118 protein-coding genes and 2 tRNA genes (1 of these 120 running past the window's edge) are annotated in these 112,079 nt (G+C 60.2%); 58 read left to right on the forward strand and 62 right to left on the reverse strand.

Going from position 1 to position 112,079, the window contains the following annotated elements; translation table 11 throughout:
- The first annotated feature begins 10 nt into the window (after positions 1–10).
- Together purF and BG455_RS12550 are read left to right on the forward strand one after the other, a co-directional pair.
- Positions 11–1,465: an amidophosphoribosyltransferase gene (purF, locus tag BG455_RS12545; RefSeq protein WP_071470345.1), complete on the forward strand. Its 1,455-nt coding sequence runs from the start codon at positions 11–13 to the stop codon at positions 1,463–1,465.
- A complete protein-coding gene (locus BG455_RS12550) occupies positions 1,462–1,896 on the forward strand; it encodes a DUF1284 domain-containing protein (protein WP_084386380.1) in 435 nt (144 codons plus the stop codon). The genes purF and BG455_RS12550 overlap by 4 nt, the downstream gene beginning before the upstream one ends.
- Positions 1,897–1,932: 36 nt before the next feature.
- Here the strand turns inward: BG455_RS12550 and BG455_RS12555 are convergent, their stop codons facing one another.
- Positions 1,933–2,505: a biotin transporter BioY gene (locus tag BG455_RS12555; RefSeq protein WP_071470346.1), complete on the reverse strand. Its 573-nt coding sequence runs from the start codon at positions 2,503–2,505 to the stop codon at positions 1,933–1,935.
- Positions 2,506–2,765: 260 nt separating this feature from the next.
- Here BG455_RS12555 and rpsF point away from each other — a divergent pair, with 260 nt between their 5' ends.
- The 16 genes from rpsF to BG455_RS17170 all read left to right on the forward strand — a co-directional run bounded on the left by rpsF (position 2,766) and on the right by BG455_RS17170 (position 11,211).
- Positions 2,766–3,143 (forward strand): 30S ribosomal protein S6, encoded by a 378-nt coding sequence (gene rpsF / locus BG455_RS12560; protein WP_071470586.1) that lies wholly within the window; start codon positions 2,766–2,768, stop codon positions 3,141–3,143.
- A gap of 14 nt (positions 3,144–3,157) precedes the next feature.
- Complete coding sequence (gene rpsR, locus BG455_RS12565) at positions 3,158–3,385, forward strand: 30S ribosomal protein S18 (protein ID WP_025061827.1); 228 nt, start codon at positions 3,158–3,160, stop codon at positions 3,383–3,385.
- Positions 3,386–3,397: 12 nt separating this feature from the next.
- Positions 3,398–4,015: a 50S ribosomal protein L9 gene (gene rplI / locus BG455_RS12570; RefSeq protein ID WP_071470347.1), complete on the forward strand. Its 618-nt coding sequence runs from the start codon at positions 3,398–3,400 to the stop codon at positions 4,013–4,015.
- Positions 4,016–4,315: 300 nt separating this feature from the next.
- Positions 4,316–4,651: an ArsR/SmtB family transcription factor gene (locus BG455_RS12575; protein ID WP_071470587.1), complete on the forward strand. Its 336-nt coding sequence runs from the start codon at positions 4,316–4,318 to the stop codon at positions 4,649–4,651.
- A gap of 84 nt (positions 4,652–4,735) precedes the next feature.
- Positions 4,736–5,782 (forward strand): YeeE/YedE family protein, encoded by a 1,047-nt coding sequence (locus tag BG455_RS12580; RefSeq protein ID WP_071470348.1) that lies wholly within the window; start codon positions 4,736–4,738, stop codon positions 5,780–5,782.
- Positions 5,783–5,916: 134 nt separating this feature from the next.
- The gene (locus BG455_RS12585; protein ID WP_071470349.1) at positions 5,917–6,396 is read left to right on the forward strand and encodes a UPF0262 family protein; all 480 of its coding nucleotides are present in this window, start codon (positions 5,917–5,919) and stop codon (positions 6,394–6,396) included.
- Complete coding sequence (locus BG455_RS12590; RefSeq protein ID WP_071470350.1) at positions 6,397–6,855, forward strand: arsenate-mycothiol transferase ArsC; 459 nt, start codon at positions 6,397–6,399, stop codon at positions 6,853–6,855.
- Between the two features lie 3 nt (positions 6,856–6,858).
- Entirely contained in the window at positions 6,859–7,257 is a 399-nt protein-coding gene (locus BG455_RS12595) for a ketosteroid isomerase-related protein (RefSeq protein ID WP_071470351.1), read from the forward strand.
- Positions 7,254–7,841 (forward strand): GNAT family N-acetyltransferase, encoded by a 588-nt coding sequence (locus BG455_RS12600; protein WP_071470352.1) that lies wholly within the window; start codon positions 7,254–7,256, stop codon positions 7,839–7,841. Before BG455_RS12595 ends, BG455_RS12600 begins: the two co-directional genes overlap by 4 nt.
- Entirely contained in the window at positions 7,838–8,725 is an 888-nt protein-coding gene (locus BG455_RS12605) for a carbon-nitrogen hydrolase family protein (RefSeq protein WP_071470353.1), read from the forward strand. Before BG455_RS12600 ends, BG455_RS12605 begins: the two co-directional genes overlap by 4 nt.
- Before the next feature lie 77 nt (positions 8,726–8,802).
- Positions 8,803–9,021 carry a translation initiation factor IF-1 gene (gene infA / locus BG455_RS12610; RefSeq protein WP_071470354.1) on the forward strand — a complete coding sequence of 73 codons (219 nt, stop codon included), beginning with the start codon at positions 8,803–8,805 and terminating at the stop codon, positions 9,019–9,021.
- Between the two features lie 3 nt (positions 9,022–9,024).
- Complete coding sequence (locus BG455_RS12615; protein WP_071470355.1) at positions 9,025–9,594, forward strand: Maf family protein; 570 nt, start codon at positions 9,025–9,027, stop codon at positions 9,592–9,594.
- Complete coding sequence (locus tag BG455_RS12620; RefSeq protein WP_071470356.1) at positions 9,591–10,628, forward strand: ribonuclease E/G; 1,038 nt, start codon at positions 9,591–9,593, stop codon at positions 10,626–10,628. Before BG455_RS12615 ends, BG455_RS12620 begins: the two co-directional genes overlap by 4 nt.
- Positions 10,629–10,654: 26 nt before the next feature.
- A complete protein-coding gene (locus BG455_RS12625; protein ID WP_425438756.1) occupies positions 10,655–10,801 on the forward strand; it encodes a DNA gyrase inhibitor YacG in 147 nt (48 codons plus the stop codon).
- Positions 10,802–10,903: 102 nt separating this feature from the next.
- Positions 10,904–10,978: transfer RNA gene (locus BG455_RS12630), tRNA-Phe, on the forward strand.
- 53 nt (positions 10,979–11,031) lie between these two features.
- Positions 11,032–11,211: a hypothetical protein gene (locus BG455_RS17170; RefSeq protein ID WP_143079933.1), complete on the forward strand. Its 180-nt coding sequence runs from the start codon at positions 11,032–11,034 to the stop codon at positions 11,209–11,211.
- A gap of 315 nt (positions 11,212–11,526) precedes the next feature.
- Here BG455_RS17170 and ftsZ read toward each other — a convergent pair whose 3' ends face one another.
- The 5 genes from ftsZ to murB form a co-directional block, all read right to left on the reverse strand.
- Complete coding sequence (gene ftsZ, locus BG455_RS12635; protein WP_071470358.1) at positions 11,527–13,260, reverse strand: cell division protein FtsZ; 1,734 nt, start codon at positions 13,258–13,260, stop codon at positions 11,527–11,529.
- Positions 13,261–13,446: 186 nt separating this feature from the next.
- Complete coding sequence (gene ftsA, locus BG455_RS12640; protein ID WP_071470588.1) at positions 13,447–14,781, reverse strand: cell division protein FtsA; 1,335 nt, start codon at positions 14,779–14,781, stop codon at positions 13,447–13,449.
- The gene (locus BG455_RS17175; RefSeq protein WP_111361126.1) at positions 14,781–16,106 is read right to left on the reverse strand and encodes a cell division protein FtsQ/DivIB; all 1,326 of its coding nucleotides are present in this window, start codon (positions 16,104–16,106) and stop codon (positions 14,781–14,783) included. Before BG455_RS17175 ends, ftsA begins: the two co-directional genes overlap by 1 nt.
- Positions 16,094–17,014: a D-alanine--D-alanine ligase gene (locus tag BG455_RS12650; RefSeq protein ID WP_071470359.1), complete on the reverse strand. Its 921-nt coding sequence runs from the start codon at positions 17,012–17,014 to the stop codon at positions 16,094–16,096. Before BG455_RS12650 ends, BG455_RS17175 begins: the two co-directional genes overlap by 13 nt.
- Before the next feature lie 52 nt (positions 17,015–17,066).
- Positions 17,067–18,041, reverse strand: a complete 975-nt coding sequence (murB, locus tag BG455_RS12655; protein ID WP_071470360.1) for a UDP-N-acetylmuramate dehydrogenase — start codon at positions 18,039–18,041, stop codon at positions 17,067–17,069.
- Positions 18,042–18,215: 174 nt separating this feature from the next.
- On the opposite strand from murB, the gene BG455_RS12660 reads away from it, so the two are divergent.
- Positions 18,216–18,398, forward strand: a complete 183-nt coding sequence (locus BG455_RS12660; RefSeq protein ID WP_071470361.1) for a PLDc N-terminal domain-containing protein — start codon at positions 18,216–18,218, stop codon at positions 18,396–18,398.
- A 78-nt stretch (positions 18,399–18,476) separates the two neighbouring features.
- Here the strand turns inward: BG455_RS12660 and BG455_RS12665 are convergent, their stop codons facing one another.
- Positions 18,477–20,480 (reverse strand): AsmA family protein, encoded by a 2,004-nt coding sequence (locus BG455_RS12665; RefSeq protein ID WP_170124701.1) that lies wholly within the window; start codon positions 20,478–20,480, stop codon positions 18,477–18,479.
- A 193-nt stretch (positions 20,481–20,673) separates the two neighbouring features.
- Between BG455_RS12665 and gltX the strand changes: the two genes are divergently transcribed.
- The 3 genes from gltX to BG455_RS12680 all read left to right on the forward strand — a co-directional run bounded on the left by gltX (position 20,674) and on the right by BG455_RS12680 (position 24,112).
- Positions 20,674–22,008, forward strand: coding sequence for a glutamate--tRNA ligase (gltX, locus tag BG455_RS12670; protein ID WP_071470363.1), 1,335 nt, complete (start codon positions 20,674–20,676; stop codon positions 22,006–22,008).
- A gap of 74 nt (positions 22,009–22,082) precedes the next feature.
- Entirely contained in the window at positions 22,083–23,312 is a 1,230-nt protein-coding gene (gene fabB / locus BG455_RS12675; protein ID WP_071470590.1) for a beta-ketoacyl-ACP synthase I, read from the forward strand.
- A gap of 11 nt (positions 23,313–23,323) precedes the next feature.
- Positions 23,324–24,112, forward strand: coding sequence for an enoyl-ACP reductase FabI (locus BG455_RS12680; RefSeq protein WP_071470364.1), 789 nt, complete (start codon positions 23,324–23,326; stop codon positions 24,110–24,112).
- On the opposite strand, the gene BG455_RS12685 is transcribed toward BG455_RS12680, so the two are convergent.
- Together BG455_RS12685 and BG455_RS12690 are read right to left on the reverse strand one after the other, a co-directional pair.
- Positions 24,109–24,486: a fluoride efflux transporter FluC gene (locus BG455_RS12685; protein ID WP_071470365.1), complete on the reverse strand. Its 378-nt coding sequence runs from the start codon at positions 24,484–24,486 to the stop codon at positions 24,109–24,111. The two genes, BG455_RS12680 and BG455_RS12685, sit on opposite strands and share 4 nt — an antisense overlap.
- The gene (locus BG455_RS12690) at positions 24,486–24,893 is read right to left on the reverse strand and encodes a fluoride efflux transporter FluC (protein ID WP_071470366.1); all 408 of its coding nucleotides are present in this window, start codon (positions 24,891–24,893) and stop codon (positions 24,486–24,488) included. Before BG455_RS12690 ends, BG455_RS12685 begins: the two co-directional genes overlap by 1 nt.
- Positions 24,894–24,998: 105 nt before the next feature.
- Here BG455_RS12690 and BG455_RS12695 point away from each other — a divergent pair, with 105 nt between their 5' ends.
- Positions 24,999–25,751, forward strand: coding sequence for a lipopolysaccharide kinase InaA family protein (locus BG455_RS12695; protein WP_071470367.1), 753 nt, complete (start codon positions 24,999–25,001; stop codon positions 25,749–25,751).
- Between the two features lie 51 nt (positions 25,752–25,802).
- On the opposite strand, the gene katG is transcribed toward BG455_RS12695, so the two are convergent.
- From katG to BG455_RS12735, 8 genes are all read right to left on the reverse strand, one after another.
- Entirely contained in the window at positions 25,803–27,968 is a 2,166-nt protein-coding gene (gene katG, locus BG455_RS12700; protein ID WP_071470591.1) for a catalase/peroxidase HPI, read from the reverse strand.
- Positions 27,969–28,076: 108 nt separating this feature from the next.
- A complete protein-coding gene (locus tag BG455_RS12705; RefSeq protein WP_111361125.1) occupies positions 28,077–28,877 on the reverse strand; it encodes an ABC transporter permease subunit in 801 nt (266 codons plus the stop codon).
- Positions 28,877–29,767 (reverse strand): ABC transporter permease subunit, encoded by an 891-nt coding sequence (locus BG455_RS12710; RefSeq protein WP_071470593.1) that lies wholly within the window; start codon positions 29,765–29,767, stop codon positions 28,877–28,879. The genes BG455_RS12705 and BG455_RS12710 overlap by 1 nt, the downstream gene beginning before the upstream one ends.
- A 53-nt stretch (positions 29,768–29,820) precedes the next feature.
- Positions 29,821–30,954 (reverse strand): ABC transporter ATP-binding protein, encoded by a 1,134-nt coding sequence (locus BG455_RS12715; protein WP_071470368.1) that lies wholly within the window; start codon positions 30,952–30,954, stop codon positions 29,821–29,823.
- A 65-nt stretch (positions 30,955–31,019) separates the two neighbouring features.
- Complete coding sequence (locus tag BG455_RS12720) at positions 31,020–32,129, reverse strand: polyamine ABC transporter substrate-binding protein (RefSeq protein ID WP_111361133.1); 1,110 nt, start codon at positions 32,127–32,129, stop codon at positions 31,020–31,022.
- Positions 32,130–32,320: 191 nt separating this feature from the next.
- Positions 32,321–33,313 carry an NAD(P)H-quinone oxidoreductase gene (locus BG455_RS12725; RefSeq protein ID WP_084386420.1) on the reverse strand — a complete coding sequence of 331 codons (993 nt, stop codon included), beginning with the start codon at positions 33,311–33,313 and terminating at the stop codon, positions 32,321–32,323.
- 87 nt (positions 33,314–33,400) lie between these two features.
- Positions 33,401–34,264, reverse strand: coding sequence for a branched-chain amino acid aminotransferase (locus tag BG455_RS12730; RefSeq protein WP_071470370.1), 864 nt, complete (start codon positions 34,262–34,264; stop codon positions 33,401–33,403).
- Positions 34,265–34,324: 60 nt separating this feature from the next.
- Positions 34,325–35,020 (reverse strand): COQ9 family protein, encoded by a 696-nt coding sequence (locus BG455_RS12735; RefSeq protein WP_084386422.1) that lies wholly within the window; start codon positions 35,018–35,020, stop codon positions 34,325–34,327.
- Between the two features lie 108 nt (positions 35,021–35,128).
- Between BG455_RS12735 and rpsU the strand changes: the two genes are divergently transcribed.
- Complete coding sequence (gene rpsU / locus BG455_RS12740; RefSeq protein ID WP_071470372.1) at positions 35,129–35,335, forward strand: 30S ribosomal protein S21; 207 nt, start codon at positions 35,129–35,131, stop codon at positions 35,333–35,335.
- A 129-nt stretch (positions 35,336–35,464) separates the two neighbouring features.
- On the opposite strand, the gene BG455_RS12745 is transcribed toward rpsU, so the two are convergent.
- Positions 35,465–36,157, reverse strand: a complete 693-nt coding sequence (locus BG455_RS12745; protein ID WP_071470373.1) for a thermonuclease family protein — start codon at positions 36,155–36,157, stop codon at positions 35,465–35,467.
- A gap of 343 nt (positions 36,158–36,500) precedes the next feature.
- On the opposite strand from BG455_RS12745, the gene BG455_RS12750 reads away from it, so the two are divergent.
- The gene (locus BG455_RS12750; protein WP_071470374.1) at positions 36,501–37,718 is read left to right on the forward strand and encodes an FAD-dependent monooxygenase; all 1,218 of its coding nucleotides are present in this window, start codon (positions 36,501–36,503) and stop codon (positions 37,716–37,718) included.
- 236 nt (positions 37,719–37,954) lie between these two features.
- On the opposite strand, the gene betA is transcribed toward BG455_RS12750, so the two are convergent.
- The 3 genes from betA to betI all read right to left on the reverse strand — a co-directional run bounded on the left by betA (position 37,955) and on the right by betI (position 41,788).
- Entirely contained in the window at positions 37,955–39,598 is a 1,644-nt protein-coding gene (gene betA / locus BG455_RS12755; RefSeq protein WP_071470375.1) for a choline dehydrogenase, read from the reverse strand.
- A 157-nt stretch (positions 39,599–39,755) separates the two neighbouring features.
- A complete protein-coding gene (gene betB / locus BG455_RS12760) occupies positions 39,756–41,207 on the reverse strand; it encodes a betaine-aldehyde dehydrogenase (RefSeq protein WP_071470376.1) in 1,452 nt (483 codons plus the stop codon).
- Positions 41,204–41,788: a choline-binding transcriptional repressor BetI gene (betI, locus tag BG455_RS12765; protein ID WP_111361124.1), complete on the reverse strand. Its 585-nt coding sequence runs from the start codon at positions 41,786–41,788 to the stop codon at positions 41,204–41,206. The genes betB and betI overlap by 4 nt, the downstream gene beginning before the upstream one ends.
- Before the next feature lie 102 nt (positions 41,789–41,890).
- On the opposite strand from betI, the gene choX reads away from it, so the two are divergent.
- From choX to choV, 3 genes are all read left to right on the forward strand, one after another.
- Entirely contained in the window at positions 41,891–42,817 is a 927-nt protein-coding gene (gene choX, locus BG455_RS12770; RefSeq protein WP_071470377.1) for a choline ABC transporter substrate-binding protein, read from the forward strand.
- Between the two features lie 96 nt (positions 42,818–42,913).
- On the forward strand, positions 42,914–43,765 hold the full coding sequence (choW, locus tag BG455_RS12775; RefSeq protein ID WP_071470378.1) for a choline ABC transporter permease subunit: 852 nt from the start codon (positions 42,914–42,916) through the stop codon (positions 43,763–43,765).
- Positions 43,762–44,799, forward strand: a complete 1,038-nt coding sequence (gene choV, locus BG455_RS12780; RefSeq protein ID WP_071470379.1) for a choline ABC transporter ATP-binding protein — start codon at positions 43,762–43,764, stop codon at positions 44,797–44,799. Before choW ends, choV begins: the two co-directional genes overlap by 4 nt.
- 62 nt (positions 44,800–44,861) lie before the next feature.
- Here choV and BG455_RS12785 read toward each other — a convergent pair whose 3' ends face one another.
- Positions 44,862–45,653: an enoyl-CoA hydratase gene (locus BG455_RS12785; RefSeq protein WP_071470380.1), complete on the reverse strand. Its 792-nt coding sequence runs from the start codon at positions 45,651–45,653 to the stop codon at positions 44,862–44,864.
- A gap of 106 nt (positions 45,654–45,759) precedes the next feature.
- Between BG455_RS12785 and BG455_RS12790 the strand changes: the two genes are divergently transcribed.
- The 4 genes from BG455_RS12790 (at position 45,760) to BG455_RS12805 (ending at position 50,693) form a co-directional block, all read left to right on the forward strand.
- Positions 45,760–46,170 (forward strand): PaaI family thioesterase, encoded by a 411-nt coding sequence (locus tag BG455_RS12790; RefSeq protein ID WP_084386388.1) that lies wholly within the window; start codon positions 45,760–45,762, stop codon positions 46,168–46,170.
- 152 nt (positions 46,171–46,322) lie between these two features.
- The gene (locus BG455_RS12795) at positions 46,323–47,480 is read left to right on the forward strand and encodes an RsmB/NOP family class I SAM-dependent RNA methyltransferase (protein ID WP_071470382.1); all 1,158 of its coding nucleotides are present in this window, start codon (positions 46,323–46,325) and stop codon (positions 47,478–47,480) included.
- 118 nt (positions 47,481–47,598) lie between these two features.
- The gene (locus BG455_RS12800; protein ID WP_245735547.1) at positions 47,599–49,725 is read left to right on the forward strand and encodes a hybrid sensor histidine kinase/response regulator; all 2,127 of its coding nucleotides are present in this window, start codon (positions 47,599–47,601) and stop codon (positions 49,723–49,725) included.
- 68 nt (positions 49,726–49,793) lie between these two features.
- Positions 49,794–50,693 carry a DMT family transporter gene (locus tag BG455_RS12805; protein WP_071470383.1) on the forward strand — a complete coding sequence of 300 codons (900 nt, stop codon included), beginning with the start codon at positions 49,794–49,796 and terminating at the stop codon, positions 50,691–50,693.
- Positions 50,694–50,810: 117 nt separating this feature from the next.
- On the opposite strand, the gene BG455_RS12810 is transcribed toward BG455_RS12805, so the two are convergent.
- The 6 genes from BG455_RS12810 to BG455_RS12835 all read right to left on the reverse strand — a co-directional run bounded on the left by BG455_RS12810 (position 50,811) and on the right by BG455_RS12835 (position 56,563).
- Positions 50,811–51,551 (reverse strand): YebC/PmpR family DNA-binding transcriptional regulator, encoded by a 741-nt coding sequence (locus tag BG455_RS12810; protein WP_071470384.1) that lies wholly within the window; start codon positions 51,549–51,551, stop codon positions 50,811–50,813.
- Positions 51,552–51,689: 138 nt separating this feature from the next.
- On the reverse strand, positions 51,690–52,199 hold the full coding sequence (locus tag BG455_RS12815; protein WP_071470385.1) for a CarD family transcriptional regulator: 510 nt from the start codon (positions 52,197–52,199) through the stop codon (positions 51,690–51,692).
- Between the two features lie 221 nt (positions 52,200–52,420).
- Complete coding sequence (gene fdxA, locus BG455_RS12820; protein ID WP_071470386.1) at positions 52,421–52,759, reverse strand: ferredoxin FdxA; 339 nt, start codon at positions 52,757–52,759, stop codon at positions 52,421–52,423.
- Positions 52,760–52,830: 71 nt separating this feature from the next.
- Positions 52,831–53,208 (reverse strand): RNA-binding S4 domain-containing protein, encoded by a 378-nt coding sequence (locus BG455_RS12825; protein ID WP_071470387.1) that lies wholly within the window; start codon positions 53,206–53,208, stop codon positions 52,831–52,833.
- Positions 53,209–53,212: 4 nt separating this feature from the next.
- The gene (locus BG455_RS12830; protein WP_071470597.1) at positions 53,213–55,954 is read right to left on the reverse strand and encodes a helicase-related protein; all 2,742 of its coding nucleotides are present in this window, start codon (positions 55,952–55,954) and stop codon (positions 53,213–53,215) included.
- A gap of 39 nt (positions 55,955–55,993) precedes the next feature.
- Positions 55,994–56,563 (reverse strand): tetratricopeptide repeat protein, encoded by a 570-nt coding sequence (locus tag BG455_RS12835; RefSeq protein ID WP_071470598.1) that lies wholly within the window; start codon positions 56,561–56,563, stop codon positions 55,994–55,996.
- Positions 56,564–56,628: 65 nt separating this feature from the next.
- Between BG455_RS12835 and BG455_RS12840 the strand changes: the two genes are divergently transcribed.
- Both BG455_RS12840 and BG455_RS12845 read left to right on the forward strand, forming a co-directional pair.
- Positions 56,629–56,916: an SCP2 sterol-binding domain-containing protein gene (locus BG455_RS12840; RefSeq protein ID WP_071470388.1), complete on the forward strand. Its 288-nt coding sequence runs from the start codon at positions 56,629–56,631 to the stop codon at positions 56,914–56,916.
- Positions 56,916–57,854, forward strand: a complete 939-nt coding sequence (locus tag BG455_RS12845) for an alpha/beta fold hydrolase (RefSeq protein ID WP_071470389.1) — start codon at positions 56,916–56,918, stop codon at positions 57,852–57,854. Before BG455_RS12840 ends, BG455_RS12845 begins: the two co-directional genes overlap by 1 nt.
- Here BG455_RS12845 and BG455_RS12850 read toward each other — a convergent pair.
- Positions 57,845–58,438, reverse strand: coding sequence for a thymidine kinase (locus BG455_RS12850; RefSeq protein ID WP_071470390.1), 594 nt, complete (start codon positions 58,436–58,438; stop codon positions 57,845–57,847). The two genes, BG455_RS12845 and BG455_RS12850, sit on opposite strands and share 10 nt — an antisense overlap.
- Positions 58,439–58,559: 121 nt before the next feature.
- Here BG455_RS12850 and BG455_RS12855 point away from each other — a divergent pair, with 121 nt between their 5' ends.
- Complete coding sequence (locus BG455_RS12855; RefSeq protein ID WP_071470599.1) at positions 58,560–58,883, forward strand: arsenate reductase family protein; 324 nt, start codon at positions 58,560–58,562, stop codon at positions 58,881–58,883.
- Between the two features lie 20 nt (positions 58,884–58,903).
- On the opposite strand, the gene BG455_RS12860 is transcribed toward BG455_RS12855, so the two are convergent.
- A complete protein-coding gene (locus tag BG455_RS12860; protein WP_071470391.1) occupies positions 58,904–59,110 on the reverse strand; it encodes a cold-shock protein in 207 nt (68 codons plus the stop codon).
- A 209-nt stretch (positions 59,111–59,319) separates the two neighbouring features.
- Here BG455_RS12860 and BG455_RS12865 point away from each other — a divergent pair, with 209 nt between their 5' ends.
- On the forward strand, positions 59,320–59,676 hold the full coding sequence (locus BG455_RS12865; RefSeq protein WP_071470600.1) for a hypothetical protein: 357 nt from the start codon (positions 59,320–59,322) through the stop codon (positions 59,674–59,676).
- 213 nt (positions 59,677–59,889) lie between these two features.
- A complete protein-coding gene (locus tag BG455_RS12870; protein WP_084386390.1) occupies positions 59,890–61,209 on the forward strand; it encodes a DEAD/DEAH box helicase in 1,320 nt (439 codons plus the stop codon).
- A gap of 33 nt (positions 61,210–61,242) precedes the next feature.
- On the opposite strand, the gene fdhF is transcribed toward BG455_RS12870, so the two are convergent.
- The 7 genes from fdhF to BG455_RS12905 form a co-directional block, all read right to left on the reverse strand.
- A complete protein-coding gene (fdhF, locus tag BG455_RS12875) occupies positions 61,243–64,011 on the reverse strand; it encodes a formate dehydrogenase subunit alpha (RefSeq protein WP_071470393.1) in 2,769 nt (922 codons plus the stop codon).
- 3 nt (positions 64,012–64,014) lie between these two features.
- Positions 64,015–65,706 carry an NAD(P)H-dependent oxidoreductase subunit E gene (locus BG455_RS12880; RefSeq protein WP_071470394.1) on the reverse strand — a complete coding sequence of 564 codons (1,692 nt, stop codon included), beginning with the start codon at positions 65,704–65,706 and terminating at the stop codon, positions 64,015–64,017.
- Positions 65,707–65,880: 174 nt separating this feature from the next.
- The gene (locus tag BG455_RS12885) at positions 65,881–66,531 is read right to left on the reverse strand and encodes an RluA family pseudouridine synthase (RefSeq protein WP_071470395.1); all 651 of its coding nucleotides are present in this window, start codon (positions 66,529–66,531) and stop codon (positions 65,881–65,883) included.
- Between the two features lie 7 nt (positions 66,532–66,538).
- Positions 66,539–67,171, reverse strand: coding sequence for a hypothetical protein (locus tag BG455_RS12890; protein ID WP_071470396.1), 633 nt, complete (start codon positions 67,169–67,171; stop codon positions 66,539–66,541).
- Positions 67,172–67,199: 28 nt separating this feature from the next.
- Positions 67,200–67,334: an aa3-type cytochrome c oxidase subunit IV gene (locus BG455_RS12895; protein WP_071470397.1), complete on the reverse strand. Its 135-nt coding sequence runs from the start codon at positions 67,332–67,334 to the stop codon at positions 67,200–67,202.
- Positions 67,335–67,422: 88 nt separating this feature from the next.
- A complete protein-coding gene (locus BG455_RS12900) occupies positions 67,423–68,451 on the reverse strand; it encodes an MBL fold metallo-hydrolase (RefSeq protein ID WP_177190888.1) in 1,029 nt (342 codons plus the stop codon).
- Positions 68,452–68,465: 14 nt separating this feature from the next.
- On the reverse strand, positions 68,466–70,172 hold the full coding sequence (locus BG455_RS12905) for an acyl-CoA dehydrogenase (protein WP_071470399.1): 1,707 nt from the start codon (positions 70,170–70,172) through the stop codon (positions 68,466–68,468).
- A 126-nt stretch (positions 70,173–70,298) separates the two neighbouring features.
- Between BG455_RS12905 and BG455_RS12910 the strand changes: the two genes are divergently transcribed.
- Both BG455_RS12910 and BG455_RS12915 read left to right on the forward strand, forming a co-directional pair.
- Positions 70,299–71,261, forward strand: a complete 963-nt coding sequence (locus BG455_RS12910) for an L-threonylcarbamoyladenylate synthase (protein WP_071470400.1) — start codon at positions 70,299–70,301, stop codon at positions 71,259–71,261.
- Between the two features lie 30 nt (positions 71,262–71,291).
- A complete protein-coding gene (locus BG455_RS12915) occupies positions 71,292–71,705 on the forward strand; it encodes a VOC family protein (protein ID WP_071470401.1) in 414 nt (137 codons plus the stop codon).
- On the opposite strand, the gene cutA is transcribed toward BG455_RS12915, so the two are convergent.
- Both cutA and BG455_RS12925 read right to left on the reverse strand, forming a co-directional pair.
- The gene (gene cutA, locus BG455_RS12920; RefSeq protein ID WP_211307039.1) at positions 71,681–72,037 is read right to left on the reverse strand and encodes a divalent-cation tolerance protein CutA; all 357 of its coding nucleotides are present in this window, start codon (positions 72,035–72,037) and stop codon (positions 71,681–71,683) included. The genes BG455_RS12915 and cutA overlap by 25 nt on opposite strands.
- Before the next feature lie 69 nt (positions 72,038–72,106).
- Positions 72,107–73,477, reverse strand: coding sequence for an L-serine ammonia-lyase (locus BG455_RS12925; RefSeq protein WP_071470602.1), 1,371 nt, complete (start codon positions 73,475–73,477; stop codon positions 72,107–72,109).
- A 181-nt stretch (positions 73,478–73,658) separates the two neighbouring features.
- On the opposite strand from BG455_RS12925, the gene BG455_RS12930 reads away from it, so the two are divergent.
- From BG455_RS12930 to BG455_RS12960, 7 genes are all read left to right on the forward strand, one after another.
- Positions 73,659–74,015 carry a c-type cytochrome gene (locus tag BG455_RS12930; protein ID WP_170124700.1) on the forward strand — a complete coding sequence of 119 codons (357 nt, stop codon included), beginning with the start codon at positions 73,659–73,661 and terminating at the stop codon, positions 74,013–74,015.
- A gap of 99 nt (positions 74,016–74,114) precedes the next feature.
- Positions 74,115–74,903, forward strand: coding sequence for a ribose-5-phosphate isomerase RpiA (rpiA, locus tag BG455_RS12935; RefSeq protein WP_071470403.1), 789 nt, complete (start codon positions 74,115–74,117; stop codon positions 74,901–74,903).
- 9 nt (positions 74,904–74,912) lie between these two features.
- Positions 74,913–76,277 carry a glutathione-disulfide reductase gene (gene gorA, locus BG455_RS12940; protein WP_071470404.1) on the forward strand — a complete coding sequence of 455 codons (1,365 nt, stop codon included), beginning with the start codon at positions 74,913–74,915 and terminating at the stop codon, positions 76,275–76,277.
- Between the two features lie 70 nt (positions 76,278–76,347).
- Positions 76,348–77,472, forward strand: a complete 1,125-nt coding sequence (hflK, locus tag BG455_RS12945) for an FtsH protease activity modulator HflK (protein ID WP_071470405.1) — start codon at positions 76,348–76,350, stop codon at positions 77,470–77,472.
- Complete coding sequence (hflC, locus tag BG455_RS12950; protein ID WP_084386392.1) at positions 77,472–78,476, forward strand: protease modulator HflC; 1,005 nt, start codon at positions 77,472–77,474, stop codon at positions 78,474–78,476. The genes hflK and hflC overlap by 1 nt, the downstream gene beginning before the upstream one ends.
- Positions 78,477–78,488: 12 nt before the next feature.
- Positions 78,489–78,692, forward strand: a complete 204-nt coding sequence (locus BG455_RS12955; RefSeq protein WP_071470406.1) for a DUF2065 family protein — start codon at positions 78,489–78,491, stop codon at positions 78,690–78,692.
- Between the two features lie 146 nt (positions 78,693–78,838).
- Positions 78,839–80,311 carry a Do family serine endopeptidase gene (locus BG455_RS12960; RefSeq protein WP_071470407.1) on the forward strand — a complete coding sequence of 491 codons (1,473 nt, stop codon included), beginning with the start codon at positions 78,839–78,841 and terminating at the stop codon, positions 80,309–80,311.
- A 72-nt stretch (positions 80,312–80,383) separates the two neighbouring features.
- Here BG455_RS12960 and BG455_RS12965 read toward each other — a convergent pair whose 3' ends face one another.
- Positions 80,384–80,830: a peptidoglycan-binding domain-containing protein gene (locus BG455_RS12965; RefSeq protein ID WP_071470408.1), complete on the reverse strand. Its 447-nt coding sequence runs from the start codon at positions 80,828–80,830 to the stop codon at positions 80,384–80,386.
- Positions 80,831–81,004: 174 nt separating this feature from the next.
- Here BG455_RS12965 and BG455_RS12970 point away from each other — a divergent pair, with 174 nt between their 5' ends.
- A complete protein-coding gene (locus tag BG455_RS12970; RefSeq protein WP_071470409.1) occupies positions 81,005–81,328 on the forward strand; it encodes a 2Fe-2S iron-sulfur cluster-binding protein in 324 nt (107 codons plus the stop codon).
- A gap of 127 nt (positions 81,329–81,455) precedes the next feature.
- Here BG455_RS12970 and galE read toward each other — a convergent pair whose 3' ends face one another.
- A complete protein-coding gene (gene galE / locus BG455_RS12975) occupies positions 81,456–82,460 on the reverse strand; it encodes a UDP-glucose 4-epimerase GalE (RefSeq protein ID WP_071470603.1) in 1,005 nt (334 codons plus the stop codon).
- A gap of 5 nt (positions 82,461–82,465) precedes the next feature.
- Complete coding sequence (gene galU, locus BG455_RS12980) at positions 82,466–83,365, reverse strand: UTP--glucose-1-phosphate uridylyltransferase GalU (protein WP_071470410.1); 900 nt, start codon at positions 83,363–83,365, stop codon at positions 82,466–82,468.
- 378 nt (positions 83,366–83,743) lie between these two features.
- Between galU and BG455_RS12985 the strand changes: the two genes are divergently transcribed.
- From BG455_RS12985 to BG455_RS12995, 3 genes are all read left to right on the forward strand, one after another.
- Positions 83,744–84,163, forward strand: a complete 420-nt coding sequence (locus tag BG455_RS12985) for a TadE/TadG family type IV pilus assembly protein (RefSeq protein ID WP_071470411.1) — start codon at positions 83,744–83,746, stop codon at positions 84,161–84,163.
- A gap of 11 nt (positions 84,164–84,174) precedes the next feature.
- Positions 84,175–85,446: a TadE/TadG family type IV pilus assembly protein gene (locus BG455_RS12990; RefSeq protein ID WP_170124699.1), complete on the forward strand. Its 1,272-nt coding sequence runs from the start codon at positions 84,175–84,177 to the stop codon at positions 85,444–85,446.
- A 324-nt stretch (positions 85,447–85,770) separates the two neighbouring features.
- Positions 85,771–86,160, forward strand: coding sequence for a PaaI family thioesterase (locus BG455_RS12995; RefSeq protein WP_084386426.1), 390 nt, complete (start codon positions 85,771–85,773; stop codon positions 86,158–86,160).
- A 67-nt stretch (positions 86,161–86,227) separates the two neighbouring features.
- Here the strand turns inward: BG455_RS12995 and BG455_RS13000 are convergent, their stop codons facing one another.
- The 6 genes from BG455_RS13000 to BG455_RS13025 form a co-directional block, all read right to left on the reverse strand.
- On the reverse strand, positions 86,228–87,397 hold the full coding sequence (locus BG455_RS13000) for a DUF418 domain-containing protein (protein WP_071470414.1): 1,170 nt from the start codon (positions 87,395–87,397) through the stop codon (positions 86,228–86,230).
- Positions 87,398–87,578: 181 nt separating this feature from the next.
- A complete protein-coding gene (locus BG455_RS13005) occupies positions 87,579–89,234 on the reverse strand; it encodes an alpha/beta hydrolase (RefSeq protein WP_211307038.1) in 1,656 nt (551 codons plus the stop codon).
- Between the two features lie 229 nt (positions 89,235–89,463).
- A complete protein-coding gene (locus tag BG455_RS13010) occupies positions 89,464–90,621 on the reverse strand; it encodes a baeRF3 domain-containing protein (RefSeq protein WP_071470415.1) in 1,158 nt (385 codons plus the stop codon).
- 67 nt (positions 90,622–90,688) lie between these two features.
- Complete coding sequence (locus BG455_RS13015) at positions 90,689–91,039, reverse strand: HPF/RaiA family ribosome-associated protein (protein WP_071470416.1); 351 nt, start codon at positions 91,037–91,039, stop codon at positions 90,689–90,691.
- A 383-nt stretch (positions 91,040–91,422) separates the two neighbouring features.
- A complete protein-coding gene (gene ggt, locus BG455_RS13020; RefSeq protein ID WP_071470417.1) occupies positions 91,423–93,213 on the reverse strand; it encodes a gamma-glutamyltransferase in 1,791 nt (596 codons plus the stop codon).
- A gap of 279 nt (positions 93,214–93,492) precedes the next feature.
- Positions 93,493–93,568 (reverse strand) — tRNA-Val (locus BG455_RS13025).
- A 173-nt stretch (positions 93,569–93,741) separates the two neighbouring features.
- On the opposite strand from BG455_RS13025, the gene BG455_RS13030 reads away from it, so the two are divergent.
- Positions 93,742–94,029, forward strand: a complete 288-nt coding sequence (locus tag BG455_RS13030) for a hypothetical protein (protein ID WP_143079934.1) — start codon at positions 93,742–93,744, stop codon at positions 94,027–94,029.
- A 34-nt stretch (positions 94,030–94,063) separates the two neighbouring features.
- Positions 94,064–94,246, forward strand: coding sequence for a CTP synthetase (locus BG455_RS13035; RefSeq protein ID WP_071470419.1), 183 nt, complete (start codon positions 94,064–94,066; stop codon positions 94,244–94,246).
- Positions 94,247–94,268: 22 nt separating this feature from the next.
- Here the strand turns inward: BG455_RS13035 and BG455_RS13040 are convergent, their stop codons facing one another.
- Both BG455_RS13040 and glyA read right to left on the reverse strand, forming a co-directional pair.
- The gene (locus tag BG455_RS13040; RefSeq protein ID WP_425438764.1) at positions 94,269–95,030 is read right to left on the reverse strand and encodes an alpha/beta fold hydrolase; all 762 of its coding nucleotides are present in this window, start codon (positions 95,028–95,030) and stop codon (positions 94,269–94,271) included.
- Between the two features lie 149 nt (positions 95,031–95,179).
- The gene (glyA, locus tag BG455_RS13045; protein ID WP_071470421.1) at positions 95,180–96,475 is read right to left on the reverse strand and encodes a serine hydroxymethyltransferase; all 1,296 of its coding nucleotides are present in this window, start codon (positions 96,473–96,475) and stop codon (positions 95,180–95,182) included.
- Between the two features lie 209 nt (positions 96,476–96,684).
- Between glyA and BG455_RS13050 the strand changes: the two genes are divergently transcribed.
- Entirely contained in the window at positions 96,685–97,446 is a 762-nt protein-coding gene (locus BG455_RS13050) for an NAD kinase (protein ID WP_071470422.1), read from the forward strand.
- A gap of 10 nt (positions 97,447–97,456) precedes the next feature.
- Here the strand turns inward: BG455_RS13050 and BG455_RS13055 are convergent, their stop codons facing one another.
- The 4 genes from BG455_RS13055 to BG455_RS13070 all read right to left on the reverse strand — a co-directional run bounded on the left by BG455_RS13055 (position 97,457) and on the right by BG455_RS13070 (position 100,638).
- Positions 97,457–97,831: a thiol-disulfide oxidoreductase DCC family protein gene (locus BG455_RS13055; protein WP_071470423.1), complete on the reverse strand. Its 375-nt coding sequence runs from the start codon at positions 97,829–97,831 to the stop codon at positions 97,457–97,459.
- Between the two features lie 31 nt (positions 97,832–97,862).
- Positions 97,863–99,002: an alkane 1-monooxygenase gene (locus tag BG455_RS13060; protein WP_071470424.1), complete on the reverse strand. Its 1,140-nt coding sequence runs from the start codon at positions 99,000–99,002 to the stop codon at positions 97,863–97,865.
- Positions 99,003–99,085: 83 nt separating this feature from the next.
- Positions 99,086–99,586: a lactoylglutathione lyase gene (gene gloA, locus BG455_RS13065; RefSeq protein ID WP_071470425.1), complete on the reverse strand. Its 501-nt coding sequence runs from the start codon at positions 99,584–99,586 to the stop codon at positions 99,086–99,088.
- Complete coding sequence (locus BG455_RS13070; protein WP_071470426.1) at positions 99,583–100,638, reverse strand: A/G-specific adenine glycosylase; 1,056 nt, start codon at positions 100,636–100,638, stop codon at positions 99,583–99,585. The genes gloA and BG455_RS13070 overlap by 4 nt, the downstream gene beginning before the upstream one ends.
- Before the next feature lie 101 nt (positions 100,639–100,739).
- Between BG455_RS13070 and BG455_RS13075 the strand changes: the two genes are divergently transcribed.
- From BG455_RS13075 to BG455_RS13085, 3 genes are read left to right on the forward strand one after another with little or no spacing between them, the layout of a single operon-like run.
- A complete protein-coding gene (locus tag BG455_RS13075; RefSeq protein ID WP_071470605.1) occupies positions 100,740–101,285 on the forward strand; it encodes a DUF721 domain-containing protein in 546 nt (181 codons plus the stop codon).
- Positions 101,282–101,935: a DsbA family protein gene (locus BG455_RS13080; protein WP_071470427.1), complete on the forward strand. Its 654-nt coding sequence runs from the start codon at positions 101,282–101,284 to the stop codon at positions 101,933–101,935. The genes BG455_RS13075 and BG455_RS13080 overlap by 4 nt, the downstream gene beginning before the upstream one ends.
- 5 nt (positions 101,936–101,940) lie before the next feature.
- Positions 101,941–103,053, forward strand: coding sequence for a CaiB/BaiF CoA transferase family protein (locus tag BG455_RS13085; protein ID WP_071470428.1), 1,113 nt, complete (start codon positions 101,941–101,943; stop codon positions 103,051–103,053).
- A 97-nt stretch (positions 103,054–103,150) separates the two neighbouring features.
- Here BG455_RS13085 and BG455_RS13090 read toward each other — a convergent pair whose 3' ends face one another.
- From BG455_RS13090 to BG455_RS13120, 7 genes are all read right to left on the reverse strand, one after another.
- A complete protein-coding gene (locus tag BG455_RS13090) occupies positions 103,151–103,777 on the reverse strand; it encodes an outer membrane protein (protein WP_084386396.1) in 627 nt (208 codons plus the stop codon).
- Between the two features lie 219 nt (positions 103,778–103,996).
- A complete protein-coding gene (locus BG455_RS13095) occupies positions 103,997–104,266 on the reverse strand; it encodes an HPr family phosphocarrier protein (RefSeq protein WP_071470430.1) in 270 nt (89 codons plus the stop codon).
- 27 nt (positions 104,267–104,293) lie between these two features.
- A complete protein-coding gene (locus BG455_RS13100; protein ID WP_071470431.1) occupies positions 104,294–104,683 on the reverse strand; it encodes a PTS sugar transporter subunit IIA in 390 nt (129 codons plus the stop codon).
- Positions 104,684–104,692: 9 nt separating this feature from the next.
- Entirely contained in the window at positions 104,693–105,601 is a 909-nt protein-coding gene (rapZ, locus tag BG455_RS13105; protein ID WP_071470432.1) for an RNase adapter RapZ, read from the reverse strand.
- Complete coding sequence (locus BG455_RS13110; protein WP_245735549.1) at positions 105,579–106,061, reverse strand: HPr kinase/phosphorylase; 483 nt, start codon at positions 106,059–106,061, stop codon at positions 105,579–105,581. Before BG455_RS13110 ends, rapZ begins: the two co-directional genes overlap by 23 nt.
- Positions 106,058–107,722 (reverse strand): sensor histidine kinase, encoded by a 1,665-nt coding sequence (locus BG455_RS13115; RefSeq protein ID WP_071470433.1) that lies wholly within the window; start codon positions 107,720–107,722, stop codon positions 106,058–106,060. The genes BG455_RS13110 and BG455_RS13115 overlap by 4 nt, the downstream gene beginning before the upstream one ends.
- A gap of 46 nt (positions 107,723–107,768) precedes the next feature.
- Positions 107,769–108,467, reverse strand: a complete 699-nt coding sequence (locus BG455_RS13120) for a response regulator transcription factor (protein ID WP_071470434.1) — start codon at positions 108,465–108,467, stop codon at positions 107,769–107,771.
- 348 nt (positions 108,468–108,815) lie between these two features.
- On the opposite strand from BG455_RS13120, the gene BG455_RS13125 reads away from it, so the two are divergent.
- Entirely contained in the window at positions 108,816–110,414 is a 1,599-nt protein-coding gene (locus tag BG455_RS13125; protein ID WP_071470607.1) for a phosphoenolpyruvate carboxykinase, read from the forward strand.
- 126 nt (positions 110,415–110,540) lie between these two features.
- On the opposite strand, the gene BG455_RS13130 is transcribed toward BG455_RS13125, so the two are convergent.
- Positions 110,541–111,770, reverse strand: coding sequence for a urate hydroxylase PuuD (locus BG455_RS13130; RefSeq protein ID WP_071470435.1), 1,230 nt, complete (start codon positions 111,768–111,770; stop codon positions 110,541–110,543).
- A 106-nt stretch (positions 111,771–111,876) separates the two neighbouring features.
- On the opposite strand from BG455_RS13130, the gene BG455_RS13135 reads away from it, so the two are divergent.
- On the forward strand, positions 111,877–112,079 hold the 5' end (the start) of the coding sequence (locus tag BG455_RS13135) for a LysR family transcriptional regulator (protein ID WP_071470608.1). 733 nt of this gene lie beyond the right edge of the window; only the first 203 of its 936 coding nucleotides appear in the window; the start codon lies at positions 111,877–111,879; its stop codon lies off the right edge, out of view.

Below are 112,079 nucleotides of genomic sequence, written 5' to 3' on the forward strand. Positions count from 1 at the left end.
CGAGTGCTCCATGCTCAGCCATCCGTTCGATGACGACAAGCTGCGTGAAGAATGCGGCGTTTTTGGGTGTATCGGGGTTGAGGATGCGGCGAATTTCGTAGCCCTTGGCCTGCACGCCCTGCAACATCGCGGTCAGGAAGCGGGCGGGATCATCACCCACCATCCTGACACCGGCTTTCATTCTGCCCATAGATTCGGGCTGGTGCGCGACAATTTCACCAAAACAGGTGTGATCGAATCGCTGCCCGGCTCTATCGGGATCGGGCATGTGCGCTATTCCACCGCCGGGTCCAAAGGGGCCACGCAAATCCGCGATGTGCAGCCTTTCTTTGGCGAGTTTTCGATGGGCGGTGCGGCGCTTGCGCATAACGGCAATATCACCAATGCCGATGCGATCCGGCGCGAGTTGATCGAGCGCGGCTCGATCTTTCAATCCAGTTCGGACAGCGAATGCCTGATCCATCTGATGGCGCGGTCGTTCCAGAAAACGATTCCCGAACGAATGAAAGACGCGCTGCGCCGCGCGGAAGGCGCGTTTTCCATCGTCGCCATGACGCGCACCAAGCTGATTGGCGTGCGCGACCCGCTAGGCGTGCGCCCGCTGGTGCTGGGCCGGTTACATCAGGGCTGGGTGCTGGCATCCGAGACCTGCGCGCTGGACATCATCGGGGCCGAGTTCGAGCGCGAGATTGCACCGGGCGAGATGGTTGTGATCAGCGACAAGGGTGTGGAAAGCGTCCAGCCCTTTGCCGCGCAGAAATCACGCTTTTGCATCTTTGAACATGTCTATTTCTCGCGCCCTGACAGCTTTTTCGGGGGCCGCTCGGTCTATGAAACCCGCCGCCAGATTGGTGTGGAACTGGCCCGCGAAGCGCCGGTCGAGGCCGATATGGTCTGCCCTGTCCCCGATAGCGGCACGCCTGCCGCGATTGGGTTTAGTCAGGAATCCGGCATCCCCTTCGCGCTGGGGATCACGCGAAACCAATATATGGGCCGCACTTTTATCGAGCCGTCGCAGGCGATCCGGTCTATGGGCGTGCGCTTGAAACTGAATGTGAACCGCGCGCTTATTCGCGGCAAGCGGATCATTCTGGTGGACGATTCCGTTGTGCGCGGCACCACCAGCCAGAAGATCAAGGAAATGATCATCGAGGCAGGCGCAGCAGAGGTGCATTTCCGCATCGCCTCGCCGCCCACGGCTTGGCCGTGTTTCTACGGTGTGGACACGCCAGAGCGCGAAAAGCTGCTGGCCGCGAACATGTCCGAAGAAGAAATGCGCGATCATATCGGCGTGGACAGCCTGAAATTCGTGACCCTTGACGGGTTGTACCGTGCGGCGGGCGAAGCAGGGGGCCGCAACAGCGCCTGCCCGCAATATTGCGATGCCTGCTTCTCGGGGGAATACCCTGTCGCGCCGCATGACATGATCGAGCGTGGTTTCACCCCCAAACAAGCGGCGGAATGAGCGCAAGCGTCACCTTCCGCCCGCATCATTTCCTGTGTGCGCTGGGGTTTCAGGGCAAGGGCTATTCCGACCGCTTCACCGCCAATATGGCGGGGATCGTGAAGCGACTGCGTGCACCGGATGGTGGCGCGGTCAAGATTGAAGTCACATTTCAAGCCGACAGTATCTGCGCCCCCTGCCCGCACAAGCGCGGCCAGTCCTGCGAGAAAGCGGGCAAGATTGCAGCCTTGGACATGCGCCATGCACGCGCGCTGTCCGTGGCGGATGGGGATTGCCTGACATGGGCTGACGCGCAGGCTCGGATTGTGGCGCAGGTACCGCCGGGGTCACTGGCGCAGCTATGCAAGGGCTGCCAATGGCTGGAACTCGGCCTGTGCGAGGCTGCGTTGCGCACGCTTCACACTGGCCAGACAGAAAAAGGGCGGGGTTAACCCCCGCCCGTTTCAATTCCGAAATCTTCGGCCCAATTAGCCAAGGCGCGATTTCAGGGCAGCAAAGGCCCCCGTGACGATCAGCGCTGCAACTGCAGCCTTGACCACTTCGCCCAGCAGGAACGGTGCAGCCGCCGCCATGAATGCGCCCTGAAGGTCCAGCGGGGTTGCCGCAAACAGCCACAGCACACCGGGCACGAACAAAACCGCTGTCGCAAGCAAAGCGGCCGCAAACAGCCCAAAACCTTTGGACAGGCCCCGCTCGACCAGCCAGCCCATGACAAATGCCATCGCGACAAAGCCGAACAAAAAGCCCGCTGTCGGCCCCATCAGCGGTGCAAGCCCGAACGCGCCGCCCGCAAACACAGGAAAGCCCATTGCGCCCTGCCCCAGATAGGCCACCAGTGTGGCCCCGGCCAGCCGTGCGCCATAGGTCAGGCCGATCAGCATGATTGCCAGTGTTTGCAGTGTCATCGGCACTGGGAACATCGGCACGCTGACCTGCGCTGCCGCCGCCACAAGAAGCGAGCCGGACAGAACCATTGCCACTTTGCGCGCAATCGTATCATTGCCGCCAAGCGCTGTGACCAAGGGAGTAGTATGAGCCATGTCGGACCCCTTTTGTTGAAGCCTATTTCCTGCTTTATGCGACAGCACAGCCTGCGTGGCAAGAGTATGCTGTGGTGTTCGCGCAGACATGGCCTGCCGACTGCCGCGATATAGCCCCTTTCCCTTGCGCTTGTGGCCCGAAGCGGCTATGAGCGCGCCAACCTTCCGCCAAGTTTGGAACCGGTGCAGCTCTCGTAGGCAGGGGTGGAAGGGGTGTTCCTGTCTTTTGAAATGCACCTATGACACAGATTGGAGATCGCATGCCGCTATACGAGCATGTCATGATCGCGCGTCAGGACCTGTCGAACACACAGGCCGAAGCGTTGATCGAACATTTTGGCGCTGTCCTGACCGATAACGGCGGGACACTCGTGGATCACGAGTATTGGGGCGTCAAAACGATGGCCTACAAGATCAACAAAAACCGCAAGGGGCATTATGCCTTTTTGCGAACCGATGCACCTGCCAGCGCTGTTCAAGAAATGGAACGCCTGATGCGTCTGCATGATGATGTGATGCGCGTGCTGACCATCAAGGTGGATGCGCATGAAGAAGGCCCCTCGGCCCAGATGCAAAAGCGTGACGACCGTGAGCGCGGCGACCGTGGCGACCGTGAACCACGTCGTCGGGCATCGTGAAGGAGATCTGAATCATGGCTACAAAACCGTTTTTCCGCCGCCGCAAGGTCTGCCCATTCTCTGGCGATAACGCGCCCGCGATTGACTATAAAGACACGCGCCTGCTGCAACGCTACATCTCGGAGCGTGGCAAGATCGTGCCTTCGCGCATTACTGCCGTTTCGGCAAAGAAGCAGCGTGAACTGGCCCGCGCCATCAAGCGCGCACGGTTCCTGGCCCTGCTGCCCTACGCTGTGAAATAAGGAGAACGAGACATGCAAGTTATCCTTTTGGAACGCGTGGCCAAGCTTGGCCAGATGGGCGACGTTGTCAACGTCAAGCCCGGATATGCGCGCAACTACCTGCTGCCACAGGGCAAAGCCCTGCGTGCATCCAACGACAATATCAAGTCGTTTGAAGTGCGCAAGGCAGAGCTGGAAACCCAGAACCTTGAAACCCGCAAAGAAGCGCAGGCCGTTGCCGCGCGTCTGGAAGGGGAAACATATGTCGTGATCCGTCAGGCCTCTGACGGTGGTGCGCTGTATGGGTCGGTCAGCCCGCGCGATGTGGCTGATCTGCTGGCAGAAGCTGGCGTCAAGGTTGAGAAGCGCCAGATCGTTATCACCAAGCCGATCAAGCTGCTGGGTCTGCACACAGCCCTGATCAACCTTCACCCCGAAGTCGAGGTTGAGGTCGAACTGAACGTGGCACGTTCGGCAGAAGAAGCGCAGCTGCAAGCTTCGGGCAAGTCGATTCAGGAATTGGCCGCAGAAGAAGAAGCTGCTGCCGAATTTGAAATCTCGGAACTGTTCGATGATATCGGCGCTGCGGGCATGGATGACGACGAAGATCCACGCGGCCAAGGCCGCAATGATGACCCACGCGACGCCTGAACCCGGGCGATGCCGTGAAAAATGCATAATGCCCGCCTGTTTGGCGGGCATTATTTTGGAAGATTATCCCAAATCCCGACGAATCTGCGGAAATTTGTATCAAATCGGCACCTTTGGGCGTGATTTTCAGCTTTTTTGCATTTTGAATGCTTGTCCAGACAGGCCAATCACCATACATATTCAGCTAATTGAACGTATCTAATCCCATAGGCCAGCCGCGAAGGCCGTTCTCGACAGGAATAGACCATGTCGCTTGACCACGACCTTGCCGATACCGAAACCGCAGAACGCGATGCGCCCATGCGCGATGATGAGGGGCACCACTCCGAACTGGCGCCCGTCGATATGGTGGAACAGGCGCAGGCGGCGTCGTGTTTTCTAAAAGCACTGGCGCATGAAGGACGGCTGATGATTCTGTGTCATCTGTCCTCGGGCGAGAAATCCGTCACCGAACTGGAGCATCTGTTGCACTCGCGTCAGGCCGCCGTCAGCCAGCAACTGGCGCGTCTGCGCCTTGAGGGGATTGTGTCCTGTCGCAGAGATGGCAAGACAATCTATTACGCGCTGCATGACCCGAAAGCGGCACGTCTGATCGGCGTTGTCTACGAGATGTTCTGCGCACAAGCCAAGCCCTGATTTTCCGTGACCCCGTTGCAGTGCTTGGCTATAGTCAGGCACAAGGCAGGTCTGATATCCGGGCCACCTGCGGGAGGAATATCGATGTGGGAACTCTCACCTTCGGTGATGGCTGGTGGGGCTGGCATGGTGGGGGGAATAGCCCTTGGCTACGCAGCCCGCATGGGCGATTTCTGCACATTGAATGCCATTGAAAGTGCGGCCTATGGCGGCGACCAGCGCCGCGCGCGGCTTTGGGGTGTGGTGCTTGGGGTTGCCATTCTGGCGGTGTTTTTCGCCGAAGCGATGGGTTTTGCGCTTATTGGCGAAAGCCCCTACCATCAGATCGCGTTCAACCCGCTGGCGGCCATTTTCGGCGGGTTGCTGTTTGGCTATGGCATGGCGCTTGCCGGAAATTGCGGCTTTGGGGCATTGGTGCGGCTGGGGGGCGGCGATCTGCGGTCTTTCCTGATTGTGATGATCATGGCAGTCTCGGGTTTCATAGCCCTTGCAGGCCCGCTTTCGCCGCTGCGCACGGCCCTTTTTCCACAGCTGGAGGCTGAAGGCCCGCAGGGCTTTGCGCATGCTTTCGCCGCGATGTCGGGCCTGTCGCCGCTGGTGGTTGCAGTGCCTGTTGCACTGGCGCTGATAGGGTTTGGGCTGGCGCATCCGCATCTGCGCCACGCACCGCGCACAATCGGATGGGGCGTTGTGGTGGGGCTGTCGCTTGCCTATGCCTTCATCGCCACATCGGTCTTGCGTCTGGAAACCCTCGATGCTGTGCCGGTAGAGGGGTTCACCTTCACGGCACCGCTGGGCCGCACGATCCTGTATCTGATGACATCCAGCGCGGGCGGGCTGAATTTCGCGGTCGGGTCTGTCGTGGGCGTTGTCGCGGGCGCAGCCTTTGCGGCGGCATGGCGCCGGCGCTTTCGCTGGGAAGCCTGCGAAGACCCGCGCGAACTGGGCCGGCAGGTGGCAGGGGCCTGCCTTATGGGCGTGGGCGGGGTGATTGCTGTCGGCTGCTCCATCGGCCAAGGCGCATCGGCCATGGCAACACTGGCCTTCTCGGCCCCGCTGGTTTTTGTCAGCATCGTTGCGGGGGCCATGTTCGGGTTGCGCCAGTTGTTGCGCGGGTTCCAATCGGCCTGACCCATGTTGCGCGCGCCGGATTGGCGCCATGCGGGGAGCTTTGCACCTGAAAAGCCCCCCGCGCCGGTTCGGATCGCTTGCGAAGACCGCAAAGACAGGGCATCACAGCGGGGTGAAACTGCGTAAGAAGTCCCATGAGCCGAATCTGCCAGATTGAAATAGACGATAGCGGGCTGCCAACCCCCACGCCCGAAATTGAACAGGAACGCAAAGTCGCGGTGTTCGACCTGCTGGAAGACAATTCCTTCCAGCTTCTTGCGCGTGAGGGGCAAAAACCCCCGCCCGGCCCCTTTGCGATGCGGCTTGCCATCCGCGACCGGCGTTTGGTGATTGCCGTATGTGACCAAGCAGGGGCCAATCTGGGTGAAATGCTGCTGTCGCTTGGCCCCTTCCGGCAGGTGGTGAAAGATTACTACCAGATTTGCGGCAGCTATTTCGAGGCGGTAAAGCGCCTGCCTCCCAGCCAGATCGAAGCCATCGACATGGCGCGGCGCGGCATTCACAACGAGGGCGCACGCATTCTGCAAGAACGGCTGGAGGGCAAGGCCGATATGGATATCGACACCGCCCGCCGCCTGTTTACCCTGATCTGCGTTTTGCATTTCGGGGGCTGAATGGCGCAACGCTTCCCCTCTTCGGTGCTGTTTTGCTGCGACCATAACTCGGTCCGCTCGCCCATTGCTGAAGGGCTGATGAAGAAACTGTACGGCCAGCGCGCCTATGTCCAGTCCGCAGGCGTGCGCAATGACCGCGAGGTGGACGGCTTCTCGGTCGCGGTCAGCCTTGAAGAAGGGGTGGAACTGGACAGCCACCGCGCGCGCTCGTTTGAAGACATGGTCGATTGGGGGGATGATCTGTCAGGGTTCGACCTGATCATCGCGCTTTCGCCCGCCAGCCAGCGGCAGGCGCTGGAACTGACCCGCTTTGCCCATATAGATGTTGAATACTGGCCGGTCATGGACCCGTCAGGCCTGGGCGAGACGCGCGAGGCCAAGCTTGCCGCCTATCGTCAGGTTCGTGACCAGATCAAGGAACGGCTGCTGGCCCGCTTCGGGCCACCCACAGAAAGGTAGAGCATGAGCCGCGAAAGTATCGAGCGTTATTTCACCGCTTTCAATGCAGGCGACACCGAGACAATGCTGGCACTGGTCAGCGAAGATGTGCAGCATTTCGTCAATCAGGGCGAGATGCGCGCGGGCCGCGCGAAATTCGCAGAGTTTTGCAGCCATATGGGCGTCAGCTACCGCGAAACCCTGCGCGACATGGTGATTTTCGTAAGCGAGGATGGCACACGGGCTGCGGCTGAATTCACTGTGCATGGGCAATATCTGCAAACCGACCCCGGCCTGCCAGAGGCGCGCGGGCAAACCTATGTGCTGCCTGCGGGGTCTTTCTTTACCCTGTCGGGCGGCCAGATCACGCGGATCACCACCTTTTACAATCTTCAAGACTGGATCACACAGGTCAGCGCGTGAGTTTGCGGTTTGAAGGTCTGACCGGCGCGGCCATTTCGCCCGTCATAGACGGGCTGGCGCAGCTGCGGATCGCTGTGTTTCGTGACTGGCCGTATCTGTATGATGGCGATCTGGCCTATGAACGCAGCTATCTGCAAGCCTACCGCAACAACCCGCGCGCAATTGTCGTCGCCGCGTTTGACGGGCCAAGGCTGGTCGGCGCCTCGACCGGCCTGCCCCTGCAAGATGCAGATGCGGAATTTGCGCAGGCTTTCGCAAACAGCGCCTATGCGCCTGGGCAGATATTTTACTGCGCCGAATCGGTTTTGTTGGCCGAATATCGCGGCCAAGGCGCAGGCCATCATTTTTTTGATCTGCGCGAAGGCCATGCCCGCAGCCTTGGCTACCGGCAATCTGCATTTTGCAGCGTTATGCGCGCGCCCGACCACCCTGCCCGGCCCGACGGGTATCGCCCGCTTGATGCGTTCTGGCGCGCCCGCGGCTATGCGCCGCTGGACGGCGTTGTGGCACAGTTCCACTGGCGCGATACCGGCGACGCAAAGGACAGCACAAAACCCCTGCAATTCTGGATGAGAGAGCTATGAAACTTGCCGCAGCCGCCTATCCGCTCGATTTTCTGTCGGATTGGGCAGAGTATCGGGCGAAACTGTCAGACTGGGTCGCCAAAGCGGCGATGGACGGGGCCGATCTGCTGGTCTTTCCCGAATATGGCGCAATGGAACTGGCCAGCCTTGGTGGCGCGGCGATCGCGGCTGATCTGGAAGCAGCCCTGCATGAGGTGATGCGCCACCAAAGCGCGGTCATGGATTTGCATTGCCAGCTTGCCCATAAACATGGCGTTCATATCCTTGGCGCAAGCGGCCCTGCGATGGGCGCAGCCGCGCGCCCCGTCAACCGTGCCGTCCTGTATGGGCCAAACGGGGTGATCGGGCATCAGGACAAACAAATCATGACACGGTTCGAGCATGAAGACTGGGATATCGCACCCGGTCAGGGATTGCGCCTGTTCGAGACTGCGCTTGGAAAGCTGGGCATACTCATCTGTTATGACAGCGAATTTCCGCTGCTTGCGCGCGCGCTGGTCGATGCGGGCGCGGAAATCCTGTTGGTCCCGTCCGCGACCGAAGCCTTGGCCGGTTATACCCGTGTCAAGGTTGGCGCGATGGCGCGCGCCTTGGAAAACCAATGCATTGCAGTGCATGCGCCAACTGTCGGGCCTGCCGCATGGTGCCCTGCGATAGACCTGAACACCGGCGCGGCTGCGATCTATGGCCCGCCCGATCTGGGCTTTCCAGAGACCGGCATCTTGGCGCAAAGGCCGCTCAACTCGGCCGGCTGGGCCATGGCCGACATCACGTTGGACGCCGTCGCGCGCGTGCGCGCGGATGGGGCCGTGTTGAACCATACAGATTGGGCCAAGCAGGATGCACGCATTTCATTGCCCGTAGAGCACAGCAAACCCCTATAAAAGGCTTGAAAACCCCGCGTATTGCGCGCATTTAAGCGGCGCACGGTTCCCGTGCATAGTGCAAAGATGGAGTTACCATGGCCAAGGAAGAACTGCTCGAATTCCCAGGTGTCGTGAAAGAACTTCTGCCAAATGCGACATTTCGGGTCGAGCTGGAAAACGGCCATGAGATCAACGCACATATGGCAGGAAAGATGCGTAAGAACCGCATCCGGGTTCTGGTCGGCGACAAGGTTCAGGTCGAAATGACCCCCTATGACCTGACAAAGGGTCGTATCAATTACCGTTTCAAATAAGCCATGCGCCTGATTCTAGGCTCTGGCAGCCCGCGCCGAAAGGAAATTTTGGCGGGGATGGGCATTATTCCTGACGCGATCGTTGCGGCGGATATAGACGAGACGCCAAAAAAGGGCGAATTGCCCCGCCCCTATTGCGAACGCGTGACCCGCTCAAAGCTGGACGCCCTCCCGTCAGACCCCGACGATATTGTGCTGGTGGCCGATACCACAGTGGCGTTGGGGCGGCGCATTTTGGGCAAACCCAAAGATGCGGCACAAGCAGCAGAGTTTCTGCTGATGCTGTCTGGGCGGCGGCACACTGTTATTACAAGTGTCGCGCTTCGGCGCGGGGCACAGCACTGGGCCCGCACGCAGGTAACCGCAGTCAAGATGAAGCGCGTATCGGATGTTGAATTGAATGAATACCTTGCATCCGAAGAATGGCAGGGCAAGGCAGGCGGCTATGCGATTCAGGGGCGCGGTGGCGCATTCATTCCATGGATTCAGGGGTCGTATACAGGCGTGATGGGCCTGCCTGCAATGGAGACAGCACAGCTGTTGCGCGCAGCAGGGTTAAGGTGGAACACATGAAGGGCAGCGTCATCGCATTGGACCATTTTCGCGGCCGCGAAGCCGCCGCGCGCATGGTTGACGGACGGCTGGAAGAGCTGTTGATCGCGCTGGAAGATGACAGGCTGCCCCCCGAAACCCTGTGCCGAGGCAAGCTGGGCCGCCCTGTCAAAGGGCTTGGCGGCGCATTTGTCGACCTGCCGAGCGGGCAAAGCGGCTTCTTGCGCCAGACCAATGGCTTGCGCCCCGGCACGGCGCTGTTGGTCCAGGTGACAGGGCTGCCAGAGGCTGGCAAGGCCGTGCCGCTGACGACACGGCTGATGTTCAAAAGCCGCTATGCGATCATTACGCCAGATGCACCGGGGCTGAATGTCTCGCGCCAGATCAGTGATGCCGCGCGTGGCGCCGAATTGGCAGACATCGCACAGCGCGCAATGGAAGGCGCGGACGCGGCCCTTGGGCTGATCCTGCGCTCGGCTTGTGAAAACGCCGATGATGATGTGATTTTAGCAGATATCGACCAGATGCGCCGCTTGGCAGAAGCGGTCCTTGCCGACCAAGAGGGCACGCCGGAAATCCTTGTAGACGCCCCTACCCCGCATCTGGCCGCATGGCGTGACTGGCCGGACCCGGATGATCTGGACGATGCAGCGGGCAGTTTTGACCGCCATGAGGTGCGCGATGCGATCGAGCATTTGCTGCACCCCGAAGTGTCCCTACCCAATGGCGCCTCTATGGTGATCGAACCAACCCGCGCGCTGATCGCCGTTGATGTCAATACCGGCCCCGATACCAGCCCAGCCGCAGGCCTGAAGGCCAATATCGCCTGCGTGCGCGATCTGCCCAGACAATTGCGGTTGCGCGGAATAGGTGGCCAGATCGTGATTGATTTCGCCCCTTTTGCGAAAAAAGATCGTCAGGTGCTGGAACAATCCCTGCGCGCTGCGTTCCGCCAGGACGGGCGCGATGTGTCCCTCGCCGGATGGACGCCATTGGGAAATTTTGAACTGACCCGCAAACGCGATCGTATGTCGTTGCAACTGGTGCTGAAATGACGTGCCCGATTTGCCAAAAAGCGACCGTGCCAGACTACCGCCCCTTTTGTTCGCGCCGCTGCGCTGATGTGGATCTGGCACGGTGGTTTCGCGCGGATTATGTGATTCCGGTGCCACTGACACAAGAAGATGACGACCCGTCCGACCCTTTGGAAAATGATGATAAGCCTTAGGCATAGTTTTTTGTCAAAGCCTCTGGACAGTCCCAAATACCTGCAATAAGACACTCACACCCAGCGCAAAACGTAGCGCTTCGCATCGAAAGATGCACCCGTGCCCGGGTAGCTCAGGGGTAGAGCAGTGGATTGAAAATCCTCGTGTCGGTGGTTCGATTCCGCCCCCGGGCACCATTTACTTTCTGATTTAAGCTAACGCGCCTCTGCAAGATGCAGAGCGGGCAGGCTTGGCAGGACTGCGTGCTGAACCTGATTTATCGCAGCAAAATTTACCGCAGGTTGAAGGCGACACGCTTCAACATCGTTCAAACGATGCTGGCCGATGTCTTGCCGACAAGCACGCTTCGGCTGGTTTACTGGAAGCGTTTGTTTACGGCACCAAGCCCGCTCGGGTCAAATTTTTCTAACCGGAACGGCAGCATAGTGGCCTTTCCATGTTCAGGCGTTTTTCAGAGGCGTTAACCAGAAAGTCAGTGCATTACGAACTTGCCGTTCTGTCCGAAGGCGAAGCGCCAATAGCCTTCTGCGCTTGGCCTGTACGGGCGCGTGGTGTCGTGCAAGACCGACTGTTCGCGCCTATTGTCCGTTCAACCATAGCGGCAAGCACAGCGGCCCAATGCCAGCCGGTAAGGCACTGGAATACAAACAGACGATACATAATGCAAAAAGAGCCAGCAGTGATCTGCTGGCTCTTGGTGTTTGGCTTATCGTCCAAATGCCGTTCAGTTGGCCTGTCTGCGCAGGAAGGCAGGAATTTCGATACGGTCATCAGAGGGCGATGGTGTCGGGTCTTCTTCATATTGGGTCACTGGGGGGGACATGCGGCGCTGCGCAGCACCCTGCCCCTCAGACGCGTGACCCGCCATGCGACTGATCAACGAACCGATGCCAAATCTGGACCCTTTATCCGCTGCGACATCCTCGCGCTCGACAGGGGCGCGCCCATAGCCAGACTCGGGTGCTTTCTGAACTGCGCGCTGAAGCTTCGCCAAAGTCTCTGGCGATGGTGTCCCTGGCATCTGGCGGCGCGGCGCGGTGAAATCCGCGCCCGGAACAGCGCGTGCGTCATGGCTGCGCTGCTTTTCTGCCAGAACCGAGTCTATATCGAACTGGTCCTCGTAATTCTCGGCAGGGGCCTGCGCTCTGGCGGCAAAACGGGGGGCCTGTTGCTTATACTGCTCGGGTTGTGGTGCCGGCTGATAGGATTGCCCGCTATAGGACTGGTCGTCATATGCAGGGGCTTGCGCTGCTGCAACTTGCGCAGGCGCCTGCCTGACAGGCTCGGGGGTGGGCAGACGTTCGAACAGGTTGCGCTGCTCGGCACGCTCTTCGGCATCGCGTGCTGCAGGTGTTTGCGCGTAGTCCGCCGCAGCAGGCTGGGCTGCCTGTTGCGGGGCGGGTTGTGCTGCCGCGGGCCGCTCTACCAGTTCGGGGCGCACAGGTGTTGACATGCTGCGCCGTGGCGTTGCTTCAAACTGCGTGTTTGGGGCGACATCGATCCCGGTTGCAACAACGGATACCCGCAGCGCGCCTTCCATCGAGGGATCAAGGGTAGAGCCGACGATGATATTGGCTTCGGGGTCAACCTTTTCGCGGATACGGTTTGCAGCCTCGTCCAGTTCAAACAAGGTCAGGTCATAACCGCCTGTGATATTGATCAGAACACCACGCGCGCCATGCAGGCTGATTTCATCCAGCAGCGGGTTGGCAATGGCTTTTTCTGCGGCCTGAATGGCGCGGTCTTCGCCTGTCGCCTCGCCCGTGCCCATCATCGCTTTGCCCATCTCGTCCATAACAGCGCGGACATCGGCAAAATCGAGATTGATCAGACCGGGACGTACCATCAGGTCGGTCACGCCCTTGACGCCCTGATACAGCACATCATCGGCCATGGCGAAAGCTTCGGTGAAAGTGGTTTTTTCATTCGCCAGCCGGAACAGGTTCTGGTTGGGAATGATGATCAGCGTATCGACCACCTTTTGCAGCGCCTCGACCCCTTCTTCGGCCTGACGCATCCGCTTGGAGCCTTCAAACTGGAAAGGTTTGGTCACCACACCCACTGTCAGCACGCCCAATTCGCGCGCCGCCTGTGCGATGATCGGGGCCGCACCTGTGCCAGTGCCGCCGCCCATGCCCGCAGTGATAAAGCACATATGCGAGCCAGCAAGGTGATCGATGATTTCCTCGATCGTTTCTTCCGCGGCGGCAGAACCAACCGATGGCCGTGCCCCTGCACCCAAACCTTCGGTGATCTTGACACCCATCTGAATCCGGCCCGGTGCGCGGCTTTGCTGAAGTGCTTGCGCATCGGTATTGGCAACCACAAACTCGACACCTTCCAGCGCCTGTTCGATCATGTTGTTTACCGCATTGCCGCCCGCACCACCGACACCAAACACCGTGATCCGGGGGGACAGGTCATCATGATGTCTGTTTTCTGTGAAGTTCAGTGCCATTTGCTCACTCCGCCTCTCTTTTTAGCCGACGCGCCCTGCCACAAGCTGACGCCGAATTACCGCTTTTTACAGAATCCTACAGGTCTTGCAGGTCAAGGTCATCAAAAAAGTCACGAATCACCACCAGATGTGGCAAATTTTTTCCTGTTTTCCGCATCGTCTCGACAGAACGACCAGATTTTGCTGTCACCAGTGATCTTTAAACCATTTCACCGCCCGTTTGAGAGAGCGCGCGGGGTAGGTATCCACAGGCAAATCGAAATCCCACCATTCATCCTGCGGGTGGGTTGCCAGCAAGCTTAGCCCCACAGCGCTGGAAAATGCAGGGCCAGAGGCCGCTTGCGGCAGGCCGCGCACGCGCACGGGCCGGCCAAGGCGCACTTGCTGCCCGAAAATGCGCGCGGCCAGACTGTCAATGCCGGGAACCTGCGCGCCCCCCCCTGTCAGCACGACTTGCTGACTGGGCAAGTGGTTGAACCCTGCCGCATCCAGACGGGCGCGCACCTCTTCGAGAATTTCCTCGATGCGCGGGCGCATGATGCCGATCAGTTCCGCGCGGCTGACACTGCGGCGGTCTTTCTCCCAATCGCCGCTATCGCCTGTCAGCGCGATCATCTCGCGGTCATCCATCGACGTGGCCTGCACCCCGCCATGCACGGTCTTGATCCGCTCTGCGGTCGAGAAATCGATTTGCAGACCTTTCGAGATGTCCGAGGTCACATGCGCGCCGCCCATACGGACACTGTCCGCATAGATCATGTGTTTCTTGATAAACACCGAAACACTGGCCGTTCCTGCCCCCAGATCGACACAGGCCGCACCCAGTTCCTGTTCATCTTCAACCAAAGACGACATGCCCGTGGAATAGGCGCTGGAGGCGATACCGGCCAATTCGACATCGCAGCGTTTCAGGCAGTTGCATACATTCTGGATCAGGCTGGCATCGACAGTCAGCAAATGCATGTCACAGGCCAGCATCCGCCCGCTTTGCCCGCGCGGGTCTGACAGCCCAGTGCGGTGGTCCAGCGCGAAGTTTATGGGCTGGGCATGCAGCACATCGCGCCCTGCCCCGAAATCGGGCATCTCACACGCTGCCATCACGCAGGCAATATCGTTTTCGGCAACGGTTCCTGTCTCGACCTCAACCTCGCCTGCCAATCCGTAAGACCGGACATTACCGCCCGACAGGCAAACCATAACATGGTCCACCCGCGTCTGTGCCATTTTCTGGGCGGCCTGCAAGGCAGTGCGAATGGCGCTTTCCGTCTCGGCCATGGCAGAGACTTCGCCAAACCGCACCCCACGAGAGCGCGTCGTCCCTGCGCCGATAACCCGAAACGCCGCCTGCCCTGCCATATTGCCAATGCCGGGATGGTCCTGGCCTGCGCTGTCGGGGTCAAGCTTCAGAACAAGTGCCGCAATCTTGTAGGTGCCAATATCCAGCGCCGCAATCACGCCGCGTTGCATCGCTGCGCGCCGCATCTGGCGCATCGCGCGTTGCGAGGCATAAGGGTCATTTATCACTGTAAAGCCTCCATCGTCTGTGAACGAATATCGCGCAGGGTATCCATAGCGCCTGCGCTAATTTGAAGAATGGGTCGGGACGGGTTGCGCATGTCGGCCACCAGCAGATCGCGCGACAGCAAATCCTGTGCCTGCTCCAGCGCGATCACGCGTTCCAGCGCGGCAACGGCGCCTGTTTCGGGCAGGCGAATGCGCTGGTCACGGTCCAGCACCACGTCCCAGCGCCGCTCGCCCATGCGCATCAACCCGCGCAGCCTGTGCCCAAGCGGGGCGGCCGCGTCGATCAGCTGCAACGCTTCGGGAATTTGCAAATCGGCCCCTTTACCCGCGATCAAGGGCAGGTCGGCGCGCAGATTGCGATGCGCCACAAAGGCCACGCGCACACCTTCACCATCCAGCAATTCCAAACCATCTTCAGAACGCCACAAAATCGCAGGGGTGCGCTCTGTCACAGACAGCGCAATCACTCCACCAGACAACAACCGCACATCCACCGAGCGGACCCAATCCAAAGTCTCGACCTCTTGGCGCACGGCATCCAGATCGATCCGGAAAGAGGATTGCGGCAGATCAATATCCAGCTTCTGTCGCAAGGCGTTGTCCAGTTCGGGCGACATCTCGGGCAGTTGCAGGCTGGTCACCATGAATTCGGGGCGGTCCACGAAAGCGTCATAAACCGCGTCCAAATGCCCCGCGACCGCAGCGCGCCGCGCTTCATCTGCAAAAAACACAGTCACCACGGCCAGCACCGCAAGAACGGGTGCGCCATATTTGATGAAAGCCCGATAGCCCGGCGTCAGCCACATCCGCTGCAACCTGTAGGCCAAGCGGCTGTCACGGACAGGGCTGATGCGCTTGCGCTTTGGATGGGGGCGATGCTCCAATCCGGCGAAAAAGGGCGTTTCGGGGGCAACGGGCGCATCTTGCGGGTCTTGCCATGCGGCTGTGCCAAAGGGGGCAACGGGCGCATCTGCCAGAAAGGCAGCGCGCCCTGACAGTGCGTCTGTGTCCAAAGCGCCCTGAACTGACGGGGCACCAAGCGTATCAACCAGACTCGCGGTCTGGATTTCGGACATATCCAACGCCTGATAGGGCGCTGTTTCAAGGTGATGTGCCGCATGCGGGTCAGGCACCATATCGGGCAGCAGCACATGCGGGAAAATATCTTCCTGGGCATATTCCTCGGCGCGGGTCGCGCTGAGGTGATCCCAGAAGCTTTCTCTGCGCGACAGCGCAGAAAGCGGCGCATCAAGGTCTTGCGGCATCGTCTCTGCCGGGGCGTGGCGCATATCGCGCGCAAACTCTGGCGCTACCGGTCGCATGAGGCATCCTCCACGATCCAGTGACACAGGTCAGCGAAGCTGATGCCGCAATGTGCGGCCTGTTCGGGCACAAGCGAAGTCGGTGTCATGCCGGGTTGTGTGTTGGTTTCCAACAGGATCAACCCGTCCAGCCCGCGCCCCTCGTCCCATCTGAAATCAGTGCGGCTGACACCGCGGCACCCCAACGCATGATGCGCGCGCAGCGCATACTCCATGCAGGCTGCAAAAATATCTGCCGGAATTTCTGCGGGCACCACATGGCGCGAGCCGCCGGGCTTGTATTTGGCGTCATAGTCATACCAGCCATCTGTCAGAATATCGGTGACTGTCAGCGCACGGTCGCCCATGACCGTTGTCGTCAGCTCGCGCCCCGGCGCAAAAGCCTCTACCATCACCTGCTCGGGCATCTCTGGCCCCAGTTGCGGCGGGGTATTGGCACGGTCGGAAACTAAATAGACACCAACCGAGCTGCCCTCGTTGTTGGGCTTGACGACATAGGGTGGCGCCATCAGGTGGCGCGCCATCACATCGGCTTTGGGGGCGATCAGGCTGGGCACCACCGGCAGGCCCGCCCAAGTAAACGCCGCCTTGGAGCGTTCCTTGTCCATCGCCAGCGCGGAAGACAGGACACCCGAATGCGTATAGGGAATGCGCAGCCATTCAAGAATGCCCTGAATGCAGCCATCCTCGCCATACCGGCCATGCAAGGCGTTGAAAACAACATCGGGCGCAATCTCAACCAGATGCTGCACGACATCGCCGCGCGCATCCAGTTCGATCACTTCATAACCCGCCACCCGCAACGCTTTCGCGCACTCATGCCCTGACGACAGCGACACCTCGCGCTCAGCCGAGAGTCCGCCTTTCAGAACACATATCCGGGGGGCTGCCCTGCTCGACATGCCCATTCCCACTGCCTCATGGCCTTTGCGGCCTTTTTTGCCCCAGTTTCAGGGCGTTTTATTCTGTCTTTTCCGCGCCAGAGTTCAATACCAGCTGCGGCAACGCGGCGTCAGGCCCTGCTTCGCCCACCCGCCGTATTTCCCACTGTAGCGAAATACCGCGCGCTTGCAAAACCCTTTTTCGCACTTCCTCGCCCAGCGCCTCTAATTCGCGCGCTGTCGCCCCGCCTGCATTGATCAGAAAATTGGGGTGCATGGGCGACATTTGCGCGCCCCCAAGCCGCGCGCCGCGCAGCCCCGCATCCTCGATCACCTTCCACGCTTTCAAATCATGGCGGTCATCCGCCTGCCCGGTTGAACTGAAACCGGCGGGGTTGCGAAAGGTCGAACCGGCGCTGCGCTCTTTGGTGGGCTGGGTCGCATCGCGCTTGGCAAGCTGGTCTTCCATGCGGGCATGCAAGCGCTCGGCCTCCGCTTGTGCGGCCGTGAAACGGGCCTGAATGATGACCATCCCCTCGGGCAGTTCAGACTGGCGATAGGCCAGATTCAGATCGGCAGCGGGGATCACATGGCGCTGCCCCTGCCGGTCAATCGCCACTATGTCGATCAGGTGATCGGCAATATAAGACCCGTAGCAGCCCGCATTCATCCGCACCGCGCCCCCGATACTGCCGGGAATGGTGCGCAAAAAGGTCAGGTCGCGCCCAGCATCTGCGGCCTTGCGTGCCACATGCGCATCAAGTGCTGCCGCCCCTGCGGTGATGGTCTCGCCAATCTCGATACTGTTGAACCCCCGCCCAAGCCGGATCACAACAGCGCGCAACCCGCCATCGCGCACGATCAGGTTGGACCCGACGCCCATCGGGAAAACCGCAATATCAGGGTCTAGGGCTGCCAGAAAATCGCTTAAATCCGCCTCATCTGCGGGCTGGAACAGCCAATCGGCAGGCCCGCCCACGCGCAACCATGTCAGGCTGTCGAGGGGTTTTTGGGCACTCAGCGTGCCGCGCACAGGGATCATGTCAGGTGTCATGGCCCTGTGATTAGCGCGGCAACAGGGGGCTTGTCGAGAGGGGCAGCGGCCCCGCCCCAGCAATTACTGCCACGCCAAAGGGCAGAAGCGCCACGCCTGCGCATAGGCTTATGGAACCTAATCCGCGCGGGCGGCTTTATATAGTGTCATATCAAAAACAGTTTGAGGGATATTATGAACGCAAATTTCACCGGCGTGCTGGGCATTCTCCACCTTGCGGTTGTCATCTGGGCGGCTGTGTCCATTCTGGGATCACCTGCGACACAGGGGCAAAAAGTTCTGTGGATATTGCTGGTTCTGGTCTTTCCCGTGGTCGGGCTGATCATCTGGTTTCTGGCAGGGCCGAAGAAGGTGTAACGGTTCAGTATACTGACTGCGACCTTGCGGTGGACCTGTCCAACCGCAGGGCGCAGCTTGAAAGCACCGCCGCCGCGATCAATTCCCCCCTAACAATCCGCGCAAACGGTTGCCGATTTCCGCCTCCAACCCGCGGCGCAAGGTGTCCTCGATACGCTCGCCTTCTTGCCGCTCTACTCCCAATTCCTGCTGCAAGCGCCGCTCGGCCTGTTCGCGCGCACGGCTTTCAAGACGCTGCGCTTCCTCGCGTGCGATCTCTTCCAGCCGCTCTTGCTCCATGCGCAACTGCTCGCGCGCCAGCGCTTCCAGATCCAGCCGGAAGCGCGGGGCATCCCATGGCCCGGTGATCATCAGCGGTACACGCAGTGTCTCATCGCCGCGCACCGCCGCAGGGACGATGCGGTAATCCAGATTGCGCGCCCCAAGCCCCACTTGCCCGCGCCCGGTGACAGAAAAACGTGACGCTTCCAGCCGCAGATCGTCATTGCGCAGCACCCCTTCTGCAATGGTGAAGGTGCCGTTGATCGACTGATAAACCGTGCGGTTGCCCTCTCCCATATAGGACATGTCCAGATTGCGCAGCATGCCTGCCAGATCAAAGCCGATAATCTCGCCTTGCGAGAAGGCCAGTGCCCCCTCGCCGCGCAAGGACGTCATGATGTCATGCAGCGTATTGCCCACCCCCAGAAATTGCAGATCGGCATTGGCCAGACCTTGAAGGCGGCGATAGTCCGCCAGTTCCGTCAGCAGCGGCAGAAGATCAACGCTGCGCGCACGCAGGTTGCCGCCCACCGAAAGGCCCGCGCGGTTGTTCATCACAAACTCGCCTGTGAGCTGCCCGCCGAAAGCCGCGACTTCGCGCAGGTCAAACACCGCGCGCGCGCGGTCGATCGTCACCCCCAGCCGCGTTCGGCCCAAAGTGGTCACATCTGTGCGCAAACCCGCCAGCGCCAACGAAATATCGGCATCCGCCAGCGCCAGCGCGCTGGCATCTATCGGCGCGCGCGACCAGCCGGAACCGCCCGTCTGCGCGCCCTGCGCGCTTTGCCCCGCCGCGCCCGTGCTGCGCAAATCCAGCACATCGCCCGACAGCTGGCCTGTCAGACGGGGCCGATCCGCCCCCGGTGCAAGGTCCAGCGCGCCAGTCAGTCGCAGCCCGCCTGCGCGAAACTGCGCCTCTCGGGCGAAAATCTGGCCATCTGCGGTGCGTGTAACCTGCCCTGTCATGGCGAGCGGCAGATAACCGGCATGAAGGTTCCCACCGCTTTGGCCTGCGAACTGCACCAGCGGGGCCAGCGCAGGGATCGTGGCATTCACCTGCCCTTCCAGCGCGAGGCTGTCCAGACCGGCCCGCCCTGAAAATGTCATCGTCGCACCCGCGACAGTCGCATCCAGCGTGACCGGCGTGACCGCGCCCGAGACAAAGCGCTCTGCATTCTCGGTGCTGGCAGTCATCTGGAAAGGCTGGCCATTCATTATGCCCGACGCTTGCAGATCGGCGGCCCCGCCAAAGCTGGGCAAGCGAAGACTGGCCTCCAACCCTTGCAGGGTCAGATCGGTGTCGGTTTGGCGGTCTTCAAACCGCAAGGTGCCCCCGATGATGCGCGCCTCGGACAACGAAAAGCCACGCGATTGCCGGTCAGGGCGTGCATCGCTGGCAGTATCGGCGCTGCCCTCGGTTGCAGGGCTGCGCGCGTTTCGGGGAAAGTCCCAATTCGCGCGGCCCTGCGCATCGCGGATCAGATGCAGGTGCGGGTCGCGCAGAACCACGCGCTCGACCACAATATCGCCGCGGATCAGCGCCATGACATCCAAGCCGAAATCCATTTCTTCGGCAGACAACATCGACTCTGTCCCTGCCCAGTCGGGATTGCCAATTCTGACAGATTGCGCAGTGGCCCCGATGAGGGGGTAAAAACTGGCAGCCACATTGCCATCGAAATGCAGGCTGCGCCCCGTCGCGCTTTGAAACTGTTGCGCCGCGATTTGTGCAATACGTTCGGAAGGCATCAGCAATGCAGCCCCCCCGAGCAAGACCGCAAGACCAATAATCATCCCGATAAAAGCTTTGAGCAGACGCATAATTCCCTCCGACGCGCAGTGAAACAAACCCGGCAGGCCGAGTCTAGCCTTGCCCCAATCGCATGTCTTGGCCAAAATCCGGGCAGGGCGATTTCTGCGCGAGATTGTGACTTGCACATAGGCCGGATATGCGCGCCCCTTGCACTGCGCCATGCCTTGTGAAAGAGGAAGGCTGGTCTCAGGAGGTCCGCCCATGTCCCGTATCGTCACGCGCTTTGCACCATCACCCACAGGATATCTGCATATCGGCAATCTGCGCACAGCGCTGTTCAATTACCTGATTGCGCGCAAATCGGGTGGCGAATTCGTGCTGCGGCTGGATGACACGGATGCAGAACGGTCCAAACAGGAATATATCGACGGCATACAGCATGATCTGGAATGGCTGGGCCTGACTTGGGACAGGGTCGAGCAGCAGTCAAAGCGGCTGGAACGCTATAATGACGCGGCAGAGCGGTTGCGCGCGGATGGCCGTTTCTATGAATGTTTCGAGACGCCGGGCGAATTGGACCTCAAGCGCAAGAAACAGCTGAACATGGGCCGCCCGCCAGTCTATGATCGCGCGGCTTTGACGTTGGAAGATGCCGACAGGGTGCGTTTGCGGGCAGAACGGGCGGGATACTGGCGCTTCCTGCTGAACCAGAACCGGATTGAATGGGAAGATGGCATTCTTGGCCCCCTCTCGATCGACGCGGCCAGCGTGTCAGACCCTGTGCTGATCCGCGCCGATGGGCAGGTGTTGTATACGCTGGCCTCGGTGGTCGATGACATGGATATGGGCATCACCCATATCGTGCGCGGCTCGGACCATGTGACCAATACTGCCACGCAAATCCAGATCATCGAGGCATTGGGCGGCACAGCCCCCAGTTTCGCGCATCATTCGCTTCTGACCGGCGCGCAGGGCGAGGCGCTGTCAAAACGCCTTGGCACATTGTCCTTGCGCGATCTGCGCGCGCAGGGTGTGACGCCTGCCGCGCTGTTGTCGCTGATGGCGCGGCTTGGCTCTAGCCAGCCCGTGGAATTGCGCCTGACACTGGACGAGATTGCCGATGGGTTCGACCTTGGCCAGTTCGGTGCGGCCCCCACCAAATTCGATGCGCAAGACCTGTGGCCGCTAACGCGCGCAGACCTGCAATCGCGCCCGTTCGCAGCCGTCGCAGACCAGATCGCAGCGCTTGGCGTGCCGGATGACCTGGCCGAGCAGTTCTGGCAAGTCGCGCGCGAGAATATCACGCGGCTGGAAGACCTGGGCGCATGGTGGGCCTTGTGCCGCGATGGCGCCGCCCCCGAAATTGCGCCCGAGGATGCAGAGTTTGTGACAGAGGCGCTGAAACTGCTGCCGCCCCCACCCTACGGGCCGGATGCATGGTCCAACTGGACCAGCGCAGTCAAGGAGGCAACAGGGCGCAAGGGCAAGGGCCTGTTCATGCCGCTGCGCAAAGCCCTGACAGGGCAGGCACATGGGCCGGATATGTCATCCCTTATGCCACTGTTGCAGCGCATCCCCGCGCGCGACACGCAATAGGCAGGGCTGGCTTCAGGCTTGCCCCAAGGGTTATGCTGGCCTAGACAGGCAAGAATATTGATATGGGAGGCGTCATGCGTCGTGTTGTCATCACCGGGCTGGGGATCATCTCGCCCATCGGGAATTCTGCTACCGAAGTTTCAGAAAGTTTGCGCGCCGGGCGTTCGGGCATTGTATTCGCGCCAGAATATGCCGAACACGGGTTTCGCAGTCAGGTTCATGGCCAGCCACAGATCGTGCTGGAAGACCATATCGACAAGCGCAACCTGCGCTTCATGGGGGCGGGTGCGGCCTATAACTTTCTGTCGATGGAACAGGCCATTGCCGATGCAGGGCTGGAAGACACTGATGTGTCGAACCCGCGCACAGGGCTGATCACCGGCTCTGGTGGGCCATCGACCGCGAACCTGTTTCAGGCGCACAAGATCGTTCTGGAAAAAGGCAGCCCCAAGCGCATGGGGCCGTTCATGGTCACGCGTTGCATGTCATCGACCAATTCGGCCTGTCTGGCCACGCCGTTCAAGATAAAGGGTGTGAATTATTCGATCACCTCTGCCTGCTCCACCTCTGCGCATTGCATCGGCAACGCGGCGGAGTTGATCCAGATGGGCAAACAGGACATCATCTTTGCCGGCGGCGGCGAGGAATTGGACTGGACCCTGTCCTGCCTGTTCGACGCGATGGGCGCGATGTCGTCCAAATATAACGACGCGCCCGAAACGGCAGCCCGCGCCTTTGACGCAACCCGCGACGGGTTTGTGATCGGCGGCGGCGGTGGTATGCTGGTGCTGGAAGAACTGGAGCACGCGAAAGCGCGCGGGGCCAAGATTTACGCCGAAATTACCGGCTATGGTGCCACATCTGACGGGCATGACATGGTCGCCCCCTCGGGCGAGGGCGGCGAGCGGTCGATGCGGCTGGCGCTGGACACGCTGCCAGAGGGGCGCAAGATCAGCTATATCAACGCACATGGCACCTCGACCCCCGCTGGCGATGTGACCGAAGTGGAAGCAATCCGCCGCATCTGGGGCAAAGGCAATGTGCCGCCCATCTCATCGACCAAATCGCTGACCGGCCACAGCCTTGGCGCGACCGGTGTGCAGGAAGCTATCTATTCACTGCTGATGATGCAGGGCAAATTCATCACTGCATCGGCAAATGTGACCCAGCTTGACCCCGCAATTTTTGAGGGCGAAATCGCCACCAAACTGGTCGAGAATGTCGAGCTGGACTCGGTCCTGTCCAACAGCTTCGGCTTTGGCGGCACCAATGCCACGCTTGTCATGAGCGCGTTTCAAGACTGAAGGGACAGATCATGTCAGGCTTGATGGCAGGCAAACGCGGGCTGATCATGGGCGTTGCCAATGAACGCTCGATCGCATGGGGCATTGCGAAAGCACTGGCCGAACAAGGGGCAGAGCTGGCCTTCAGCTATCAGGGAGAGGCGTTTGGCAAGCGGGTTGAACCGCTTGCGGCCTCACTCGGGTCTGATGTGCTGCTGGATGTGGATGTAACAGACGAAGCCTCGCTTGATGCGGCGTTTGACACATTGAAATCGCGCTGGGGCAGCATGGATTTTCTGGTCCATGCCATCGCCTTTTCCGACAAGTCGGAACTGACTGGGCGCTTCCGCGACACCAGCCGCGCGAATTTCAAAACCTCTCTGGAAATCAGCTGTTACAGCTTCATCGACCTTGGCCGCCGCGCATCGGAAATGATGCCGAATGGCGGCACGCTGCTGACGCTGACCTTTCAGGGGTCGAACACCATCACCCCGTTCTACAATGTCATGGGTGTTGCGAAAGCAGCACTTGAAAGTGCGGTGCGCTATATGGCCAATGACCTTGGCCCCGAGGGTATTCGTGTAAACGCCATCAGCCCCGGCCCGATGAAAACACTGGCCGGTGCCGCCATTGGCGGGGCGCGCAAAACCTTTCGCCACGCCGAAGCCAACGCGCCCCTGCGCACCAATGCCACACTGGACAGCGTGGGTGGCACAGCGGTCTATCTGGCATCGGATTACGGCGCGCATACAACAGGCGAGATTATCCATGTCGATGGCGGCTATCACGTCATGGGCATGCCACAGGTTGACAATATCTAGGCACTGGCGGCGGGCTGGCCCAAACGCCACCCGCCCCAGACAGCCAGCATCCACAGCACCAGCGATGCGGCCCCATAGGCCAGCATCAGCAGCACGCCCCTTTCGGACAGCAGCAGAATTTCGAGGGAAAACAGTGAAAACGTGGTGAAGCCACCGCAAAACCCTGTCATCCACATGGCCTGCATGCGCAAACTCATCTCACGCGTTGCCAGATACCCGATAATCCCTGCCCCCAAAACATTCGCGGCCAGAGTGGCCACAAAGGCGTGTTGGTCCAGCAGCGCAAATGCGGCAAGGCTAAGGACCAGCCGAAGCCCTGTGCCCAAGGCCCCGCCCAAACCGACGGCAAGAAGGTTTATCGAAGCGCCGCGCATCAGCCGCCCCCCTGCACAGCACCCACGCCAACAAGACCCAGCCATGCCAGCAGCGGACACATCAGCACTGAACCAAATGCGGCAAAAAGTGCGCCGCGCACGCGCCCCTGCTGCCACAACACATGCACTTGCAGCGCAAAGGTCGAAACTGTGGTAAAACCACCAAGCAGCCCTATTGCGAAATAGGTAAAACCGGCAGGCGCTTGCGCCGCGTTAAATGGGGCCAATGTTGCAAGAAACACCCCCAAAGCGCTGCCAATCAGGAAACTGCCCACCCCGTTGATGACAAACACTGCACCAGCCGGGTGCATCGCCCGCGTCAACACAGCACCCATGCCCGCGCGCGCCATGCTGCCAAGGCCACCGGCGATGCAGATCACAACAAAATCTGTCAGCGTTATATTCATATGCTCTCTATAAACCCGACCCCGCACGGACGCATCGTGCAATCATGACAAAATTGCACAGCGCCACTTGATTGACACGCCCCAACTTGTCGGTATGTCAGCGGGATGCAAGATACCAACCTGCCCCCCCCTTCCGCGCGCCGCCTTCTGGATGTGGCACATGCGAAAGCAAACCATCGACTGTATGGTTTTGAACTTGATGGCAAAAAGTATTTTGTGAAACGGCTGGAACAGCACCGGACACGGCGCGCGCGCCTGATGAAAGGTGACCCGGCGCGCGCATTGGCGCGCGAAATCGCACTTTTGGAAGCCTTTTCACAGCGGGGCGCGCCGGTTCCACAGATTGTTGCGCAAGATGACACCTGTTTCATCATGACTGATTGTGGCCCCCCCATTCACCGCACCGCTGTCACAAGTAACGCGCCAGAGGTGATATGGCGCGCAGTGGGAACGGCGCTTGCCAATCTTCACGCGCTCGGGCTTGTCCATGGGCGGCCTGCGATGCGCGATATATGCTGGGACGGGCAAAAGATCACGTTTCTTGATCTGGAAGCAGGGGCGAAACTGAAGGCAAGCCAACAAGACATGACCCGCGATGTGATTGTGCTGTTGCATTCGATCCTGCGCGAAGGAAACCAGCACCCGCAAGCGGCCACGTTTTTTCAAGACGCCTATCGGCAAAACGACACCCTTGGGGTGTGGGATGCATGCCTGATACGGGCGCGGCGGTTGTGGTGGGTGGAATGGGTGATCGCGCCTGTTGTCCTGTGGCACCGCTGGAATGGTGTGGCACGCAGCGAGTTTGCAGCCGTTCGCCCCACACGGCAATTCCTGCTGTCACAAAATCAACAGGAATAAAAAAACGGCGCGCCACAGGCGCGCCGTCATATTCATGCCAGGTCTGGCGACTTATGCCAGATCGTAGCGGTCTGCATTCATCACCTTGACCCATGCCGCAACAAAGTCACGCACGAAGCGCTCGGACGCATCGTCCTGTGCGTAGGTTTCAGCATAGGCGCGCAGGATCGAGTTTGACCCGAACACAAGGTCAGCGCGTGTGGCTGTCCATTTCGCCTGACCTGTCTTGCGGTCCTGAATCTCGTACAGGTTCGGGCCTTTGGGTTCCCATTTCCATGCCATATCCGTCAGGTTAACAAAGAAATCGGTGGTCAGTGCGCCAACGCGGTCGGTGAAGACACCGTGCTTGGTGCCGCCATAGTTGGTGCCCATAACCCGCATACCGCCCAGAAGGACAGTCATTTCTGGGCCAGTCAAGCCCATAAGCTGCGCGCGGTCCAGCATCAGCTCTTCGGCAGAGACGACGTAATCCTTCATCATCCAGTTGCGGAAGCCATCGGCAACGGGCTCCAGCCACTTGAAGCTGTCGGCATCTGTCATCTCGTCTGTTGCATCACCACGGCCCGGTGCGAAAGGAACCTCGATGTCGAAACCAGCAGCTTTTGCAGCTTTCTCGACACCCAGATTGCCCGCCAGCACGATCACATCGGCGATGGATGCGCCGGTTTCCTGTGCAATCGGTTCCAGCACGGCCAGCACGCTTTGCAGGCGGTCAGGCTCGTTTCCAGCCCAATCCTTCTGCGGTGCCAGACGGATGCGCGCGCCGTTTGCGCCGCCGCGATAGTCGGACTGGCGGAATGTGCGCGCACTGTCCCAAGCAGTTGCAACCATATCTGCAACCGACAGGCCTGCGGCGTCGATCTTCGCTTTCACTGCCGCCACATCGTAATCGGCATTGCCAGCAGGTACAGGGTCTTGCCAGATGAGCACTTCTTTCGGCGCATCGGGGCCGATATAGCGTTCCTGTGGCCCCATATCGCGGTGGGTCAGCTTGAACCATGCGCGGGCGAAGGCGTCATCGAAAGATGCAGGGTCTGCCATGAACTTTTCGCAGATCGCGCGGTAGGCGGGGTCCATCTTCATGGCCATATCAGCATCGGTCATGATCGGGTTCAGGCGGATCGAGGGGTCTTCCACATCAACCGGCTTGTCTTCTTCGCGGATGTCGATGGGTTCCCACTGCCATGCACCGGCTGGGGATTTCTTCAATTCCCACTCATAGCCGAACAGCAGCTTGAAATAGCCCATGTCCCATTTCGTAGGCTCGGTCGTCCATGCGCCCTCGATGCCGGATGTGACTGTGTCACGCCCCACAGAGCGGGTCTTGTGGTTCATCCAGCCCATGCCGGCTTCTTCCAGTGCCGCACCTTCGGGTGCAGGGCCAAGGTTTTCTGCGCGGCCATTGCCGTGGCTTTTGCCGACAGTGTGGCCACCCGCTGTCAGGGCGACGGTTTCTTCGTCATTCATCGCCATACGGGCAAAGGTTTCGCGCACATGACCTGCGGTTTTCAGCGGGTCGGGCTGGCCGTTCACGCCTTCGGGGTTCACATAGATCAGGCCCATCTGCACAGCAGAAAGCGGGTTTTCCATGGTCGAGGCGTCGCCGACATTGTCATAGCGCTCGTCCGACGGGGCAAGCCATTCCTTCTCGGACCCCCAGTAGACGTCTTTCTCGGGCTGCCAGATATCCTCGCGGCCAAAAGCAAAGCCAAAGGTTTTCAGGCCCATGTTTTCATAAGCAATCGTGCCTGCCAGAACCATCAGGTCTGCCCAGCTGATCTGGTTGCCGTATTTCTTCTTAATGGGCCATAGCAGACGGCGCGCCTTGTCAAGGTTCGCGTTGTCGGGCCAAGAGTTCAGGGGCGCAAAGCGGTGGTTGCCAGTGCCCGCGCCGCCACGGCCATCCTGCACACGGTAGGTGCCGGCTGCGTGCCACGACATGCGGATCATCAGGCCACCATAGTGGCCCCAATCGGCAGGCCACCAGTCCTGGCTGTCGGTCAGCAGGGCGTGGATGTCGGCCTTCAGCGCGTCTACATCAAGGTTCTTGACCTCTTCGCGGTAGCTGAACCCTGTCAGCGGGTTAACCTTGGTGTCGTGCTGGTGCAGAATGTCCAGATTAAGCGACTTCGGCCACCAATCCATCACAGCATTGCCTGTGTTCGTTTGTCCGCCGTGCATGACGGGGCATTTGCCCGCCTTATCAGAACCGTCCATGATTCCCTCCATATGTGGATTTCTGGAATGGTTCTAACAGGGTTACGCCATCAGGTTAAGTTGCTTTTCCTGATTATTGCAATAAGTTTTTGTTATACGCCTTAAGCGCTATTCCCCTTGGCGCATCCCGCGCCGCATCAGCCACCCCGCAATCACCACGGCAACCAGCACAAAGCCGATGATAATCGTCGCCAGTGCGTTTATATCGGGGCTGACGCCAAGGCGCACTTTCGAGAAGATCACCATCGGCAAGGTCGAGGCACCGGGGCCGGACACGAAACTTGCAATCACCAGATCATCCAGCGACAGGGTAAAGGCCAACAACCAACCCGCCACCAAGGCAGGTGCGATCACGGGCAGGGTGATGTCGAAGAACACCCGCACCGGCCCTGCCCCCAGATCGCGCGCGGCTTCTTCCAGTGACTCGTCCATGCTGCGCAGCCGCGATTGCGCGATGACGGCCACGAAAGCCGCGCAAAATGTCGTATGCGCGATAATGATCGTGGGAAGCCCGCGCCCTGCGGGCCAGCCCAATGTCATTTCCATCGAGACGAACAGCAAAAGCAGGGACAGGCCGGTAATTACCTCGGGCATGACCAGCGGCGCAGTGATCATGCCTGTCAGCAACAACCGCCCCGTGAAACTGGAAAACCGCGTCAGCACGAAGGCCCCCAGCGTGCCAATAATCGTAGCAAGCGTGGCGCTGGCAAACGCCACCTGAAGGCTGACCCACGCCGCCCCGAGGATCTGGCGATCGCGCAGCAATTCGCCATACCACCGCGTTGAAAACCCGCCCCAAACCGTGACAAGGCGGCTTTCATTGAACGAAAACACCACCAGCGAGATGATGGGCGCATACAAAAAGATGAACCCGAAAGCGACAGCCAAGGGCAGGAACCAGCCGCGCATCAGCCCTCCTCCCGCCGGTTCTGGACGGATTGCAGCCACATGATGGGTGCAACCACCAGCACCAGCATGACAATCGCCACGGCAGAGGCCACGGGCCAGTCACGGCTGGAAAAGAACTCATCCCACAAAACCCGCCCGATCATCAGCGTATCCGGCCCGCCCAGCAGCGCGGGAATCACATATTCCCCAATCGCGGGGATGAACACCAGCATGGACCCCGCCACGATTCCCGGCAGCGACAGCGGCAGCGTGACAGTAAAGAATGTCACCATAGGTGAAGCGCCAAGGTCAGATGCCGCCTCCAGCAATGCGCCATCCAGCTTGGTCAGGTTGGCATAAAGCGGCAGAATCATGAATGGCAGGTAAGTATAGACAATGCCGATATAAACCGCGAAATCCGTCTGCATCATCTGGATCGGGCTGTCGATCAGCCCCAGCGACATCAGCGTGTTATTGATCACCCCGTTCGAGCGTAGAAACCCCATCCACGCATAGACCCGCAGCAGGAAACTGGTCCAGAAGGGCAGGATCACCATCAGCAACAGGACCGAGCGTTTCGGCTCTGGCGCGCGGGCGATGTAATAGGCAATCGGGTAGCCGATCAGCAGCGCAAAGATGGTCGAGACAAGCGCCACCCGGATCGAGGACAGATAGGCGTTGCGATACAGCGCATCCGTCATCAGAAAGCGGTAATTCTCCAGGCTGGCAATGATCTGCAAAGACCCGTCAGGCGCGCGGTCAAACAACGGCGTGTAGGGTGGGCGGGCAATCAGCGCCTCGGCCAATGAGATGCGGCCCAGCACGAAAAACGGGGCCAGAAAGAACACCCCCAGCCACAGCATGGGAATGGCAATCACCAAGCTGCGCCCGCTGAATCCCAGCTTGCCCATCACCCACGCCGTACCGCGCCAAGGTGCCGAGCGGGTCAGCGCATTGCCCGCACTCATTGTGTCAGAACCCGAAATGCCGAAGGCTGCACCGAGATCCAGACCTGTTCATCCCATGAAATCGGGTCTTCATCGCGCAAGCGGTTGGACTGGCTGGCGCGGATTAGCACGCCATTGGCCAGCCGGATACGATATTGCGACATATGCCCGATATAGCCCATCTCCTCGACCACGCCCTGCCACGCATTCGGCGTGTTTTCAGGTTTGCTGCGTGACAGCGCAAAGCGTTCGGGCCGCACAGCGCCCCAAACCTGTTGGCCCCGTGTCAGCCCCCCTTGCGGTGGCAATAGCACAGGCCCAAGCCCCTGTGTTTCAATGCGCATCATGTCAGGCGCGACAGCCTCGACCGTGCCTTCAAACAGGTTGACCGAGCCAATGAAATCCGCGACGAAGCGCGAATTGGGCGTCTCGTAAATCTCGCGCGGCTCTCCGATCTGTTCGATCTTGCCGTCTTTCATCACCCCGATGCGGGTGGCCAGCGTCATCGCCTCGTCCTGATCATGGGTCACGACAATGAAAGTCACGCCAAGCGTTTCCTGAATCTTGATCAACTCGAACTGCGTCTCTTCGCGCAGTTTCTTGTCCAGCGCGCCAAGCGGTTCGTCCAGCAGCAACAGCTTGGGCCGCTTGACCAGCGCGCGCGCAAGCGCCACGCGCTGGCGCTGACCGCCTGACAATTGGTCTGGTTTGCGCCGCGCCAGCTTTTCCAGCTTGACCATGCGCAGCATCTCGCCCGCCCTGTGATAGGCCTCGGATTTCGCCAACCCCTCGCGCAGCAATCCGTAAGCCACGTTTTTCTCTACGCTCATATGCGGAAACAACGCGTAGGACTGAAACATCATATTGGTGGGGCGGCGGTCGGGCGGGACACGGGCCATATCCTCGCCATCAATGGTGATCGCGCCGGTTGTCGGCTGCTCGAAGCCTGCCAACATGCGCAACAATGTGGATTTCCCGCAGCCGGATTCGCCCAACAGGCAGAACAACTCGCCCTTGTAGATGTCCAGATCGACATCCGACACGGCCGTAAAATCGTCAAAGCGCTTGGTGACCCCGCGCACAGAAATGAAAGCGCGCGCACCCTCGCGGCGCCAAGGTTTTGTATCCGCGGCAATTGCTGGCTGTGACATCGCCCCCACCCTGGCAGAGAATTAAAAATGCCCCCGCCCGCGAATCGGGCAAGGGCAAAATGCTCTTACTGCCCGGTGCGCACCCGTGTCCACAGGCGCGTTGCGGTGCGGTCTGTGCGGCTGTCATAGGTCACCCCAGTGAACAGCGTTTCTGTGACTTCCGCGGTCGGGAAAATTGCCGGATCAGTGAAGATTTCTTCATCCACCATCTCCCATGACGCGGCATTGGCGTTGGGGTACCAGACATAATTCGTGATCGCTGCACTCATCTCGGGGCGCATGATGAAATTGATGAAGGCATGCGCATTCTCTGGGTTGGGGGCATCTGCGGGGATGGCCATCATGTCAAACCATTGCATCGCCCCCTCGCGCGGGATGGCATACCAGACATTCACGCCCTGCCCCGCCGCCTCGGCGCGGTCTGCGGCCTGCAACACATCGCCCGACCAGCCCACGGCCACACATGTCTCGCCATTGGCCAGATCCGAGATATATTGGGACGAATGGAAATACCGCACATATTCACGCGCGGCGACCATCATTTCGGTCGCTGCCTCGAAATCTGCGGCATCGGTCGATTGCGGGTCCAGCCCCATCCAGGCAAACGCCGCCGGATACATATCTGCGGGCGCATCCAGCCATGAAATACCGCAATCGGCCAGTTGCGACGCGATCTCCGGGTCAAAGATCATGGCCCAGGTGTCCACCTCGAAATCCTCGCCCAGACGCTCGGCCACCATGTCGATGTTATAGCCGATTCCGGTAGTGCCCCACATATAGATTGTGGCGTGTTCATTCTCGGGGTCATGGCTGGCAGCTGCCGCCATCAGGGCGGGGTCCATATTCGCCAGATTGGGCAGCAAGTCACGGTTCAGTGGCTGATACACCCCGGCGGCAATCTGGCGTTGTAGGAAGGTGGCCGTGGGCACCACCACATCAAACCCCGAAGACCCTGCCAGCAAGCGCGCCTCCAGCGTGTCATTGCTGTCATAGACATCGTAATTGACGGCAATGCCGGTCTCTTCGGTAAATTGCTGCAACACCTCATCCGTTATATAATCGGACCAGTTGAACACATTGACAGTCTCTGCCCCTGCCATCCCGCTCTGCAGCACAACAGCCGCACTTGCCGCAACGACCACCCGATTGACATGTGATCTTTTTCTCTCTGTCATCTTCATCTCCCTGTTGGTCAGCCTGTTTTCCACGACACATCGTGCCGCCAGTGACTAAGCGAATTTATTGGGACCATTCCACAAGAAAACAGTGGGGCTTGGCAAGCCCGTTTCACGACAACCTGCATCGCGGCGATCAAATAACCGCAAAGCGCTTGGAAAGTGATGCAGTTTCGGCCAGTTGTCGGGCGTTATGCATCCACCCGCAACACGATCTTGCCGATATGCGCCGAAGTTTCCATCCGCTCATGCGCAAGGGCTGCATCTTCCAGCGCAAATTCGCTATCCATCACAGGGGCCAGCCGGCCTGCCGCCAGCAAAGGCCAGACCTCTCGCTCCAGCTGCGTGGCAATCGCGGCCTTGGCCGCATCCGACTGGGGCCGCAGGGTCGAGCCGGTGATCGTCAATCGCCGCATCATCAAGGGCGCGAAATTCACAGCGACTTTTGGCCCTTGCAAAAAGGCGATCTGCACCAGCCGCCCCTCCTCGGCCAGCGCCTTCAGGTTGCGGGGCAGATATTCGCCCCCCACCATGTCCAGAATCAGGTTCGCCCCGCCCTGATCTTGCAAGACCTTGACGAAATCGGCATCACGGTAATTGATCGCCTGCTCGGCCCCCAGCTGCATACAGGCCGCGCATTTCTCGTCCGTCCCCGCCGTTGCAAAAACCCGCGCGCCGAAAACATGCGCCAGCTGGATTGCAGTCGTCCCAATACCGGAAGATCCGCCATGCACCAAAAACCGCTCGCCCGCCTGCAAACCGCCGCGCATGAATACATTGGACCAGACCGTGAAATATGTCTCGGGCAGGCAGGCCGCTTCGCGCAGGCCCATCCCCTCGGGCACCGGCAACACCTGCCCTGCATCGGTCAGCGCATGTTCGGCATAGGCCCCGCCGGGAAATAACGCACAGACCCTGTCGCCCACCTTCCAGCGCGTCACGCCCGCACCCACCGCCGCAATTGTGCCTGCCCCCTCCAGCCCCGGCAGATCGCTTGCACCTGGTGGCGGGTTATAGGCGCCTGCGCGCTGCAATGCATCGGGGCGGTTGACCCCGGCATAGGCCAGCCGGATCACCACTTGCCCAAGCCCGGGCACCGGCACTGGGCGCGTCACTTCGCGCAACACCTCTGGCCCACCCGGCGCGGATATCTCGATGGCACGCATTGTATCTGGCAGGTCCATGGCGTTTTCCTTCAATGTCATTTTCTTGCCCGAAATACTCCGGGGGTGAATGGCGCGGTTTACCGCGCCAGAGGGGGCAGCGCCCCCTTATGCCCGTGCAGACAGGGCGTAATCCCAATACATCTCGCGCGCTTGCAGACCAAGACGGGGCGCGCCCAGCTCGCGGTCCTGATAGCGGGTGACGGGCATGACCTTGGCAATATTGCCGGTGACGAAAATCTCGTCCGCCTGCGCGAAATCTTCCAGCGTCAGGCTGGTCTCGATCACCTCTACCCCTGCGCCGCGCAACAGGGCGATCACCCGCTGACGGGTAATCCCGTTCAGGAACATGCCATTGGGCACGGGCGTTAACACAACACCGTCCCGCACCATGAACACATTGGTCGAGGCGGTTTCGGCCACATGCCCGTCAACATCCAGTGACAAGGCATTGGAATAGCCGCGTTTTCGCGCATCGGCCATGATGCGGGCATTGTTGGCATAAAGCGATCCCGCCTTGGCCTCGGTCAGGGCCATGTCAGGGCGCGGGCGGCAGAAGGGCGAGACGGTTAGCGAGAATGCGCCCGGCGCGGGCATGTCCAGCGCCTCGATACAGATGGCGAATCCGGTGCTGTCGGGAATGGCGTCAATAATGCCGGGGCTGGATTCGCGCGACCACATCATCGGGCGCAGATACAGCGCGGCATCGGGCGCGAACATCGCGCAGCCCTCTTCCATCAGCCCTTGCACTATGTCTGCATCCACAGGCGGCAGCATCCCCATTGCATGGGCAGAGCGGATGATACGGGCGGAATGGAGGTCAAGATCAGGGCGCACACCTTCAAACTGCCGCGCCCCGTCAAACACCTGAGAGCCAAGCCATGCCGCATGGTCTGCCGCGCCGATGATTGGCGCGTTGCCCTTGTGCCACTGGCCATCCACCCATGTCACGATGTCCTTGCCGACTGCCATGCCTTGCCCCTTCCAGCCTGTCTTGTTCGGGCGGCAACCTGCGTTGCATTCGCGCGGGCGTCAACCCTGTTGCGTGGGCGGGGGGCTGACATATCCGGGCAGGTCGGTTCGGGGCGCGCGCGCAGGCGCCTTGAGGCAGGACATAACCGCGCGCGGGCCTGCCAAAGCTGCGCGCAGCAACGGGTTTTTCTCGACCGCGCCTTTCACACGCTCGAATTGCATGACCCCGTCAATACGCCGGTCCAGAAAATTCCATGTCGCCTGCGCATTCGGGCTGTCATCGCCCAACCAATACAGCACGGTTGAGGAATAGACCGCCGCCAGCGTGGCGCGTTTGGTGTACCAGTTATAATCGGTCGATGTGTCGCCCAGCGTGGTCCAGATCAGATCGGCAGTCCCCCAGATTGCGCGCGCCCCGTCCGGCGCATAGGGCGGCAGCGCGAATAAAGTGGTGCCACGGCGCACCAGTTCCCGATCTTCTGCCGCCTCGATCCGGGTGCGCACCGCCAGGGCGATACGGTCGCGGAATCGCAGATGGCTCAGGTCTTGTGCGGCCAGCTGTGCCGCCATCAGCGCATCGCCCCGCCGGTGATAGGCCAGCGCCAGATCGACCCCGCCGCGCGGAAATGACGCCCGCGCGGTGGCAAGGACAATGCCCGCATCGCTGGCGGCGGCCTTCAATGTGTCATCACTCCAGCCGTCAAAAGGGACATGAAGAAGGGCAGCATCAAGCAGTGTCTGGGTCTGGTCACTCATGGCATTTCTCCGTTTCAGCTTGCGGGTGGACATAGCGCGCAGCTTTTGCTAGACGAGCCACTCCTGCACTTGAACGCAACTCTAACTTGGAAAGGTGGTGAAAACCACATGCAGGTATCCGTTCGTGACAACAATGTCGATCAGGCTCTTCGTGCGCTGAAGAAGAAACTCCAGCGTGAAGGTGTATTTCGTGAAATGAAGCTCAAGCAGCATTTCGAGAAGCCCTCCGAGAAGAAAGCCCGTGAGAAAGCCGAAGCGATCCGCCGTGCACGCAAACTCGCGCGCAAGAAAGCGCAGCGCGAAAACGGCCTCTGATCTGGCATAGGCCCTGAGGTGGGGTTCTGCCCCACCTGAGAAAGAGCGACCCCCGAAGGCCTGGCCTGCGGGGGTTTTTCTTTGGTCTGTTCGCGCGCCCTGACGGGCTAAGCGCTGCCTGCCAAGCCCTTAATTCTTCGCGCGCCGCCAACCTGCGGCCTGCGCCTGTGCTTCGGTGCAAAACCACTGCGTTTCAGTGCTGCGCATTGTCACCTGATCATAATGGCGCTGCCCCGGAAGGTGATAGATCCGCCCATTGGCCGAGACATTGCCCTTTATGGCGCAATCCTGCGCGGGTGGCACGATATCTGCCACCCGCGCTGCCGGTGGCCTTTCTACCTCGCAAAACCCTGCAACAGGGTTCAGTGGCCCGCCGTAAACCCCTAAACGGGCGCGTTTGGCCCGTTGCTCTGCGCGCAGATAGGCCTGTTCCTGCCCCTGTTCGCGGGCATGGCGCAAGCAGGGCCGCGCCGCGCCCGCTTCTATCAGGGCCACAGCAATATCGCGCCCGTCCAGATAGCACCGCCCCACAAGGCGGTCATAACTCCGCCGTCCCAGATCGACACAGCGCAGTTGGCGCCCCGCAAGCATCTGCTGCGCGGCCTCTTTCGACCAGACGCCGCAGCGCCACGCCTTGCCCGAGGCGCTCCGACACGACTCGCGCATCTCGGGCGCGTCAATCCCGCCCAGCCGGATACGCTGGCCCGCAACCTCCAGCGTGTCCCCGTCAATGACACGCGGCACGCCCGAAATTTCCGGCTGCGCCGCCCCAAGCGGTGCCGCAAGGAAAATAAGGGCAAAAAGTGAACAAATCCTTAACATGGGCCAGAGGTGCCTTGCGCGCCGCGTGTGGTCAAGGGTTTTGTTAACTTTTCGTTAAGGTTAATTAACGCGGTCTCGGGGACGAATGCCGGGCCAGCACTGCCCCCGAGGGTCACGCCGCAACATGGCCCGCAATCGCCCCCAAAAGAAGTGTTTGGCCCCCTGCCATTCCACCCGAATCGCTTGCTGCTTCTAGTGCCTTGGGGCAGCGATTAAATTATCGGCGCGCTGTGCAGATGTGGGGACCAAATGTAGACATCGGAAATCTGCCTGTGTAGCGTGTTCCAGACAAGCTTGGGCGTCGACCGTCGGACAAGCGTTCGGCGGCAAGGGACACCACAGAATGAACGACAGGATTCTCAGTTGCGATGTGCTGATTGTCGGGGGTGGACCGGCTGGCCTGTCTGTGGCAGCAGCCCTGCCCGACGATGTCCGCACCATACTCGTGCATCAGGATCATGAAATCGGCCTGCCAATCCGGACATCGGGGGGATGCTGGATGCAAGATGTCAAGCGGCTTGGCATTCCGGATGGGATGTATAACCGTCTGAACACCAACGAAGCGTTTGCCGATGACGCGCATGCGCCCCTTCCCATGGGCAATGCAGTGCCGGTCATCCTCGATACGCCGAAGCTGTATAAATGGCTTGCGCAGCAATCTGACCACAAGGACCGGACCTTGCTTCTGGGGACCAAGTTTCTGTCCACCCGCCTGCGCGAAGACGGGCTGTATGAAAGTAGCATTCGCGCCCGCGACAGCGCGTATGATCGCATTGTCTCGAAATATATCGTCGATGGATCGGGCTGGCATTTCGCGGTTCTGGCAGCCCTTGGCCTAGCCCGGAAACCGGAGCGCCTTGCCGTGGGAAGCGAGTACGAATACCCCTTGGGCAAGAATGCGCCGGATCGTGGGGTCATCTTTTTCGGAAGCAAGGTGCCAGCAGGATATGGATGGTCCTTTGGCACAGCGCAAGGAACCTTGCGCATCGGGGTCGGGGTGATCCAGCCCGATACCGAAAAATCCCCCCGCGACCTGCTGGATGCTGTGGTACAGGACAAGGCCTATCTTGACAGGCTTGGACTGACGCTGGACGGCGAGCCGGTCATGCATAGCGGAATACTGCCCTCGGTCGCCTATGATGACCGTCTTGTGTTCGGCAATGTGATCCGCGTTGGCGATGCGGCCAATTTCGCAACCCCGACCATCGGAGAAGGAATCCGGATCTGTATCGAGTTGGGCAGGCTTCTTGGCAAACAGCTTGGCAAGGCCGTGAAAACCGGGCGTCACGCGCCCCTGATGGCGTATGAACGCCAATGCAGGCGCAAGCTGAAGCGCGATTACAAATGGGGATTTCTGGTCAATACCCGCGCCGCAAGATACACGCCAGAGGACTGGAACAGATCCGTTCGCAGGATGGGCAAGCTGGGACCAGAGGCGGTTGTCGCAACGCTGCGCGGTGAATTCCCGCCAGTCAAGATCGCCAAAATCCTGCTGACCGTGATACGGCCTTATCTGCGCGCGCGTCTGCACCGCCTGAGATCAAGATTTGGGCGGGTGTGAAGGCGGCATGCCTGAAAGGGGGCCGCGCAGCTACAACACAGCATTTCCCGCCTGACAGAGGGGGCGCGCGTCGGTGGCCCTTATGGGCAGGGGGCTGCGTTGCGGCAGAATTCCGCCATGCGCCTGCGCGGAATCGGGGGCCATAGTCCCGGCGCTGCGCGGCACGGGTCAGGTTTCCAATGTCCATCAAAAGCCCTCAAGCCCGCCACTACCCCGCTGATGCGCCAACGCCAGCACTACCGTTGCGCTACCGTCCAGTCGGGATGCACCCAAGGTTCCAGATTGGCGCTTGGCAGGCTGCGGCCCAGCATATGATCCGCGATTTTCTCGCCCACCATGATCGAGGGTGCATTCAGATTGCCATTTGGGATGCGCGGAAAGATCGAGCTGTCTGCCACACGCAACCCCTCAACGCCAATCACACGGCCCTGCGGGTCTACCACAGCGCGCGCATCCTCGCGCCGCCCCATCTTTGCTGTCCCACAGGGGTGGTAGGCACTTTCGACATGGGCGCGGATAAACGCATCAAGGGCCGCATCCTCCTGCACCTCGGCCCCGGGCTGGATCTCCGCCCGAAAGTAAGGCTCAAACGCGGCCTGCCCCATGATCTCGCGCGTCAGGCGGATGCAGTTGCGGAAATCTTCCCAATCCTGCGGATCGCTCATGTAATTGAAACAGATGCGCGGCGCGTCTTGCGGGCGGGCAGAGCGCAGCTTCACCCAGCCACGGCTGGCCGATCGCATCGGCCCGACATGCGTCTGAAACCCGTGCCCCTCGGCCACAGCCGTGCCATCATACCGCACAGCGATTGGCAGGAAATGGTATTGGATGTCGGGGTAATCGATGCCCGCGCGCGACCGGATAAAGGCGCAGGCCTCAAACTGGTTCGATGCCCCCGGCCCTGTGCGCGCGAACATCCACTGTGCGCCCACCCATGCCTTTCCCAGCAGGTTCCAGTATTTATAAAGCGTGATCGGCAGGCTTGCTGCATATTGCAGATAAAGTTCCAGATGATCTTGCAGGTTCTGGCCCACACCCGCGCGATCTGCCCGTACCGTGATCCCATGCTCTGCCAGATGCGTAGCAGGGCCAATGCCCGAGAGCATCAGCAGTTTCGGGGTATTGATGCTTGAGGCGGCCAACACCACCTCCGCCCTCGCGCGCAGCTCGCGCCCGTCTTGCAAGGCCACACCGATGGCGCGGTTCTGCGCGTCAAACAGCACCCGTGCCACCTCACCGCGCACAAGTGTCGCGCGGCCCCCCGCCAGTGCAGGGCGCAGATAGGCCCGCGCCGCAGACCAGCGCTGGCCCTGCCAGATCGTGGCCTCCATCGCGCCAAAACCCTCTTGCTGCGCGCCGTTATAATCCTGGGTCGCGCGGTAGCCCGCCTGCTGCCCTGCCGCGATAAACGCATCGAATAACGGGTTGTCGCGCGCGCCACGGCTGACATGCACAGGCCCCCCCTGCCCGCGCCACGCGGAGCTATCACCCCCGTGCCAATCTTCCATGCGCTGGAAATAGGGCAGCACATCGGCATAGCGCCAGCCATCGGCACCCGCTTCGGCCCAATGGTCAAAATCGCGCGCATGGCCGCGCACATAGACCATGCCATTGATGCTGGACGACCCGCCAATCACCCGCCCGCGCGGACAGGCCAGCACGCGCCCGCCCAGATGCGGCTCCGGCTCGGTCTGGAAGCCCCAATCATAGCGGCGCATATTCATCGGATAAGACAGCGCACCGGGCATCTGGATGAAGGGGCCGGCATCGGTGCCGCCTGCCTCGATCACGATGACAGTATGTCCGGCCTCGGCCAGCCTATAGGCCACCGCACACCCGCCAGAGCCTGCGCCCACGACAATATACTCCGCCTCTGTCATGCTGATCCCCTGACACTCATCAAATTCATCGCCCCAAGCATGTTGCAAACCACCATGAAAAGCCGGGCGCCCGGGCCGACAGGCCCGCCAAACACTCTCTTCGCGCCCCTCTTGGGGCGCGGCAATCAGGTCAAACCCGTGCGGCTTGGTGCCTCATTCAATAGGGGGCATCGACATCGCCCAAGCCCAGATAGACCGACTTGATCCGCGTGTAATGCTCCAGCGCCGCATGCCCGTTTTCGCGGCCCACACCACTGGCTTTCACCCCGCCAAAGGGCATTTCCACAGGCGTCAGGTTATAGGCATTGATCCAGCAGGTGCCCGCCTCCAGCCGTCCGACAACGCGGTGCGCGCGCGAGATGTCGCGCGTGAACACCCCCGCTGCCAGCCCGTATTCGGTGGCATTGGCGCGTGCGATAACCTCATCCTCGTCGTCGAAATCCAGCACCGCCATGACAGGGCCGAATATCTCTTCGCGCGCAATCACCATATCATCGCGCACATCGGCAAAAACTGTGGGCTGCACAAAACAGCCCAACTCCCCCACACGCGCGCCGCCACAAACCAGCCGCGCGCCCTCGGCCTTGCCCTGCGCGATATAGTCCAGCACCTTGCGCATCTGCCCGTCCGACACCAGCGGCCCCATCTGTGTGCCCTCATCCAGCGGATCACCCAGCACAATCCGGCCCGCACGCGAAGCCAGCTTTTCCAGAAACGCATCTTTCACGGCACGGTGTACAAATACCCGCGTCCCGTTGGAACAGATCTGCCCTGCCGAGTAGAAATTCGCCAGCATCGCCGCACCCACGGCATTGTCCAGATCAGCATCCTCAAACAGGATCAGCGGCGATTTGCCGCCCAGTTCCATCGTGGCTGCCTTGATCCCCTCGGCCGCGCTTGCATACACCTTGCGCCCTGTCGGAACCGAGCCTGTCAGCGACACTTTGGCCACGCGCGGATCGGTCACCAATGCGGCCCCTACATCGCCCATGCCCTGCACCACATTGAACAGCCCGTCAGGCAAGCCCGCCTCTTGCAGTATTTCGCCCAAAGCCAGCGCCGACAAAGGCGTCATCTCTGATGGTTTGAACACCATAGCATTGCCAAAGGCCAATGCAGGGGCCGCTTTCCAGCAGGCGATCTGCATCGGGTAGTTCCACGCACCAATGCCGACGCAGACCCCCAACGCCTCGCGCAGCGTATAGGCCATGTCACGGCCCAGCGGGATGGTCTGGCCAGTTACAGTTGCGGCGAAACCGGCGAAATATTCCAATGCATCCGCGCCCGAGGCTGCATCGGCCACCAGCGTTTCCTGCAAGGGCTTGCCAGTGTCCAGCGTCTCCAACACTGACAAATCCCGATTGCGCGCGCGCAAGATATCCGCCGCGCGGCGCAGGATGCGCCCGCGCTCGACCGGCGGGCGGGCCGCCCAATCCTTTTGCGCCTCTGCCGCTGCGGCAAGCGCCCTGTCGATCACCGCAGGCGTTGCGGCATGCAGTCGCGCGACAACCTCGCCGGTTGCGGGATAGATGCTGTCAAACCCTGCACCTGCAGGGTCTTCCACCCATTGGCCCCCGATGAAATGGCTGGCTTTTGGTTGTGCTCTCATCTGTTGCCCCCTTCTATCGCGGCCTCGATCCAGTCCTGGACGTGTTGTGCGGCGCGGGTTCCATCCGGCTCTCCTGTGCCCAACGCTTCATGCAGGTAGACCCCGTCGATCATTGCGGCCGCGCCTTCGGCCAGTTCCGGCGCGCGCGAGAACGCCAGCGGGCGCAATGCAAAACGCAGGTTAGAGCGCAACCGCGCCTGATATATCCGTAACAGGCGCGCGGCCTCTTGGTTGCGCTGCGCCATGACGTAGAAGTTCAGCCACGCCGCCACCACTTCGCGCCGGAAATTGCTGCCCGTGAATGACACGCGCACCAGCGCACGCAGCCGCCCCTGCGGGCTTTCCGCGGCCACCAGCGCGCCGCGAATCTCTGCCCCGTAAACCGATAGGACATGGCGCATCGCGGCCAGAAACATCTGGTCCTTGGAGCCGAAATAATGATGTGCCAGCGCCGAGGACATGCCCGCACGCTTTGCAATCCGGCTAACCGTCACATCAAGCGAGCCGGTTTGCCCGATCTCGACAATCGCGGCCTTGATCAATGCGTCGCGCCTGATAGGCTCCATCCCAAGCTTCGGCATTCCGATATCCTGCACCTAGAATTCAGTTTTTCGTTGCAGACTGACTAGCCGATTGTTTATTGATTGGTCAATCAAGAAAAGAAAACAACTGGGAGAGATGACATGACCCTGCGCCTGACAACCTTCGCCACAGCCGCCACTTTGGCCGCCGCCCCCGCATTCGCTGAATGCACATCGGTGACCTTCTCGGATGTGGGCTGGACCGACATCACCGCCACCACAGCCGTCGCCACCACGCTGCTGGATGCCCTGGGCTATGAAACAAACACTTTGGTGCTGTCGGTGCCAGTGACCTACACCTCTATGGCCAATGGCGATATTGATGTGTTCCTTGGCAACTGGATGCCCACGATGGAAGCCGACATCGCCCCCTACCGCGAGGCGGGCACAGTCGAGACAGTGCGCCGCAACCTTGCAGGCGCGAAATATACGCTGGCCACCAACACGCACGGTGCCGCACTGGGCATTGCCGATTTCGCCGATATTGCGGCGAATGCCGAGGCATTGGAAAACCGCATTTACGGGATCGAGCCGGGCAATGACGGCAACCGCCTGATCTTGGACATGATCGACGCCGATGCGTTCGGGCTTGGCGGGTTTGAAGTTGTCGAAAGCTCCGAGCAAGGCATGCTGGCACAGGTCGCACGCGCGGACCGGCGCGGAGAACCTGTTGTCTTTCTGGGGTGGGAGCCGCACCCGATGAATGCCAATTTCGACATGACCTATCTGGCGGGCGGCGATGAGTGGTTCGGGCCTGATTTCGGCGGGGCAGAAGTCTATACCAACACCCGCGCAGGTCTGGTCGAGGAATGCCCCAATCTGGGCATCTTCCTGAACAATCTGGAATTCACGCTGGAGATGGAAAACGAGATCATGGGCGCGATCCTGAATGATGGAACCGTCCCCGAGGCGGCGGCCCTGGCATGGCTTTCGGCCAATCAGGATGCGATCAGCCCGTGGCTGGAAGGCGTAACAACCCGCGATGGCGGGGACGCGCTGGCCGCAGTTCTGGCTGTGCTGGAGGAATGAGCCACCAAACCCAGAGGCCCCGGATCAAGTCCGGGGCCATGTTGCGCGACCGCCTCGGACTTGATCCGGGGCCCCTTGGTCAGGACTAGCAAGACGATGTCAGATTTCCTGACCAAACCCATTCTGGATGCAAAAATTCCTGTTGGCCGCACTGTCGCCAGTGCCTTCGACTGGCTGCAAGACACGTTCATCACGGCCTTTGACGGGTTGGAAGCGGGGCTTCGCACCATTATCGGCCTGCTGGCCTCTGCCTTGCAGACTCCGCACCCGTTTGCTGTCATCGCGGCGTTTTGTGCGATCACATGGGTCTTGCAGCGCAGATGGGTGCCTGTGCTGATCGTCGCGTTTTGTGCCTTATTCGCGCTGAACCAAGGCTATTGGATGCTGACCATGCAAACCCTGACTCTGGTCATCGCGTCCTGTGTGGTCTGCATGGGCGTGGGCGTGCCGCTTGGCATCTATGCCGCGCATCACCCCCGCTTTTACCGCGCCCTCACCCCGGTGCTGGATCTGATGCAGACCTTGCCGGTATTCGTCTATCTGATTCCAGTGCTGGTTCTGTTCGGCCTTGGCATGGTACCGGGGCTGGTGGCGACCGTCATCTTTGCCATGCCCGCCGCGATCCGGCTGACGGAACTGGGCATCCGCTCCACCCCTACGGCCTTATCTGAAGCGGCGACCGCATTCGGCGCAACCACTGCCCAGCGCATCTGGAAAGTGGAATTGCCCTTTGCCTTTCCCCAGATCATGGCAGGATTGAACCAGACCATCATGCTCTCGCTCTCGATGGTTGTGATCGCGGGTTTGGTCGGCGCGCCCGGGCTTGGTGTGTCCATCGTGCGCGCGCTCAACACTGTCAATGCCAGCCTTGGGTTCGAGGCAGGCGCGGTTATTGTAGCTGTCGCCATCATGCTCGACCGGATGCTGCGCGTAGAGGTGAAGCGATGAGCACCCCCGCCGTCCGCTTCCAGCATGTCTCGATCGTCTTTGGCCCCAACCCCGGCAAGGCCCTTGCGCTGATGGACGCAGGCAAAAGCCGCGACGACATCAAGCGCGCCACGGGTCAGGTTCTGGGCGTGCATGACTGCTCGCTTGATGTGGGCACAGGCGAAATCGTCGTGCTGATGGGCCTGTCGGGGTCGGGCAAATCAACCCTTTTGCGCGCTGTCAACGGGCTGAACCCCATCGTGCAGGGCGATGTGCTGGTCAATGACGGCAGCGGGCTTGTCTCTGTCCCCAAGGCCAGCCGCGCGAAGCTGCGCCAGTTGCGCATGAAAAGCGTGGCAATGGTGTTTCAGCAATTCGGCCTGTTGCCCTGGCGCTCTGTGCGCGAGAATGTGGGGCTGGGGCTGGAACTGGCGGGCATCGGCGCGCGCGACCGGCGCGCAAAGATCGATATGCAACTGGAACTCGTGGGCCTGACGCAATGGGCCGACCAGCCCGTCAGCGCGTTGTCAGGCGGCATGCAACAGCGTGTGGGCCTTGCCCGCGCCTTTGCCACAGATGCACCGATCCTGCTGATGGACGAGCCCTTTTCCGCGCTTGACCCCCTCATCCGCGCGCGGCTGCAAGATGAATTGCTGGAATTGCAGGACCGCTTGAAGCGCACCATCATCTTTGTCAGCCATGATCTGGACGAGGCGTTCAAACTGGGCAACCGCATCGCAATTCTCGAAGGCGGGCGCATGATCCAATGCGGCACACCGGCTGAGATCTTCTCGAACCCCGCCAATGCCTATGTGGCCGATTTCGTGGCCAATATGAACCCGCTGGGCGTGTTGCGCGCGCGCGATGCGCTGGTCTCTGGCCCCGCCCCCGCATCCACCCGCAGCGTCGATATCGACACCCCCATCCGCGCAGTGATGGAGCAGTTCGGCCCCGAAGATGACTGTCTTGGCGTGACCGAGGGCGCGCGGCCCGCAGGCCATATCTCGCGCGCCTCGGTGATGGATGCCCTAACCGTCAGACGCGGTGCGCGCTGACTTGGGCTTTCACCCTTGTTCAAATATCCAAAAAACGCCTGGCCCCCGCAAGACAGTTGGCCTCACTGCGCCCAATCAGGCTTGCGCTTGTCCAGAAAGGCCGAAATCCCCTCCTCTGTGTCACGCCACAGCATGTTTTCTACCATGACGCCCCCCGCATGGGCATAGGCATCGGCCACGCTCATCTGGGCTTGCTGGTAAAACGCCTGTTTGCCAACCCGCACCGCCGATGACAGTTTGGCCGCCACTGTTGCCGCGAGTTGATCAGTATGCGCGCGCAATTCAGAATGGGGCACAACATGATTGACCAAGCCCAGCGCCTGCGCGCGCTCTGCCTCGATGAAGGCCCCTGTTGTCAGCATCTCGAAGGCGGCCTTGCGTGGAATGTTGCGCGTCAATGCCACCATAGGCGTGGAACAGAACAGCCCGATATTCACCCCGTTTACCCCAAACCGCGTGCCCTGTGCCGCCACCGCCATGTCACAAGACGCCACAAGCTGGCACCCCGCTGCCGTGGCAATTCCATGCACTTCGGCGATGACAGGTTGCGGCAGCGCAGGGATCATCAGCATCACCTCGGTGCAGCGCGCGAACAGATCGGCGAAATACGCAGCACCCTTATCCGCCTGCGCACGTCCGGCCTGCATCTCGCCCAAATCATGGCCTGCGCAAAATGCCTTGCCCGCCCCCGACAGAACAATCACCCGGACAGACCTGTCTTGCCCCAGCGCGCCCAGCTGTGCTTGTAATGCCGCCAACATCGCATCCGACAGCGCATTCAGCTTTGCAGGGCGGTTCATCTCCAGCCGTGCCACCCCGTCCGCGACGTCACAGCGCAGAATTTCATCTTCCATCTTGCATATCCTTCTGCTTTTGATGTGAGCTTAGACAGATAACATGTGCAGGAAAAGCCCAGTTCGGGCGTGGCAGGAGGAACAGGTGACACCAACAACCCTGAAAATGGACCAAGAGGCCCTCAGCCAGTTCCTCATATCCGAATTTCCACAAGTGGCCCATATGTTCGCCATCGACGCGCTCGCCCCGATGGCCGCGACAGTGCGCCTGTTGAACGACGAACGCCACCTGCGCCCGGGCGGCACGGTTTCCGGCCCGGCCATGTTTGCCCTGGCCGATGTGGCGGTCTATCTGGCCATCATGGCCATGATCGGACCAAAAGCGCTGAGTGTGACCACGAATTGCTCTATCGATTTCATGCGCAAACCCGCCGCCGGTGTCGATCTGATCTGCCACACGCGCCTGCTGAAACTGGGCCGCGTGCTTGCTGTGGGCGAATGCCTGATCTACTCGGAGGGGCATGACACGCCCGTGGCGCGCGCAGCTCTCACCTATTCCATCCCGCCCGCGCCATAACGCGCAGGGTCGCCGCACAGGCGCAAGGCGCATGGCCCCTCTTCGGGCCATGCGCCGATAGGGTGGGTGGGTGGGCGCCTGTGCGGCGACCCGGCTTCCCCACAGCACACCGGCCTGATAAGACCGCGCCAAATCCGACCCAAGAGGCCCCCATGACCCCTGCCGCCCGCCTTCAGGCCGCTGCCGAAATCCTTGACCAAACCCTCAATGGCATGCCCGCCGAACAGGCCCTGACACGCTGGGCGCGCAACAGCCGCTATGCAGGCTCCAAGGACAGGGCGGCCGTGCGCGACATTGTCTTCGACGCGCTGCGGTGCAAACGCTCTTTCGCGCATCTGGGCGGGGCGGAAACCGGACGCGGGCTGATTCTGGGGGCCTTGCGCGCGCAAGGCCAAGACCCTGCGGCGCAGTTCACTGGCACAGGCCATGCGCCCGCTCCCCTCACCCCCGCAGAGGCCGCCTATACCCCCCCGCCCATGCCACAGACTGTCGCGCTCGACTGCCCCGAATGGCTGGCCCCACAGCTTGACGCCAGCCTTGCTGCGCAATTCGCGCCTGCCCTTCAGGCCCTGCGCCAGCGTGCACCTGTGTTTTTGCGCGTCAACACTGCCCGCATTTCTCGGGATCAGGCCATCGCCCTGCTGGCACAGGACGGCATTGAGGCCACCCTGCACCCCCTCGCCCCGACCGCGCTGGAGGTCAAAACCAACCCGCGCGCAATCCAGCAATCCAAAGCCTATCTTGACGGGTTGGTAGAATTGCAAGATGCCGCCTCGCAGGCTGTGATCGCGGCGCTGCCGCCCGTACAGGGCAAAACCGTGCTTGATTACTGTGCAGGTGGCGGCGGCAAAGCCTTGGCGCTGGCAGCACTTGGCGCGCTTGTGACAGCACATGACGCAAACCCCGCCCGCATGCAGGATATACCGCCACGGGCGAAACGCGCGCAGGCCAGCATCACGCTGTCAAACCGGCCAGAGGGCCAGTTCGATCTTGTCCTGACCGATGTGCCCTGCTCCGGCTCTGGCAGCTGGCGGCGCAGCCCCGCTGGGAAATGGGCGCTTACTCCAGAAGGGCTGGAAAAGCTGCACCTTATACAGGCGCATATCCTCGACAAGGCGAAAACCCATATGCGCCATGACGGGTATCTCGCCTATGTCACCTGCTCCATGCTGGCCTCTGAGAACCACGACCAGATCACCGCATTTCTGGGCCGGAACCCTGATCTGGAGCTGGTGAAGGACCGCCAGTTCACACCGCAGGACGGCGGCGACGGCTTTTATCTCGCGCTGATCAATACGCGAAAAACGTGAAATAACTATACTTTTGGTTGCATAGCGCGTGCGATGACCCCAAAATCGCATTAACCAGAAGTTAAGAATTTCTCGGTATATTTTATGTGAAAGTTATTTTTTGGGGTCGCATTTGCGCGTGTCACGTTTTGTATCTTTGGGCCGCGATTTACCGCTGATGGCAGAGGCGGTGCCAAATTCCGCCTTGGCCGCTTTGGCGAGCAGCGGGGTCGTACTGGGCCTTTTGGGGCTGCTATCGGCCTCGGCTGTGACATCACTGGCTTATGTAAGCGCGGGCACCGCGCTACTGCTACTGGGCGGTGTTGCATGGGGTGCAAAGCACCTGATGGGCGCAATCAGAACCCGCGACAAGCGGCGCCTTATGCAGCTTTTGGGCGGGTCCGGGGCGGCATATATCCTTGCCGATGAAGATGGGCACATACTGTGGCAAAACAGTGCCGCAGCCACCCATTTCGGCAGTGACATACCCTGCGATCTCAGCGCCATCCTGTCGGATATGCACGCCAACCCCGACGGCTTTGTCACGCGTATGCATGATCTTGCCTGCGCGACCGACAGCGCAGACCATCACCTTGCATTGCACAACACGCATAGGGCCTATCATGTTGCCAAGCTTGGCGACGCGCAATTCCTCTGGCGGATCGATCTTGAAAACCTGTCTGCACCCAGCGCGCCGTTGCCCGATGAAAACCCAGCCCCCCCTGCGCCGCATATACAAAACACCGCGGCGCAACCGGATGACACACAGCATCTGCAAACACTGCCCGTCGGGCTGGCGCATATCAACATCGAGGGGCAGTTAACCTATGTTAACGACGAAGCCCGCCGCCTTTTGGGTATGCGCGACACCTGTCTTCCGCGTCTGAGCGACCTTCTCGAAGGGCTTGGGCGGCCTGTGGCGGAATGGATCGCCGACATCGCTGCGGGGCGCATCGCCCGTTCAACCGAAGTCCTGCGTTTGAAGCAGAATTTTTCAGAAACCTATCTGAAAGTCACCCTCACGGCCCCCCCGTTTGCAGAGGCAGGATTCATTGTTGTCGTGTTCAGTGATGTGACCGAGTTGAAATCGCTCGAGGCGAAATTCTCTCAAAGCCAGAAAATGCAGGCCATCGGGCAGCTGGCGGGGGGGGTGGCGCATGATTTCAACAACCTTCTGACGGCTATTTCCGGGCATTGCGACCTGTTACTGCTGCGCCATGACCGCAGCGATCTGGATTTCCCTGATCTGATGCAGATACAACAAAATACCAACCGCGCCGCAGCCCTGGTGCGCCAGCTGCTGGCCTTGTCGCGCCAGCAAACCCTGAAATTCGAAACGCTCGATCTGCATGAAACGATAGAAGATGTGACGCATCTGCTGAATCGTCTGGTGGGCGAAAAAGTGACACTGACTTTACGCCATGGCACCGATGTCGCCCCCATCAGATCCGACAAGCGCCAGTTCGAGCAGATCTTGATGAACCTTGTGGTAAATGCCCGCGACGCGCTGCCAATGGGCGGCGAAATTCGGATCGAGACGGAAACCCGCCCCCTGCCACAGGGACTAACGCGCGAGAATGTCCAGCTGCCGCCGGGAACCTATACATTGATCACGATCAGCGACGATGGTGTGGGAATCCCGCAAGCGCTAATCGGCAAGGTGTTCGAGCCGTTTTTCACCACAAAACGTCAGGGAGAGGGGACAGGACTTGGCCTGTCCACTGTCTACGGGATCGTCAAACAATCCGGCGGATATATTTTTGTTGATAGCGAGGAGGGTGTAGGCGCAAGCTTTACCCTCTATTTCGCCGCCCAAAAACCGGCACCCCCCGTGCCCGAAACGCCCACTCGGGACAGCTTGCACAACACGGCCCTGCACTTGCGGCATGCGCTCATTCTGCTGGTCGAGGATGAAACGCCTGTGCGCTCTTTCGCGGCCCGCGCGCTAGAACTGCAAGGCCACAAGGTGCTTGAGGCAGATTGCGGCGAAGCCGCATTGGATATTTTGACAGACCACACCATCCGCCCGGATTGTTTTGTCACAGATGTCATCATGCCCGGCCTTGATGGTCCCAGCTGGATCGCGGAAATCCGCGACAGATTTCCGGAAACACCTGTGATTTTCATGTCCGGCTATGCCGAAGACAGCCGTGTTGCCGCGCAGGCGCGAATCAGCAACGCAACATTCCTTGGCAAACCCTTTTCACTGGCCGAATTCACCCAAACCGTGAATGCGCAACTGCGCGAGCCAGTCAAGGCGGCCTGACCACCCTGCCCTTGGCGGGCCATTCAGCAGCCCTTGCCGAAAGATCATGTTCATGCAAAATAGTGAACATGATAAATACATCAGCAGAGCCGCGCCCGCTCTTGGGCGTCTTTTGGATGTTCGTGACGGGCCTGTGCTTTGTCGCGGTGACTGCTTTGGTCAAGTATCTGGGCGATGACATGCCCGCTGCGCAATCCGCATTCCTGCGCTATCTTTTGGGGCTGGTTTTTTTGCTGCCCATGCTGTCCTCGCTGCGCGCTGTGCGCTTTACACGGGAGAACCTGACATTCTTTGGCCTGCGCGGGTTCCTTCATGCGCTGGGTGTTGTCCTGTGGTTTTACGCGATGACACAAATCTCTTTGGCAGAGGTGACGGCCATGAATTACCTGTCGCCGATCTATATCACCTTGGGCGCGGCGCTATTTCTGGGCGAAAAACTGGCGTTGCGGCGCATTATTGCGGTGATTATGGCGTTTATGGGCGCACTCATCATCCTGCGCCCGGGCCTGCGCGAAATCTCGCCGGGGCATATCGCCATGATCGGCACAGCGATCTTGTTTGCGGCATCCTATCTGATGGCCAAACGCATGTCAGGTCAGGTCAATGCGTCAGTCGTGGTCGGGATGCTGTCGATCACCGTGACAATCTGTCTGGCCCCTTTCGCCGCCGCAGTCTGGACACCCCCGACTGCCACCCAAATTTTCTGGCTGTTCTGGGTCGCGGCATTTGCAACGGCGGGCCATTTTGCCATGACACTTGCCTTTGCAGCCGCGCCTGTAACCATCACCCAGCCGGTAACTTTTTTGCAACTTGTCTGGGCCGTAGCCCTTGGCGCATTGCTGTTTGGCGAAGCTGTCGATGCGTTCGTCGTTCTGGGGGGGCTGGTCATTATGGCGTCGGTTGTATTTATCAGCTGGCGCGAGGCGGTCTTGCGCAAACAGGCACGACGAGAGGCCCCCACCCCCTAAAGCATTTCGGTTTTTCCTTGAAACACCGAAATGCTTTACCTTTTCGTTTGCCGCAATTTCGAACCGAAAAAGTCTATCAGCTTTTTCTGAAATTGCTTCCAGCCGTGCCCGCCTGCATCACAACTCGGCCATCACCTCATCCGACATCTCGAAATTGGCTGTTACTTTCTGCACATCATCATCATCTTCCAAAGCGTCGATCAGCTTCATCAATGCGCGCGCGCCATCAAGGTCCAGTTCGGTCGTGGTCTGCGGTTTCCAGACCAGTCTGGTGCTGGACGCCTCGCCCAACGCCTCTTCCAATGCAGAAGATACCGCAGCAAGATCAGTGTCCTCGCACCAGATCACATGCTCATCCTCGCCCGTCTCGACATCTTCCGCGCCCGCGTCGATTGCCGCAAGCATGATCGTTTCGGCATCGCCCACAGCCAGCGGGTAAACCACCTGCCCCTTGCGGTCGAACATGAAGGCAACAGACCCAGTCTCGCCCAGATTTCCGCCATGTTTAGAGAAGGTCGAGCGCACATTGGACGCCGTGCGATTGCGGTTATCGGTCATCGCCTCAACGATCACGGCAACCCCGCTTGGCCCATAACCCTCATACCGGATTTCGTCATAATTCTCGGCATCGCCGCCCTGCGATTTCTTGATCGCGCGCTCGATATTGTCTTTGGGCATCGAGACGGCCTTGGCTTCTTTCACCGCCAGACGCAGACGCGGGTTTTTGTCAGGGTCCGGATCGCCCATCTTGGCCGCGACCGTAATCTCTTTGGAGAGCTTCGAGAAAAGCTTCGCACGCACCGCGTCCTGACGGCCTTTGCGATGCTGAATATTGGCCCATTTGGAATGGCCTGCCATGAAATCCTCCGACGTTCGTGCCACGCTATGGGCGCGTCTTAGACCAGTGCCATGGGCACTAGCAAGCCCCCTGCGCCACGGTCAAACATGAAAAACGCCCGCAAATGCGGGCGTTTCCTCATAAATTCGCAACTCGCATCACGCGGCGCGCGACACCAGCATGTCATTGACCTGCTTTTGGGCAATCGCTTCATCCCCGCCAACAACAGCGGCAACTTCGCGGGTCAGGCGTTCCAGCGCGGCTTCATACAGCTGACGCTCGGAATAGGATTGCTCGCGCTGGTCATCGCTGCGGTGCAGGTCGCGCACCACTTCGGCAATTGCCAACAGGTCGCCAGAGTTGATTTTCTGTTCATATTCCTGTGCGCGGCGCGACCACATCGCCCGCTTCACGCGGGCTTTGCCTTTCAGCGTGGCAAGCGCCTTGTTCACCAATTCGGGCGAGGAGAGCGAACGCATGCCCACTGTGACTGCCTTATTCGTTGGCACGCGCAGGGTCATTTTTTCTTTCTCGAAGGAAATAACGAAAAGTTCCAGCTTCAGCCCGGCAATTTCCTGTTCCTCGATCGATACAATCTGCCCAACACCATGTGCAGGATACACAACATATTCATTCGGACGAAACTCGGATTTTTTCATTTTCGACATTCAGTTCTTCCCCACAAGGCCCCGATTACGGCAAAATAACGCAGTCAGGCCCCCCTAGGTTCCTGTCACACACGGTATTAAGGCGATAAAAAAACGGCAGTTGGCAGACCTGCCGATGCGAGACGGTTTCTATTCTGTATGATTCTATATCACAGAATTGCCGAAAAACAAAGCACCTTGGTAACAGTTATCTGACACCCTATCGAGAGCAGAGAGCGCGCTTATCCGCCCTCTCCGGGGTTTTCAGAGAAGTACTTGTCCAGCTTGCCAGTCTCTCCGTCGCGTTCGGTCGCTTCGGGCAGCGGGTCTTTCTTCGTAATGATAACAGGCCATTTTTCGGAATATTTCCGGTTGAACTCGACCCATTCTTCCATCGCAGGCTCGGTATCTGGGCGGATGGCATCGGCGGGGCATTCGGGTTCGCATACACCACAATCGATGCATTCATCAGGGTGAATCACCAACATATTCTCGCCCTCGTAGAAGCAGTCTACCGGACAGACCTCTACGCAATCGGTGTATTTGCAGGCGATGCAGTTGTCGATCACCACATAGGTCATGATGCCATCCTCAGTCTGGGTATCTGCGCAAGCGCATGGGGTTCGCAGGGGACATAATCCAGCCCCTGCAATCAATCAAGCGCATCTGGCAGCCCTGCGGCAAATCGGCGACGGTCGCGTTTGTCGGGGCGGCCGCCCGAAACGGGAACAGGGCGCGACAGGTCTTTGGGCGGTGGCGGTGGCGAGAGGTCTTCGTAGAGCGCGCGCGCCTCGGGTGCGGGGCCGCGGCGGGTGCCAAGTGCCAATATGCGCAGCACAACAACCCGTTCCCCCACCGCGAATGTCAGAACATCGCCAGCGCCCACGGCATAGGCGGGCTTGGCGATGCGGTTGGCATTGACCCGCACCCCCGGCCCTTCGACCAGCTTGGATGCAAGCGCGCGTGATTTCACAAACCGCGCCTGCCAAAGCCATTTGTCCAGCCGCAGCGTCGGGCGCGGGCCTGTCACGCGCTTAGCCTTTGGTTTTCAACCCCATCAACGCCGCCGCAAACGGGTTGTCAGGGTCGATCCGGTCAGACTTGCGCGGGGCGGCTTGCGCCGCATAATCGCGCTTGGGTTCCGGCTTTTTGCCCTTCGGCTTGGCGCCTTTGGGCTTGCCACCCTTGGGCCGCGCGTCCTGGGGCTTGTGTTGCGGGCGCGAGTCCTTGCGCGGGCGCGGTGCCCAAGTGAAGGTGAAGAACACCTCTGGCGGGTCTTCTGCAACCGGCTCGGGGGCAAGTTCGGGCGCGGGCGCTGCCAACTGTGTTTCAGCGGGTTCCGCGGCGGCCTGTGCATCGGGAAGCACTGGTTCTGCCCCCTCTGCTGGCTGCTCTGGCTTGGCCTTCACACGCTCTGCCCGCTCGGCTTTATAGCCCAGCCCTTCCATCAGATCGGCGAATTGCTCCAATGTGGTGCCGGTGATCGACAGCATATCGGGGGTCGCTTCAAAGCCCGACCGGCTGTCGCAGGCGCGCAGCAGATCGGCCAGACGTTCCAACATGTCAATGCGGATCGCACGCGCGCCCGCAGGGCGATAGCCCGCCATCATATAATGGTCAGAGGGGACTTCGGGAATATGCGGTATCGTCACCAGCCCCGGTGGCGGGCTTTCGGGAAACTCGTCCAGCCCCTCGGCCAGCGAGCGCAAGACCAGACGCAGCCGTGTTGGCGCAGGCTTCAGCAGCAGCGGCAGGAAGATCGTATATTGCCCGAACCGCACCCCATGCTTGCGCAGCAATCCGCGCGCGTCCTGATCCAGCGCCTTGATGTCGGATGCAATGCGTTCGCGCGGGATCACGCCCATCGCTTCGACCATCTGAAAGGCAATGCCGCGCGCCAGGCCATTCAGCGTTTCGTCGCGTGACATGTTCATCAACGGCTCGAACAAGGCGGCAATCTTGCGATCGATGAAATGCTGCAAACGGCGGCGCACCTTTTCAGCGACATCATGGCCCGCTTCATCATCGACAAAGGCAGCAATCTGCGGACGCATCGCATCATCGCCGCGCACCAGCTTGCCCACGGCCGAATCGCCCCACATCAGCCCGCCCTGTTCGGTAAAGTCGAACTCGGTATCGGGCGCATTGTAGAATTTGTCAGCGCGCAGGTGGAACAATGGCGTCAGCGCCGCCAGAGAGGCCTGCCGCAGTGTTTTCGCTTCATCTGCGCTGGCGGTCTGGTCCTGCCGGAAGCGGAAACCTTCCAACCGCCCCATCAGTTCACCCTCGACCGTCACTTCGCCTTTGTCATTCACCTCAGCCACAAGGCTCTCCTTCTGTTTCAACCGGCGCAGCAACACGCTGGTGCGCCGGTCAACAAATCTTTGCGTCAATCGCGCATGCAGCGCGTCTGACAAGCGGTCTTCTACAGCGCGCGTTGCCCCGCGCCAATGCTTTTCGTCATCCACCCACCCTTTGCGCTGCGCGATATAGGTCCATGTGCGGATATAGGCCAGCCGTTTCGACAACACGTCAATGTCGCCATCGGTTCGGTCGATGCGCTGAATGTTGCGCGCCAGCCAGTCTGTGTCGATCCGCCCCGCGCCATGCAGGAACTCGAACACCTGCCCCAGAAGGGCGGCATGTTCGGCGGCTGAGATGCCGCGAAAATCGGGCACGCGGCAGACATCCCACAACAAGCGCAGGTCGCGGGCATCGCGCAGCCTGTCGCGCGTCTCGGGCATGTCGATCAGCGCCTTCAACGCCTGCACATCATCAGCATCGCGCGCGCGTGTCAGCCAGTCGTTATTCGTATGCGTCTCGAGCGAGGCGATCAGCCGCTCTGGCGTGCCGAATTCCAGCCGCGCGTTGCGCCAATGCAGCTTGCGCACGGGCAGGAACTGGTGGTTCTCGATGGCCTCGATCACCTCATCGGGCAAGGGGCGCGCCTCGCCCGTCACACCGAAGCTGCCATCATTCTGGTACCGTCCGGCGCGGCCTGCAATCTGGGCCAGTTCATCAGGGCCAAGCGGACGCATCCGCCGCCCGTCGAATTTGCGGGTGGCAGAAAAGGCGACATGCTTGATATCAAGGTTCAGGCCCATGCCAATCGCATCGGTCGCCACCAGATAATCGACATCGCCATTCTGGTATAGTTCGACCTGCGCATTGCGCGTGCGCGGCGAGAGCGCGCCCATCACCACTGCGCAGCCGCCTTTCTGACGGCGGATCAATTCTGCAATGGCATATACATTCTCGACACTAAACCCCACAATCGCACTGCGCGCGGGCATGCGGCTTATCTTTTTTGAACCCGAATAGCTGAGTTGCGACATTCGTTCGCGGCGCTGAAAATGCACGCCCGGCACCAAGGCCGCGATGGCGGGCCGCATCGTGTCCGACCCCATGAAAAGCGTCTCATGCAAGCCGCGCGCATGCAGCAGGCGGTCGGTAAAAACATGGCCCCTGTCGGGGTCATTGCACAACTGAATTTCGTCAATGGCCACGAAATCCGCGCCAATCTCAAGTGGCATCGCCTCGACTGTGCAAACCCAATATTGGGTGCGGTCGGGGACGATCCGCTCTTCCCCTGTGACAAGCGCCACACAATCGGGGCCACGCAGCGCGCGGATTTTGTCATACACCTCGCGCGCCAACAGGCGCAGCGGCAGGCCGATTACGCCCGTGCGATAGGCCAGCATGCGTTCTATCGCGTAATGTGTCTTGCCGGTATTCGTGGGACCGAGCACCGCAACAGCCCGAGACTGCGCGCGCATATTCATCTGCCCTACCCCCTAAAGTCGTGCTTACGCCGTTTACAGCGTGATGCCGCCCAAACGCCGTTCCAACCGCTCTAGCGCGGCTTTTACGTCATTGCGATGCGGGTGTATAGCTTCGGCGGCAAGATAGGCTTTCTGGGCGCGGTCAAATTCGGAGAGATCCTCGAAAATGCGGCCCAAGCCTGTCAGGGCAGAGAAATGATGCGGATTGCGGCTAAGGGTTTCTTGCAGATCCGCGATCGAGCGCCCGACCTTGCCATCCATGAACCAAGCCGTCGCGCGCGCATGGTATCCTTCGGCAAAATCCGGCGCGTGGTCGATCAGGGCCGTAAAATGTTCAATCGCCGCCGCGCTGTCGCCACGGCGCAACGCATCGCGGCCACGTTGCAACAGCAGGTCAGCACTGGCAGAGCCAGAGCGCGACCACTGGCGGACAAGCTGGCGCTCGATCCTGTGCCACCCTTCCAGATCGGGGTCGCGCAACTGTTCCAGCAAACTCGCCACCTCGTCCGAGAGGCGCAGATCGCTGGCCTGCGCAGGCGCAAGCATGAAAAACCCGGCAAATGCCGCAACGACAGGATTGAGAAAAGCGGTTCGCGTGATCATATTGGGGAGTGTAGCGCATTTGATGCGCGAATCCATATGCGCATCATCACAAAACGGAGCAGATCATGAGCGACATTCTTACCCATGCCATCGCCGCGCTAAGCAAACGCCTGTCAGACGGGTTTGACGGCACCGCCAAATTCGAGATCGAGGGCGAAGGGACAATCATGGTCGACGAAGCGGGCGTGCGCGCGGGCGACGAGGCCGCAGAGGTCACCATGATCGCCAATGCCGAGACGTTCCAAGGAATTATCGAGGGCGATGTGAACCCGACCATGGCCTTCATGTCCGGCAAGCTGAAGGTCGAAGGCGACATGGGCATGGCCATGAAGCTGGGTGCCGCGCTAAGTTGATGCAAAGCACCGCCCCGTTTTTCGCCGGAATTGCAGATGCGCCACCACCACAGCGCGTGATCTGGACACAAGCGGCAGACGGGGCGCGGCTGCGCCTTGCGCTATGGCCCGAAGGGCCAAAGGGCATGGTTGCAATTTTTCCGGGCCGCACAGAAGTTATCGAAAAATATGGCCGCGTCATCAGTGATCTGACACAGGCAGGGTACGGCGCGGCGGCCATCGACTGGCGCGGTCAGGGCTTGTCCGACCGCCTGCCCGCAACCCCGCTATTGGGCGATGTGGCCGATTTTGCGCTGTATCAACAAGATGTCGCAGCCTATTGTGCAGCATTGGACGAACACGCACCCGATGCGGCCCGCTTCGTGCTGGCGCATTCAATGGGCGGCTGTATCGCGCTGCGTGCGCTGACACAGGGGTTTGGCGGGCGCGCTGTCAGTTTCAGCGCCCCCATGTGGGGCCTGCCGCTAACGGGCGCGACCAGACGCGCCATTGGCGTATTGCGCAGCGCGCTGCGGCTGACACGGCTGGATATGCGCGAAATACCCGGCGCTGGGATTGAATTTCGTCTTTGGGAAAACCCGTTTGATACCAACGAACTGACCGCCGACTTTGACACCTATCACTGGATGCAGGCGCAGGTGCAGGCGCAGCCAGAGCTGCGCCTTGGCGCGCCCAGTCTGCGCTGGGTCGCCGCCGCGCTGGCCGAAATCGCAGCGCTGAAACTGGCCCCCTCGCCCGATATTCCAGCATTTTGCGGGCTTGGAACGCGGGAAATGCTGGTTTCACCGCAAGCGATTGAAGCGCGCATGGCCGACTGGCCGCAGGGGCGGCTGGAAATTTTTGACGGGGCCTTGCATGAACTGCTGATGGAACGGCCAGCCACGCGCGACGCTTTCTTGCGCGCTACAATCGAGCTATTCGACGCGCATCAACCCTGATCGCGCCGCGCGCCCATCGCTTCGCGCCAATGCACCCGACACAGCGAGACATAGGTCTCATTGCCGCCGATCTGCACCTGTGCGCCGTCTTGCAGTGCCGCGCCATCTGCCCCCATGCGCACCACCATCGTGGCTTTTTTCCCGCAATGGCAGATTGTGCGCACTTCGCGCATCTCATCCGCCAAGGCCAGCAGCGCCGCCGATCCGGGGAAAAGCTGGCCGCGAAAATCCACCCGCAGCCCGTAGCACATGACCGGCACACCCAGATCATCTACCGCGCGCGCCAGTTGCCAGACCTGCGCTTCGGTCAGGAATTGCGCCTCGTCTATAAAGACACAATGCACCGGCCCGTCTTGCAGGTGGGTGGCGATACAGTCGAACAGGTCACTGTCCGGGGTGAAGGTCTGCGCGGGCGCACCAATCCCGATGCGCGAGGCAATGCGCGACGGGCCAGCACGGTCGTCAAACGCGGCTGTCAGAAGCAAAGGCACCATGCCGCGTTCGCGGTAATTATGCGCAGCCTGCAACAGCACGGTCGATTTGCCCGCGTTCATGGTCGAATAATGGAAATACAGCTTGGCCATGGTCCAGCGCATTAACCGCTTTTCCCAAGGGCCGGAAGTGCAGATACGCGATGTGGCAGGAAAGCTGTGGCACTGTGTGGCAGGCTGGTTTATTCACCCCTCAAACACAGGAGTGCTGCCCATGACCGCCACAATCTACGGCATCAAGACATGCGACACATGCCGCAAGGCCATCAAGGCCATGCCACACGCCCAGTTCCGCGACATCCGCGCCGCGCCGCTGACGCAAGAGGAACGCACCGAGTTTCTGGCAGCTTTCGGCGACGCCCTGATCAACCGTGCCTCGACCACTTGGCGCGGGCTGGATGACGCCGCCAAAGAACAACCCCCGCAAGACTTGCTGGCACAGCACCCGGCATTGATGAAACGCCCTGTCATTCGCGCAAATGGCGCGCTTTATCTGGGCTGGAAAGCCGATGTGCAAAAGGCGCTTGGTATAGCATAACGCCCCATCGCGCGCAGCCGTTACAGCAATTTCAAATCGCTGGCAGATTCGCGCCCGTCGCGGCCTGCGCGCAATTCATAGGCTATTTTCTGGTCATCTGCCAAACCTGTCAGGCCCGCGCGTTCAACTGCCGAAATATGCACGAACACGTCCTTGCCGCCATCTTCGGGCGCAATAAACCCGTAGCCTTTGGATGTATTAAACCACTTCACTGTGCCTGTCGGCATAGGTCTTCTCCTCGTTCTCGGTCCCCGTGGCGTAATTGCCCTCGGGTCGTTCAGCCAGCTTCCTTGGCCGGCTGCGAAAACAGAGGCATCTTAGAAAGTCTGTCATCCCACACCAAATTTTGCCATAGACAGGTTAAAACGCAAGGGTTTTGGACATATCTGCACAACATGACGCAGTTTTGCCCACCATACAGAAGGATGCTGAGAAGATGCGCAACGCGGCCCTGACATTGGGACTTATCGGCGGGCTATGGGGCATGCTGGTGGGGTTTTTCAGCTTCGGATATACGGATTTGCTGATTCGCTACCCAGAATTGGCTGACATTACCGGCGGGGTTGCGAATATGGCGCTGATCCGCACGATGAGCCTGCTTGCCCCTGTGCTGGCGATTGCGGGCGCGGCTATGGCGCGGTCGGTCAATCTGGTGGCGGGGGTGTTGCTGCTGGTCTCTGCCACGGGGATGTATTTCACCTTCGGGTTTGGGGTGTTCACCATGTTCCCCATTGCCATGTGCGCGCTTGCAGGTGTTCTGGCGCTGGCCGCGCGCCAGCCTGATCCGCATTAAAACCTTGACTTTTCGGGGCGCATCCCCCATCTGGCACACATCTGCAACTTGCCGCGTGAGCTAGATTAAGTGTTGCAGTCAGGGCATGAGGCCCGACCACAGCTTCCCGACATCACGCGTGGGGGGCGGCGCATAGACCATGTGCCCCCAAACCCGCCCCTGAGCCTTCAGGGGCATTGCGCCTGTTTGAAGCAGGCCGTGAGAGGACAGATATTGACTGATTTTACCATGTTCGGGCTGCGCCCGGTGCTGATGACAAGCCTTGAAGCCCAAGGTTTTGGCACCCCCACCCCGATCCAGGCCCGCGCGATCCCGATGATCATGCAGGGCCGCGACCTTCTGGGGCTGGCACAGACCGGCACGGGCAAGACGCTGGCTTTTGGCCTGCCTGTCATGCATGCATTGCTGGGCGCTGGCCGCCCTGAACCAAAGACCACTCAGGCGCTGATCCTTGCGCCAACGCGCGAACTGGTCAACCAGATTGCCGAAACGCTGAACAAGTTTGCCCTGAAAACACCGCTGAAAGTGCAGCGCGTTGTGGGTGGCGCAGGCATTGGCCCCCAGATTCAGAAACTGGCCAAAGGCTGCGACATTCTGGTGGCCACACCGGGCCGCCTGCTGGACCTGCTGGACCGCCGCGCGCTGTCGCTGGAAGCCACGCAAATGCTGGTTCTGGACGAGGCCGACCAGATGCTGGACCTTGGCTTTATCCATGCGCTGCGCAAGATTGCGGCCTTGCTGCCCAAAGAACGCCAGACGCTGATGTTCTCGGCCACGATGAACAAGCAGATGAACGAGATTGCCGATGCCTATCTGGACCGGCCAGAGCGTATTCAGGTCTCCTCCCCCGGAAAACCTGCGGACAAGATTGACCAATCCGTGCATTTCGTACCCCAAGGTGACAAGGCGCGCGTTCTGGAAGGCTATCTGAAAGAACACCCTGAAGACCTTGCACTGGTCTTCTCGCGCACCAAACATGGCGCTGAAAAGCTGATGAAACTGCTGAATGGCTGGGGAATCTCCGCAGGCTCTATTCATGGCAACAAGTCACAGGGCCAGCGCGAGCGCACCTTGCAGGGCTTCCGCGAAGGCAAGATCAAGGTGCTGGTCGCAACCGATGTGGCCGCGCGCGGGATCGACATTCCCGACATGCGCCATGTCTATAACTACGACCTGCCCGAAGTGCCTGAAAACTACGTTCACCGCATCGGGCGCACCGCGCGCGCGGGCGCATCGGGGCGTGCAATGGCCTTGTGCGCGCCCGCCGAAATGGGCGATCTGCGCGCAATCGAGAAGCTGATGAAAATCACGCTGGCGATTGCGGGTGGTGCACCTTGGGCAGATGATCTGGCAGGCCCCGCACGCTCTGCCGCGCGCAAGCGCAATGGCGGTGGTGGTGGCGGCCAACGCCCCGCGCGCCATGGCGACAGCGACGGGCAAGCCCGCAAGCCACGCCAGAAAACCTTTGGCAAGCGCACGGGCGCGGGTGGCAAACCCAGCGGCGCGAATGACCGCCAACGCAGATCAGCTTGAACCGAAAAAGGGGCGCCACTGGCGCCCCTTGTTTTATTCTGCCGCCACCGTGTCTGTGACAGCATCAACGCGGACAGCTGCGAATTTGAACTCTGGTATTTTGCCATAAGGGTCCAGCGCCGGATTGGTCAGGATATTCGCCGCCGCTTCCACAAAGGCGAAGGGCAAAAACACCATGTCGGGGCTGACAGCCCGATCCGCCCGCGCCATGACGCTGATGCTGCCGCGCCGTGTGGACAGGCGCACCATGCCGCCCGCCTCCACCCCAAGGTGGCGTAGCGTGGACGGGTGAAGCGAGCAATTCGCCTCTGGCTCGACCGCGTCCAGCACCTTGGAGCGGCGCGTCATCGCGCCTGTGTGCCAATGTTCCAGCTGTCGCCCTGTGGTCAGTACCATCGGGTAGTCGGCATCTGGCAATTCATCGGGTGCAATCACACTGGCGGGTGTGAATTTTGCCCGCCCGCCTGCGCGCGGAAACGCATCTGCAAACACAATCGGCTGGCCGGGATCGTCCGGCGTAAGCGATGGATAGGTCACTGCACCCTCGCGCTCCAACCGCTCCCAAGTGATATTCTCAAGGCTTGCCATCCCCTGCTTCATCTCGGCAAACACTTGCGACGGGTGGGTAAAGCCCCAATCCAGCCCCAAGCGGCGCGCAAGCTCTATCGTGATCGCCCAATCCTCGCGTGCCTGCCCGGGGGGTGGCACAGCGGGCCGGCCCATTTGCACTTGGCGGTTGGTATTGGTGACCGTGCCCGATTTCTCGTAAAACGCCGCCGCTGGCAGGATGACATCTGCGTAATTGGCGGTTTCCGTCAGGAAAATGTCCTGCACCACCAGATGATCCAGCTTTGCCAAAGCCTCTCGTGCATGCACCACATCGGGGTCGGACATGGCCGGATTCTCGCCCGAGATATACATGCCCCTGATCTGGCCTTCATGCACGGCATCCAGAATTTCAGTAACCGTCAAACCCTTTTCGGCTGAAAACTCGGCCCCGCCCCACAGTGCGCTGAAATTTCCGCGCAAAGTATCATCCGCAACGCTCTGATAATCTGGCAGAAACATCGGGATCAGCCCCGCATCGGATGCGCCTTGCACATTGTTTTGCCCGCGCAACGGGTGCAGCCCGGTGCCCGGCCGCCCCACCTGCCCGCACATCAGCGCAAGGCTGATCAGACAGCGCGAATTGTCGGTGCCGTGAATATGCTGGCTGACGCCCATGCCCCAGAAGATCATACCCGCTTTCGCGCCCGCAAATTCGCGGGCGACGGCGCGCAGGGTATCCGCCGGAATGCCGCAAATCGCCTGCATCTTTTCGGGCGCAAAATCGGCCAGATGGGCGCGCATCGCGTCCCAATTCTCGGTCATGGCGTGAATATACTGGGTGTCGAACAGCCCCTCTTCCACGATCACATGCATGATCGCATTCAGCATCGAGACATCCGCACCGGGCTTGAATTGCAGCATATGCGTGGCATGGCGCGCCAAAGACTGCCCGCGCGGGTCCATCACGATCAGCTTGCCGCCACGCTTGGTGAATTGCTTGAAATAGGTGGCAGCAACGGGGTGGTTTTCAATCGGGTTGGCCCCGATCACGATCGCCACATCCGCATTCTCGATCTCGTTGAACGTGGCCGTCACAGCGGCAGACCCCACATTCTCCATCAGTGCCGCCACAGAAGAGGCATGACACAGCCGCGTACAATGATCGACATTGTTATGCCCGAACCCTTCGCGGATCAGGCGCTGGAACAGATAGGCTTCTTCATTCGTGCATTTGGCGCTGCCAAAGCCCGCAACACTGCGCCCGCCATGGGTGTCGCGCAAGCCCCCCAGCCCCTTGGCGGCGGCCTCCAGTGCCGCGTCCCATGTGGCCTCTCGGAATACCTCTGCCCAGTTGCCGGGGTCCACATTCAAGCCCTTCTCTGCACCCTCGCGCCGGATCAATGGCACGCTCAGGCGGTGGGGGTGATGGATATAATCGAAGCCGAACCGCCCTTTGACGCAAAGCCGCCCCTCATTCGCAGGGCCGTCAATGCCTTCGACATAGATAACCTTGTCGTCTTTCACCTTCAGGCTGACCTGACAGCCCACCCCGCAAAACGGACAAACCGATTTCACCGCGCGGTCGAAATCCGTGCTGTCGCCCTGTTGCGCATCATCAAGAACAGTCGCAGGCATCAGCGCGCCAGTGGGGCAGGCCTGCACGCATTCGCCACAAGCCACACAGGAACTCTCGCCCATGGGATCGTCAAAGTCGAACACCGGATAGGCATCATGCCCGCGCCCCGCCATGCCGATCACATCATTGACCTGCACCTCACGGCAGGCACGCACGCATAGCCCGCATTGGATGCAGGCATCCAGATTGACGCGCATCGCCACATGGCTGTCATCCAGCAGCGGAATGCGCTCTGCCTCCAGCGTGGGATAGCGGCTTTCGCGCAGCCCCGCAGCCTCGGCCATGTCCCACAGCTGGCTGCCACGGTCATGGGCGGCGGCACGCTCTGGCTGGTCGGCCAATAAAAGCTCGATCACCGCCTTGCGCGCAGTTGTCGCGCGGGTGGTGTCAGTATGCACCACCATCCCATCCACGGGTTCGCGGATGCAGCTTGCGGCAAGCACACGCTCGCCCTCAATCTCGACCATGCAGGCGCGGCAATTGCCATCGGGGCGGTAGCCGGGTGCAGGCTTGTGGCACAGATGCGGAATGACCAGCCCGCGCCCATGGGCAACCTCCCAGATCGTCTGGCCCGCCTGTGCTGTGACCTCTTGGCCATCTAACGTGAATGTCACCATGGCTTAGACCTCACCTGCAAAATGTTTCATCACCAGCCGGATCGGGTTGGGCGCGGCCTGCCCCAGCCCGCAGATGGATGCGTCCTGCATCACAGTGCACAATTCCTCCAGCAGCGGCTGGTCCCAGTGGTCGGCCTGCATCAGCTTCACCGCCTTTTCGCAGCCCGCGCGGCAGGGCGTGCATTGCCCGCAACTTTCACTCTCGAAGAATCGCAGCATGTTCAGCGCCGCATCGCGCGCGCGGTCTTGGTCAGACAGCACCACCACGGCGGCCGAACCGATAAAGGTGCCATGCGGCTGCAATGTGTCGAAATCCAGCGGGATGTCGTCCATATGCGCAGGCAACAGGCCCGAGGACGGCCCCCCCGGCTGATAGGCTTTGAACACATGCCCCTGCGCCATGCCACCCGCCGCCGCGATCACATCGCGGATCGTCGATCCTGCGGGCAAAAGATACACCCCCGCTGCCGTCACCCGCCCCGAGACAGAGAAACTGCGCAGGCCGCAGCGGCCATTCTTCTGGACCGCGTTCAGGATTTCCGGCCCCTCGCGGCAGATGCGCGCCACCCAATGCAGGGTTTCGACGTTATGCACCAGCGTCGGGCGGCCAAACAGGCCGACTTGCGCAACATATGGGGGGCGGTGGCGCGGCAAGCCGCGCTTGCCCTCGATCGATTCGATCATCGCGGATTCTTCACCGCAGATATAGGCCCCCGCACCGCGCCGCAGTTCGATATAGCCCGGCTCCACAAGCCCTGCGCCTTCCAGCGCGGCAATCTCGCGGCGCAGAATTTCCAGCACAGCCGGGTATTCGTCGCGCATATAGATATAACATCGCGCGGCCTCCACCGCCCAAGCGGCAATCAGCATCCCCTCCAGCATCAGATGGGGGGTGCGTTCCAGATAGTAGCGGTCCTTGAAGGTGCCCGGCTCCCCCTCATCGCCATTCACTGCCAGATAGCGTGGGCCGGAATTGGCGCGCACAAAGCCCCATTTCTTGCCCGACGGAAAACCGGCCCCGCCAAGCCCCCGCAGGCCAGAGGAAAGCACCAAATCCTGCACCTTCTCCCAATCCCCAGAGCGTCGCAGCTCCAAAAGGGTCGTATACCCCCCTTCCGCCGCATAGGCAGACAAGTCCTGATAGGGCGGCAGATGGGCGTGCGTATCACCTGCGGCAATCGCAGCCGCGACCTTCTCGGGCGTCGCATGGTCGATATGGTTGTGTCCCAGTTCCAGAACCGGCGCAGTGTCACACCGCCCCATACAGGGCGCGCGCAGAACCCGCACCTGCGACGGGTCCATGCCCGCCTCAAGCGCGCTTACCAAAGCCTCCGCCCCCGCCAGTTCGCATGACAGCGAGTCGCACACTCGGATCGTCAGCGCGGGGGGGGGCACCTCGCCTTCCTTGACCAGATCGAAATGGGCATAGAAACTGGCCACCTCCCAGATTTCCGCCATGGACAGGCGCATTTCATGGGCCAGCGCGCGCAGATGGCGCGCAGACAAATGGCCATATGCGTCCTGCAACAGATGCAAAAACTCGATCAGCAAATCGCGCCGGCGCGGGCGCTCGGCCAGCAGCGCCTGAACCTCTGCCAGCGCCTCATCCTCATACTGGCGCCCTTTGGGCGTGTGCCGCCCCTTGCCCCGGCCAGATTTCCAGACCCCTTTGCCGCCTGCCTGATCCAATGCCATCTGTCTTTCCTTTGCCAGCTTTGCCCCGTGCTGCCAAAGGATCAAACACATTTCAATATCATAAATCCGTTATTCAATAGGCAATGCCTATCGCCCATTTTCTTGCTACAAATACTCACGGGGGTGAATTGCGCCTTGGCGCAAGAGGGGGCAGTCGCCCCCTGCCCGGCCAGATCAGAACGGAACAGCCGCAGAAATTGTCATACCCCGCCCGCCATCAGGGTGGCGCAGGCGCAATTCCTTCGCGTGCAGCATCATGCGCGGATGCGCAAGCGCCGCGCCGCTGGCATAAAGCGGGTCGCCCAATATCGGATGCCCGAGTGCCAGCAGATGCACCCGCAACTGGTGGCTGCGGCCGGTGACCGGCATAAGCCGCAGCCGTGAAGTGTCCCCTTCATGGCGGATCAGTGCCCAATCGGTTTGTGCGGGGCGGCCTGTCTCGTGGCAGACCATCTGGCGCGGGCGGTTGGGCCAATCCACGCCCAAGGGCAGGTCAACCCGCCCCGCGCGCTCGGTCACCTGCCCTGCGACGCGCGCGATATAGGTCTTGCGGGTCTGGCGTTTCTCGAATTGCAGCCCCAGATGCCGCTGGGCATGGGGGGTGCGCGCGAAAACCATCACGCCCGATGTGTCCAGATCCAGCCGATGCACAAGCAGGATTTCCGGAAACCCGACCCGCAGCCGCGCGATCATGCAATCGGCCATATGCGCGCCTTTTCCGGGAACTGACAACAACCCTGCAGGCTTGTCGACAAGCACCAGTTCATGATCTTCATAAAGAACAACTGGCGCGCCCTCGGGGGGGGCATAGATGAATTCCGTCATCGCTGTGTCACAATGGCCGCTGCACCCGCAGCAGATCGGCCTGATAGTCCGGCGCGTCGTGATGCAACTCATAGGTTTGCACACCGGGCAGTTGTGCGAAACTCTCCATCAGGGCTTTCGGAAAGAACGTCGCGGTGACATTGCCAAAGCCCGGAAGCTGGCGCAGCAGCGCAGATGTGGCCGCAGCGCAGCGCGCAGGCGGCACTGGCCCCGCCTGCAAGGCCAGCGCCATGGCCTGTTCGGCCATGTCCGGGGTCACGACCAGCCTTTGGACCACGGCGTAATGTGACGGGCGCACATGGCTGGCATAGAAAGATGCGCCCGCGGCATAGGTCATGCCAAAATGCACATCATTGCGTTCGGGGATCGTGGCGAGTGTCCAGCTGCCTGCGGGGTCGAAAAGCACCCGCTCTGACCCGTTGATGAACAGCGCCGCATGATCGCCCCGCTTTGAAGCGTAGTTCATGATCGTGACAAGCGTCAGCTCTGGCGCGCCGCCATGCTGGTGGCGGGCCGTCTGTACCGCCTCGTCCGAGGCCCAGATCTGCTCGGCGCAAGCCGAAAGCAGCATCAGCCCGAATAACGCAACCAGCAAGGTTGCTGTCTGGCGCAGATGCCAGACATTGCGTGAAACGATCATGATATTGGCCTTGCTCCCGCCTGCGGGGTCAGGAATTGGCAAGCGCGAGGAAGATCAGAACGCCAATGCTGATTGCCGCACCCCAGACCGACCAGCGGACAAAACCGTTAAAGGTCTTTTCCTGTTCTGTGGTGTCCATCTTGCCATGCTCATGCTCTGCCATAATGGCCTCCTGTAGAGTCAAGTTTTGTGAATCCGATAGCCGATCCATGCGCGCCTGTCACCCCCTTTGCGCAACCGCGCGCATGGGCTTAGCCGGTTGCCTGCCATTGCCAGACACCCTCTTCATCTGCAAAGCGCCGCGCCTGTCGGGTTGCAACCAGATGGTTCAGATGGGCCACGGCCTCGACCAGTGCCAGACCATATACCCCTTCGGTGATCTGGCGTTTGAACAGGGGGGCGAAACAGTCTGACGCCTTGCGCGGCGTGGCCAGATGCGCGCGCAGGCGGCGCAGCGCGCCGTGGTGGTTCTCGATTTTCTGGCGCAGACGCAGCGGCAGCCCTGTAAAAGGCAGCTTGTGGCCGGGCAGAACCAGATGGTCTTCGCGGGCGATATCTTGCAGGGCTGTGCAGCTTTGCAGCCAGTCGGCCACGGGGTCTGCCTCTGGCTCGGTGGCGTAGACGCCCAGATTGGGCGAGATCGAGGGCAGCAATTGATCTGCCCCCAGCACAAGATTGCAATCGCGGCTCCACAGCGTCACTTGATCGGGGGCATGGCCCTGCCCCAGCCGTATATCCCACTCACGCCCCGCTGCGCGGAATACGCCCCCGTCGCGCAACTGGTGAAAACCCAGCGGCAAGGGAGCCACCACATCGCAGAAATTGAAAGGGCGCTCGGACAGGCGGCGGGCCAGTATCTCGGGGTCCATGCCCGCCTTGCGCCAATATTCAGCTGTTTCCGGCGCGGGGCGGTCCTGTTCATCCAGCACCAGCATTCTTGCAAACAACCACGCCGTGCGGCTGGCCCAGAGTTCCGCGCCATCGGCCTGAAACCAGCCCGCAAGCCCGATATGGTCGGGGTGGTGGTGGCTGGCGATCACGCGTGTGACGGGCTTGCCCTGTAAGGGGCCGGATAGCAGTTTGGCCCAGATGCCCCGCGTGCGGCCTGTGTCAAACCCTGTGTCAAAGATCGTCCAGCCCGCGCCATCGTCCAGCGCATAGACATTGACATGGTCCAGCGCCATCGGCAGCGGCAGGCGCGCCCAAAGCACGCCTTCGGCAATTTCGGTGGCCGTGCCCTCTTCGGGCGCATCCTCGAACGGGTAGCGCAGACCTGTCATGTCACTTTCATCCCTCACGCGGCAAGATCCGCGTCGCTTAGGGCATAGAGGGCGGATGCGCCAGCGCGGGCCTGCACCAAAAGGCCGGTATGTTCGGGCAGCACCCGCATGATAAACACGCGCGCCAGCGCGCGGCGCGGCCCGTCCCCTGCCATTGCGGCGCGCAGATGGTAATGGGCCCCCAGCACACGGGCAAAGGCACGCAGATAGGCAGTTGCCCCTGCAAAGCGGTCCTGCATGTCTTGCGCAACCAGCCATTCTGTCGCCTCGCGCAGGGTTTCTGCGGCCTGCCAGACCGGCTCTGCCAGATCGGGCAGCGCGGCGCGCGCGGCCTCTGCGCCATCCTCGATCTCTTGCAACAGACGAAAGGCCGCCTCGCCCCCGTCCATCAGCTTGCGGCCAACAAGGTCCATGGCCTGAATGCCATTCGTACCTTCATAGATCGTGGTCACGCGCACATCGCGCAGATATTGCGCAGCGCCCGTCTCCTCGACAAAGCCCATGCCGCCATGGACCTGAATGCCCGCGCCCGCCACTTCGCAGCCGATATCGGTGCCATGCGCCTTGGTGATCGGGGTCAGAAATGCGGCGCGCGCGGCCCAATCCGCCGCGCCACTTGCCCGCGCCATGTCAATGGCAACGCTATTGGCCAGTGCGATGGCGCGCGCGGCAAAAATTTCGGCCTTCATCATTGAAAGCGCGCGGCGCACATCTGCATGTTCGGCGATTGGCCCTGTGCCGGTCACAGGCGTTTTGCCCTGTTTTCTGTCCAGCGCAAAGCCAAGGGCGTGCTGATAGGCCGCTTCGGCCACGCCAATTCCCTGCACACCCACACCCACGCGGGCATTGTTCATCATGGTGAACATGGCCGCCATCCCCTGATGGGGCTTGCCCACCAGCCAGCCGGTGGCGCGGTCATATTCCATCACGGCCGTGGGCGAGCCGTGAAGCCCCAGCTTGTGTTCCAGACTGACCACGCGCAGCCCATTGCGCGTACCTGCCGCGCCATCGGCATCGGGAATAAACTTGGGCACCATGAACAGGCTGATCCCGCGCGTGCCTGCCGCACCATCAGGCAGGCGCGCCAGCACAAGATGACAGACATTTTCAGTGAAATCATTGTCACCCCAAGAGATGTAAATCTTCTGGCCCGAAATCGCATAAGTGCCATCCTCATTCGGTTCAGCCTTGGTCCGCAGCGCGCCCACATCGCTGCCGGCTTGCGGCTCTGTCAGGTTCATGGTGCCGCACCATTGGCCTGAAATCAGCTTGGGCAGGAAGCGGGCTTTCAGCGTATCGTCGGCGTGGTGTTCCAAAGCCTCGATCTGGCCTTGGGTCATCAGCGGTGCAAGCTGCAAGGCCAGACAGGCCGAAGACATCATGTCATTGACAGCGGTGGCCAAAGTCTGCGGCAGACCAAGCCCGCCATATTCGGGGTCAGCCGCCATGCCCAGCCAGCCGCCCTCGGCGATTGCCCCAAAAGCCTGCGCAAAGCCCGGGCTGGTGCGCACCACCCCGTTTTCCAGCCGCGCCGGATGCTGGTCGCCCACGCGCTGCAAGGGGGCCAAAACCATCTCGCACAGCTTGCCCGCTTCGGTCAGAATCGCGGTCGTCGTCTCTGGCGTTGCGTCAGTAAAGCGGTCGGTCTGGCGCACCTGATCAAAGGCTACGACATGATCTAGCAGAAAGGCGAAATCGCGGGTCGGGGCGCGGTAGGGCATATGTGGCTCCTTCGGGCAGAGGGTCGGACCGGCTTGGCAAGCGCGTGCCAAGCGCATAAGACGATGCGTCCCTTGTGTCTTAGCGGCGCGAGGCAGGATTCCAAACCAAAACGCGGCGTCACATAAATGAATGAACCCGACCAGAAAACGGAAATGCTTGGCCAGGATGCCGCAGGCATTGCGCGTGCCGCGCATCTGCTTGCGGCGGGCCAGCTGGTCGCCATGCCCACGGAAACCGTCTATGGGCTGGCAGGTGATGCACGCAGTGACGCCGCCGTGGCCGCGATCTTTGCCGCCAAGGGGCGCCCGTCTTTCAACCCGCTGATCGTGCATGTTGCATCTCTGGCCGAGGCTGCGCGCTATGCCGTTTTGCCAGATGCCGCACTCGGGCTTGCGCGCGCATTCTGGCCGGGGCCGCTGACCTTGGTTGCCCCTTTGCGCGCGGGGCATGGGCTGGCACCGGCGGTGACTGCGGGGCTGGAGACTGTGGCCATCCGTGTGCCCGCGCACCCTGTTGCGCGCGCGCTGCTGGAACAGTTCGGCGGGCCGGTGGCTGCGCCATCGGCGAACCCCTCGGGCCGAATCAGCCCAACCGCGCCCGCGCATGTGCTGGCAGGGCTGAAGGGGCGCATTGCGGCAGTGCTGGATGGCGGCGCCTGCGCGGTGGGCGTGGAATCGACAATAATCGGGTTTGACCAGGGCCAGCCTGTAATCTTGCGCGAAGGCGGCATCAGCCGAGAGGCGATAGCGGCGCAGAGCGGCGCATCTCCGACCCATGCCCCGCAAGGGGCGATCACTGCGCCCGGCCAGCTTGCCTCGCATTATGCGCCGCGCGCGGCGGTGCGGCTGGATGCAACCGCGCCCGAACCAGATGAAATCTGGATCGGCTTTGGCCCCGACTGTGCCACTGCCGAAATGACCCTTTCCCCCACAGGCGATCTGGGCGAGGCGGCCGCGCGGTTATTTGCCGTTTTGCATGATGCCGATGCAACAGGCCGCGCGATTGCCGTAGCCCCTGTCCCCGATCACGGGTTGGGTGGCGCAATAAACGACCGCTTGCGCCGCGCCGCCGCCCCGCGCACAAGCTGACATTGCCACACCAACCCCAAGGAGTATGCCATGTTGATGCCGTTTCATTTTGCCTATCATGTCCGCGATCTGGATGAGGCGCGCGCTTTTTATGGAAAGGTGCTGGGATGCGCTGAAGGGCGCAGCACGGATACATGGGTTGATTTCGACTTTTTCGGCCACCAGATCAGCCTGCACAAGGGCGCGCCGTTTGCCAATGCCCCCACAGGCAAAGTTGGCGATCACATGGTGCCGATGCCGCATTTCGGGCTGGTGCTGGATGCAGCGCGGTTCACGGCCCTGGCCCAGCGGTTGCAGGATGCGGGCGTTGAATTCGTCCTTCCCCCTTCCCTTCGGTTCGAGGGCCAACCGGGCGAGCAATGGACCATGTTCTTCCGCGACCCGTCTGGCAACCCGATCGAGGTGAAGGGATATACCGATCAGTCGCAGATTTTCGCTAGCTGAGTTTCCTGCAAAACCCAATCGGCCACGCCCGGCCCCATCGCCTGCACTGGCAAGGCGATAATCGCGGGCAGTTCAAAGGGATGGTTTGCGCGTATCTGCGCGCAGACCGCGTCAAAATTGCAGGCAGGGGTTTTCAGCCGCAGCAGAACTTCCGTCTCGGAATCGATCTGCCCCTGCCAGCAAAACAGGCTTTCGACCTTTGGTAAAAGATTGGCGCAGGCAACCAGCCTGTTGCGCAGGCAGGCGCTTGCAATTTCGCGGGCGCTGTCCTTGTCGGGACAGGTGACCTCGACCTCGAACAGGTCCATCCATGCCTCCATTGATCTGTGCATCTGTTGCCCAGATATGGCGGCAGTTGCGCGAAGAAACCATGATCTGCCTCAAGTCACAGCGAGGACAGATCAGCAATTGGGCACATTCACCGCCAACCCGCCCAGCGCGGTTTCCTTGTATTTCTCGGACATATCGGCCCCTGTCTGGCGCATTGCCTCGATGCAATTGTCCAGTGGCATGAAATGCGTACCATCGCCGCGCAGGGCAAGGCTGGCGGCGGAAATCGCCTTGATCGCGCCCAGCCCGTTGCGTTCAATGCAGGGCACCTGCACCAGCCCTTTGACAGGGTCGCATGTCATCCCCAAGTGATGCTCCAGCGCTATTTCGGCGGCGTTTTCCACTTGCTCGGGCGTGCCTCCCAGAACGGCGGCCAACCCCGCCGCCGCCATTGCGGCTGCAGAGCCCACCTCGGCCTGACAGCCGCATTCCGCGCCAGAGATTGACGCATTATGCTTGACCAGCCCGCCAATTGCCGCCGCTGTAAGAAGAAACTCGCCCACGCGCGCCTCGTTTGCGCCGGGCACATGGTCCAGCCAGTAACGGATTGTCGCGGGCACCACACCCGCCGCGCCATTGGTGGGCGCGGTCACCACCTGCCCGCCTGCGGCGTTTTCTTCATTCACGGCCATGGCATAGACGCTGATCCAGTCATTGATCGTGTGCGGCGCGTTCATGTTCAGGCCGCGCTCTGCCTCCAGTGCTGCGTGGATCGCTGCTGCCCGCCTGCGCACCTGCAAGCCACCGGGCAAAATGCCTTCGGCGCGCATGCCACGGTCAATGCAATCATTCATCACTTGCCAGATACGGCGCATGCCCTGATCCAGCGCGACGGGGCTGCGGGTGGCCAGTTCATTGGCGCGTTTCATCGCCGCAATCGATTTGCCGCTGTCGCGCGCCATGGCCAGCATCTGCGCCGCCGTCTCGAACGGATAGGGGTAGTCAGCATCGGACTTGCGCGGCGGCGCGGTCAGTTCCCCTTCCGTCACGACAAAGCCGCCGCCGATGGAATAATAGATTTCCTGTGCAATCACATCGCCCTGCCTGTCGGTCGCCATCAGCCGCAAGCCGTTGGCATGGCCTGCAAGCTTGGTGTCATAATCGAAAATCAGGTCGGTCTTGGGCGCAAAAGTCAACGTGCCCAGCCCTGCCGCATCAATCTGGCCACTGGCCGTGATCTGCGCCAAGACCTGTTCGGCGCGCGCGGCGTCATAATCTTCGGGCGTGAACCCTGCCAACCCTAGGATTACGGCGCGGTCTGTTGCATGGCCCACCCCTGTAAAGGCCAAGGAGCCATGCAGCGAGGCGCGCAGCCCTGCCACCGAAAAGGACAGGCCCCGCAAATGGTCCAGAAACCGCGAGGCCGCCACCATCGGCCCCATCGTATGCGAGGATGACGGCCCGATCCCGATCTTGAACATATCGAATACTGACAAAAACATGCGGCCCCCTTTTGGATGCATGCCTTCTGTCTAACCGGAAACAGGGCGCGGGACATAGCGCGCTGCGACATGAATTGCGCGAAAGAAGACCAGTTTCAGCCGCACCCCCTTGGCAGACTCTCTAAAATGCGGCACTCTTGACGCTATGATAACACTTGGAAGATACGCTACCCTTGCGGCCATGCTCGCGCTTTCCAGCGCGGCCTGCTCGCCTTGGACAAGCCCACAGGCGGGGCGCAGCATATATGCGCAAAATTGCGTGGCCTGTCATGGCGACGATGGACGCGGCGGCGCGCAGGTGCCGGACCTGACAGCGCTGGCAGCGCGCGCAGGCGGCAGCTACCCGCAGCGTATGGTTCTGGACAAGCTGGATGGCTATGCACGCGGCGCGGTGGTCTATGCGGATGCGGAAATGCCCAATTTTGGCGATCTGCTGACAGGGCGACTGACACGCGTGCAGACAGACCGTGGCTTGTCGCGCCCCCTGCCAGAGCGGGTGATTGCGCTGGATGCCTATCTTCAGTCGATCCAGCGCTAGGGCCGCGCGCACCAGAACTGGCCCCATATCTTCCGATTCTGCTTTAACCTCACCGTGCAAAACGCCTATAACCTGCGCGAGTGATGATGAGGGCACGCAATGACTGACCAGCTTACACCAATCGACCGCGCGAAATATGTAGCCGCGCATTGTGCCGCAGATTTCGTGCAGGACGGAATGCGCGTGGGTCTTGGAACCGGCTCGACCGCTGCATGGATGGTGCGCCGCCTTGGCGCGCGGATCAAGCAGGAAGGGCTGCGCATCATCGCTGTGCCCACCTCGACCCGCACCGCCCAACTGGCGCGCGATGTCGGCATCAATGTCGTGTCACTGGACGAGGCGCGCTGGCTGGACCTGACGATTGACGGCGCAGATGAATTTGACGCCGAACTGACGCTGATCAAGGGCGGTGGCGGCGCGCTGTTGCAAGAAAAGATCGTGGCAACGGCGTCCGACCAGATGATCGTCATCACCGATGCGGCCAAGGAAGTGAAAACGCTGGGCGCCTTCCCCCTGCCGGTCGAGGTGATCCCCTTTGGCTGGCGCGCCACCAAGGCGCTGGTGGAAGAGGTTCTGGCCTCGATGGATGTGATGGGCCAGCAATCCAGCCTGCGCGTGAACGGCGACAAGCCCTTTATCACCGATGAGGGCAATTACATCCTTGATCTGGACCTTGGCCGGATCGGCAATGCGCGGCAACTGGCGCTTGTGCTGAATCAGGTGCCGGGTGTTGTGGAAAACGGGTTGTTCGTGGATATCGCCGATCAGGTGGTCATCGGGCATGCCGATGGCACCTGCGAGATGCGCGACCTTAGCAGCGGCACACCCGAAACCAGCCTGCGCCAGATCGACCTTGAGGATGCGCGCAATATCTTTTCCGACCTGTAAGGGGCTGCAATGAATTTTGACTACGACCTGTTTGTAATCGGCGGCGGCTCTGGCGGGGTGCGCGCGGCGCGCATTGCATCCTCTGAATACGGCGCAAAGGTTGCGCTGGCCGAAGAATACCGGATGGGCGGCACCTGTGTTATTCGGGGTTGCGTGCCCAAGAAGCTGATGGTGTTTGCATCGGGCTTCCCCGGCGCGGTGGCCGATGCACAAGCCTATGGCTGGGACGCGCAGATTGGCGCGTTCGACTGGGGCGCATTCCGCACCAAGCTAGAGGGCGAGCTGGACCGGCTGGAAGGCGCGTATCGCGGCAATCTGGAACGCGCGGGGGTCGAGATTTTCGACTGTCGCGCCACGCTTGCAGGCCCCCATGAGGTGCGCCTTGCCGATGGGCGCGAGGTGACGGCAAAACACGTCCTGATCGCCACCGGCGGACGCCCCGTCGTGCCCGAAAAATGGCAAGGCTTCGGGGCCATGACCTCGAACGAAGTGTTCAAGATGGACAGTTTGCCGAAATCGCTGCTGATTGTGGGCGGGGGCTATATTGCCAGCGAATTTGCCTGCATCTTCAACGGCCTTGGCGTTAAAACCACGCAATTCTACCGCGGCGCACAAATCCTGCGCGGCTTTGACGAGGAAGCGCGCGGGCATATCGCCAATGAAATGCTGGCCAATGGCGTTGACCTGCATCTGGGCACCGATGTGCTGGAGATGGAAGAACGTGACGGGCAAACATGGGTCAAGGCGACAACCGGCCATGATGGGTGCTATGACGCTGTGATGTTCGCAACCGGACGCCGCCCCAACAGTGACGGGCTGGGGCTGGATACGCTGGGACTGGACTTGAAAGCCAATGGCGCAATTCCGGTGGATAAATACAGCCAGACAGCCATCCCTTCGGTCTTTGCGGTGGGCGATGTGACAGACCGCGCAAACCTGACCCCTGTGGCGATCCGCGAGGGGCATGCCTTTGCCGATACAGTCTTTGGCGGCAAGCCCACATATTTCGACCACGGCCTGATCCCGACGGCGATTTTCACACAGCCCGAATACGGCACAGTCGGCCTGACCGAAGAGGAGGCCCGCGCGCAAGGCCCTGTTGATGTCTATTGCGCCGCCTTCCGGCCGATGCACAGCCTGTTCGCAGGCCGTGACAATCGCGCGATGATGAAGCTGATTGTTTGCCGCACAACTGACAAGGTGTTAGGATGTCACATCGCCGCCGATCATGCGGGCGAGATGATACAACTTGCTGGGGTCGCTGTTGCCATGAATGCAACAAAAGCCGATTTTGACCGGACCCTTGCTGTGCATCCGACGATGGCAGAGGAACTGGTCACAATGCGGACTGCGACGCGCAGCCACACCGATTGAGGGTTGAATTAGGCGGGTTTCAGCCCACCTTCTGAACAAATATGAAACCATAACAATGAATGGAGTCCAGATGTCTGGGAACAACGGTGGACCTTGGGGAGGGGGCGGCAATCGCGGCGGTGGAAATCGCGGCAGCGGCGGCGGTGGCCGCGGCGGTGATGGCCAGCCTCCCATGCCCGAGATTGACGAGATCGTGAAGAAAGGCCAGGAACAGCTGCGCGTCCTTATGGGCGGCGGCGGTGGCGGCAAAGGTGGTGGATTGGGCAGTGGTCCGGGCTTCTCGAAGCGCGGCGTGCTGATTGGTCTGGTTGCACTGGTCGTCATGTGGGCCTTTGCATCCTTCTACACAGTGCGCCCTGAAGAGCGGTCGGTCGAACTGCTGTTTGGCCAATATTACAAGACCGGCAATCCGGGCCTGAACTTTGCCCCTTGGCCTGTCGTGTCGCATGAGGTTGTGCAGGTCACCACAGAACGTGTCACCGAAGTGGGCACCGGACGCAGCGCGCTGGATACCGGCCTGATGCTGACGCGTGACGAAGCGGTGGTGGATATCGAATTTCAGGTTGTCTGGAACGTGACAGACCCCGCGCGCTTCCTGTTCAACTTGGCCGACCCGCGCGAGACTGTGCGCGCTGCATCGGAATCCGCGATGCGCGATATTATCGCACGCTCGGAACTCTCGCCCATTCTGAACCGTGATCGCGGCTCGATCGCTGCCGATCTGCGCGCGGCGGTGCAAGGGCTGCTGGACAGCTACGAATCCGGGATCGCTGTTATTCGTGTGAACTTCGACAAGGCCGACCCACCCGAAGGCGTGATCAACGCGTTCCGCGATGTGCAGACCGCACGTCAGGAACGGGACCGGCTTGAACGCGAAGCCGATGCCTATGCAAACCGCGTACTGGCACAGGCACGGGGTCAGGCAGCACAGCTTCAGGAAGAAGCCGAAGCCTATCGCGCCGAAGTTGTGAACAACGCACAGGGTGAAGCCGCACGTTTCGTCTCGGTTTATTCGGAATATGTGAACGCGCCCGAAGTGACGCGCAAACGGATGTATCTGGAAACCATGGAGCGCGTATTGGGTGACATGAACCTGACAATCCTAGACAATGTGACCGGCTCTGAAGCGGGTGGTTCTGGTGTGCTGCCATATCTGCCGCTCGACTCGTTGAACCGGACAAGGAGTGCCAACTGATGAAAAAAGCAGGATTATTGCTGCCGGTTCTGGTTGTGGCGATCATCACGGTATTTTCGTCCCTGTTCATTGTCGATGAACGCGAAAACGTGCTGGTGCTACAATTCGGTCAGGTAAAACAAGAGATTACAGAGCCGGGCCTTGGCTTCAAGATCCCTTTCATTCAGGAAGTCGTGCGCTATGACGCGCGGATTCTGGGTCTGCAAACGCAACCCCTGGAAGTCACACCGCTGGATGACCGCCGCCTTGTCGTTGACGCGTTCCTGCGCTGGCGCCTGACGGATGTGCGCCGCTTCCGCGAAGCGGTTGGCGTGGATGGTGTGCGTGCCGCCCAAGGCCGGATGGACCGCATCATGAATGCCGCCATTCGTGAAGTTCTGGGTTCGGTGCCATCGAATGCCGTTCTGTCCGAAGACCGGACCGGCCTGATGAACCGCATTCGGGATCTGGCGCGTCGCGAATCCGAGACACTCGGGATCGAAGTGATCGACGTTCGCCTGACCCGCACCGACTTGCCACGCGAGAACCTTGAAGCAACCTTCGCACGGATGCGCGCAGAGCGCGAGCGTGAAGCCGCAGATGAGCGGGCACGCGGGAACGAGGCCGCACAGCGTGTGCGCGCCCTTGCAGACCGGACTGTGATCGAACTGGTTTCGGCATCGCGCCGCGAAGCAGAGATCATTCGCGGTGAAGCAGACGCAGAACGTAACCGCGTCTATGCCGATGCCTATAATCTGGACCCGGAATTCTTCGCATTCTCCCGTTCTATGCAAAGCTATGAAAGTGCCTTGCGCGGGGATAATGCCTCGATGGTGCTGCGCCCGGATAGCGAGTTCTTCACCTTCCTGCGTTCTGATGGTGCTTCAGACATTGTGCTGCAAGCAGCGCGCGATGCAGCAGAAGCTGTGGCGCAAGACCCTGAAATGCTCCGCCAGCGCGCGCCAGAAGCAGACCCGGAAGAACCTGACGCTGTACGCGAGCTTGAAGCCATTATCGGGAACTAAGGGCTTGCGGGTATGACATTGCACACACTGGTGCTGGCCCTTGGGTTGGTTCTGGTTTTCGAGGGGCTGGTCTTTGTACTGGCCCCTCGTCGTATTGAAGACATATTGCGGATGCTGGCCAGCCTGCCGATTGACGCGCGGCGCATGATCGGGATGGTCGCATTGGTGCTTGGGGCCGTTCTGGTAACACTGTCCGGCATGATCGTCGCAAGCTAAGCCTTTCTGGCACCTGCTGTCTGACAATGTGTCACATCTGGTTGAAAGTCCGAAACGCAAATTGCGTTTACGCCGAAGCGCCATAGATTACGCCCAAGGCATTGGAGGCCCAGCGCCCCCGCCGATTACATGAATAGGAGAGTTCCATGATGTCTTACGCCATGACCACGCGACCAAGGCGGTCCGGCATTCCACAAATGCTGCTGGCCCTGACTATGGCGCTGGTCTTTGTCGTCTCACAGGTCGCAGTTGCGCAAGCGCAGGTCAACCGCCCCGAAAGCTTTGCCGATCTGGCAGAAAGGGTCAGCCCCGCAGTTGTCAACATCACCACGACAACCACAATCGAGGCCCGTCTGGACGATGCGCCGCGTTTGCCCGAAGGCTCGCCTTTCGAGGATTTCTTTCGTGACTTTTTCGATGGTCCGGAAGGACGCCCGAACCGCCCGCGCCGCAATCAGGCGCTTGGTTCAGGCTTTGTGATTTCTGATGACGGGTATATTGTGACGAACAACCATGTCATCGAGGGGGCCGATGAAATCCGGATCGAGTTCTTCTCTGGTCTGGAACTGGATGCAGAACTTGTGGGGACCGACCCCGCAACCGATATTGCGCTGCTGAAAGTCGATCATGATGCGTTGCTGCCCTTCGTGCCTTGGGGCGATGCGGAAGCTGCGCGCGTAGGCGATTGGGTGATTGCCGTTGGCAACCCGCTGGGTCAGGGCTTTTCTGTCAGCGCCGGCATTATCTCGGCGCGCGGGCGGGCGTTGCAGGGCAATTATGACGACTACATCCAGACCGATGCGGCCATCAACCGCGGCAACTCTGGCGGGCCATTGTTCAATATGGATGGCGAGGTCATCGGCGTGAATACGGCCATTCTATCGCCCACTGGCGGCTCTATCGGGATCGGCTTTGCAATGTCGTCGAATGTCGCGCTGAATGTCGTGGATCAGTTGCAGGAATTCGGGTCAACCCGTCGCGGCTGGCTGGGCGTGCGCATCCAAGACCTGACAGAAGAAATGGCCGAAGCAATCGGCCTTGACGATCCGCGCGGCGCTATGGTCACCGATGTGATGGAAGGCCCCTCGCTGGATGCGGGCATGCTGGCAGGTGACGTGATCTTGCGGTTCGATGATGGCGAAGTGCGTGACACACGCATGCTGGTGCGCCGCGTGGGCGATGCCGGTGTGGGGCGCGATGTGGAAGTGATCGTGTTCCGCAGTGGCGAAGAAGTCGCGCTGACGGTCACACTTGGGCAGCGCGAGTTGTTTGAAGCGGCTGCGCGCGAAACGGCCCCCTCCCCCAGCGCACCGCCAGAACCAAGCAGCTTTCTGGGCATGACCTTGCAAGAGCTGGATGACACCCTGCGCGAGGAACTGGGCCTGACCGCCAGTACCACGGGGCTTATCGTGCGCGCGGTCGAAGACGACAGCGATGCCGCACAAAAAGGCATTCTGGCAGGTGATCTGATTACCGAGGCCAACCAACAGCCCATCACCTCGATCGAGGATTTGGAAGCATTGGCGCAGCAAGCGCGCGATGCGGGCCGCCGGTCCTTGCTGGTTCTTCTGCGCCGCGACAGCGACCCGCGTTTTGTTGCGCTAAGCTTGGAAGAGTAACCCCCCTACCCCACAAGAGCTTAAAACGCGCGCCCGGTTGGCGCGCGTTTTTTATTCTCGAGATGGGCGCGTTCAGTTTCGCTGCAACTCTATCGGGACAAGCCCCAGATGCTGCGCCGTCTCTAGCGTCAGGATCGGACTGTTGAACCCATTGGCGCGTTGAAACGCCTGCACAGCAGCGCGTGTCTGGGCATCTGGCTTGCCTGTCACCTGCCCCGAATAAAAGCCGCGCGCGGCCAGACTGCGTTGCAACGCATGCATGAACCCATGGGTCATCTGTTCAGGGCATGGCACCCGAAACGCCACTTCTTCGATAATATTGGCGCTGGTGCGCCCTGTTCCCGAAGCGTAGCGCGCCCAACACACCCGCGCCGAAGGGGCCGCAAGTGAGATTGTAGAGAGTTGGGTTCGGGCCTGACTGACCATGACAGACTCACCCGCAACTGGCCCGGAAAATACGGCCACCATCAGCGCGACTGCGGCGCCCCACCAGCGTTTTTGTGATTCTGTATGTGACATATCACCCTCTAAGCTAAATCATACCGTTCATTTTTAAAATGATGCCAGTAAATTCGGGCGAAAAAGGGTTGGATGTGTGACAATACACCGACGCAACAAGGCAGAAATTCGGCTGGTCAAACTGCGCGTGCTGGCTTATCCCCACCCAGAGAGTTACGTCAGAAAGAGGGTTTCATGGCCAAGATCACCTATGTCGAATTCAATGGAAAAGAACATATCGTCGAGGTTGCCAATGGGCTGACCGTTATGGAAGGCGCGCGCGATAACGGCATTCCCGGCATCGAGGCTGATTGCGGCGGCGCATGCGCCTGTTCCACCTGCCATGTTTATGTTGCGCCCGAATGGGTCGAAAAACTGCCCGCAAAAGACCCGATGGAAGAAGACATGCTGGATTTTGCGTATCAACCCGACCCCGCGCGCTCCCGCCTGACCTGCCAGTTGAAGGTCAGCGATGCGCTGGACGGGCTGAAAGTGCATATGCCCGAAAAGCAAATCTGACCTGCGCTTCAGGTAAAAATCGTCCGGGGCAATATGCCCCGGCACGCGCGTCAGGCCCACCGATGCCCCGCCGCGCATCCGTCACCGCAGACATGGCGCAAAATAGATGGTCACGCCCGCGCGCGGATCAGGCGGAATAGCCGCCGGTCTGATACCAGCGCCACGCATCTGCGATCATTTGCTCCAGCGTGGAATGCTGCGCGACCCATCCCAACCCTTCGCAGGCCCGTTGGCTGCCCGAGACCAGCGCCGCCGCATCGCCTGCGCGGCGTAGGCCGAATTCATGCGGGACATCACGGCCAATGCTGGCAGCGCAATGCCCGATCACATCGGCCACTGAAAACCCGGCCCCTGTCCCCAGATTGAACACCCGACTGCCGCGCCCTGCGCGCAACCAGTCCAGCCCGCGAATATGCGCATCAATCAGATCCATCACATGCACATAGTCGCGGATACAGGTGCCGTCGCGTGTCGGATAGTCATTTCCATGAATCACCAGCGCGGGGCGCGCGCCTGCCGCTGCTTCTATCATCAGGGGGATCAGATGTGTCTCGGGCTGGTGCCATTCTCCGACCTCTGCCTCTGGGTCGGCCCCTGCGACATTGAAATACCGGAAAATGACCGAGTTCAGGCCATGGCTGACCCCGAAATCCCGCAGCACACCCTCAACCGCAAGCTTGGACGCACCATAGGCATTCAGCGGGCGCTGGGGTGTGTCTTCGTCCAGCATCACCCCGTCCTGATCGCCATAAGTCGCACAGGTCGATGAAAACACCATATCCATGCAGCCCGCCGCCACCATCGCTTCAATGAGGTTCAACGAGCCGCCCAGATTGTTGCGCCAATAGCGCCCCGGGTCGCGTGTTGCTTCGCCCACCTGACTAAGCGCTGCAAAATGCATGACAGCAACAGGGCGATACGCGGCGAAAACACCATCAAGTGCTGCGCGGTCCAGCAAATCACCCTGTACCAGCGGGCCGAATTTTACCGCATTGGCCCAGCCGGTTGACAGGTTGTCAAAGGTCACAGGCACATACCCGGCGCGCGCAAGCTGTTTGCAGGCATGTGATCCGATATATCCTGCGCCGCCGGTGACCAGAACATGCGGGGCCTGAGAGTTGTTGTGCTGCATTGCTTTCATCCCGCCAGATCGGTGGTATCTTGTTCCTCCAGCCTGTCGCGCAAAAGTGCCAGAAACTGTGCGCCATAAACAGGGTTGGCAAGGGCAACATCGACAATCGCTGTCAGATAGCCGAATTTATCCCCGCAATCATACCGCGTTGCCGCGTTCAGGATGGCGGCAACCTTGCCATCTTTAGCCAGTTGGTCAATGGCATCTGCCAGCTGAATCTCGCCACCGGCACCGGGTGCAAGCCTGCGCAAAATGGCAAAAATCTCTGGCGTGAACACATAGCGCCCAAAGGACGCCATACGCGACGGGGCATCTTGCAAGGCAGGCTTCTCGACCAGCCCATCGACGCGGATCATCCCGTCCTTACCGGTGATACCGGGTTTCAATATGCCATATTTCGAGACATCTTCCTGCGGCACCTCTGACACCGAAAGGATCGTCTGCGGCTGGCGGGCAAACGCTTCGACCAGCGCTTGCGTGGGCAGATAGCTGCCTTGCATCAGATCATCTGCCAGCAACACCACGAAGGGGTTGTTCCCCACAGCCGGCGCGGCGCAAAGCACTGCATGACCCAGCCCCAGCGGCTCTGGCTGGCGCATGAAAATACACGCCACCCCTTCAGGCACGATATTGCGCACCATGTCGCGCAATTCGGTTTTGCCTTTGGCGACAAGCTGGCTTTCAAGTTCAAGATTGGCATCGAAATGGTCCCCGACCGCGCGTTTATTGCGTCCGGTAATGAAAATCAGTTCGGTGATTCCTGCCTGAACCGCCTCTTCCACGGCATATTGCACAATCGGTTTGTCAATAATTGGCAAAAGCTCTTTTGGCATGGCCTTGGTTGCTGGTAAAAACCGTGTGCCAAAACCAGCAACAGGGAATACGGCTTTCGTAATCAATGACATTGTCTCTCTTCCAATAATTGCGTGCAAGCCCCCCCGCCTGTGAGTTGGTACTCGGTCAGTGCTGTTTAATCAAGTCTGGCTGCCTGTTGGGGCCTATCACACAGTATGCGCCTTGCATAAATGTGCGCGGCGGCACCTTCACCACATTCGAAATGTTACAGCGGAACCTGTCTGCCCGCTTTGCAATCGGGCAACACATTCTGGGCGAAAGTGGTCCGTCTTCGACACAAGGGTTTACAAAACCGGCAAGATTGCGCCCGGAGCAACGCGCGGTGCAACTGTATTTTCTGAGTGAATTTTCACATATCTGCCCATTTCATGCCACAATCTTCCGCAATAAAACTCCAAAGTTTCAACACTTTCGGAGGCTGATGAGCCATGAACGCACACCAAAAGAACCCAACGCTGCGGAAGATGCTGACCTCGGAAGAGGGGGCATTATCTGTTGAATTCGCGCTATGGATGCCCGTCATCTTCATGATTTTGATGTTTGTGGCAGACACCTCTGCTGCGTTATTTGCGCAGGCAAACATGTGGCATATCGCTGGCGATATTTCACGCGCGATAGCGACCGGTCGGATGAGCGTGGCAGAAGCGCAGCATTTCTTGTTGGAACACACGCGTTACAGCATCGACGTTTCACTGGCGGGTGACATGGTGCTTGTGCAGCTATCACAGCCATTCGCCGACATCGGCACAGGTGTCACACTGTCATTTGTCGGTGACATTCAAGTGCAGGTTTTCCAGCATCTTGAACAAGGGATCAATCAATTCGGACAGGGTGGTAACATATCATGAGGATGACCAGAATGTTTTTGCACTGGATGGTTCATTCCGTCTGGAAAGATGAACGCGGCGTCGGTTCGGTCGCCGGGCTTTTTATCTTCTTCCTCATGTTATTGGTAGGCGGCCTTGCAATTGATTATACCAATGGCGTTCGGACACGCGCAAAGTTGCAGGTGGTCGCAGATTCCGCAGTCCTTGCCGGTGCGAAACAGCTTTCAGAAGGCCCCGCCGCCGTGCGTGCCGCCGCACTGGAGCATGTCCAGCTTTATGGCCCCAATCTGCTTATGGAAGATGATATTCATGTCGGCCTTTGGGACGACGGCACATTCACCAACACCAACGCAGATGGCGCAAATGCAGTTGTGATCAATACACGGCGATCCGATCGCAATTCCAACCCCCTGCCAACACATTTGCTGTTCCTTGTCGGGATCGACAAGTTTGAGCTGGATGCACCCGCTATTGCCGCGCGCCTCAGAACGCAAGCTGGGTGCAGCGGTGGCGGTTATTTTGCGCGCGGCGCAGTGATTGCCAACAGCTCAAATACCTACCGCGACGGCTTTTGTCTGCATGGCGAGCGGTCAGTGACCTTGCATAACGTCAATCGCTTCGAGAAAGGAACAGTGGTCAGTTCGTCCAATCTCATGAATATTGTCGGGCACCGAAACAATGATGGGCTTGATACGGCACTGCACACGGCATCCCATGCGTTTTCCCGCACCGGAGAATTGGGGGATCTGTTCCGCAGGGTCGAGGATGCAGGCATCAACAGCGATGCGCTGCCACCCTATATCACCTCTGGCCCGAGTTACCTGAGACAGATCAATCCCTCAGACACAGTTCAGCCCGGAATGCTTTATTTCGTCGATGGCGATGTGACCTTACGCGCAGATCGATATGTCAGCAATGTGGCCATTTTCGCCACGGGCAACATCAGGGTCCAATCCAATGTCGAGTTGCGCGATGTCATTCTTGCCGCGCGCGGGTCGATCACTGTTGCATCGAATGTACGGATTGGCGGTAGCGAGGCCGACTATTGTCTGCGCGACATTTATTCGTCGTATCTTTTGGCATTCGGTGACATTTCTTTTGGCTCTAACAACGCCCTGCGCGGTATTTTTATGGCCTCTCAGGGGAATATCAGCCTTAATTCAAATAACGATGCGACAGAAGGCGTCTATGCCGAAGCATTGGGGGACATAACCTATAACAGCGCATCCGACAAACAGGGCTGCGCCAAAGGTTACGACAGCGAACTGAACTACGCTGACTGGTCCATCACACTGGTGCAATAGCGCCATTCCCCATTGTGCAACGCATGCGCGCAAAGACCGGATTGAACAGCACTGCAGCTTAGCAAACGGCGCGCCTGACACGATCCGCGTCTGCGTTTTTCCAGACTGGCGCGCGCCAGTCTGGATTTTCGGTGTAGTGTCACTGCATTTTATGTCTACTTTCAAAGGGCAGGACTGTGGCGACCCGAATGTTTTACGCCTATAGCAGAATAACGTGGACGACTGCACAAGCTTGCCTTGCTGCCTAATCGCCACGCCACGCTGTGTTATGGTTTCAAAAAGGACGCCCGACCCCCGATGTCACATCAAAGCCGCTACGACGAAATGGCCGCCCAACAGCCCCCTTTTTCAAAACATCTTGGCTTGCGCATCGTGCAGGCTGATCCAGACTGCCTGCGTGCCGAACTCTCCGTGACCGAGGCATTGGGCAATCGCAATGGCATGCTTCATGGCGGCGCGATCATGGGGCTGGCGGATAATCTGGGCGGGACGGCCACGTTCCTGAACCTGAAAGACGGTGAAGGCACCACGACCATTGAAAGCAAGACCAATTTCTTTCGGGGAATCGCGATTGGCGATGTGCTGAGCACGGAAACCACCCCGCTGCATCGCGGTCGCAAAACGCAAATCTGGCAGACCAGAATATTCCGCGGCGATGGCAAGCTTGCGGCGATTGTCACCCAGACGCAAATGATCCTGACATCTGCAAACTGACAGCCTTGGCGCGCTTATTGCCCCCGCCGCACAGCTGTGATGCCTGCTGGGGCTTCCCAAAGTCGCCTCAGCCCGCAACACCGCGCCCGATGAGGGGCTGGGGCCGCAGAAGCGTCAGACTGCGCCAAAGCCATTCCCACGGACCATAGACAAAATGCCGGAACCACAGATGCGCGAAACACGCCAGCAGCAGCGTGATTGCGACAGCGATTGCCATTACCCCAAGCGTGCCGGTCTGCCCCATCAACTGGAAACCCCAGCCGTAAAAAACCAATTGGCCAAGCAGAGAGGCACCAAGATACCCTGTCAGGCTCATGCGGCCCAGCGGTGCCACGAAGGCATGCAGCCTGCCTTGGCGCTTGCCATGCAAGGCCGCTGTCAGCAGCATGAGATAGCTTAGCGCCATCAGGGGTGTTTCCAGATACAGCAAAAACCACACCCCATGGGGATGCTCGATCAGGCGCAGCGCAGCCCCCGCCGCCAGCCCAAGGGCAAGGCACAGCACACCTGCGCGCACCAAGGGCGCGCGCAAGGCCCCAAGCCGCGCCAGCAGGGCACTGCCCCCCACAGCCAGCCCCAGCAGGAACAGCCCCGACAGCATGAACAGCCGCAAGACCAATGTCGCGTTCACAGTATCGGCCGCCCCGGTGACCATGTTCAGGTTCTGGCTGATCGTATCTGCGTAATGGGGCGAGGCGAAAGCTTGCAGGCTGTCGTCGCGCCCCTCTGGCACAGGGGCGGGCGGGTCAATGCCGCTGAGTGCAAGCGCGACAGGGCCAGCAAGGATCAGCGCACTGCCCAACCCGATGATAACCCGTTGCGGCAAGCGTGCGGCAAGCGGCAACACCAAGCCCAGCGCGGCATAGGTCATAAGAATGTCAGCCCAGAACAGAAAGATGGCGTTGAACACCCCGATCGCCCCCAGCACAAGAAACCTGCGGATGATCTGCACAGAAGATGCACCTTGCTTTGGACCGGCACGCGACAGGATCATGCTAAAGCTCAGCCCGAACATGAAGGAAAACGCAGCAAGCGCCTTGCCATCAAAGAAGACACCCAGAAAATCCCACGCCGCACGATCAACAGGCCCAAGCAGCGCATCGCGCGCATCTGGTGTCAGATAGGCCAGCCCCGATAAGGTCATCATATTCATGATGATGACAATCGTAAGGATAATCGCGCGCACGGCGTCAATACGGGTATTTCGCGCGTCTTGGCCGGTTTTCACAGCTGTCATCGATCCGCCCCTGTTGCAAGGAACCTGTCGTCTATGGCAGCGCAATGTGTTGGACGCTGCCTGCGTGATCACGCCAATAATCTATCAAAACGGCCCCAAAAGGCCAGTTTTGGCCCTGCCATGCCTGCCAAATGGGCCGTTTCTTGCCAAAATGCGGGTAAAGGCTGCGCACCCAGTGCCCCTATTCAGGTGCGGACGTCACATGACGGACCAGCGCATCAATCGCCGCATCCGTCCAGTCTTGATGGCCCAGCAGCATGGCCCAGGCGCGGGCGTAGCTGTCGAAACTGTAGCGATGCCCATAGCCCCGCGGCGGCTTGATTGCGGTCATCATATCGACCCCAAGCTGTAGGAAAGAGACAGCAGGCAACCAGCGCAGATCGGGCGAAACGTCTGGTGCGCGCGGCCCCGACATCCAGTCGGGGCGCCGCCATGCGGCGCGCGGATCGAAGAATGTCACCGCATCGCTGGGATATTGCAGATACAGAATCCGGAAACTGCCCCAGGGTGCAGCAGTGCTGGGCGTGCGCCCGTGCTGGTTCATGAAGCGCACCGCCCTGCCATCGCGGTAGGTGGGCAGCCATGCCGGTGTTCCGGGGTTGCGGTTGCGCGTGACTTCCGACCATGTCGGGCTGTTGAAAGGCGGACCAATCCACAGGGCACCATCATAAGGGTCGCCCACCACCTGATGCAGGTCATGGCTGAGTTCCGAATTCAGCGCCCCCAGACTAAGCCCCGTCAGATACAGCGCGGGCCGCGCGTCAGAGGGGAGAGAGCGCCAATGGTCATAGACCGTGGCAAAGACCGCGCGCGCTGTCTCGACCCCGTATTCGGGGTCGGTCAGCAGCGCAAGCCAGCTTGCCACATAGGAATATTGCACCGACACCGTCGCCACATCGCCCCGCAGGATGTATTCCAGCGCCTGTTGGCCAAAGGGGTTGACCGCACCCGTGCCTGTTGGCGTTGCAATCACCAATGTGCTGCGTGAAAACGCATTGATGCGCTTGAGTTCCGCAAGCGCCAATGCCGCGCGGGCCTCGGGGGTGGGGGCGGCATTCAGCCCGACATACACGCGCAACGGGTCCAGTGCCGGGCCACCCGTGGCGGCCTCGATCTCGGCGCGGTCGGGGCCAGCGGCAATCATCGCCCGACCTGTCCGGCCCAGCTCTTCCCAGTCGAGCAGGGAACCCGGCGCGCCTGTTTTGAACGGCTCTGCCGGGCGGGCGCTTGCCTCCTCGAACACGCCATCCAAACCTGCATAGACCCTGTCCACCGCAGTCAGGGCCGCGCGCACCAGCACACCATTGCCAATATTCCAGAACAACAGCGCGGTCAGCGTGAACGCCAGCAAAAAGGCTTGTGGCCCCGGCAATACACGACCCAGCGCCGCTGCCATTTTGACAACCACGAACCACGACAGCCGCGCAAACCACACCAGCGCCAGAAACACCGCCGCCGCCCCCGCAGCAATGGATAACGGGCGCACAGTGTCCACCGGCGGCATGTCCATAACGGCGCGCAAGCCGTTTTGCCACTCGGACGCCTGCCACAGCGCCACCATCGCCACAAGCAGACATAGAAACGCGGCCAGCCCATGCAGATAGGCTTGCACAGAAAGCGGCAGAGGCGGAAATTCCAGCCTATGCCACAGCGCGGACAGAACCAGCCCGATTGCATGACCAGCCGCAAGGCTGACACCACTGAGGACTGCTTGCCCCATAGTGTCGCGTGGCACCAGTCCGGGCGTCAATGACACCACGAAAAACAGCGTCGCCAAAACCAGCGCGGGCAGGCTGAATTTGGGAAGCCACGCAACGGGCGGCTGCAGTTTCGCCAAGCGCGCCATCATGCGCGCGCTGTTGATCTGAAAAACTGTAAGCTCAGGAAATCAAACCCTCTGTCACGACATGGTCCATCCTTGGGACCATACCTGTTTCGCGCATGCGCAACAAGTTTCGCCCCGATCACATCTTGCCAAGCCGGTGAACCGCAGGCTGCCTGCGTGGCAGATAAGCGACGGCCCCAACCCCGTAATCCTGACGAAAGACAGGGCAAGGGCCGCGCGATCAATACCGCAGGATGGCCGCCATCGCAGTACCTTCGGGCAGACGGTCTTGCGCAACCAGCCAGACAACGCCACCATTGACCAAGCTTAACTGCGCAGCCTTGTCGAGCAGGTCCAGCGTGCCCCCCTTGGCGTCACGCGTCACCCGAACTGCGTCGGTTTCAGGGTCAAGCGTGCCGCGCAAAACGGCGTCCGGCACAAGGAAAAGCTGATCAACCCTGCCCGCGCGCGCAGCGGGAATAATCTGTTCCGGCGCGGTGCTGGCTGTTGCCTCGCCACGGCCCAACTGGGCGTCAAGCTGTGCGACGGCGGCAACTACAGCCTTGTCATAGCGGGGCTGCATCACGGCACATGCCGCCGCAAGCAGCGCTGCGTCGTCCTGCGTGGCGGGGTTTACCTCGACAAAGCCCGCAACAAAGGGAGCCAGCGCAACATCATTGCGCACATGGCCGCCCATTGCGGCATCGGCCACCACAACAACAGGTTTAGGGTCGCGTGCCAGATGCGCGGCCAGCGCGGACCCTGCCCGCCGCGCGAATTCGACCAGCCGCCCTTTGCGCCACTCCTCGGGGCTGTCGCCATAAACCTGCGTCTTGGGCATGCTTTGCCCGCCAGTATTGGGCCGCCCGAAGCCGTGGGACTGCAATGCCCCCTCGTAATCGGGCGCTTCATCCAGCGACTCCAGACTGGCGGGCAGATCGGCAATCTGCATCTGTCTCAAACTGAAACGGGTGGCCTGCCAGACATGGGCTGCCTCGGCGGTCATGGTCAGGATCACGAACACCGCATCCTGTTCTTGCAAGGGCAGCAGCGGCGCGATGTGAAAGCCCGGGCCGGTGACGGCGCGTTCAGGCACGGGAATAGGCAGTTTATATATCTGCATCCCTGCATCAGACAGAAAGATCGCAAGCCCCAGATCCTGATTTTGCCAGAATTCATAATCCTCGACCAGCCGCGCCGCCGGTTCGAGCAGCGCCTTGATGTCACGGGCGGCGATGGCGTGTTCGGCAAGCCCTTCTTCAGCCTGTCCAAGCAGGTTTTTCAACATGATCGGGTTCTGTCTGGTCTCTCGGCCATGTGTCTGGGTCGGCAGATAAAGCGAGACTGCCATAGGCGGCGCGGCCTCTATCAGGGTGGTCAGGTCGGCTTTTGAAAACATATTTGGTCCTCGTCGTCTTGTCACAAAGGCGGTGCAGCACCGCGCGGCGCATGCTGAAAAGCTGCGCTTAAAGCGGGTCAAGATCGCGGATCGAATGGCCGCCCTTGCCGCTGGTCTGCCGCCCGAAACTGCTTTGCAGCTTGCTTTGCATTTTCTGCAATGCGCCCGCGGTGGCCTCTGGGATGGTGGGTCCATCATGGGTCACCGCCACCGGCTGCTGCCCCGAGGGGCGCACCTCGATCATGCAGCGCTGGTCGTCGCTGCCGCCTTTGCCTGCATTCTTGTCACTAAGATGCATTTCAACACGGGTAATCTGGCCCGCAAAGCGCGAAAGGCTGTCGCGGATCTCCGCTTCAAGCTGGGTGATCAATGCATCGTCGCCGTCGATATTGTCATCGGTATTTACCTGAATTTGCATGATGCCTTCTCTTTTCGTTGCTCTATTGACGGCTGTTGCGGGGCGACGCTTGAACGCGCCACCTGCGGTGCGACGGGCGCGCCTGCGCAGACCCGCTAAGGCGGCCTCATAGTGTCAACGTGCCGCGCGCGGGATCGGTTCCTGACCGTGTTGCAAACAGGCTGCTGGCCCTGGCTCGAAAAAGTGGCAGCGGCCCCCATCGCCCTGCTGCCCTGCCCGCCACTGCGGGCCTGTTATGGCAGAGCAACCACCTGCCACACATACTCTTGCCCACTCACTGCATGGCCGAGCAATAACGACAGGCGCGGCATGTGATCACCATGCCGCGCCCCCATGACGCAAAATCTTTTCACACATACCCCCGCGCAAGGGGTGTTGCGAGGTCACTCCCCCAGAGCGATGCCTTCGCGCCGCGGATCAGCGCCACCGCGCAACATATCCGAAAGCGAGATCGCATGCAGGCCCGATGTCAGCGCCGTCACATTGGTCTGAAACCCCAAATCCGAGAGCGGCGTGACCAGATCTTCGGCCCATGTATCGGCCTCTATCTGATAGGTGCCGAAACTGTTGACCAGATGCGGCATCATCACGGCTTCCTGCACATCCATTCCCCAATCCAGATGCGCAATAATCGCCTGCGCCGTGAACCCGATGATCGTGGCCCCACCGGGGCTGCCGATACTTAGCACGGGCGCGCCGTCACGCAGAACAATCGTGGGTGACATGGATGAGCGGGGCCGCTTGCCGGGTTCTACCCTGTTCGCAATGGGCCAGCCCTGCGCATGCGTGCGAAACGAGAAATCCGTCAATTCATTGTTCAGCAAGAACCCGCGCACGAATAGCCGTGAGCCAAAACCGCTCTCAATCGTGGTCGTCATCGACAAGACATTGCCATCAGCATCGACGATGGAGATATGCGACGTGGCCGGACGCTCTTCGCGCAGGTCATCCCCCAACAACAGCGCATGATCCCAAGCCGGCTCGCCTGCAGAGACTTCCGGCAAGGCATCATCGCCGCGCAGCAACTCGGCACGCGCTGCCAGATACTCCCGGTCAATCAAGCCTTCCACCGGAACTGGAACAAAGTCGCTATCTGCCAGATAACGGCCACGGTCGGCAAAGGCCAGCCGCGTTGCATCTCCCATCAGGCGCCGCGCCTCCAGGTCTTGCGGCCCCATGGCCCCCAGATCGAAAGCCTCCAGCATGCCAAGGATCTGCGCAATCGCCACCGCGCCCGATGAGGGCGGACCCATGCCGCAAACCCTGTTGCTGCGATAGTCATAGCACACTGCGGGCCGCTCGATCACCTCGTACCGGGCCAGATCGGTCATCGACAACAGGCGGGGATGCGCCTCGGTTCGGGTGGCGGCGACAATATCCGCCGCAATCTCGCCAGTGTAGAACGCCGATGCGCCGCGCGCCGCGATCTGGCCCAGCGTGTCGGCATATTCGGGGTTGGTCAGGATGTCCCCTGCCGCTACCGGCGCGCCATTTGGCAAGAAATACTCTGCGGTTGCCGAAAAGCTGGCCAAACTTTCCGAAGCCAGCGCCACCGACTCCGCAAGTCGTGTTGACACGGCAAAACCGCCTTCAGCATGCGCGATGGCGTCGCTGAACAGGCCCGCCCAGTTTGACCGCCCCCACCGGCGATGCGCGTCTTCCAAAAGCCGTGGCGTGCCCGGTGTCCCGACCGAACGTCCGCTGACAACCGCTGTCATAAAGGTCAGCGGCTCTCCGTCATCATCCAGAAAATATCGCGGATCAGCGGCCAAAGGTGCGGTTTCGCGCGCATCAAGTGTTGTCACTTCGCCAGTTTCGGCATCATACCACACAAGGAATGCCCCACCGCCAAGCCCCGAGGATTGCGGTTCGACCAGCCCCAGAACGGCCTGAACGGCAACCATCGCATCGGCGGCGTTTCCGCCCTCGCGCAGCACCCGCGCGCCTGCCTCGACGGCCAGCGGGTTGGCTGCGGCCACCATCCAGTTTTCAGCCTCGACCGCGCGGCCCGCGCGCTTTGCATCCAGCGCGCGCTGAGCAGCATCCGAGATTTCGGGGAAATCCTGCGTCAGCTGGGTTTCGGGTTCCGGCACAATGACATCAGATGTCTGCTGCCCCATTGCCGGAAACGCTGCCACAAGGGCGCATAAAGCCACTGAACCGAAGCGCGACATTTGAAATCCTCCTCTGTTTCCAGTACGGCGCGAATTCCGCAATGTCTGGCGGTCGAACTCTCTACGCCGCACCCTTCCGGAGCCCAGCATCCCTCTATTTCGCCCGCCGATCAAGGTTTTTATGCCCCGCTCTGCCTGCAAGCCGCACCCAGTGCGGGCACATTGTCGGCTCATACCAAGACCCAGCATACCCTTATCGCGGCTTGACTGACCGCAGCGCGCAGACATGCCAAGCTGGCACATGTCAGCCATGCAGACCACGGAAATTCAAAGAAAATATGGTGGGTGATGAGAGACTCGAACTCCCGACATCTTCGGTGTAAACGAAGCGCTCTACCAACTGAGCTAATCACCCGCGACGCATCGGATAACCAGTTTTGAAATGCAGTTCAATACGAGAATGCGCCTTTCGCATAATCTTGTGAAATTAACCGCTGCTTAACGCATGACTGTCATACTGTGGTTATGCATCGTGCCTCTGTCATCTTCTTGGTCTTGCTTGCTGCGTGCGACTCGCCCTCGCCGGGCATGCACGGCCAGACCCATTTTGAAACACAAATCGAACAGACGCGCTTTACTGTCTGGCAGCGCGGCAGCAAGGTTGAAATCATCCGCCATGGCTTCATTCGCCCCACTGACCAGCCGCGCATGAAAGCCCTGATGGTGCAGGCCGCACAGGCAACAACCGGATGCATGCTGCGCCCCGAAACCATCGAAGGGGATACAGGTGTGCTGCGCGCACAGCTTCAGTGTGACCAAGTGCCGCAGCCCGCGCCAGATTTGCGGCAGATCAAGGCAGGCCCCGCCCCTTCGTGATTTTCTTCGTCATGTCACATATTGCGAGGACAAAATGACCCGACTTTTCCTTCTTATCTTTTCTATTACAGGTGTTACCTGCGCAGGCATCGGTGTGGTGATCGCATTGTCAAGCGGTCAGGACACGTTGCAGCCGATCCTTGCATGGGCAGCAGGCGGTGCGCTTGTCGGCGTTGCGGCAAGCTGGGTAATCGCACGCAAGCTGATGGACGCATGACGCCTGCACTGTCAATGCAACATCACTCAAACCACATGCGCGCTGTCGCCTCGAAGGGGCGCGGCGCCTCTGCATGCAGCCAATGGCCCGCATCAGGCAGTTTTGCGAATTTTGCATTCGGGAACAAGGCCTTAATCGCAGGCCTATGCTCTGCCAGAACATAATCCGACAGTGCACCGCTTAGAAACAGCGCGGGCCCGCCAAATTGCGCAGCAACCTCTGGCCAGCCTGTAATGCGGTCCATCTCGCGCTCCAGCACGTCAAGGTTCAGCCGCCACCGCGCAGGATCAGCGCGCAAATCCAGCGATTGCAACAAAAAGGCACGCACCGAGGCTGTCTCGACTTCGCGCGCCAGCTCCGCATCGGCTGCCGCGCGGCTGTCTATCTCGGACACGTTCATGCCGCGCATGGCCTGTATCAAATGGGACTGGCTATGCGCATAGGCCACCGGCGCAATATCGGCCACCAGCAGCCGGTTCACCATATCCGGCTGAAGCAGCGCCAGCATCATCGCGGCCTTGCCCCCCATGGAGTGGCCCAGCACATCCAGCCGCCCCCCCTCCTGCGCCACCACCCCGGCCAGATCTGCCGCCAGGTCTTCATACCCATGCGCATCTGCCCAAGGGCTGTCGCCATGGTTGCGCATATCCACACAGATCACTTCGCGGCTGTCAGACAGGCGCTTTGCAATCGCCCCCCAATTGCGGGCAGAGCCGAACAGCCCATGCACGATCAAAAGCGCCGGCAACTCCGTGGGCGTTCCGTGACGCACTTGGTTCAACAACATGCCCCTGCCCTTTTATGTCATGGCCCTCGGCCCCCATGGGGTTCATTTTCTTGCGAAAAATACTCTCGGGGGGTGAAACCAGCCCCGTTTCGGGGCTGGTGAGGGGGGCAGACAGCCCCCCTTTCTTCGCCGCAAATAGCGCAGCCTTACAGGTCAGGATAGATCGGGAAACGGCCGCATAATTCAGCCACCTCGGCCTTTACGCGATCCTCGACTTCTGAATTGCCCTCGTCCCCATTTGCCGCCAGCCCGTCAACAACCGCAACAATCCAATCGGCGATCTGGCGGAACTCTGCCTCGCCAAAGCCGCGCGTTGTCCCCGCAGGGGTGCCAAGACGGATGCCGCTGGTCACCATCGGGCTTTCCGTGTCGAAGGGAATGCCGTTTTTGTTGCAGGTGATATGCGCACGGCCCAGCGCCTTTTCTGTCGCGTTCCCCTTCACGCCCTTGGGGCGCAGATCAACCAGCAGCAGGTGTGTATCGGTGCCGCCTGTCACAGTTGCCAGACCGCCTTTTTCCAGTTGGTCCGCCAGCGCTTTGGCATTGGCGATGACCTGCTTCTGATAGTCCCGGAACCCGGGGCGCAGCGCCTCGCCAAAGGCCACGGCCTTGGCGGCGATCACATGCATCAGCGGGCCGCCCTGAATACCGGGGAAAATGGCAGAGTTGAATTTCTTTGCCAATGCCGCGTCATCGGTCAGGATCATGCCCCCGCGCGGGCCGCGCAGGGTTTTATGCGTCGTCGTTGTCGCTACATGCGCATGCGGAAACGGGGACGGGTACAGGCCAGCGGCCACCAACCCTGCAAAATGCGCCATATCGACCAGCAGATAGGCACCAACCGAATCCGCAATCTCGCGCATGCGGGCAAAATCGATGACGCGCGGAATGGCAGACCCGCCTGCAATCAGCATCTTGGGCTGATGTTCTTTTGCAAGCGCTGCAATCTGGTCATAGTCGATTTCCAGATCGGATTCGCGCACACCATATTGAACGGCATTAAACCATTTGCCCGACTGGTTGGGCTTGGCCCCATGCGTCAGGTGGCCGCCTGCATCCAGCGACATGCCCAGAATGGTGTCGCCGGGTGTCAGAAGCGCTGTGAACACCCCCTGATTGGCCTGAGAGCCGGAATTGGGCTGCACATTTGCAAAACCGCAATTGAACAGGTCACAGGCGCGGCTGATGGCCAGATTCTCGGCCACATCGACATATTGGCACCCGCCATAATAGCGCCGCCCCGGATAGCCTTCGGCGTATTTATTCGTCAGGACAGAGCCTTGCACCTCCATCACAGCCTTCGAGACGATGTTCTCTGATGCGATCAATTCGATTTCATCGCGCTGGCGGCCAAGTTCCTGGCGCATTGCCGCGAAAAGTTCTGGGTCGCGGCTTTCCACTGGTTCAGTGAAAAAGCCAGTGTCGCGTGTGGTCTGGTCCATGGGGCAACCTCCGGGGTCTGGAAAAATGACTTGCCGCTCAATTAGCGCATCTCGCGCAGCACGCAAAGGCTTGTTTGCGTCTTTTGGCCTTCCAAAGCGGTGCTGTGGCACAGTCATGTCCCCGATGCGCACCAGATGCCGCCTATCGGAACGCGCTTGCCAAGCCCGCGCATGCAGGCCAGAAAGGGCGAACCACCGCAGGAGGTATCATGCCGCCGAAGCTTGCTTTCATGGCCAGCGCTGCACCTGACGCGCAAGAAGCGCTTGCCGCGCTGACATGGCGTCACATGGCCGTCACGGCTGAAGAGGCCGATGTCATTATCGCCCTTGGCGGTGACGGGTTCATGCTGCAAACCCTGCATGCCACCCAACACCTTGATACACCTGTATACGGCATGAATCGCGGCACAGTTGGCTTTTTGATGAACACCTATCAGGTCGATGGGCTGGTGGCGCGGCTGGATCAGGCCGAAATGGCGGTGCTGAACCCGCTGCGTATGACTGCCACGCGCAGCGACGGCTCTGTGTCCGAGGCATTGGCGATCAACGAGGTTTCGCTGCTGCGTCAGGGCGCGCAGGCGGCGAAGCTGCGCATCATTGTAGACGGCAAGCAGCGGCTGGATGAGTTGGTTTGTGACGGCGCAATGCTCAGCACGCCTGCCGGATCGACCGCCTATAACTATTCCGCCCATGGCCCGATCCTGCCCATCGGGTCAGATGTCTTGGCGCTGACCCCTGTTGCGGCCTTTCGCCCCAGACGCTGGCGCGGGGCATTGCTGCCAAAAGCATCACATGTGCGCTTCGAGGTGCTGGACCCCGAACGCCGCCCCGTTATGGCCGATGCCGACAGCCGGTCTGTGCGCAATGTGGTTCGGGTGGATATTACATCGGCCCGAGATATCGCGCATAAACTGCTATTCGACCCCGGCCATGGGCTGGAAGAACGGTTGATCCGCGAACAATTCGTCTGACCGGCCTGCCCTAGCCTGCCTTGCGCGCTTCACGGCGTTTGTGCATCCAGTACAGCACAGGCGCTGCCAGATGATTATACCCGAAATCTGCCAACTGGTGCAGCACCGGCAATTCAAGCGCCCGCGCAAGCCTGCGCATGCGCGGCAATTCATGCCACAGTGCCAGAAACGCAGGAAAACCGGAAATGATCTGCCCGTCCTTACGCGCGTGAAACCGCCGCGTGGCCTGTTCCGCATCCAGCCCCCAATGCGACAGCGTTGCCTCATGCAAATCGATGAAGGCGACAGGCGCGTCCGCCCGCTCGGCCTGTTTGCGGTAGTGTGCGATCTCTGCCGAACAGATCGGGCAGCGGCCATTATACAGAATTTCAAGAGTTTGTGTCATAACCCCGTATCTAGCGCCGCGACAGGGCAGCTCAAGACGCGCCTTTGGGAGATGGCGTGCGGTGCTGGGTATAATCGGTCCAATCTTCGATATCGGGGTAGAATTGCCGCCGCCAGTCGCGCACTTTGGGGTTCATGTAGCGCCGGAACAGCGGCGGGAACATTGCCAGCGTGGTCAGTGCAGGGTAGCCGAAGGGCAGTTGCGGGGCCGCCGTAGCGTCATAGGTCTGCAACAGCGGAAAGCGGCGTTCGGGTTTGTAATGGTGGTCGGAATGGCGCTGAAGGTTGATCATCAGCCAGTTTGATGCCTTGTGCGACGCATTCCAGCTGTGGTGGGGGCGCACGGGTTCATATTTGCCATCCCCAAGATGCCGGCGCGTCAGCCCGTAATGTTCAATGTAATTTGTCAGTTCCAACTGCCAGAATGCAACAAAGCCCTGCCAGACAAACAGCGCCAGCCCCCAGCCGCCGCCAATGGCAAAGGCCAGTGCCAACATGCCCAGTTGCAACGCGCCATAGCGCCAGAACGGATTGCTGCGGTGCCACCATGGCAGGCCCTTGCGTGCCAGCATCGCCGCTTCCGCGCGAAAGGCCGATGGCGGGCAATCACGCAGCACACGGCCAAAATAGGCAATGAACCCCTCGTTATAGCGCGCGGTCACAGGGTCGCGCGGGGTGCCGACATAGCGATGATGCACCTGCAAATGTTCGGAGCGGAAATGGCTATACAGCACACTGGCAAGGATCAGGTCTGCCAGCCAGCGTTCAGCCGTGGTTTTCTGGTGCATCAACTCATGCGCATAGACAATGCCGATCACGCCTGACATGACACCCACGCCGAACATGATGCCCAGATCTTCCCACCATTGAAGCTGCGCATGCGATGTCAGCCACCAGATGGCCGCTAAGATCGTCAGCATCTGGATGGGAAACCAGATCAGCGTGATCAACCTGTACCAGAACAGGTCTTTCAGCGGTGTTTCTGTATCGGGGTTGTCGTCGCTTAGCCCCGTGACGAAATCGATCAGCGTGAATGCCCACCATCCATAGGCCACAGGCAGCATGAACCACCAGCCGCCCCAGAGGATGGAAAGATAGATCAGCGGCAGAAACCCCAGCGACACCCAGAACGGCAAAGCCGAGGCCAGTTTACGAAATTGCTTTGGTGACACGCGAAGCCACTCCGATAAAAAAACCTTACCGGATATATAACGCAGTTTTGCCGCAATGACAGCAGCTTACCCCTGCGACAGAATTACGCTTTATGCTGCGCCAGAAGCTGATCCATCAGCGAGGGTTGTACCACCTCGATCCAGTAGCCATCTGGGTCCAGAATGAAGGCAATCTCTTTCATTCCGCCCTCGCCCAGCCGTTTCTGGAATTGCACGCCCATATCTTCAAACCGCGCACAAGCGGCCTGAATATCCGGCACGGCAATGCAGATATGCCCGAATCCTTTGGGCGCTGAATTGCCCGAATGCATCTCTGCCGCGTCGCTCTCGGTGCCCCAGTTATGGGTCAGTTCCAACAGCCCCATACGGCTGAATGTGTGGCCCAGCGAGCCGTCAGCGCAATCGGTATGGCCGCGCGGTTGCAGGAAATACAGCGAGAAGCGCGCTTCCTCGAAATCCAGCTTGGTGACCAACCGAAAGCCCAGCACCTGCTGGTAAAACTGCAACGCGCGTGCGGGGTCTTTGATCCGCAGCATCGTATGGGTCAGGACAAAATTGTCGGTCGCGCTCAGATCATCGCTCATGATACCTCCGATATGTTGAGATGTGCCGCCGCCAGAGCGTGCGCCTTGCGCATCACAGTTGGCAGCGCGGCAGGGCGGAATTCATGCGCCGCAATGAACATGCCATCCGCAGACATGGGCAACTCTGCCACGCGCAAGCTTAGCCGCAAGTGGAAATGGGTGAAAGTATGGCGCACCTCTTCTGGTACAGCGCGCCATTGGGCCGTAACAGGCGGGGTATCCGTGGGGGCCATCTCGGCCCACTCACTGCCCGGCCAGCCCAGCATGCCGCCCAGCAGCCCATGCAGGGGGCGCCGCTCCATCAGCCAAGCACCATCTGCCCGCCGGCCCAAATAGGCAATGCCCATGCGCACAGGTTTTGCGGGTTTGCGGGTCTTGCGCGGCAGGCTTGGCGCGGTGCCCGCTAGGCGCGCGGCACACTTGGCCATGACGGGGCAAATACCGCAGGCAGGGTTGCGCGGGGTGCAGATTGTGGCCCCCAGATCCATCACCGCCTGCGCATGATCGCCCGGTCTGTGCGGGGGCGTCAGACTGGCGGCATAGCCCGTCAGAATGGGTTTGGCCTGCGGCAGGGGCGTATGTTCGTCAAACAGCCGCGCCATGACGCGCTCGACATTGCCATCCAACACGGTCTCTTGCTGGTCAAAGGCGATGGCGGCAATCGCGGCCGAGGTATATGGCCCGATCCCCGGCAGCGTTTGCAGCGCTTCGCGCGTGCGCGGAAAGCCCCCCATGCGCGAAACCTCGCGGGCGCATTTCAGAAGGTTGCGCGCGCGGGCGTAGTAGCCAAGACCGGCCCATTCGGCCATCACCTCATCATCCTGTGCGGCGGCCAGATCCTGCACAGTCGGCCAGCGCGCCGTGAATCGGTGAAAATACGCCTGCACCGCGGCAACCGTTGTCTGCTGCAACATCACCTCGGACAGCCAGATGCGGTAAGGGTCTGGCGTCTGGTTACTGCCGGGGGGGACGCGCCACGGCAAGACGCGCGCATGGCGATCATACCACGCCATCAACGCATCAGATATCCGAGTGTCGCATTCGTCACGCATGTGTTATGCCCTGCTTCGGTGAAATCCGCGCCACCCCACTGGAATTGCCCGCGCCAAAGGGTAAACTACACATCAACCACTGCAAGGGCTGGCTTGAAGATATGGCAAAGAAATCTGCCCCGACCACGCCCCCCTCGCGCCGCGCGCGCGGGTTCGAGACGGCATCGAAACTGGTGGGCAAGCAAATCCGTGATGTGGGCGAGGCGCGCGGCTTTGCCGTATCGCGCCTGCTGACCCATTGGGCCGAGATTGCGGGCGCAGACATTGCCGCAACCTGCCGCCCCATCAAGATCAGCTATGGCAAAGGGGGCCTGGGGGCCAACCTGACACTGCTGACCACTGGCGCGGCGGGGCCAATGTTGCAGATGCAACTGCCCGCTTTGCGCGAGAAAGTGAATGCCTGTTACGGCTATAACGCAATCGCGCGCATCACCCTGACCCAGACCGCGCCCACAGGTTTTGCCGAAGGGCAGGCCGAATTCACACATGCAAAACCCAAAGGCCCGCGCGCCATAGCCCCTGAAATCTGGCAGAATGCCACTGAAACTGCGGCAGGCGTGCGCGATGACAGCCTGCGCACAGCCCTTGAAAGACTGGCTTGCAATGTCTTATCGAAGGCGCAGAACACAAAAGGAAAATCTTTATGAATAAGACACTCGTGTCCGCCCTTGCCATTGTGGCCGCCCTGGGCGCAGGGGGATGGTGGTACAGCACCCAGACCAATACGTCCGACGTGGTTGCCGCCAGTGCAGTAATGGAAGAACATGAAATCCACCCGCTGGATATGCCTTTGGGCAATCAGGAAGCCTCGGTTGTGATGGTGGAATATTCTTCGCTGACATGCCCGCATTGCGCCACCTTTAACCAAGGCCCGTTTCAGCAGATCAAGGAAAATTTCATCGATACAGGCGATATCCTGTATCTGAAACGCGAAGTCTATTTCGACCGCTATGGCCTATGGGCCGCGATGGTTGCGCGCTGCGGCGGTGAAGAGCGCTACCATGGCTTGCTGGAGTTGATCTATCAGACCCAAAGCACATGGGCCGGTTCAAACGATCCTGTGCAGGTCGCCAACAACCTGCGCCGTCTTGGCCGTCAGGCGGGAATGGATGACACGCAGCTGAATGCCTGCCTTGAAGATGCCGACAAGGCGTTAGAGCTGACAGAGTTTTATCAGGCGAATGCGGAAACCTATGGCATCCGCTCGACGCCAAGTTTCATCATCAATGGCCAACCCTACGGCAATATGCCCTATGCCGAGTTCGAGCGTATTCTGAACGAAAAACTGGGGAACTAAACGCCATGTCAGGGCCGCTGGCAGGCATCCGCGTCATTGAACTGGCGCGCATTCTGGCAGGGCCCTGGGCCGGTCAGACATTGGCAGACCTTGGGGCAGAGGTCATCAAGGTCGAAGCCCCCGAGGGCGATGACACCCGCCGCTGGGGGCCGCCCTTCATCGATCGGGATGGGGTGCAAGAGGCGGCGTATTTCCACGCCACCAATCGCGGCAAGGCATCTGTCACGGCCGATTTCCGCACGGCTGAGGGGCGACAGAAAACCCTTGATCTGGTGGCCAAGGCCGATGTGTTGATCGAGAATTTCAAGGTTGGTGGGCTGGCGCAATATGGCCTTGATTATACCAGCCTGTCTGCCCTGAACCCAGGGCTGATCTATTGCTCGATCACCGGCTTTGGCCAGACCGGCCCTTATGCGCACAGGGCGGGCTATGATTACATCATTCAGGGCATGTCGGGGCTGATGTCTGTCACTGGCCCTGCGGATGGCATGCCGCATAAGGTGGGGGTTGCGGTCACCGATATTGTGACAGGCATCTATGCCAGCACAGCAATTCTGGCCGCGCTGCATGAACGTACCCGCACAGGGCTGGGCCAGCATATTGATCTGGCGCTAATGGACAGTGCCGTTGCGATTATGGCCAATCAGGCCATGAACCAACTGGCCACCGGCACCCCGCCCACGCGGCTGGGCAATTTCCACCCCAACCTTGCCCCCTATCAGGTGGTGCCCTGCACTGACGGGCATATCATCATCGCCACAGGAAATGACGCCCAATACCAGCGCCTATGCGCTATCTTGGGGCTGGATGCGCAGGCCCATCACCCCGATTACGCCACCAATGCCGCGCGCGTCGCCCGCCGCGAGGCGCTGTCTGCGCTGATCTGCGACAAAACGCAAAACTGGCCGAAAGACGCCCTTCTGTCTGCCTGCGAAGCGCAAGGCGTCCCGGCGGGGCCGATCAATGACATGGCCGAAGTCTTTGCCGACCCGCAGGTTATCGCGCGCGGGCTGGAATTGGACATGCAAGGGCTAAAGGGCGTGCGCGCCCCTTTCATCTTGTCCCGCCACCCCGATATGGTGCACACACCCGCACCGCGCCTTGGGCAAGACGACTGAGGCGATAGATGCAAAACAAAACGGCCCCTGCTTTCGCAAGGGCCGTTCTAACTTTACACCAACGTCACAAGTGGCCTGCACCCGTGCGTCAGAGCATTCAGAATTTGAAGCCGACGCCTACACCAGCGCCCAGTGTGCGTGTGTTTATGTCGGTCTGACCAACATTGTTGATCGCTGTATAATTCACAGAACCACGCAGCATGATCGAATCTGTCAGCATATGGTCAATCCCAATCGCCGCTGTCCCGCCGATCGAATTCTCGGACCCTGCGGTGCCGCTGGTGCGCAGCATGGAAGGGCCTACGCCAACATAGGCCAGTGTGCGTGCGTCAGCCGATACGGGCAGACCTGCGGTAAACAGCAAAGCGCCGCCACCCTTGATTTCGTCACCGCTTGGCAATGTGGGGCTGCCGAAAGCGACAGGGGCCAGCAAAGCCTCTGCGCCCAGAACTGCAAAACCCATGTCCTGACGGTACCCGGCAAACAGCCCGGCAGTCGCGCTGCTGGCATCGTCACCACCGCGGAAGTTCATGTTGCCATAGCCCAAGCCTGCACCTGCGTAACCGCCGGTCCAGTTGAAACGGGCGGGCGCTGGGGCGGGCGCGGGTGTCGAGACAACCGGCTCTTGCACACCTGGACCAGCTTTTGAATACTCGCCTGCCATCGCACCAGTGGAAACCAGTCCGGCCAAGGCGGCGCTCGCAAATATTGGGGTAATTCTCATTCGTTAGTTCCTTTTCCTATCAGAGCGCGCAGTTGATAGCTTGAACTTCAAGCACTCCGGACCAACCGGAGGCCTGTTTCCCAAACGCTCTCTTTGATAACCCCTAAGATAGAGAAAGGTTCCGTCGGATAAAATGACAAATCAGCGCCAGACCAGCGCCTAACGCTGATGTGATAGTACACATGTGTTTTCAGCGTAAAATATGGCAGAAACGGGCTGCTACATGCCTTCGCCGAAGCGGTCCGCCACAAGCTGTTGCAATGCCGCAGCAAGAGAATTGGCCTGCGCCCCCTCAACCTTGACACGAATCGTTGTTCCGCAGGACGCGGCCAGCATCAGTAACCCCATGATGGAATCGCCCGGCACGCTCATCCCGTCCTTCATGACTTCCGCGCGCGCATCATGTGCCTCGACCAATTCGACGAATTTGGCCGATGCCCGCGCATGCAGGCCTTTTTCGTTGATAATGTTTAGATCGAATTCTGTCATCTATCGTCTGAATCCTGTTCCCGCCTCTCAGCGCCCCACCTCGATCGAATTTATATATTTTCGACCCGCTTCCAACGCCGCAGAGGTTGCGGCCTGCAATTCCATTCCACGCGATTTTGCCAGTTTGATCAGCATGGGCAGGTTTGCCCCGTATATAATCCGCCGGTCAGGGCCAGTGCAGGCAGGCAGGGACAAGTTCGATGGCGACCCGCCGAACATGTCAGTCACCACAACCACACCTGCGCCCTTATCAACGAAATCCGCCGCCGCAGAGATTTCGGCCTGTTTCAATGCGCGATCATGGTCATATTCAATAGATATCGCTGCGATACCAGCCTGCTTGCCGATCACATGTTCTATAGCTGCGAGATACTCTCGCGCCAGACCCCCATGGGCTACGATCACGATTCCGATCACGAACAGACCTTATTCGTTTCCTGCAATCACGACCTGCGCCGCGATACGTTCAAGTTCCCTGTGTCGTTTAGACACCTGCCACCGCGCCTGCGCAAGCGTATTTGCCAGTTTTTCGACAGTTGCCACCGATCTGTGTTGCCCCCCCGTGCAACCAAAGCCGATTGTCAGCTGCGTTTTCCCCTCTTGCGCGTATTCCGGCAGCAAACTTTCAACCAATTCGTGAACACGGCGATAGAATCCATCAAAGCGCGGATCATTAAACACAAAGCTGGCCACGCGCGCGTCGCGCCCATCCAGCCCGCGCAAGGGCGGTTCCCAATGCGGATTATTCAGAAAGCGGCAATCAAACACCAGATCAACCCCCGCCGGAATGCCCCGTTTATACGAAAATGATTCGACCTGCACGCGCATCGACTGGCCCGCGCTGTCGCCGAACAACCTGTGCACCTGCGCCCGCAGATCATGCGGGGTCATGGCATCGGTTTCGATCAGGACATCTGCCCGCAGCCGAACCGGCTTGAACAAGCGCGCCTCAAGCTCGATCCCGTCGCGCACAGCTCCGTCTGGGCTAAGCGGGTGGCGGCGGCGCGTTTCTGAAAACCGTTGACTCAGCGTCTGGATCGAACAGTCCAGAAACACCAGATCAAAATTGACCCGCGCAAGCTCCGCAAGGTCCGCCACCAGCGCCAGCAGCGCATCTACAGAAAAATCGCGGTTGCGCGGGTCCAGCACAAGGGCCAAAGGGCGGTCCAGCGGCGCGGCCATCAGAGGGCGCACCAGCGAAATCGGCATATTGTCGATCCCCTCGAACCCTATATCTTCCAACGCTTTCAGGGCTGTGCTGCGCCCTGCCCCGGACGGACCAGTCAGCAAGACCAGCCGCGTGGCAGTTTGATCAGGGGGGCACGGGTTTTCCATCACGGCTGTTTTGCCTGTCTTTTATCGCAGATGACAGCATATATTGCTTCAGCCCCGCAGGAAAAGCCTTGCTCGCGCAGTTGCGAAGGCACGGCACGCGCAGCCCAAGCACCTGTGCAAATGCAGGGTCGGGCAAGCGCTGCGTCTCTGGCGTGTCAAGGTCCACCACAACCGCCAGCGGCGCGCAGTCCAGCGTTTGGGCCTGCAATATGCCCAAGCCCCGCATTTCGATCAATCCACGAATAGGGGGGGGCGCGCGCAGTATGATCTTGGCACCATCGCGCTGTAAAAGGGTCTGGTCATCCGCGATCAGGACCGCGCCGATGGCCATCAGCTCCAGTGCCAGTTCTGACTTGCCGGTACCGGACTGGCCAAGGATCAGCACCCCCGCGACCCCGCCCCCTGTTTCAAACGCGACAGCAGAGCCATGAACCCGATCTGCCGATATAACCCGCGTCACAATGGCAGACCCACCACAAACCGCGCCCCCAGTGACGGGCTGTCTGGCGGGGCGTCCGCCGCGCGGATATTCTCTGCCCAGATCACGCCCTGATGCGCCTCTATGATTTGTTTTGATATCGCCAAGCCAAGACCCGAGTGGTTGCCGAATTGTTGTGGCGGGCGCTCGGAATAGAACCTTTGGAACACTTTTTTCAGGGCGTTTTCAGGAATACCCGGCCCCGTATCTTCAACCACGATCAAGATGCGGTCATTGCGTTGGCGCGCCCAGACGCGAACTGCATCGCCATCCCCGCAAAACGAAATCGCATTGGTGATAAGATTGACAATAACCTGCGCCAACCGCCCTTCCAGCCCAGTGACCCGCACAGGCGCGTCTGGCAGGATCTTGATAAACTCGACCCCTTTTTCGCGGGCCTCATGTGACAGATGCTCGCACAGGTTATCGAGCAGTTTGATCACATCGAATTCTTCCTGTTCTTCCTTGACCAGTTCGGAATCCAGCCGCGAGGCATTGGATGTGTCAGACACCAGACGATCCAGCCTGCGGACATCATGTTCAATCACATCCAGCAGGCGGATGATCTGGTCCTCGCGTTTCGCCATCCGCAGGCTGCCCACCGCAGACCGCAGCGAGGCCAGCGGGTTCTTGATCTCATGCGAGACATCGGCCGCGAATCTTTCATTCGCCTCGACCCGGTCATAAAGGGCATTCACAATGCCGCGCATCGCGCGCGACAGATCGCCAATCTCATCCGGCCTGCCCGACAGATCAGGAATGCGCACGCGCGCACCGGGCGCATTTTTGCGCGCATCGCGCCGCTTGCCCAGTTCCGCCGCCATCGCCAGATCGGCAAGCGGGTTGGCAATTGTCGATGCAAGAACAAGGCTTAGGCCGATCGACACCAAAACCGCGATCAAAAAGAACTGCAAAACCTGTTCGCGCTCGATCCGCATCATATGCGCAGTGTCATCAGAACTACGTCGCAAAAACACCGCGCCGCGAACATCGGAGCCACGCATCACAGGTGCACTGGCCGCGATCCACATGCCATCGCCGCCATCCCGATAGGTGAAACTTGCCCGCTCGCCAGTCTGGTTCTTCTCAAACATTTTCTGGGCAATCTGGGCAAAGGCGTCTTCGGCAGGCAGATCAGAATTTGTCCGTGTCAGAAACGACATGGCCGACCAAATTCCGCCCAAAAGGTCACTTATCGGGGTGGCGCGTTCAGAATATCGGGTGGTTCCGGAATTTTCCGTGCCGCGCATCTGGCCAACAATCTGGCCTTCGGCATTCACGATGATCAGTTCAAAGCGCTGGTCATAAGACAGTTTGCCCGCCAAAGCGTCGCGCGTATCTTCCAGATCATCACTGACCGAGACAATATCGGCCACGATCTGGACGGTGCTGCCCAGCATTTGCGCCTGCTGTTCCAGCAGGGAATCGCGAAACGGGTTGGTGAACAGTATCCCAAGGATCAGCACCACCAAGGCAACCAGATTGAACAAGGCAATCTTGCGCGCAAGCGGCGAGCTGGAAATGCTTAGAAATCCGCGGCGGGCACGCGACGCGCGCACCTCGGTTTCAACCGCATCCCCTGGCCCGACCCAGTCATCTCCGATAAGGATGTCAGCTCTCGCTGCCGTAGCCTCGGTCTGCACCAGCTCACCCGCTTGCTTATATGGGGGTATAACGCCTGATCTTCTGTCAGGCTTCGTTATATTTGTAACCAATACCGTAAAGTGTTTCTATTGATGAAAATTCAGGGTCAGCATTGCGCATTTTCTTACGCAACCGCTTGATATGACTGTCAATTGTCCGGTCGTCGACATAGACCTGATCTTCATAGGCCACATCCATCAACTGGTCGCGTGATTTCACGACACCGGGGCGCTGTGCCAGCGCCTGAAGCAGTAGAAATTCCGTGACTGTCAAGGTCACATCCTCGCCCCGCCATTTGACCTGATGGCGCAGCGGGTCCATTTCCAGCTGGCCGCGCACCATGATCTTGACTTCCTCAGCAGCCTCGGGCCCGGCTTCGTTCGCCTGCTTGCGCCGCAACAGCGCGCGGATACGTTCCACCAGCAGACGTTGCGAGAACGGCTTGGTGACATAGTCATCCGCCCCCATGCGCAGGCCCAGCACCTCATCAATCTCGTCATCTTTGGATGTCAGGAAAATGATGGGCATCTGTGACTTCTGGCGCACCCGTTGCAGAAGTTCCATCCCGTCCATACGCGGCATTTTCATGTCAAGCACGGCCATATCGGGCATTTTGCGGCTGAACGCGTCGAAGGCTGCCTGACCATCATTATACGTTTCAACATCGAACCCTTCTGCCTCCAGGCAGATGGAAACAGATGTCAGAATGTTCCGGTCATCGTCCACCAAAGCTATTTTAGACATTTGAATGTCCCTATTTTACTGCTCAAATCGGCATTTTTGCCATTATATTGCCACACAATCCCGCAAACCCCCGACAGAAGCAACAAAAAACAACACCACAACGGCCCAGCGGCTGCTGATTCGGACAGCATCTTGCCAATTGGCAACACTTGGTATGTCAGAAATTTATGAATGTTGCGCTAACGCGACGTTGATTGCGCTAACTGCCCCAAACGAGCCTATGCTTTGCCACAATCGTAGTGTTATAGGCGGTGGACGGGTGACTGGTCTTGCGTGCCGCACCCTGTGTATTCGTCCGTCCGCAACCCGGTTCGAACCATGGAACATGCGCCACATGGAGCAATCAAAATGACGACACCCAGAGTCAACCCGAACAAACGCCTTGAACATCAGGGGGTTACTGATGCCTCTGAGGTGCATTACAACCTGTTGGAACCGGCCCTTGTAGAAGCCGCGCTGAAGCGTGGCGAGGGGCGTCTGGGCCTTGGCGGGGCGTTGCTTGCCTCGACCGGGACACATACAGGGCGCTCTCCGAAAGACAAATTCATCGTGCGCACGGCCGATGTCGAGGACAAGATCTGGTGGGAAAACAACGCCCCCATGAGTTCTGACGCCTTTGACCGTCTGTATGCTGACATGCTGGAGCATGTGAAGGGGCGGGAGCTGTTTGTTCAAGACCTGTATGGCGGTGCGGACCCTGCCCACAGGTTGGATGTGCGCGTGGTGACGGAACTGGCATGGCACGGGCTGTTCATCCGCAACCTGCTGCGCCGCCCCGCAGCCGAAGAACTGGCGCAGTTCGAGCCGGAATTCACCATCATCAATTGCCCCAGCTTCAAGGCCGATCCCGCCCGCCATGGCTGCCGGTCAGAAACAGTGATCGCGCTGAACCTGTCGAAAAAGCTGATCCTGATTGCCAACACGGCCTATGCGGGCGAAAACAAGAAGTCAGTCTTCACGCTGCTGAATTACCTGCTGCCCGAAAAAGGCATCATGCCGATGCATTGCTCGGCCAATCACGGGCTGAATGATGTGGACGACTCGGCTGTGTTCTTCGGCCTGTCGGGCACTGGCAAGACAACCCTTTCCGCAGACCCTGCCCGCACCCTGATCGGGGATGACGAGCATGGCTGGTCTGATACCGGCATCTTCAATTTTGAAGGCGGCTGCTACGCCAAGACCATCAATCTGGACCCCGAAGCAGAGCCGGAAATCTATGCCACCACCAGCCGGTTTGGCAGTGTGGTCGAGAATATGGTCTATGACCCCGATACGCTGGAACTGGATTTTGCCGATGACAGCCTGACGGCCAATACACGGGTTGCCTATCCGCTGGATGCGATCTCGAACGCATCGGCCACCTCTCTCGGGGGGGTGCCGAAAAACATCATCATGCTGACCTGCGATGCGTTTGGCGTGCTGCCCCCCATCGCACGGTTGACCCCTGCGCAGGCAATGTATCATTTCCTGTCGGGCTTTACGTCCAAAGTGGCAGGCACAGAACAAGGCGTGACCGAGCCGCAGCCGACATTCTCGACCTGCTTTGGTGCCCCCTTCATGCCGCGCCGTCCGGAAGTTTACGGCAAACTGTTGCAAAACAAGATCGCGCAGTTTGGCGCGGATTGCTGGCTGGTGAATACCGGCTGGACAGGCGGGGCCTATGGCACTGGCTCCCGGATGCCGATCAAGGCCACGCGCGCATTGTTGAGTGCTGCGCTGGACGGGTCCCTCTCGGGGGTGGAATTCCGGCGCGATCCGAATTTCGGCTTTGATGTGCCGGTTTCGGTGCCGGGTGTGGCAGATGTATTGCTGGACCCGCGCCGCACATGGGCCGATGCAGATGCCTATGACCGGCAGGCGGCCAAGCTGGTGGCAATGTTCGCCGAGAACTTTGCCCAATATGTCCCCTTCATCGATGACGAGATCAAGCGCGCGGCCATCGGCTGAAACGCCCCTGACCTGATAGCGAAAGCCCCGCCCTATCGGGCGGGGCTTTCAAGACTTCACTTGTGGGGGGCTTCGCCCCCGCGCCGCTGCGCGGCACTCCCCCAGAGTATTTTCAGCAAGAAAATGTCATGATCCAGTGACCCTGCGGTACCAGTCTGCAATTTCTTTGCGGGACTGGTCATCCATCAGGACCGTGCTGCCCGGGGGCATGGCATGGCTTGCCCCTGATTGCAGATAGATGGGGAGGGCGGCGCGCGCGACCTGCGCTTCGGTTTCCAGCTTGATCCCTTTGGGTGCCCAATGCAGCCCCGGCCAATTGGGCTGTTCGGCATGGCACATGGAGCAATGCCCCACAACGGACCAATAGATATCTTCAAACTGGGGATCTTGTGCAAACCGCGCCACAGAGGGTGGCAGGCTGGCGAGGTCTTCGTCATCTCGGGCCGGCTTGCCCACTGTCGAGAGCAGGATGATGGCGATGAACAGCGCGATCGTGGCCCCCCATGTCCACCATTTATAGCCATGGCCCATATGCAGACTGTTGAAGAAATGCCGGATTGTCACGCCCATGAGAAAGACCAACCCTGCGATGAGCCAGTTATACTCGGATGCGAAAGCCAGCGGGTAATGGTTGGACAGCATCAGGAAGATGACAGGCAGGGTCAGGTAATTGTTATGCGTAGAGCGCTGTTTGGCGATACGCCCATATTTCGCATCAGGCGTTCGGCCCGCGCGCAGATCGGCCACCACGATTTTCTGATTGGGAATGATGACCATGAAGACATTGCCCGACATGATCGTAGCAGTGAATGCCCCCAGATGCAGCAGCGCCGCGCGCCCTGTGAAAACCTGGGTATAGCCCCAGGACATGATCACCAGCAGCACGAACAAGAACACCATCAGGCGGGTATTGTCTTCGCCAAAGCGCGATTTGCACAGGCCGTCATAGATGACCCAGCCTATGGCCAGTGACGCGATGGAAATCGCAATCGCCTGCCACACGGCAAGGTCCATCTTTTCCGCGTCGATCAGGTAGAACTCTGCGCCAACGTAATAGACCAGCGCCAACAGCGCGAAGCCCGACAGCCAGGTGGCATAGCTTTGCCATTTATGCCAGATCAGATGCTCTGGCAGGCGATTGGGGGCGACCAGATATTTCTGGATATGGTAAAAGCCACCGCCATGGACCTGCCACTCCTCTCCATAGGCGCCCTTGGGCAGATCTGCGGATTTGCGCAGGCCCAGATCCAGCGCGATGAAGTAAAAGCTGGCCCCGATCCAGGCGATGGCCGTGATCACATGCACCCAGCGCACAGCAAATTCCGCCCATGCGCCCCAGACCGCCAGTTCCAACATTCGAGATACCCTTCCTGTCGCGTGTTCTGTCACCCTATACCGGCGCGCCAGTTTCTGTTAATCCATGAAAACACCCAGCACTTTCAAAATCATCCTGAAAATCATCATGGCCTATCTTAGCAATGTCAGAATGTTCGTGCGTGTCTATGAATTGGGCAGCATGTCGGCGGCGGCGCGCGACCAGCGCACCTCGCCTGCGGTTGCGTCCGCGCGGGTGGCAGAGCTGGAAAAGCATCTGGGCGTGCGGCTGTTCAACCGCACCACGCGCTCGCTTCAGCCGACATCGAATGGTCAGCTCTTCTATGAGGG

Source organism: Roseinatronobacter thiooxidans, assembly GCF_001870675.1.
GTDB classification, from domain to species: Bacteria; Pseudomonadota; Alphaproteobacteria; order Rhodobacterales; family Rhodobacteraceae; genus Roseinatronobacter; species Roseinatronobacter thiooxidans.

Excerpts from the sequence above, each read along its gene's own strand:
- purF (WP_071470345.1), top strand. The coding sequence starts at position 11 with ATGCTCAGCCATCCGTTCGATGACGACAAGCTGCGTGAAGAATGCGGC.
- BG455_RS12550 (WP_084386380.1), top strand. The coding sequence starts at position 1,462 with ATGAGCGCAAGCGTCACCTTCCGCCCGCATCATTTCCTGTGTGCGCTG.
- BG455_RS12555 (WP_071470346.1), bottom strand. The coding sequence starts at position 2,505 with ATGGCTCATACTACTCCCTTGGTCACAGCGCTTGGCGGCAATGATACG.
- rpsF (WP_071470586.1), top strand. The coding sequence starts at position 2,766 with ATGCCGCTATACGAGCATGTCATGATCGCGCGTCAGGACCTGTCGAAC.
- rpsR (WP_025061827.1), top strand. The coding sequence starts at position 3,158 with ATGGCTACAAAACCGTTTTTCCGCCGCCGCAAGGTCTGCCCATTCTCT.
- rplI (WP_071470347.1), top strand. The coding sequence starts at position 3,398 with ATGCAAGTTATCCTTTTGGAACGCGTGGCCAAGCTTGGCCAGATGGGC.
- BG455_RS12575 (WP_071470587.1), top strand. The coding sequence starts at position 4,316 with ATGCGCGATGATGAGGGGCACCACTCCGAACTGGCGCCCGTCGATATG.
- BG455_RS12580 (WP_071470348.1), top strand. The coding sequence starts at position 4,736 with ATGTGGGAACTCTCACCTTCGGTGATGGCTGGTGGGGCTGGCATGGTG.
- BG455_RS12585 (WP_071470349.1), top strand. The coding sequence starts at position 5,917 with ATGAGCCGAATCTGCCAGATTGAAATAGACGATAGCGGGCTGCCAACC.
- BG455_RS12590 (WP_071470350.1), top strand. The coding sequence starts at position 6,397 with ATGGCGCAACGCTTCCCCTCTTCGGTGCTGTTTTGCTGCGACCATAAC.
- BG455_RS12595 (WP_071470351.1), top strand. The coding sequence starts at position 6,859 with ATGAGCCGCGAAAGTATCGAGCGTTATTTCACCGCTTTCAATGCAGGC.
- BG455_RS12605 (WP_071470353.1), top strand. The coding sequence starts at position 7,838 with ATGAAACTTGCCGCAGCCGCCTATCCGCTCGATTTTCTGTCGGATTGG.
- infA (WP_071470354.1), top strand. The coding sequence starts at position 8,803 with ATGGCCAAGGAAGAACTGCTCGAATTCCCAGGTGTCGTGAAAGAACTT.
- BG455_RS12615 (WP_071470355.1), top strand. The coding sequence starts at position 9,025 with ATGCGCCTGATTCTAGGCTCTGGCAGCCCGCGCCGAAAGGAAATTTTG.
- BG455_RS12620 (WP_071470356.1), top strand. The coding sequence starts at position 9,591 with ATGAAGGGCAGCGTCATCGCATTGGACCATTTTCGCGGCCGCGAAGCC.
- ftsZ (WP_071470358.1), bottom strand. The coding sequence starts at position 13,260 with ATGGCACTGAACTTCACAGAAAACAGACATCATGATGACCTGTCCCCC.
- BG455_RS17175 (WP_111361126.1), bottom strand. The coding sequence starts at position 16,106 with ATGCGACCGGTAGCGCCAGAGTTTGCGCGCGATATGCGCCACGCCCCG.
- BG455_RS12650 (WP_071470359.1), bottom strand. The coding sequence starts at position 17,014 with ATGGGCATGTCGAGCAGGGCAGCCCCCCGGATATGTGTTCTGAAAGGC.
- murB (WP_071470360.1), bottom strand. The coding sequence starts at position 18,041 with ATGACACCTGACATGATCCCTGTGCGCGGCACGCTGAGTGCCCAAAAA.
- BG455_RS12660 (WP_071470361.1), top strand. The coding sequence starts at position 18,216 with ATGAACGCAAATTTCACCGGCGTGCTGGGCATTCTCCACCTTGCGGTT.
- BG455_RS12665 (WP_170124701.1), bottom strand. The coding sequence starts at position 20,480 with ATGCGTCTGCTCAAAGCTTTTATCGGGATGATTATTGGTCTTGCGGTC.
- gltX (WP_071470363.1), top strand. The coding sequence starts at position 20,674 with ATGTCCCGTATCGTCACGCGCTTTGCACCATCACCCACAGGATATCTG.
- fabB (WP_071470590.1), top strand. The coding sequence starts at position 22,083 with ATGCGTCGTGTTGTCATCACCGGGCTGGGGATCATCTCGCCCATCGGG.
- BG455_RS12680 (WP_071470364.1), top strand. The coding sequence starts at position 23,324 with ATGTCAGGCTTGATGGCAGGCAAACGCGGGCTGATCATGGGCGTTGCC.
- BG455_RS12685 (WP_071470365.1), bottom strand. The coding sequence starts at position 24,486 with ATGCGCGGCGCTTCGATAAACCTTCTTGCCGTCGGTTTGGGCGGGGCC.
- BG455_RS12690 (WP_071470366.1), bottom strand. The coding sequence starts at position 24,893 with ATGAATATAACGCTGACAGATTTTGTTGTGATCTGCATCGCCGGTGGC.
- BG455_RS12695 (WP_071470367.1), top strand. The coding sequence starts at position 24,999 with ATGCAAGATACCAACCTGCCCCCCCCTTCCGCGCGCCGCCTTCTGGAT.
- katG (WP_071470591.1), bottom strand. The coding sequence starts at position 27,968 with ATGGACGGTTCTGATAAGGCGGGCAAATGCCCCGTCATGCACGGCGGA.
- BG455_RS12705 (WP_111361125.1), bottom strand. The coding sequence starts at position 28,877 with ATGCGCGGCTGGTTCCTGCCCTTGGCTGTCGCTTTCGGGTTCATCTTT.
- BG455_RS12710 (WP_071470593.1), bottom strand. The coding sequence starts at position 29,767 with ATGGGCAAGCTGGGATTCAGCGGGCGCAGCTTGGTGATTGCCATTCCC.
- BG455_RS12715 (WP_071470368.1), bottom strand. The coding sequence starts at position 30,954 with ATGTCACAGCCAGCAATTGCCGCGGATACAAAACCTTGGCGCCGCGAG.
- BG455_RS12720 (WP_111361133.1), bottom strand. The coding sequence starts at position 32,129 with ATGACAGAGAGAAAAAGATCACATGTCAATCGGGTGGTCGTTGCGGCA.
- BG455_RS12725 (WP_084386420.1), bottom strand. The coding sequence starts at position 33,313 with ATGGACCTGCCAGATACAATGCGTGCCATCGAGATATCCGCGCCGGGT.
- BG455_RS12730 (WP_071470370.1), bottom strand. The coding sequence starts at position 34,264 with ATGGCAGTCGGCAAGGACATCGTGACATGGGTGGATGGCCAGTGGCAC.
- BG455_RS12735 (WP_084386422.1), bottom strand. The coding sequence starts at position 35,020 with ATGAGTGACCAGACCCAGACACTGCTTGATGCTGCCCTTCTTCATGTC.
- rpsU (WP_071470372.1), top strand. The coding sequence starts at position 35,129 with ATGCAGGTATCCGTTCGTGACAACAATGTCGATCAGGCTCTTCGTGCG.
- BG455_RS12745 (WP_071470373.1), bottom strand. The coding sequence starts at position 36,157 with ATGTTAAGGATTTGTTCACTTTTTGCCCTTATTTTCCTTGCGGCACCG.
- BG455_RS12750 (WP_071470374.1), top strand. The coding sequence starts at position 36,501 with ATGAACGACAGGATTCTCAGTTGCGATGTGCTGATTGTCGGGGGTGGA.
- betA (WP_071470375.1), bottom strand. The coding sequence starts at position 39,598 with ATGACAGAGGCGGAGTATATTGTCGTGGGCGCAGGCTCTGGCGGGTGT.
- betB (WP_071470376.1), bottom strand. The coding sequence starts at position 41,207 with ATGAGAGCACAACCAAAAGCCAGCCATTTCATCGGGGGCCAATGGGTG.
- betI (WP_111361124.1), bottom strand. The coding sequence starts at position 41,788 with ATGCCGAAGCTTGGGATGGAGCCTATCAGGCGCGACGCATTGATCAAG.
- choX (WP_071470377.1), top strand. The coding sequence starts at position 41,891 with ATGACCCTGCGCCTGACAACCTTCGCCACAGCCGCCACTTTGGCCGCC.
- choW (WP_071470378.1), top strand. The coding sequence starts at position 42,914 with ATGTCAGATTTCCTGACCAAACCCATTCTGGATGCAAAAATTCCTGTT.
- choV (WP_071470379.1), top strand. The coding sequence starts at position 43,762 with ATGAGCACCCCCGCCGTCCGCTTCCAGCATGTCTCGATCGTCTTTGGC.
- BG455_RS12785 (WP_071470380.1), bottom strand. The coding sequence starts at position 45,653 with ATGGAAGATGAAATTCTGCGCTGTGACGTCGCGGACGGGGTGGCACGG.
- BG455_RS12790 (WP_084386388.1), top strand. The coding sequence starts at position 45,760 with ATGGACCAAGAGGCCCTCAGCCAGTTCCTCATATCCGAATTTCCACAA.
- BG455_RS12795 (WP_071470382.1), top strand. The coding sequence starts at position 46,323 with ATGACCCCTGCCGCCCGCCTTCAGGCCGCTGCCGAAATCCTTGACCAA.
- BG455_RS12805 (WP_071470383.1), top strand. The coding sequence starts at position 49,794 with ATGATAAATACATCAGCAGAGCCGCGCCCGCTCTTGGGCGTCTTTTGG.
- BG455_RS12810 (WP_071470384.1), bottom strand. The coding sequence starts at position 51,551 with ATGGCAGGCCATTCCAAATGGGCCAATATTCAGCATCGCAAAGGCCGT.
- BG455_RS12815 (WP_071470385.1), bottom strand. The coding sequence starts at position 52,199 with ATGTCGAAAATGAAAAAATCCGAGTTTCGTCCGAATGAATATGTTGTG.
- fdxA (WP_071470386.1), bottom strand. The coding sequence starts at position 52,759 with ATGACCTATGTGGTGATCGACAACTGCATCGCCTGCAAATACACCGAT.
- BG455_RS12830 (WP_071470597.1), bottom strand. The coding sequence starts at position 55,954 with ATGCGCGCGCAGTCTCGGGCTGTTGCGGTGCTCGGTCCCACGAATACC.
- BG455_RS12835 (WP_071470598.1), bottom strand. The coding sequence starts at position 56,563 with ATGATCACGCGAACCGCTTTTCTCAATCCTGTCGTTGCGGCATTTGCC.
- BG455_RS12840 (WP_071470388.1), top strand. The coding sequence starts at position 56,629 with ATGAGCGACATTCTTACCCATGCCATCGCCGCGCTAAGCAAACGCCTG.
- BG455_RS12845 (WP_071470389.1), top strand. The coding sequence starts at position 56,916 with ATGCAAAGCACCGCCCCGTTTTTCGCCGGAATTGCAGATGCGCCACCA.
- BG455_RS12850 (WP_071470390.1), bottom strand. The coding sequence starts at position 58,438 with ATGGCCAAGCTGTATTTCCATTATTCGACCATGAACGCGGGCAAATCG.
- BG455_RS12855 (WP_071470599.1), top strand. The coding sequence starts at position 58,560 with ATGACCGCCACAATCTACGGCATCAAGACATGCGACACATGCCGCAAG.
- BG455_RS12860 (WP_071470391.1), bottom strand. The coding sequence starts at position 59,110 with ATGCCGACAGGCACAGTGAAGTGGTTTAATACATCCAAAGGCTACGGG.
- BG455_RS12865 (WP_071470600.1), top strand. The coding sequence starts at position 59,320 with ATGCGCAACGCGGCCCTGACATTGGGACTTATCGGCGGGCTATGGGGC.
- fdhF (WP_071470393.1), bottom strand. The coding sequence starts at position 64,011 with ATGGTGACATTCACGTTAGATGGCCAAGAGGTCACAGCACAGGCGGGC.
- BG455_RS12880 (WP_071470394.1), bottom strand. The coding sequence starts at position 65,706 with ATGGCATTGGATCAGGCAGGCGGCAAAGGGGTCTGGAAATCTGGCCGG.
- BG455_RS12885 (WP_071470395.1), bottom strand. The coding sequence starts at position 66,531 with ATGACGGAATTCATCTATGCCCCCCCCGAGGGCGCGCCAGTTGTTCTT.
- BG455_RS12890 (WP_071470396.1), bottom strand. The coding sequence starts at position 67,171 with ATGATCGTTTCACGCAATGTCTGGCATCTGCGCCAGACAGCAACCTTG.
- BG455_RS12895 (WP_071470397.1), bottom strand. The coding sequence starts at position 67,334 with ATGGCAGAGCATGAGCATGGCAAGATGGACACCACAGAACAGGAAAAG.
- BG455_RS12900 (WP_177190888.1), bottom strand. The coding sequence starts at position 68,451 with ATGACAGGTCTGCGCTACCCGTTCGAGGATGCGCCCGAAGAGGGCACG.
- BG455_RS12905 (WP_071470399.1), bottom strand. The coding sequence starts at position 70,172 with ATGCCCTACCGCGCCCCGACCCGCGATTTCGCCTTTCTGCTAGATCAT.
- BG455_RS12910 (WP_071470400.1), top strand. The coding sequence starts at position 70,299 with ATGAATGAACCCGACCAGAAAACGGAAATGCTTGGCCAGGATGCCGCA.
- BG455_RS12915 (WP_071470401.1), top strand. The coding sequence starts at position 71,292 with ATGTTGATGCCGTTTCATTTTGCCTATCATGTCCGCGATCTGGATGAG.
- cutA (WP_211307039.1), bottom strand. The coding sequence starts at position 72,037 with ATGCACAGATCAATGGAGGCATGGATGGACCTGTTCGAGGTCGAGGTC.
- BG455_RS12925 (WP_071470602.1), bottom strand. The coding sequence starts at position 73,477 with ATGTTTTTGTCAGTATTCGATATGTTCAAGATCGGGATCGGGCCGTCA.
- BG455_RS12930 (WP_170124700.1), top strand. The coding sequence starts at position 73,659 with ATGCTCGCGCTTTCCAGCGCGGCCTGCTCGCCTTGGACAAGCCCACAG.
- rpiA (WP_071470403.1), top strand. The coding sequence starts at position 74,115 with ATGACTGACCAGCTTACACCAATCGACCGCGCGAAATATGTAGCCGCG.
- gorA (WP_071470404.1), top strand. The coding sequence starts at position 74,913 with ATGAATTTTGACTACGACCTGTTTGTAATCGGCGGCGGCTCTGGCGGG.
- hflK (WP_071470405.1), top strand. The coding sequence starts at position 76,348 with ATGTCTGGGAACAACGGTGGACCTTGGGGAGGGGGCGGCAATCGCGGC.
- hflC (WP_084386392.1), top strand. The coding sequence starts at position 77,472 with ATGAAAAAAGCAGGATTATTGCTGCCGGTTCTGGTTGTGGCGATCATC.
- BG455_RS12955 (WP_071470406.1), top strand. The coding sequence starts at position 78,489 with ATGACATTGCACACACTGGTGCTGGCCCTTGGGTTGGTTCTGGTTTTC.
- BG455_RS12960 (WP_071470407.1), top strand. The coding sequence starts at position 78,839 with ATGATGTCTTACGCCATGACCACGCGACCAAGGCGGTCCGGCATTCCA.
- BG455_RS12965 (WP_071470408.1), bottom strand. The coding sequence starts at position 80,830 with ATGTCACATACAGAATCACAAAAACGCTGGTGGGGCGCCGCAGTCGCG.
- BG455_RS12970 (WP_071470409.1), top strand. The coding sequence starts at position 81,005 with ATGGCCAAGATCACCTATGTCGAATTCAATGGAAAAGAACATATCGTC.
- galE (WP_071470603.1), bottom strand. The coding sequence starts at position 82,460 with ATGCAGCACAACAACTCTCAGGCCCCGCATGTTCTGGTCACCGGCGGC.
- galU (WP_071470410.1), bottom strand. The coding sequence starts at position 83,365 with ATGTCATTGATTACGAAAGCCGTATTCCCTGTTGCTGGTTTTGGCACA.
- BG455_RS12985 (WP_071470411.1), top strand. The coding sequence starts at position 83,744 with ATGAACGCACACCAAAAGAACCCAACGCTGCGGAAGATGCTGACCTCG.
- BG455_RS12990 (WP_170124699.1), top strand. The coding sequence starts at position 84,175 with ATGTTTTTGCACTGGATGGTTCATTCCGTCTGGAAAGATGAACGCGGC.
- BG455_RS12995 (WP_084386426.1), top strand. The coding sequence starts at position 85,771 with ATGGCCGCCCAACAGCCCCCTTTTTCAAAACATCTTGGCTTGCGCATC.
- BG455_RS13000 (WP_071470414.1), bottom strand. The coding sequence starts at position 87,397 with ATGACAGCTGTGAAAACCGGCCAAGACGCGCGAAATACCCGTATTGAC.
- BG455_RS13010 (WP_071470415.1), bottom strand. The coding sequence starts at position 90,621 with ATGTTTTCAAAAGCCGACCTGACCACCCTGATAGAGGCCGCGCCGCCT.
- BG455_RS13015 (WP_071470416.1), bottom strand. The coding sequence starts at position 91,039 with ATGCAAATTCAGGTAAATACCGATGACAATATCGACGGCGACGATGCA.
- ggt (WP_071470417.1), bottom strand. The coding sequence starts at position 93,213 with ATGTCGCGCTTCGGTTCAGTGGCTTTATGCGCCCTTGTGGCAGCGTTT.
- BG455_RS13030 (WP_143079934.1), top strand. The coding sequence starts at position 93,742 with ATGCACGGCCAGACCCATTTTGAAACACAAATCGAACAGACGCGCTTT.
- BG455_RS13035 (WP_071470419.1), top strand. The coding sequence starts at position 94,064 with ATGACCCGACTTTTCCTTCTTATCTTTTCTATTACAGGTGTTACCTGC.
- glyA (WP_071470421.1), bottom strand. The coding sequence starts at position 96,475 with ATGGACCAGACCACACGCGACACTGGCTTTTTCACTGAACCAGTGGAA.
- BG455_RS13050 (WP_071470422.1), top strand. The coding sequence starts at position 96,685 with ATGCCGCCGAAGCTTGCTTTCATGGCCAGCGCTGCACCTGACGCGCAA.
- BG455_RS13055 (WP_071470423.1), bottom strand. The coding sequence starts at position 97,831 with ATGACACAAACTCTTGAAATTCTGTATAATGGCCGCTGCCCGATCTGT.
- gloA (WP_071470425.1), bottom strand. The coding sequence starts at position 99,586 with ATGAGCGATGATCTGAGCGCGACCGACAATTTTGTCCTGACCCATACG.
- BG455_RS13070 (WP_071470426.1), bottom strand. The coding sequence starts at position 100,638 with ATGCGTGACGAATGCGACACTCGGATATCTGATGCGTTGATGGCGTGG.
- BG455_RS13075 (WP_071470605.1), top strand. The coding sequence starts at position 100,740 with ATGGCAAAGAAATCTGCCCCGACCACGCCCCCCTCGCGCCGCGCGCGC.
- BG455_RS13080 (WP_071470427.1), top strand. The coding sequence starts at position 101,282 with ATGAATAAGACACTCGTGTCCGCCCTTGCCATTGTGGCCGCCCTGGGC.
- BG455_RS13085 (WP_071470428.1), top strand. The coding sequence starts at position 101,941 with ATGTCAGGGCCGCTGGCAGGCATCCGCGTCATTGAACTGGCGCGCATT.
- BG455_RS13090 (WP_084386396.1), bottom strand. The coding sequence starts at position 103,777 with ATGAGAATTACCCCAATATTTGCGAGCGCCGCCTTGGCCGGACTGGTT.
- BG455_RS13095 (WP_071470430.1), bottom strand. The coding sequence starts at position 104,266 with ATGACAGAATTCGATCTAAACATTATCAACGAAAAAGGCCTGCATGCG.
- rapZ (WP_071470432.1), bottom strand. The coding sequence starts at position 105,601 with ATGGAAAACCCGTGCCCCCCTGATCAAACTGCCACGCGGCTGGTCTTG.
- BG455_RS13120 (WP_071470434.1), bottom strand. The coding sequence starts at position 108,467 with ATGTCTAAAATAGCTTTGGTGGACGATGACCGGAACATTCTGACATCT.
- BG455_RS13125 (WP_071470607.1), top strand. The coding sequence starts at position 108,816 with ATGACGACACCCAGAGTCAACCCGAACAAACGCCTTGAACATCAGGGG.
- BG455_RS13130 (WP_071470435.1), bottom strand. The coding sequence starts at position 111,770 with ATGTTGGAACTGGCGGTCTGGGGCGCATGGGCGGAATTTGCTGTGCGC.